We start from the raw sequence: 115,343 nt of genomic DNA, 5'->3' as shown, positions 1-115,343 counted from the left end.
TCGTCGGTTTACTATTTGATCCGGAGGTCAAATTCAGCGGCCAAATTTTCAAAATGCCAAGTTTTGGTGAACAATCCTTATTTTTGCAATTGGACATAATTGGGGCATTGGATCCCAAAATTTTACCTGTTGTTTTCGCTTTAGTGATGACTGCGGTGTTTGATGCCACAGGAACTATTCGCGCCGTCGCCGGACAAGCTAATTTATTAGACAAAGATGGACAAATTATCAATGGAGGTAAAGCATTAACCTCTGACTCTGTAAGTAGTATTTTCTCCGCTATTTTCGGAACAGCGCCTGCTGCGGTATATATTGAATCCGCTGCCGGAACTGCGGCGGGAGGAAAAACCGGGATTACAGCCATCGTGATCGGCATACTGTTTTTATTGATGTTATTCTTCCAACCCTTAGCAACACTGGTACCAAGCTATGCCACTGCACCGGCGTTAATGTATGTGGGGTTATTGATGCTCAGCAATGTAAACAAATTAGATTTTTCTGACTTTATCGGCGCTATGAGTGGGCTTATCTGCGCGGTATTTATCGTATTAACAGCTAATATCGTGACAGGTATCATGCTTGGTTTTGCCGGTTTAGTGATCGGTCGTATCGTGTGTGGCGAAGCCAAAAAACTCAATGTCGGTACCATCATTATTACGGTGGTTTTAGTGGCGTTCTACGTCAGCGGAAAAGCAATTTAATCGCACCTCGACCGAATACAAAAAAGCGTTAAACTTCTGTTTAACGCTTTTTCGCTTAAAACTCGGATAAATTTAACCGCACTTTCAACTCTTACTTTAATTTCCCTAATCCACTTTTGCCGGTTTTACAATTTCACTTGGATAACAACCTAGTACTTTTAAATAATTACTGTAAGATTTTAATTCCTCAAAAGCCTGCCGGATTTGTGGATGATTAATATTGGCTTCGATTTCCAAATAGAACATTTCTTCCCAAGGTTTACCATAAATCGGGCGGGATTCTAATTTCGTCATATTAATATGGTATTTTTTAAATACCAACAAGGCATCCACTAATGCACCGGCTTGCTGTGAGGTACTCATCAACAAAAGGGTTTTCGTATGAATTTGCGGAGAAACCACCACTGGATTTTTTGCCAAAACGATAAAGCGCGTAATATTATTTTCCTGATTGGCAATGTCTTTTTTTAATACGCGTAAACCGTATAAATGCCCGCCATCTTCATTGCCCAATGCCGCAATATTCGGTTTATTGAGGCTTGCGACCAATTGCATGGCATGCGAGCTACTTTCGCAATATTCAATATGTACACGCTCTAAACTGCGGATAAATTGACTACATTGTTGAATGACTTGCGGATGGCTATACAGGGTGTCAATTTTTCTTAAATCATCCTGTTCATTTACCAACACACAATGCTTAATCGGATAAGCTAATTCTCCAACTAAGGACAAATCGGTATGTTGGAGTAAATCATAGACTTCATTGATGGCACCGGATGTAGTATTTTCCAGCGGTAAAATGCCATAATCCGCCTCGCCACTTTGCACCTTTTCAAAAATTTGCTCAAAAGTGTTACAACTCATTTCCACCAAGTGTTCTTGATAACGCGCTGCATAATTGCGCGCAGCGAGGTGAGAATAGGAACCGCGTTTGCCTAAAAACGCAATATGAATATTCCGTTCGCGCTGTTCATTCAGTTTTTTCTGCAAATACACTTGTTGGGTAAGTACAGAATCTTCAATAATCCGCTGAAAAATCGCCATGATATATTGTGGCTCTAACTGATAGTTTTCATTTTCGGCAAACTGCACTAACTCTTGTAATAATTGTTGTTCCCGCTCAATATCCCGTAATGGTTTTTGTGTAATTTCCTTACTACGTACCACATCAAAAGCGAGTCGATGACGTTCCGATAATAATTTCAACAGACTACGATCAATTTGTGTGATCTGCTGACGAATTTCCATTAAATCCAGTGCCATATATTTCTTTTTAATCCTCTAAATAATTGCCAACGCTTCCGATATTCTATTCAATGATTTTATTGTACTTTGATTGTAAAAACAAAACAAAAAATGACCGCACTTTAAATAAAAAAAGCTATACTTCCGGTGAAATATAGCTTTTTAGCTGAATAACTAAATTAAATTAAAACGTGAGAGGGCGCAACATAGCCTTGTGGAACCTGATCTTTATCTTCAAAAGTAATAAATTCCCAAGCTTCTTGATTTGCTAACAATGCTCTTAATAATTTGTTATTTAAGCCATGACCAGATTTATAGGCTTTAAAGTCACCAATAATATTGTAACCTGCCATGTATAAATCGCCGATAGCATCTAACATTTTATGACGCACCAACTCATCCTTAAAACGTAATCCGTCTTCATTTAAAATGCGATAATTATCCAATACAATCGCGTTATCCAAACTACCGCCTAAGGCCAATCCTTGGGATTGTAGATATTCAATATCTTTCATAAATCCAAAGGTTCTCGCGCGACTGATTTGTTGTACGAACGCTTGTGCCGAGAAATCCATTTGATAATGACGAACATCTTTGCCAATCGCCGGATGTTCAAAATCAATGGTAAAATCTAAACGGAAACCTTTGTTATACGGCTTAAATTCCGCCCATTTATCACCATCTTCAACACGCACTGGCTGTTTAACACGAATAAATTTTTTCGGCACATTTTGTTCTTCAATGCCGGCATCCAATAGTAAGTAAATAAACGGACTTGCGCTACCATCCATAATCGGAATTTCCGGTGCATCAACTTCAATAATAATATTATCAATACCTAATCCGGCTAATGCGGCATTCAAATGCTCCACGGTAGAAATTCTTATGCCATCTTCATTCACTAAACAAGTACACAGCATTGTATCGCGCACCATATTGGCATTCGCCGGAAACGTCGCCGGCGGGTTAACATCGGTGCGACAATAAATCACGCCCGTGTTTACCATTGCCGGACGCAAGGTTAGGGTAACTTTATTCCCACTATGCAAACCAACACCTGTCACCTTGATACTTTGTTTTAATGTTCTTTGTTTAATCATAATATTTTCTCTTAACTTATTGTAATACAACAAGATTAATGCTATTTATTTTTATTAAAAAAACTGGATACATTAACCCGTTGGAATGCCGGCGTATCTAATTCTTTTGACGGACGATTTTGCACCGGTTGAGGTTGCCGAGCTTGTCCGCTCGCAAGTGATCCTAATTCACCATAACCTACCCCACTTGAAATCGGTTGAGGTTGGATTAAACTGCCCTGATGATTTACCTGTTGTTCCGGTCTTAGTTGGGGATGTTTCAAAATCTGAATATCCGGCGTATCAATATCACCAATGCCGGTTGCTACAATAGTTACACGGATTTCATCGATCATCTCCGGTACTAAGGTTGTACCGACCACTACTGTCGCTTCATCAGATGCAAAAGCACGAATGGTATCCCCCACGGTATAAAATTCATCTAAACCTAAATCCATACCCGCGGTAATATTCACCAAGACCCCTCTCGCACCGGATAAATCTACATCTTCTAATAATGGGCTTGCGACCGCATCTTGCGCCGCTTTTTCCGCACGACCATCACTGACTGAACCATAAGCCACACCAGATCCCATCATGGCACGTCCCATTTCCGACATAACGGTTTTTACGTCAGCAAAGTCAACGTTAATCAAGCCGGGAGAGGTAATCATATCGGAAATACCGGTTACTGCATTGCGCAAAATATCATTCGCCGTCGCAAATGCACTAATTAACGTAACATTTTTACCTAAAACTTTGAGTAGTTTTTCATTCGGAATGATAATCAAAGAATCCACGTGCTTAGACAACTCTTTGATACCTAATTCCGCAAATTGCATCCGTTTTTTCCCTTCAAAAGAGAAAGGTTTAGTGACCACTGCAACGGTCAAAATGCCAAGTTCTTTCGCAATTTGCGCCACAATCGGCGCGGCACCAGTTCCCGTACCGCCACCCATACCGGCTGCGATAAATACCATATCGGCACCTTCCAACATAGCACGAATAGCATCCTGATCATCTTCTGCGGCTTTACGACCAACATTCGGGTTAGCACCGGCACCAAGCCCTTTCGTTGTTGCCCCGCCAATCTGCACAGTTTGCTGCACATTGCTTTTACGCAACGCTTGTGCATCCGTATTCACCGCATAGAAAATAATCTTACCGTGCTCATCTTCCGGCATCGGATAGGCTAATTCGTCAGAGCCAACAAATGTACTATCAATATCATTTTTGATCATATTAGCGACCATATGGTTGACTGCATTTCCACCACCACCGCCAACACCAACTACTTTGATGAGAGCACCGCTCATTCCATCAACATCATAATCAATTGGTTCTAACATATTCATATTTGTTCTCCGGCTATGCTAAGTCGCAGCTTAACATTAAAAAACTTAGATTTCTCTTATTGTAGATTAAAAATTGAAATTCTCAAAACTCTGAACGTATTTTATTTGCAAAATTTTTGATCGCATTCCAAATCAGCGCTAATGCACCACCGGAATTACCGTCCGAACCTACATCAATTATCTCATCCTTATTATCTTGGGTATATTGCAACAAACCGATAACTGTAGAATATTGTGGCTTATTTACATAATCGGTTAATCCGGTGATATTCAATGGTGTACCAATACGAACTTGCGCACCAAAAACCTCTGATGCACATTGTTTTAAGTCCTCAATTTGCGCACCGCCACCGGTAATTACTACGCCGGCTATCAATTCAAATTTCATTTGTTTACTTTCAAGCTCATATTTTAATTGAACAAGCTCATTTCTGACCAAGCCCAGCAACTCCGTATAACGTGGTGAAGTAACGACTGAAAGCTGTTCTTTTGTTAGAACCCGTGGTGCACGACCGCCGATACCTGCAACTTCAATTTTTTTATCCATACCGTTACTCGGGGGATTAAGCGCACTGCCATAATTAACTTTGATGCCTTCCGCATCCATACGTGATGCCGCACAGGCATAAGCAATATCATCGGTTACCCGATTTCCAGCATAAGCAATCACCTTGCTGAAACGCAATGCACCATTAGTATAAACTACAATGTCCATAGTTCCTGCGCCAAAATCAATCAAACAAACGCCTAAATCCTTCTCGTCTTCCGTCAATACCGAATATGCGGATGCAACACCGGAGAATACAATTTTATCCACTTTCAATTTACAACGCTCAACCGCTTTTTTCAGATTATTTAACCAATCTTGGTGACAAGCAATCAAATGCGCTTGCGCCTTCAAACGAACACCTTGTAAGCCTAATGGGTCTTTAATGTTCACTTGTTTATCTACGGCAAATTCTTGTGGAATTATATGTAATAGAGAAAGACCTTCGCCTATTTTGACCGAACTGGCAGTATGCATGGCAGAATCAATTTCGTCTTGGGTTACTTCACCATCAGCAATAGGAACAAATCCGTTCTCATTTAAACTTTGAATATGCTCACCGGTAATCGCTAAAGTTACGCTAAAAATTTCACAGTCTGCAACTGATTCCGCCGCATCAATAGCACGTTGAATGGAAGTGACAACAGCATTCAAATCTGTAATACTTCCTTTATCAATACCTTTTGACGGGCAACTGCCGACACCCAATACATTCACAACACCGTCATGTAACACTTCACCAACAACCGCCACGACTTTTGAAGTGCCAACTTCCAAGCCTACAATAGTTTTTGATTCTACAATCTTAGCCATTTTTACCGTTCACATTATCAATAATTATTATCTAATCCGCATCAACTATGCCCACTGCCGCACCTACGTTATATCTTAGATCAACATAAGACAACCGTTTATTTTCAGGCACTTCAATCTGCGGATAAATTGTTACAAAACGCTCTAATTTGCTTTTCCATTCACCCCGTCCTAAACGTAAAGTGACATCATTATCTAATACGATTTGCCAAGCACCTCGCGCATCAACCTTAACTGCTTTTAATGTCAGCCCTTTCAATTTTAAGTCATGATCAATTTTATTCCAAGCCTCAAGCACCATGCTGCTTTGATAATCAGGACCGGATAAATGTGGCAATTTTTGCTCCTTTACTTTTTCTATCGGAAGTTTAAATACCGTACCGTCAGTTGCCACAAACTCATTTTCATTCCAAACTGCCACCGGAAAATGCTCATTAACCCAAATGCTCAGTCTATCTGGCCAGACTTTACGCACAACTGCACTTTTTATCCAAGGCATGGTTTCAATTTGCTCGCGTACTACCTCAATATCTTGACCAAAAAAACCTTTTAACGCTCCCATTTTTATCAAGGTGTCACGCACATCCGAATAAGTGGTAAATGTCGGAGTGCCAATTAACGCAAAAGCACTAATCGGGCGATTATCCAATTTTTCCAACCAATTTTGCCAGTTAGTATAGACATAAAACAAAACACCTACAAAAACTAAGAAAAACAAAGGCTTTAATATTAAAAACTGTGTACTTCTTTGCCCTTTTGTTTTTACGCCCTGCACTGTTTTATGTTGGAACAGTTTCATTCCTTACTCAACTCCAAAATTTTCACCACTAACTGCTCAAAAGAATAACCAACTGTGGCCGCCGATTTCGGAAATAAACTATGGCTGGTCATCCCCGGGGTCGTATTGACTTCAACCAATCTAAATTGCCCTTTTCCATCCATCATTACATCAATTCGGCTCCAACCGCGACAACCAACAACATGATAAGCACGTTTGACTAACTCGCGTAATTCCTGTTCACGTTCTGCCGACAAACCGGACGGACAAAAATATTGCGTATTATCAGAAAGATATTTAGCGTTATAATCATAAAACTCACCTTCCGGCACAATTTTAATGGAGGGCAACACTTCATTATCCAATACCGGCACCGTCAATTCATCGCCCGAAAGCCATTCTTCAATTAATACCGTCTCATCAAATTTCAATGCAAATTCGACCGCTCTTTTCAAATCATCTACTGCTTTGACCTTGGTCAACCCAACGCTAGACCCCTCCAACGAGGGTTTCACCATTAACGGAAGTCCCAGTTTTTCGACAACAGCATGCGGATTTAGTTCTGCCAGCGAAGAGCGTGTCACAATCTCCATCTCCGCTACCGGCAAACCAAAGGCCTTCCACAACATTTTGGTTCTCATTTTGTCCATAGTCAACGCCGACGCCATCACGCCGCAACCGGTATAAGGAATGCCGATTTGCTCCAATAAACCTTGCATAGCGCCATCTTCACCGCTGCGCCCATGCAAAATATTAAATACCCGATCAAAGCCCCGCTCTTTTAAGGTTGCTACCGGAAATTCTTTTGGATCAATAGGATGCGCATCATAACCTTGGTTACGCAACGCATCCAACACCGCTTGACCGGAACTTAACGACACCTCTCTTTCCGCTGAAGTTCCGCCTAATAAAACAGCAATTTTTTCTTGTTTTAATGTTTTTGTCATTTTAACTACCACTATTTATTCATTCGTCCAACGTTCGGTCAATTGACGAGAAAGTTTGCTCACATTGCCCGCCCCTTGCGCCAAAATTAAATCTCCGTCTTGAATAACCTGATCCAAGATTTCCGGCAACTGCTCATGATTCGCCACAAAAATCGGATCCACTTTACCTAAGTTACGAATAGAACGACTTAACGAACGACTATCCGCCCCCGGAATTGGTGCTTCACCCGCCGCATAAACTTCCAACATAATCAGCACGTCCACTTGAGATAAGACTTGCACAAAGTCATCAAACAAATCGCGTGTACGAGAATAGCGATGCGGTTGAAAAATCATCACAACACGTTTATTTTCCCAACCTTGACGCGCCGCCTGAATGGTAACACCCACTTCTGTCGGATGGTGACCGTAATCATCTACCAACATCACTTTACCATTTGGTCGAATAAATTGTCCCAACGGATCAAAACGACGTCCCGCCCCTTGGAAATCCGCTAATGCCGCTAAAATCGCCTCGTCATCAATGCCCTCTTCTTTCGCCACTGCTAACGCCGCTGTCGCATTTAAGGCATTATGTTTGCCCGGAACATTAAGCAATACGTCTATCCGCTGACCGCTTGGTGTCATCACGGTATAATGCCCTTGGAAACCGGTTTGTTGATAATCTTCAATGCGATAATCCGCATGCTCGCTAAATCCGTAAGTGATCACCTGACGAGCGACTTTCGGAATTAATTGATTCAACACCGGATCATCAACGCACATCACTGCCAAACCATAAAACGGTAAATTATGTAAGAAATTTACATAAGTCTGTTTCATTTCCTCAAAATCACCATGATAAGTGTCCATATGATCCGGTTCAATATTAGTGATTACCGAAACCATTGGCTGCAAATGCAAAAAAGACGCATCACTTTCGTCAGCTTCTGCAATTAAATAACGACTACAGCCCAAATGGGCATTAGTGCCGGCAGATTTTACCAATCCACCATTCACAAAGGTCGGATCCAGCTTAGCCTGTGCATAAATCATTGAAATCATTGCCGTTGTGGTAGTTTTTCCATGAGTTCCCGCAACTGCAATTCCATGACGAAAACGCATTATCTCCGCCAACATTTGCGCTCGTTGGATCACGGGAATACGTCTTTCTTGCGCCGCTAAAACTTCCAAATTGTCCGGCTTAATTGCACTGGACACCACTACCACACTCGCACCTTCAATATTACCGGCTTGATGAGAAAAATAAATCTTGGCGCCTAAAGAAATCAATCGATTTGTGACCGCACTTTCTGCGATATCCGAACCGCTAATCAAATACCCCTCATTTAATAACACTTCCGCAATACCGCCCATACCTGCACCGCCAATACCGACAAAATGAATTTGACGTACCCGACGCATTTCCGGCACGGTTTGTCTTACGCGCTGTCTAAAATCTTGCATATTCTTATCCTTATCTCGCCACTTCAGAGATCACATCAGCGACACGTTTTGCCGCCAACGGAGCGGACATGGACTTCGCATTCACTGCCATATTCAATAATTTGTCACGATCTAACTGCTGTAATAAGGTTATCAAGGCTTGTGCAGTTAAATCAGCTTGTTCAATAATATACGCCGCCTCAACATCTGCCAAATATTTGGCATTTAAATATTGTTGCTTATCTTTATGTTGAAACGGAACAAAAATCGCCGGTGTTCCAACCGCCGCCAATTCACAAACCGTCAAGGCGCCGGAACGACAAATCACAACATCCGCCCAGCTATAGGACTCTGCCATATTATCAATAAACTCAAGGAGTTGTACATCTGCATCCGCAGCATAAAGTGCGGTGATTTTTTCCACTGATCCTGCACCCACTTGGTGACGAACTTCTAATTGATCGCCTAATGCATTCACTACTTCCGGCATCACCAAATTCAGCACTCTCGCCCCTTGGCTACCGCCCACCACCAACACTTTCAATTTGCCCGAACGCGACGCAAAACGCGTTTTTGGATCTGGTGTTAAAAATAAATCTTCTCTTACCGGATTTCCTACCACTTCCGCATTTGGAAATGCACTTGGAAAGGCTTGTAACACGCGGGTCGCAATTTTCGCCAACCAATTATTAGTCAATCCTGCCACAGCATTTTGTTCATGTAAAACAATCGGAACACCACATAATTTCGCGGCTAATCCGCCCGGTCCGGAAACATACCCTCCCATACCTAATACCGCATTAGGCCGGTAACGCTGAATAATTTTACGCGCTTGTAATACCGCACGTAAAACAGCAAAAGGCGCTTTCAATAACGCCTTAACGCCTTTACCGCGTAGCCCTGAAATTTGAATAAACTCAATGGGAATATTGTGCTTCGGCACTAATGCGGCTTCCATACGATCTTTGGTTCCCAACCAACAAATTTCCCAACCTTGTTTTTGCAAATATTGCGCCACGGCAATCGCCGGAAAAACATGTCCACCGGTACCGCCCGCCATTACTAATAATCGTTTTGCTTTTTCTGTCACTAGTTATCCCCAATATCTTAATCGTCACGCAAACGGGCCTGTCCACCTCGCATCAAACGGTTTTCGTGATCGATACGCAATAAAACCCCAATGCTAATTGCCATAATAATTAAACTTGAACCGCCATAACTGACCAAAGGAAAGGTCAACCCTTTAGTCGGCAGCAAGCCGAGCGCCATGCCCAAATTCACAAATCCTTGGAAAAAAATCCAAAAGCTAATGCCAAAGGCAAAAAATCCCTTAAAGCGCTGTTCCAGTTGTAGCGATTCGCGCCCGATTTTCATTGCTCTAAAAATCAATAATGCAAGTAGTACAATTACCACAAATACGCCGATAAAGCCAAATTCCTCACCGACCACTGCCATCACGAAGTCTGTATGCGCTTCCGGTAAATATTCTAATTTTTGAATGGAATTCCCCAAGCCCTCGCCACTAAACTCACCGCGCCCGAACGCCATCAGGGAATTTGATAGCTGAAAGCCGGTACCGTAAGGGTCTTTGAAAGGATCCATAAAACCGGTTAAGCGTTTTAAACGGTATGCCGACGAAATTGCCAACCAAAGCAACAATAAAATCCCCAAGCCACCTAGCGCAACGAATTGCCAGAAATTGGCGCCGACGATAAACAATAAGCTGAACGTAATAATGAAAAGTACCACCGTACTTCCCAAATCCGGTTGCAAAAGAATGAAAAAGCCTAAGGTTCCCATCACTAAGAGCGGTTTAAATGCACTGAGTTTTTTACTGCGCACTTCGTCATAACGACGGGTAAAATAACTGGCTAAAAAACAGGTTAAGGCTAACTTAGCAAATTCTGCCGGCTGGAAATTAAAAACTACCAAATTAATCCAACGTCTCGCCCCGTTAATCTTCGATCCAATACCGGGAACAAGCACTAATACCAATAAAATCAATGCAATCCAAAACAGGCGGGCGTGCCATTTTTCCCACATATCCATCGGCACCTGCACGAAAAAATAGCAAGCAAAAATCGACAATACCACATAAACCGCATCGCGTTTGGCAAAATAAAAAGAATCATTAAATAATCTTGTTCCTACAGGAATTGACGCGGAAGATACCGCAATCAAGCCGATAAATAACAAGGTAATAAACAGCCACAACAGCGCCCGATCATATAACAAATTGTTAGGAGTAATTGTCGCATTTTGCTCATACAGCCGCTTAACTTTATCTAAAAATTCCATTCCTCATCCCAATAATTTCGCCAATCGAGTAAATTCTTCGCCCCGTTTTTCAAACGAACTAAATTGATCTAAACTGGCACAAGCCGGCGAAAGCAATACCATATCACCCGCTTTCACTTGTTGACTCAACGCGTTCATTGCCTGTTCCATTGTGTCAAACAATTGACTTTGTGTCGATAGCGCCGCTAATTGTTGACCATCCTGTCCAAAGCAGTAGCAATAAATATGTGGTTGATTAATCAGGGTTTTTAATTCTGAAAAATCCGCCCCTTTACCATCACCGCCCAATAATAAATGTAAGTTTCCATCTAGAAATAAACCGGTTAATGCCGCCACAGTACTACCGACATTGGTGGCTTTAGAATCATTAACCCAACGCACACCATGAGCCAAATGGGCTAATTGAAAACGGTGATCCAAACCGCTGAACGTCGAAAGTGCGGTCTGAATTCCGGCTAAGTTAACCCCCACCGCTTGAGCCAAGGCAATAGACGCCAGTGCATTCATGTAATTATGTCGCCCGCTCAACTTAATTTGATCACAAGGCAAAATCACCTGCTCACCCGCCATCAAATATTGCTTACCATCTTCAGTTTTTAACCAATAATCCGCCTGACGTTCTGCAAAACTTACTTGGTACTGCGCGCTTTGTTGTCCATCTTCGCACGTTAATCGATCTTCTGCATTCACCACTGCGGTTTGGCAATGCTGATAAATTTTAAGTTTGGCTTGACGATAATCTTCCAAATCCACATAGCGATTCATATGATCTTCTGTCACATTCAACACTGTCGCGGCGGCGGCGTACAAACTATCGGTGGTTTCTAATTGGAAGCTGGATAACTCCAATACATAAAGATCATAATCTTCATCCAACAAGGACAACGCCGGAATGCCAATATTACCGCCCATGCCCACGTTCAAGCCGCCCGCTTTTGCCATTTCTGTCACCAGCGTCGTCACCGTGCTTTTTCCGTTCGAGCCGGTAATTGCGACAATCGGCTTGCTTGCTGCGCGACAAAATAACTCAATATCGCCAATGACTTCAACTCCGGCTTGGAGTGCGGTCTGAATTTCCGGTGTTTTAACCGCCAATCCCGGACTTATCACGATAATATCGCTATCCAATAGCCAATCCATATTCAACCCGCCGGTATGTAGCGGAATCTCGGCTTTGTGCACTAATTGATCCGCACCGGGCGGATTAGTGCGCGTATCGATCACGCGAATATTCGCTCCCTGTTTAAGCAAAAAATCCACACAAGAAAGCCCTGTTTTCCCCAAACCGATCACCGTTACTTTTTTATCTTGATAAGGCATTTTCATCCTATTTCCAACCGCATATTAACGTAATTTTAAAGTCATCAAGCCTAGCAATACCAACATCAACGAGATAATCCAAAAGCGAATAATCACGCGTGGTTCCGGCCAACCTTTTAATTCAAAGTGATGGTGAATTGGTGCCATTCGGAAAATGCGTTGCTTGCGTAATTTATAAGAACCCACCTGCAAAATTACAGAGACAGCTTCCATCACAAACACCCCGCCCATAATCACCAATAAAAACTCTTGACGCACCAATACCGCCACAACGCCCAGTGCACCGCCTAGAGCAAGGGAACCGACATCACCCATAAATACTTGTGCCGGATAGGTGTTAAACCAAAGAAAACCCAATCCAGCGCCGACAATAGCAGTACAAAATACCACTAACTCGGAAGTATGTTTAATGTATGGAATATAAAGATATTTTGACCACTCAATATTACCGGTCGCCCAAGCAATCAGCGCAAATGCTCCGGCAACAAATACCGTCGGCATAATGGCAAGACCGTCTAAACCATCCGTTAAATTTACCGCGTTACCGGTTCCGACAATCACGAAATACGCCAAAATAATATAGAATAAGCCCAATTGCGGCATCACATCTTTGAAAAAAGGAACCACTAATTTTGTCGCTTCCGTATCTTTGCCCACCGCATACATACCAAAAACCGCCACTAACGCGATAGCTGATAGCCAAAAATATTTCCAACGGGCAATTAATCCGTCGGTATTTTTGCGCGTAATTTTGCGATAATCATCAATAAAGCCCACTGCACCATAACCAAACAGCACAAATAAACTGAACCATACATAAGGATTGGTCAAATTTACCCATAACAACGTGCTAACACCGATTGAGATTAAAATCATAATCCCCCCCATGGTTGGCGTACCGCGTTTACTTAAATGGCTTTCCGGTCCATCATTACGCACTTCTTGACCGAATTTCAAAATTTGTAACCGACGAATGACCTTAGGACCAATCCACAACGACAATAAAAGCGCGGTAAATAACGCCATTGCCGCACGCATAGTGATATAAGAAATAACATTAAATCCGCTATAAAATTGTTGTAAATATTCAGCGAGCCAAACTAACATACAAAATGATCCTTTAATGAATGAATCACATCTTCCATCTTCATTCGACGTGATCCTTTTGCCAATAAAACAACTTTCTGATTTTCTTTTAATTTTTGTTCAATAATATTTTTAAGATAATCAGCTAATGTGTTTTTATCTGAAAAATGTATTCCATGAGCAACATGGGAAATCACCGCACTTTCTTCGCCAAAGCTAACCACTAACTCCAATTCGGCACTTTTGGCAAAATCCGCCACTTCTTGATGACAAGACCGAGTATTCTCGCCTAATTCCGCCATATCTCCAACAACTAAAATGCGAAATGCTGAATATTTTTGCAAAACGCGAATCGCCGCCTGCAGCGAGTTCACATTGGCATTATAGGTGTCATCCAATAACAACAGGTTTTCATCTACTTGCATTGGAAATAAACGCCCTTCAACCTGCGATTTTTGCTCCAACCCTTGCTTCACTTGTTGTAAATTTGCCCCCACATTCATTGCCAATGCTGCCGCTGCCAAAGCATTACTAATATTATGTTGCCCCAAGTATGCCGAATGTACTTCAATATTACCTTGCGGTGTGCAAAGCAAAAAAGTCGCACCATTTTCCGTCATTTGTACCTGATCGGCATAATAATCCGCTTGCGAATTTGTCACAGAAAATGACCGCACTTGATGACAGCCGATTTCCGATCGCCAACGATCCAAATAGTGACAATCCAAATTAATCACAGCCATGCCATCATCCACTAAGCCGCGATAAATCTCGCCTTTCGCTTTCACTACACCATCAATAGACCCAAAGCCTTCCAAATGTGCTGCGGCAATATTATTAACCAGCGCTACATCCGGTCGCACTAAATCCGTCGTATAAGCAATTTCACCAATATGATTCGCCCCCAACTCAATCACCGCAAATTGATGGCGCGGATCAAGACGTAATAATGTCAATGGCACACCAATATCATTGTTAAAATTCCCGTTGGTAAATAAAACCGCATCAAATTTGACCGCACTTTTTTGCAAAATCGCCGCGGTCATCTCTTTTACCGTTGTTTTACCGGAAGATCCGGTTATTGCCACAGTTTTAGGATGTAAATGCGCTTTTAGCCATTTTGCCAATTTTCCCAAAGCAAGCTTTGTATCGGCAACCACAATTTGTGGCACGTTAATGTCGCATTGGCGATCAACCACGACTGCTACACAGCCTTGCTCAACGGCGTTGTTCAAATAATTATGCCCATCAAATTTCTCGCCTTTTAAAGCAAAAAATAATCCATTTGGCGTATATTGACGGGTGTCAGAGCTAACATTTTCAACCGTCATTGCCGCATCACCTACTAACTGCCCGTTGAGGATCTCGGCAAGCTTTTTTGTTGTTAATATAATCATGACAAATAGCTCTTCGCTGTTTCTTGATCGGAAAAATGGTGCTTTTCCGTTCCAATAATTTGATAATCTTCGTGACCTTTGCCGGCAATCAAAATCACGTCATTTTCCACCGCACTTTGAATCGCGGTTTTAATCGCTTCTGCGCGTTGGTGAATAATCTGCACCCGATCAAGGTTGGTAAAACCGGCTCGAATATCTGCCATAATTTTAGCCGGATCTTCTGTGCGTGGGTTATCATCAGTGGCAATCACCTGATCCGCCAGCTTTTCCGCAATTTGCGCCATGAGCGGACGCTTACCGTTATCGCGGTCGCCGCCACAACCGAAAATGCACCAAAGTTTTCCGTGACAATGAAGACGTGCAGCAGCTAAGGCTTTTTCCAAGGCGTCCGGCGTATGCGCATAATCCACAATCACCGTCGGTTTATGCGCCACGGTGATCATTTCCATACGACCGCAAACTCCGTTTAATTGGGAAACGGTTGACGTTAATTGTTCGACTGAATAACCTAATGCCAATAAAGTTGCAGTCACCACCAGCAAATTACTCACATTAAACGCCCCGATTAAGCGACTTTCCAGTTTACCATTGCCCCAACTTGAGGTAAATTCAATGCTCGCACCTTTGCTGGTGAAAGAAAGTGCGGTCAATTTTAACCATGTTTTTTGTGTCGGCTGATAATCAGGATGGCAACTGACAGCAATAGCATTAGGCAATTGTGCCAACCATTGCACGCCAACGTCGTCATCAGCATTAATAATTTGTTGCTTGGTATACAATTCGGTAAATAAACGTTTTTTCGCATTGGCATATTCTTCTATTGTATGATGGTAATCAAGATGATCTCGGCTTAAATTGGTAAAAATTGCTGCGGCAAACGAAAGCGCTTCTACCCGATGTTGTACAAGCCCGTGCGACGATACTTCAATAGCCGCAAAATCCGCACCTTGACAAATAAATTGATCTAAGGAAGATTGAATTTCAATCGCCGATCCTGTCGTATTTGCCGCTTCTGTCGTTTTGCCAAATAGCCCGTTACCAATTGTCCCCATCACTGCGCCAGTACGCCCTAAAATTTGCGTCCACTGCGCCAGCAATTGCGCCACTGTGGTTTTTCCATTCGTTCCGGTCACACCTACTAAAGTCAAACGTTTTGATGGTGCGTGATAAAATTTATCGGCTAAGGCGGAAAGAGAGGATGATAGCTGAAAATAGGCAATGCACGGAACGCCTTGCTCAACATAAATTTGCAAATGCTGCTGTGCAAAATCAGCGTCAAAAATGACCGCACTTGCTCCTTGTTTGATGGCTTGTGCAATATATTGACGACCGTCGGTTTGATGACCTTTAACGGCAACAAAAAGACAGCCAGTCTTTACAGAGCGGCTGTCTAAGGTCATACCTGTTAACTCAATATCCGGCAATTGAAGATTTGCCCCAAAAAGTGTGGCGAGGTTTTGCATAATTTACTCTTTTGATTTAATTTACTTTTTGTTCTTTTTTATCACTAAGTCGAACCGTTCTTTTAGCGGTTTTATCCGATTCAACCGCATCCGGCATAATATTATTGGCGCGCAAGGCATAACTCATAATATTAGAGAATACCGGCGCCGAAATTGCCCCGCCGTAATAGCTCCCCGCTTTCGGTTCATTGATTAACACGACTAAAGCATAGCGAGGGTCTGAAATTGGTGCAATTCCAACGGTATACGCAACATATTTATCTACATAACGTCCGTTTTCCAGCTTTTTCGCCGTTCCAGTTTTTATACCAACCCGATAGCCCTCTACCATCGCTCTTTTGTTTTTAATTGCCACTTTTTCCAGCATATTCACAACATCCTGGGTGATTTTCTCGGAAAAAACTCGATTACCAATCACTGGCGGATCCACTTTCGTGATCGACAATGGGCGGTAAATACCGAAACTCCCTAACGTGGCATAAGCGTGTACCATTTGCAACGGAGTTGCCGTAATGCCATAACCATAGGCAACATTTGCTCGCTCAATATCCGCCCAACGCTTACGGTTAGCATTTAATAATCCGGATTGTTCCCCCACTAAACCTAAATCCGTCGGCTTTCCCAAGCCGGCATCTTGATAAGTCTCCATTAAGGCATTCGGAGGCATGCGTAACGCTAAACGACTTACTCCACGATTGCTGGAGTTTTCCAGAATTTGATCGAGTGTTTGTTTATCGCGCGGTGCTACATCCCTGACCTCATGTCCGTTAAGAACTAAAGGTCCGGTATTAATCACTTCATCACGTCGAACCGCTCCTCGTTGAAGCGCGGTCAAAATCACGAAAGGTTTGACCGTCGACCCCGGTTCAAAGGTATCGGTAATTGCACGATTACGCATTAACTCGGCTTTTACACCCACTCGGTTATTCGGATTATAAGAAGGCGCATTTGCCATTGCCAACACTTCGCCAGTACGAATATCAACCAATACTGCAGTTCCTGACTCAGCACGGTTTTCCACCACCGCAGTTTTAATTTCGCGATACACCATGGATTGTAATTTTGCATCAATACTCAAGGTAACATCATGTGCATCATATTTTTTTATATTAGCAATATCTTCTACCACATTGCCGAATTTATCTTTACGAAAGGTACGCGAACCGGATTTACCGACCAACAAGGAGTTAAAACTTTTTTCGATACCCTCAATACCTTCTCCGTCGATATTGGTATAGCCGATCAAGTGTGCCGTTTTTTCTACCTGCGGATAAAAACGTCTTGCTTCATCTTCAAGTATAATTCCCTTCAAATTCAGTTTTTTAACATAATCTGCAATTTGTGGTGAAATTTGACGTGCCAAATAAACAAAGCGCGATTTTGGATTTTTCTCAATATTTTTCAACATATTGTTATAAGAAATGCCTAATCCCTTCGCCAAAGCAGTCCAACGTTCTTTATCTTTTAACGAATTTTGATCAAAAATCACCTTCGGATCGGCAACCACCGCATACATTGGCACACTAACGGATAATAATTGCCCATTACGATCTAAAATTGAACCGCGGACAGAAAGAATCGTTTGCGTACGCAACGAACGTTTGTCAGCTTCATTCATCAGTGGCTCAGAATTCACTACTTGCACATAAGTCGCTCGCGCAATCAATGCGCTTAATCCCATTAAAACCACCGCAATCGCCCAATAAAAACGCCCTTTTAAAAAACTTTTTTCATAAACGACAGGCTTTTTATTGCGTTTAGCACCTTCAATATTGTTAAGATATTTTCTTGTTTTATTTAGATTTTTTTATTATTTTGATTAACCATTATTTATCCTTAACCTACTCTAAAATAATCACTTCTTTGTCAGCGGCAATGCCTTTCATTTTTAACTTTTCAGTCGCGATAGATTCAATGTGAGTATTATCGCTTTGAGTCGCCTCTTCCAATTTCAAATTGCGAAATTCATTTTCTAACGCCTGTTGCTGAAAAACCAATTCATTTTTTTCAGCAATCAATCCTCGGGTTTGATGAGTGATCCAAATGGTTCCAAAGGCAGTCAATAACACAGAAAACATCAATAAAAACAACAACTTATTGGCTGAAAATAAATCCTCTAAAATAATCTGCTGCAGCGGGTAACGCTCTGAAGTAGTTAACATTTAAATCCTCTCCGCTACGCGCAAAACCGCACTTCTAGAACGAGGATTTGCCTGCATTTCTTCTTCTGTGGGCATAATCGCTTTACCAATCACTTTCAAGGTCTGATTTTTATTAATTTGATCCTCACGCAAAGGTAATCCTTTCGGCAAACTTTCTCCTTTGCTTTGTTTACGCATGAAATGTTTCACCATACGATCTTCTAAAGAATGAAAACTAATAACCGATAAACGCCCCTGTGGCGCAAGTACACTCAAAGCACCTTGTAACACTCGCTCAAGTTCATCCAACTCTGCATTAATATAAATACGAATGGCTTGAAAACTGCGGGTTGCCGGATGTTTATGTTTATCCTTAAAGGGAACTGATTGAGCAATCAATTCAGCTAACTGCAAAGTACGAATTAGCGGATCCGTGCCATTTTGCACCGCACTTTTATTATATTGCACAATCGCTTGCGCAATACGTTTAGCAAAACGTTCTTCACCGAAAGTTTTCAGTACCCAAGCTAAATCTTGCTCCGAAACCTGTTGCAGCCATTCAGTCGCGGAAATTCCTTGCGAAGTATCCATACGCATATCTAACGGACCGTCTTTCATAAAACTAAAACCACGTTCTGCATCATCTAATTGCGGCGAAGATACACCAAGATCCAGCAAAATCCCATCAATTTTTCCAACCAAATTAAGCTGTGTGCAAATTTCCGGAATAGCAGAGAAACTATTGTGTTCAATATGAAAGCGTTTATCTTGGATAGCCTGAGCGGCACGGATGGCTTGAAGATCGCGATCAATGGCAATAAGACGACCGTTTTCGGACAATTTCGATAAAATCAAACGGGAATGCCCACCTCGTCCAAAAGTACCGTCAATATAAATCCCCTTTTCTTTCAACATTAACCCATCTACCGCCTCGTTTAGCAAAACAGTAATGTGTTCAGATGAAGAAAATGGATTTTGCATGACCATCATTTTTCCCAAAATAAAAAGATAATTTAACGTTCGATAAGATAACACGGTGCACAATTGTACACCGTTTATCTTTGCTAGTGCCGCTGTTTTTTTCTTTAAAAAGCAATGCTTTCTCTTATAACGACAGCGTATTTAATGCTTCCGACAATGCAAATTGACCACTGGCACCCAATGCCATGTCTTTTTCAATTTGAGTTTGCCATTCGATCTCGCTCCAGATCTCGAATTTATTTAATTGTCCGACCAACATTAGCCCTTTTTCTAACTTAGCGTGTTGGCGCAATAGACTGCTTATCAAAATACGTCCTGCACTATCCAATTCACATTCGGTGGCATAACCTAACATCACCCGTTGTAAACTACGTTGTTGAGGATCAAAATTTGATAGCTGTAATAATTTTTGCTCGACCATTTCCCATTCATCCAAAGGGTAAAGTAACAAGCAAGGTTGGCGAATATCCACGGTGCAAACCATATTGCCTTGATTTTTTTCCATAATCTCGGCACGATAGCGGGTTGGGATAGCCACTCTTCCTTTTGAATCTAAATTAACCGCTGATGCACCGCGAAACATAGTGTTACCCAACTATTATTAAACGAGCTTTAACTTATTGGTATTTTCGTTCTATTTTTACCACAAAATACCACTTTTCACCACTTTCCGTAAGTTTATTATTAGTTTCACCAAGTTGCAAGCAGTTTAAGCGCCAAGAAATGTAAAGTTATGTATATTTCTATATATCCAGAAAAACAAAAACCACTTACACGTTAAAAGTAAGTGGTTTTTAATAAACGACTTAGAAATAAGAATCGATTATTCCAGTGATGCCAATTCTTCCGGTGTTTTTACCGGTTTAAGTAATCCAAAGAATAACAAGCCACATACACCAGTACAAGCAAGACCGCCCCATACGGAAATATCATAGCTTAATCCAAAACCAATTGGAGCATTTAATATGAAAGTTGCGCAAACTGCGGTCATGAATAATGCCGGAATGGTGGCAATCCAGTGGAATTTACCGGTACGTAATAAATAAGCAGCCCCGACCCATAAGGTAATCATGGCTGTGGTTTGGTTCGCCCAACCGAAGTAACGCCATAAGATTTGGAAATCAATGGTTGAAACATAGAAACCTACTGCAAATAACGGTATGGCAATCATTAAACGTTTACCAATATTACGTTGATCGAATTTTAAGAAATCGGCAATTAATAAGCGAGCCGCACGGAATGCGGTATCGCCAGAAGTGATAGGTAATACCACAACCCCTAATACCGCTAAGATACCGCCAAATAAGCCTAACATACCAATCGCAGAGTCATAAACCACTTTGGATGGCGTCCCCTTTAATGCTTCTACTAAAGAGGCCTGTTCAGGATAGAAACTTAACCCGACCATACACCAAATTAATGCAATTATACCTTCACCAATCATCGCTCCATAGAAAATAAATCGACCTTCTTTTTCATTTTCAGTACAACGTGCCATTAACGGAGATTGAGTCGCATGGAAACCGGAAATCGCCCCACAAGCAATAGTGATAAACAATAAAGGCCAAATCGGTAAATTATTCGGATGCATATTTTTAAAGAAGTCTAAGAAACCAATATCAGTACCGATAGTTCTAAAAAGCGGGATCCCTTCGAATAATAAACCGAACAACATGCCTAAGGTCATAAACATTAATAATGCACCGAAGAACGGATAAATACGACCAATAATTTTATCGATCGGAACTAATGTCGCAATAATGTAGTAAACGAAGATAATGGTTGTCCACACAGTTAAAATTGTCCCTGCCGATGCACCGGCTTCATCATTAACTGCCGCCGCTCCCACAGAACCGGAAGACATTAAATCACTGGTAATATTCGTTAAAAGTGACGCCGGGCTCGCAACGAATACCACACCGACTAATAATAACAACAAAATAGCGAATACATTCATAAAATGTTTCGCTGGACGACCAAGATATTTACCCGCAAGATAAGGAATATTTGCCCCACCGTTACGAATACTTAACATACCGGTTAAATAATCGTGTACCGCGCCGGCAAAAATACAACCGAAAACGATCCATAACATCGCTACCGGTCCATACAATGCTCCTAAAATAGGACCAAAAATCGGACCGGTACCAGCGATATTTAATAACTGGATTAACCAAATTTTCTTTTTGGTCATTGGCACATAATCAACCCCATCTTGTTGCGCATACGCCGGCGTTTCGCGCCCCGGATTGATTACAAATACTTTTTCCACAACCTTACTGTAAATAAAATATCCCACCAGCAAAATTGCGACACACAATAAAAACCACAACATAAAAAACACCTCATACGGATAAAAAATACATTTGCCTTACAATATTAAGAAAAATAAAGTAGGCGTATTTTATGGAGTTGTTATAATTAAGTAAACTGAAGTTTAGTTGACCGGCTAAACTTTATTTGGAAATTTGTGATTCTCATCACAGTTTTTCATTTCAACAGGCGCTTTATCCGGAATTTTATTACCATTTTTATCTGCCCTAACCACCGGCATACAACCACAATGTCGCCCTTCCAGCCCGGCTTCTTCATAAAATTGATTGTATTTTTGCCAAAGTCGTTTCAACCAACTCTTCTTTTGTTTTGTCATACGCCCTCTTTTTACAGTGTAAATCGCTAATATAATTAGCCTTGTTCGTTAAATTTCACTATAGCTAAGTTGTTGCAAAAAGACCTTAATTTCTAACCGCACTTTTTTTAACCAATCTTTTTTCCCCATATTTCCCATGATACATGGATTTTGCCCTGAATAACGCAAAAAATCCTGTAACAAAGGGGTATTTTCCAATTCATAATGTCGCGCCAAACGTCTCAACGACGGAATTGTCGCCACTAAAGTGCGGTGAAAATTGGCAAAGTTTTGCAAATATCGCCAATCTTCCGCCTGCAACGTCCAATCAGGAGAGGCAATATCCCATGTCGTCGCCAGCGGATGAAATGATAATGCCATATCACGTTGAAATTGCCCTGCAACCACTTGACAAAAATCATCTCCCGCCGCCGTCAACGGATAAAGCGCAATCGCCGCATAATGCCCACTACTGGCTTCCTGATGCTCCCCAATATGCGCCAACACAAAGCCGCATTTTTGCCAAAATGCCCATAACTTGGGATGATAACCAAAGCTAACCGATAAAAAATCTACTGTCGTTTTTTGCAATGCATGCACCAATTGCTGACCCAGCGTTTTTTGTCGCCATGCCGGCTGCACTGCAATGCGGGAAATACGCAATGAGGTCAGCTCGCAAGCTGCCGCTAAATCCCATTGAAACGCCAAGACCTGCGCCGCGAGATTGCCCTTTGGACGCCGCTGCCCACGACGAATTTGCCCCACCAGATCCGAATCTTGCATCCCGCCCTCATGCACCGCCCAAATACCACCGAGTAATTGCGCCTGCACTTTTGCCATCACAAATGCTTGCTTGGGCGCATCTAATAAACGTCGCAAATCAATAGGCGAGGTACGATAATGAGCTTGCGTCAATAACGCATAAAACGCATCCGGTTGTTTGGCGACCTCCGCCGGCAAATAAGGACGGATGTGGATACTGGCGGGTTGAAAATAGGGCAAGGCAGGAAATTGAGACTCAATATCCAGCAATAACAGGGTTTCAAGAAACGCCTCGATCGGATCGTTTTGTTCCCAGCGCAACGGTTGCGTTAAGGTAAAATGGGTAAAAGTGCGGTCAATTTCTTGCTGAAATTTCAAAGAAAAACCGCGCCCCGTCCCTTCGTAACTGTGCGTCGTGGTGCTAAAAATTACGTGTTTAAAGTGTTGCGCAAAAATCGCCAACAGCGGCAACGGGATCATCGCCGCTTCATCCACCAACAACCAAGCATCCTGATAATGTTGCGGCGCACGTTGCAATTGCGCGGCTAACTTATCCGGCGCGATAAAATTCAGCATTTGAGTGGAAAATTGCTTTAAGGTATGCACTGCATTTTTATTAGGTGCAGTAAGATAAAGCGGATCGATTAATTTATCGGCAAGTAATCCCAATAAGGCGGATTTTCCACGACCACGTTTCGCGGTCAAAAAATATAATTCGCTTTGTTGCAACAAAATCTGACGGATAATTTCCTGCTGCTCCGGCGTGGCACGATGTACCGTTGTCGGCACAAAAATCGGCGAAAAATCCACCGCGCTTATTGTTGTCTCATTTGGCTTCAACACCGAAAAACCATATTGTCGAATACATTGCTTCAAACGCATTACAAAATGTGGCGTAGCGATCGGAGAAGATTCACCGCTCCAGCGCAAACTGTCCTGATCCGGCAGCGGTTCCCATTCCTCCCAGGCAGGAACCAGCACCCACAATCTTCCGCCGCCAACTAAGGTACCGCAAACGATCGCCAGCGCTGCTAAATCCATTCCTTCACGAGCGTCAAAAACAATGTGACCAAAGGATTGCCCGAGTAAATTTTGGGCTTGTGAAAAAGGATAAAACATAGGCTGAAAATCCGCCACATCAGGCTTCGTCATCCCCACCCATAATAAATGAGGATGATGGCAAAATGGACGAATATCCGCTTGCACAAGAAAGGTCAGTTGGCGTGGCGACATGATATTATACTTTTTCTGCGAGATAAGGATCCGCAAAACCTAAACCGAGCATAATTTCCGTTTCCAAACTTTCCATTTCTTCCGCTTCGGCATCTTCAATATGATCGTAACCAAGTAAATGCAAACAGCCATGCACCGCCATATGCGCCCAATGCGCCATTAACGGTTTGCCTTGCTCCTGTGCCTCTTGCTCCACCACTTGGCGACAAATCACCAAATCCCCCAACAACGTTAATTCCACTTCATCCGGACATTCAAACGGAAACGACAACACGTTCGTCGGTTTATCTTTGCCACGATAGGTTAAATTTAACTGATGGCTTTCCACTTCATCTACAATACGAATAGTAATTTCAGGCTCAATACTCTCCGCACGTACAGCCTGCGTAGCCCAAAGGGTAAATTGCTCAAGAGTGGGTAAATTAGTTTGATCTGAACTTGCGATTTGTAGATCGATGATGACGTTTTTCATAATTTTATCATTTAATTTTAATCTAAAGTGCGGTTGATGTTAGCACAGTTTCAACCAGGGATAAAACCCCTATCAAGGTTTCTGCAATTCTTTCAAAAATGCCGCAAAATGGCTTTTTTGTGAATGCGTTAATCCCGCCCAAACGCGATCTACTTCATCCCCACTCCAGTCAAAACTATCCATACAATCGGAGAAGAAATAGCTGATTGGTGTTTTTAAAAAAGTCGCAATCGCCACGAGATGAGCCACGTTGATTTTGTTAGTGCCACGTTCATAGCGAGAAAACTGCGGTTGAGAAATATCTACATATTCAGACAGTTTTTCCGCTGTGTAACCCAATTCTTTACGTCTTTTTTGAATACGCTGCCCGATCAATCGATCTATATCACTTGGAACAAATTTCGCCATATCTATACACTTTAAGGAATATTCTATAAATGCATATTTTCTTTATTTTTATTCTTGAAATAAGAAACATAAAAGAATACAATGCAAATAAATATTCATTTATGTAATAAAATTGTATGGAGTATTCTATGAGAAATTTAATCATCTTATGTTTATTTGCTGGATTTGCTGTATCTTCTTACGCAGTTCGTTGTGCTGATTTTTCAACACAGCAAGAAGCACAAGAATATATGGAAAGAACAGGTGATACTCGTCTTGACGGTGATCGAGATGGCGAAGCTTGTGAATGCTTACTCGGAGGCACTAGATATGGCTCCAGTATTTGTCGTAAATCATCTTAAAAAAGGAAATCAAATGAAAAAAATTGCTACATTTTTACTTGCTGTATTTGTATTAGGTACTATTAGTTCTTTAGCACAAGCCGGTCAATGTGATTATGACTGGCAACGAGCAAAAGATGGTTCGCGTTGTGGTGATAGAGCTGCAAACAAACGATAAGAAAATGAGCCGAATAAGCCAATTATTCGGTTCATTTAATTATGCTTTTTACTATTCTTCTTTTTCCAATCGTTTTTTTCCGCTAGTTTTTGTTTGCGAATTTCATCTTCCGCCTCCCAACGTTCATAGGCTTGGACAACCTTCGCCACCACCGGATGGCGCACAATATCTTGACTATCAAAATAGTTAAAGCTCAATTCCGGCACATTTCCTAACACTTCCATCGCATGGCGCAAACCGGATTTTTGGCTACGAGGCAAATCAATTTGCGTCACATCGCCTGTGATCACTGCTTTGGAATTAAAACCAATACGGGTAAGAAACATTTTCATTTGTTCTACCGTGGTATTTTGACTTTCATCCAAGATAATAAAACTGTCGTTTAACGTCCGTCCGCGCATATATGCCAAAGGCGCAATTTCAATGACATTACGCTCCATCAATTTTTGTACTTTTTCAAAACCAAGCATTTCAAACAAAGCATCATATAATGGACGCAAATAAGGCTCAATTTTCTGCCCTAAATCGCCCGGTAAAAAACCCAATTTCTCCCCAGCCTCTACCGCTGGACGAGTCAACAACACACGACGAATTTCTTGTTTTTCCAACGCTTCAACCGCTGCTGCAACTGCTAAAAAGGTTTTCCCGGTTCCCGCCGGACCAATTCCAAAGCTAATATCATGAGTCAAAATATTGTGCAAATATTCAATTTGATTTTTACCGCGCGGCTTAATTAAACCACGCTTGGTTTTAATCGTGGCACTATAAACGCGGCTTTCTTCCCGTTCGTTATGCGCCTGCAACAACATTCGGCTTTCTTGAATCGCCATGTGGACATCTTCCAAATCCAATTCTTTCACCTTGCCCCACACCACGGCAGTTTCCATATACAAAACTTGAATTAATTTGACCGCACTTTGCAATAATTGCGCATGATGCGGTTTCGCCTCGTCCTCTTGAGATTGGATCGTAAAGGTAAAATTTCGTCTTGAAATCAACAAATTAAATGCTTTTTCAATCAATTGGATATTTTCATCAAAAGTGCCGCACAAGGCTTGTAAACGCGCATTATCTTGCGGTTCAAGGGTAAATGTTTCAGTCAAATCGTGAGTCAAAGGACAATCCTTACAGGGTTGATAAATAATAATTTAGTGTAACAAATTTTTCCCGTGGCGACTAATATCCTTTTGCCTAAGCAAATGAAATTTTTTTCAATAAAAAAGCCGATCTACTGTTAGCAATACATAGAAAAATATTGTACATTAAAGACAAACCGATAAAAGTGCGGTTGAGTTTATTAAATTTTTAGGTGGATAATATGATGTCACATAGAATTTTAACATTGTATAAGATAGATAATAATCCTTTGGTTGATAGTTTAAATAATTTAGAAATTAGTGGAAAAATAAGATTCTTAAAAAGTGTTTTGTTAAAAAACAGCCAATTTAAAGTAGATGATAATGGTGATTGGCGGCTTAAGTTTTTTGTTGGTAAAATTTACGAACAATCCTTTTTAGTAAGTGAAAATTTAGATCTTAAGGAAGTTGAATTATCTACACTAAGTGTGATTATTGATAAGTATAATGGCTTTAATTCAGAACATTCGGAACACCTATCTTTATCTATACGAGATAATAAATCAATAAAACTTGAAAAATTTTTAGAATACTCATCTCACTATAGTTATATTGATGCCAAAGGAATAGCATTTTTTCTCAATTTTTTTTTTTTTTTTTACAGGATCATTTTAAACGTCATATAATTTTACAAGCTTTGGCATATGCTTATTTAGGTGCAATTGAATTTATAACAAATAAATTGGCAGAAAAAGTAAATTGTAATGATTGTAATATTTCTGATTTAAATGATCTCTATATTGAAGCAGCAAAATTTAATTCTGTATTTTTCTTTTATCAACCTGTTCTAAGTAAAAATACCGGTTTAACAGAAGCTTGGCGTTGTATTGATAAAGCTCTAGAAGTTAATATTTCCTCTAAGGAACTTCTAGAACAGTTATCCATGGTTCATTATATTTTAAATTTAGATTCAGAAAATAAAAAAAGGGCGTTGGAAAAGCAAGCCAAGAACAAACAAGAAAAATGGAATTTAGCTTTTGTTATTATAGGAATTATTCTCGCTATTATAGAATTATTAAAATAGGATAAAAATGACCAACCTAGTAATCATTGATACAGGCTGTGCAAACCTGTCATCTGTAAAATTTGCATTCGACCGTCTGAATATTCAAGCGGAAATCAGTCATGAAATTACAAAGATTAAATCAGCGGATAAATTGCTGTTACCCGGCGTAGGCACAGCGGTTGCGGCGATGAAAATCTTACAAGATCGCAAACTTATTGACACTATCCAAAATGTCGCCCAACCAATGCTTGGTATTTGTTTGGGGATGCAATTAATGACGGATTTTTCCACTGAGGGCAATGTAGATACCTTACGTCTAATGAGCGGTAAAACCGAGTTGATTCCAAATACGGGCTTGCCACTGCCGCATATGGGCTGGAACCGTGTGCGTTACGAACAGGATCACCCCTTATTTGCCGGCATTGAGCAGAATAGCCATTTCTATTTTGTACATAGTTATGCCATGTTACCGAATAAAAATACCATTGCAGTAAGCCAATATGGTGTGGATTTTTCGGCAGCGATTGCGAGTAAAAACTTCTACGGCGTACAGTTTCACCCTGAGCGTTCGGGCAAAAATGGATCGTTGTTGTTGAGGAATTTTGTGGAGAATATCTAATGGCTGAAGTATTAGCCCTTAAAATCGGTTTAGTGGAAAATGTTATCTTTGCAGACGGTACAATTCTAGAAACAGCGATTCGTAAACGACCTGTGGACAAAATGGTTGTTCATGAATTAGGCGCAGAAGGTAATGAGGTTGCCTTAAAAGCACATCACGGTGGCGTGGATAAGGCACTGTTTTTTATGGCGGATAAAACGTTCGAAAAACTGACCGCACTTATCGACAAGAATTTTGATTGGCGCAATACAGCGATTTATGGTGAAAATTTTGTGGTATCGGAATTGGATGAAACTAATGTTTGCGTAGGTGATCACTATCGAATTGGTGATGTGATTTTTGAAGTGTCGCAACCGCGTAAGCCCTGCGAGCGTTTGTCGTTAAATGCCGACTGTGCGAACACGCAAAAAATCGTACGCGAGCAAGGTTTAACCGGTTGGTATGTGCGTATCATTCAAACAGGTACTTGCAAAAAAGGCGATACGATTCATCTCCTACAACGCCCTTATCCGCAATTGAACATTGCGTACCTAAACCAATTGGCGGTACAAAAACCAACGAAAACTATGCGTGAAGATTTGGAAAACACACTGGCGTGTGATGTATTGGCGGAGGCGTTCAAGCGAGCGTTGTGGACGCAGTTGAGACGGATTTAATAACGCTTCCCCTTCCCCACAAACGGGCCGGAGGAAAAATAAAAAGGAAACACAATGAAAAAATCAATCATCATCCCCGCCCTCGATCTTATCGACGGGCAAGTTGTCCGCCTACATCAAGGCGACTACACAAAACAAACAACTTACAGCGATAACCCTATCGAACAATTTGCCAGCTACTTTGCACAAGGGGCGGAGCAGTTGCATTTGGTGGATCTCACAGGAGCGAAAGATCCTGCAAAAAGACAGACCGCACTTATTGGCAAAATTATTGAAGCCACAAATTGTAAAATCCAAGTGGGCGGTGGCATTCGCAGCGAACAAGATGCAGCGGATTTACTGGCGGTAGGGGCAAATCGTGTAGTGATTGGCTCAACCGCGGTGAAAGAGCCTAAAATAGTGAAAAGCTGGTTCAATAAGTATGGTGCGGAGAAATTTGTGTTGGCGTTGGACGTAAACATTGATGCAAGCGGTCAAAAAATCATTGCGATTAGTGGTTGGCAAGAAGCGAGCGGAGTATCGTTGGAAGCATTGATTGAAGATTTCCAAGCTGTCGGTTTGCAACACGTTTTATGCACCGATATTTCTCGCGACGGTACACTGGCCGGCTCAAACCTGGATTTATATAAAGAAATCTGTGCAAAATATCCTGATGTGAATTTCCAATCGTCTGGCGGTATCGGCTCATTGGATGACATCAAAGCGTTAAAAGGCACCGGCGTAGCCGGTGTGATCGTGGGTCGTGCGTTGTTGGAAGGTAAATTTAATGTAGCGGAGGCTATCAAATGTTGGCAAAACGGATAATTCCTTGTTTGGACGTGCGTGATGGACAAGTGGTAAAAGGCGTGCAGTTCCGCAATCACGAGATTATCGGTGACATTGTACCACTGGCAGCGCGCTATGCGGAAGAAGGGGCGGACGAGTTGGTATTCTACGATATTACTGCCTCATCAGACGGTAGAACTGTGGATAAAAGCTGGGTGCAACGCGTGGCGGAAGTGATCGATATCCCGTTTTGCGTAGCCGGTGGCATTAAAACCATTGATGATGCGGAAAAATTATTTGCTTTCGGCGCGGATAAAATCTCCATAAATTCGCCCGCACTTGCCAACCCTAAATTGATCACACAACTGGCGAATCGCTTTGGGGTGCAAGCGATTGTAGTGGGCATTGATAGCTGGTTTGAGAAAGAAACAGGCAAATACTGGGTGAACCAATATACGGGTGACGAAAGCCGCACTCGCCAAACCAACTGGCAGCTGCTTGACTGGGTGGCGGAAGTGCAAAAACGTGGCGCAGGCGAAATCGTGCTAAATATGATGAACCAAGACGGTGTACGCAACGGTTATGATTTAGTACAACTGAAAAAAGTGCGCGAAGTCTGTAATGTGCCGTTAATCGCATCAGGCGGCGCCGGTGAAACGGTTCATTTTCGTGATGCATTTATTGACGCAAACGTGGACGGAGCGCTGGCGGCGAGTGTGTTTCATAAAAGGATTATTGATATTAGGGTTCTAAAGGATTATTTAGCTCAACAAAATGTGGAAGTACGTAGATAATCAGTAGGGAAGCCATGCCGGCGTCCGTTGTAAAGACGGAGTGCAGTTTACGGACACGAATCATGTTCCTCATACCCTACATACATTTCGTTATAAGTGCGGTTAAATTTTAGGAAAAATATGCAAAACACAATAAATTGGGAAAAAGTAGATGGTTTATTACCCGTTATCGTTCAACACGTTCAAACCTGTGAAGTACTGATGTTGGGTTATATGAATCAAGAGGCTCTCGCCAAAACCATTGCGGAGAAAAAAGTAGCTTTTTTCTCTCGTACCAAACAGCGTTTATGGACAAAAGGCGAAACTTCAGGCAATTTTTTGAATGTGGTAGATATGAGTTTGGATTGCGATAACGATACGTTATTAATTTTAGTAAATCCAATCGGTCCAACTTGCCACACGGGAAAAGAAAGCTGTTTTCATCAGTTTGAAACTCAATCCGAAGGCGAATGGACGTGGTTTGCTAAGTTGGAACAAGTTGTAGCTGAACGTAAAAATGCCGATCCTGAAAGTTCTTATACCGCTAAACTTTACGCTAAAGGTACGAAGAAAATCGCGCAAAAAGTCGGCGAGGAAGGGGTGGAAACCGCCCTTGCCGCAATGGCGAAAGATCAAGAGGAAATCATCAGCGAAGCGGCAGATTTGGTCTATCATTTAACTGTGTTATTACACAATGAAAATCTGGCGTGGCACGACGTAATGGAAAAACTTAAAGCGCGTCATCAAGGCATTGGATTACATCCTGAGGGTTCAAATAAATAATGACTAAAATTAGGTATGGCATCTTATTCTAAGAAGAATATATGCGCTATTTTTACCAAGCAGTAAACCAAGACGATTGGCGCTGTGGCAGCTGCGGTGGCTGTATTTAAGCCACCGCGAAAACTTTCCCAAAATTGACCGCACTTTACTGCGCGTTTTTACGCAGCAATTTGTCAATCACTCTCGACACTGCAAAAAAACCAAAGGTAGCCGTAATCATCGTTGCCGCACCAAACCCGTTAGCGCAATTCATGCTTGCCGATACCTCACAATGCTCCCCCATTTGTGGAAAAATCAAAGGTTGGGTGGAAAAAACACAATCCACGCCAAATTTCCGCTTAGTATTTTGTGTAAAACCATATTCCTTGCGTAAAAATGACCGCACTTTTGCCGCCAACGGATCTTGAATGGTTTTACTTAAATCAGCAATTTGAATTTGCGTCGGATCCGTTTGCCCGCCCGCGCCGCCAATGGTAATCACCGGGATTTTGTGGCGCTTACAATAAGCAATCAACGCAGCCTTGGTTTTCACACTATCAATAGCATCAATCACATAATCATAACCACGATCAAGATAATCCTCCAAATTATCCGGTGCAATAAAATCATCAATAATTTCGACCGCACATTCCGGATTAATCAAGCGCACCCGCTCTTTCATCACTTCCGTTTTAAGCAACCCCACATTGCCGGATAAAGCATGAATTTGACGATTAATATTGGTGACACAAATATCATCCATATCAATCATAGTAATATTACCGATACCTGAACGCGCCAAAGCTTCCACCACCCAAGAACCAACGCCTCCAATGCCGATCACCGCAATATACGATTGACGAAAAATTGCCAATGCTTCAGCACCATACAAGCGACCAATGCCACCAAAGCGCTGTTCATAATTATCAATACGTTCTGTCATTATTGTAATAACCAAGCTCTACCATAATGTTTAGACAAACCGGCAATATGCCCCGCTTCGTCGCCAATACCGCGATATAAGTCAAAATGATGACCTTTGACTGCGCCGCCCACATCAAGTGCGACCATTAAATTTAATTTATGTTTACCGATCCAATTGCCTTCGTTATCAATTTCAGGCACTTCCACCAACAACACCGAACCGGAAGGAATGAGGCTGCGATCGGCAGCAATGGACGCCATAGGCACCAAAGGTACACCGGCTGAACCACGCACCTTTCCATTCGGATCATTTTTAAAGAAAACATATGATGGATTGCGCTCTAATAAACTTTGTAAACGTGATGGATTTGCGTTTGCCCAGTCTTTGATAGCTTGAATGGACATTTTTTCTTTTGGAATTTCACCATCTTCCACCAACAAACGCCCGACCGCCACATAATCAAAACCGTTTTGACCGGCATAAGCAAAATAATTTAAATCACCATTACCAAAATCCACATAACCGCTGCCTTGTACACCAAGTAAGAAATTATCGATCATAGAATCACTGTACGCCAACTCCAAGCCTTTGCCTTTCAACGCACCGGCATAAATTTGCGCACGCGTAAAACGTTTTTGCGTCGGCATTGCATAAATCGGTTGATTGTATTTGCCTTGCTGTGTCTGCCGCGCATGAATTACCGGCGAATAATATCCTGTCATTAACACATTTTGGTATCCATCTTGCCCCTTCATGATTTGAGGATGAATATCAAATGTTGATAAATCATTTATATCTGCACCTGTCAAAACCCAATCGGTTATTTTTCTATACACATTGGCAAAGCGCTTACTTAAGCTCTGTGAATAGCTATATATATTGGATAACTGCGTTAAAAAATCCCCCTGATTTCTAACCGCACTTTTATTTTCTACTTCTAATACCGGCATTAAGTTTACTTGCTGATAACTTCTTCCTACATATTGAGCACCGAATTTTTCGTTAGTTTCTTGTGTTGAGTGATTGCCGGTATGTTGGGTAGAGGAACATCCCGGTAAAAATAATATGCCGAAAATCACAGCGATTTTTCTTATTGAAAGCGGTTTTAACCACATAATGAAGCCCTAACTAAAATAAACAAACAATGCTAAGGTATCAAAAAATGACTTGAAGATATAGCGCATTTACAGCAATAGAAGAAAAAATATCCATATTGTTTGTTTTTATACCAAATACATTATTTCACCCAATTTTTACTTGCATAAAAATTTCAAAAGCGTATTATGCAGGTACAGACGCGGGGTGGAGCAGCTTGGTAGCTCGTCGGGCTCATAACCCGAAGGTCGTCGGTTCAAATCCGGCCCCCGCAACCAGATTTCGCAAGGCGGTTTGTTTATAGCAAACCGCTTTTTGTTACGTTTAAAATACGCAAAAGGGCGGTGACTTTTTGCGTTGTTTTTTATATATATCCGTTGTAATGCCTTTTTTACAGCACAAAAAAACCATCATTGCTGATGGTCTTTGTACTCACTTGATTTGACTAAACTAAAACAGCGACGTTTTCCGCTTTTTTACCACGTTTATCATCAATAATATTGAAAGTCACAGATTGACCTTCTTTTAAAGTGCGAAACCCATTGGTTTGAATGGCTGAAAAATGAACAAATACATCTTCCCCATTTTCCGCTTGTAAAAAACCAAATCCTTTTGTTTCGTTGAACCATTTAACGGTTCCTTTACTTTGTGACATTACATAATCCTAATAAATAAAAATCTTGAGATAACGCTATAAAATATGGTGATATAAAACAAATTTTTTAATTTAGCCAGTCAATTATTCGTGCTATCCATGACGCCTTTATGACAAAGGCAACACCATACTAACAGTATATATTATAAATAGCACGCTTTATTTTGCGATAATGTCAAATTTCTTACTTTGTTGATAATTTATCCAATAATTTTTGATGAATACCGCCAAAACTCCCGTTTGACATCACTAAAATATGATCGCTTTCGCGCACTTCAGCGATCACCATATCGACTAATTTATCAATATTTCCCGACCAGCTTGCCGGCTGCACACATTGATTACCAATCTCCACAACATCCCAAGGAATGCTGTCCGGCTGTAATAAAAAAACATGATCCGCGCGCGCTAACGCCGGAGCGATTTCGTCTTTATGTACGCCCATTTTCATAGTGTTAGAACGTGGCTCCAATACTGCCAAAATGCGCACGCCGCCGCCCACTTTATCGCGAAGTGCGGTCAATGTCGCGAGAATTTCCGCTGGATGATGAGCAAAATCATCATACACCGTCACGCCATTCACCTGCCCTCTCACCTCCAAACGACGTTTAGCATTCACAAAGCCGGATAAGGCTTTACAAGCATTTTCGATACCTACGCCCGCATGATACGCCGCGGCAATCGCCATCAAGGCGTTGTGCATATTATGCTGTCCGACAATATTCCATTGTACTTCACCTGCTTTTTTACCCTGATGATACACGTCAAAATACGAACTGTCGTTCGTCAAACGCTCCGCATACCATTGTTGATCCTGCCCCAAATATTGGCATTGCGACCAGCAGCCCATCTCCAAGGTTTCTTTCACGCTTTGTTCATTGGCAACGGACAAAATTCGCCCACTTGCCGGAATGGTACGGATCATGTGATGAAATTGGCGTTGAATGGCTTTTAAATCGTCAAAAATATCCGCATGATCAAAACCGATATTATTGATAATTAATGTTTTCGGATTATAATGTACAAATTTTGAACGTTTATCAAAAAATGCGGTATCATATTCATCCGCTTCGATCACAAAAAACGAACTTTTACCCAAACGCGCGGATGTCCCAAAATTCCCGGCAATACCGCCAATCAAGAAACCCGGTTCCAGCCCATTTTGCTCTAAAATCCAGCTTAACATACCTGTAGTGGTAGTTTTGCCATGGGTTCCGGAAACCGCTAACACCCAACGATCATGCAATAAATGATCATGTAGCCATTGTGGACCTGAGGTATAAGGGAGATTATTTTCCAATATATATTCGACACAAGGGTTTCCACGCTTCATTGCATTACCGATCACAACCAAATCCGGCGTCGGTTGCAATTGGGAAATCTCATAATGGGGAATAATTTCAATACCGCTCTCTTGTAAAAATGTACTCATTGGCGGGTAAACATTAGTATCCGAACCGGTCACTTTGTAGCCCATTTGTTTGGCGATAATCGCAATACCGCCCATAAATGTGCCACAAATACCTAAAATATGAAGATGTTTTATTGTCATTGTTGTCTCTTATCAAAAAATCATGTAATTTTTATAAAAAAAGTGTGGCTGAGATCACAGAGATTTAAAATCTTTTTTCTATCATGAAGTCAAGGCTGTTATAATAAATCAACTTTCTGAGAGAGTAAAATCTATTACTAAAATAAGGACACGATATGAAAACGTTAGGACAATTTATTGTCGAAAAGCAAGCTGAGTATCCCAACGCTAAGGGAGAACTCTCCGGTATTCTTTCTTCCATCCGTTTAGTGGCAAAAGTGATTCACCGCGATATCAACCGCGCCGGATTAACCAATAATATTATTGGTAACAACGGGGTAGAAAATGTGCAGGGAGAAGCGCAGATGAAACTGGATTTATTTGCGCACAACACCATGAAACAAGCGTTAATTACGCGCGAAGAAGTTGCCGGATTTGCCTCCGAAGAAGAAGAAAATTTCGTCGCATTTGATACCGAACGTGGCAGAAATGCCAAATATGTGATCTTAACCGATCCGTTAGACGGTTCTTCCAATATCGACGTCAACGTCGCCGTCGGTACCATTTTCTCTATCTATCGTCGCGTTTCCCCAATCGGTACGCCGGTGACATTGGAAGATTTCCTGCAACCGGGTAATCGCCAAGTTGCCGCCGGTTATATTGTTTACGGTTCCTCCACTATGCTGGTTTATACCACGGGTAATGGCGTTAACGGATTTACCTATGATCCTTCCTTGGGCGTATTTTGTCTTTCTCATGAAAATATCCAAATTCCGCAAAGCGGCAAAATTTACTCCATTAACGAAGGACAATATTTAAAATTCCCAATGGGCGTAAAAAAATACATTAAATATTGCCAAGAAGAAGATAAAGCGACCTCTCGTCCTTATACTTCTCGCTATATCGGCTCCTTAGTTTCCGATTTTCACCGCAATATGTTAAAAGGCGGAATTTATATTTACCCAAGCGCCACCAACTATCCGAATGGTAAACTACGCTTATTATATGAAGGTAACCCAATGGCATTCTTAGCGGAACAAGCCGGCGGCATCGCCTGCGACGGATACCGCCGCATTTTAGATATTCAACCAACCACACTACACGAACGCATTCCGTTGTTTATCGGTTCAAAAGAAATGGTGAACAAAGCGCAAGACTTTATGCGCGAATTCGGTTAATTCTTAAACATACCGCCATAAAAGCTAAAATCTCGGCATTTGTGGCGCTATGTTTCTCCATAAAATATTATCACTATGTAAAGAACGGAAAAAGTGCGACGAAATTTATAATTATTTTTTACGCAAAAAAACAGCTCTCTTTGGATTATCTAAACTAAATCTTGTTTGCATCTCTTTAATCACTTCTATCGGATCTAATTCTAATCCTTTACAGTATTGAATAAACTCAAAAATATCCAAACGTCTATCACCGGTTTCAACTTTACCAATAAAAGAATGAATGACGCCTAACTTAGCTCCCATCTCACGCTGCGAGAGTCCTAAATTTTTTCTACGTTGCAATAATAATTCTCTTAGCCAGAGATGTTCATCAGAATGAACCGATAATCTTAAATTTCCCATTGCACCTATTTTAGGTACAATGTAAAATGTACCTGTTTTAGGTACAAACATTAAGGAGAAAATTATGACATTTTGGCAAAAAACTTTTGGCGGATTAAACCTCCCATACTACATTCGCCATTTTCTTTTTGGTCTTATCTTTTTTCATATTCTTTGTTGTAACACTTGTTAATAACCAATACACATCAATAGAAAAAAATATCGTCAATATTATCTTGTTCAGCATTTTGCAATTACTTTACCCTTATTCAAGATTTGTGTATGAATCCATTATCGGCTATATCATGGGAGAAAATGTATTTTTCTTTCCTGCGTTTATTATGTTGCTAGCAAAATTCATCACCATGGTAATATGCTGGATATTTTCTTTTGCAATCGCTCCGATTGGATTAGTATATTTATATTATTTTTATTCTCGACAAGAAAAGAAAGAAAAAGAGGCGACACCGCCTAAAGCGGACTAAATTTGATATTTCTAAACGCGCGATCATTATCGCACCATTTATTCACCAAATAACCTTACACTATTACGCCAGATTTGATCTTCAATCATCTCCGGCGTTTCCAGTCTTAACGTGCATAGTGCATGAAAGACATTAACAATGCGCTGTGGTCGGTTAGGTTGCCCTTGAAAGCCGAAAACTGGCATATCCGGCGTATCAGTTTCCAGCACGAGGCTGTCTAAAGGAAGTTTGCGGATGGTTTGTCGGGTTTTATTTGCCCGTTGATAGGTAATCGTGCCCCCGACGCCAATTTTATAGCCCAGATCAACAAAACGTTTTGCCTGATCGTAGCTACCGGAAAATCCATGTACCACGCCACATTTTGGCAATGTAATACGTTTTAAGAAGGCAAATAATTGATCATGCGATTTACGCGAATGCAAATTTACCGGCAAGCTAAATTGCTTGGCAAGGAATAATTGTGCTTCCAAAAAATCACATTGTTTACGCCACAACGCCTCGCTTAACAAGGTTTCCACACCACGTTCCAAGCCAATTTCCGCCAGTGCGGTACAAGACGATCCGCGTTGATGAATCGCTTGCGCCAGTCGATCTAAATCCGAGGGAAGGTGCTGTTCAATGTATAACGGGTGCAACCCCAACCCGTAATAGAGGCGGTTAGGATAAAGTGCGGCCATTTTTTCGATAGTTTTAAAATCCTTTTCTAATACCGCTACAATCAAGATTTTTTCCACTCCCGATGCTTGCGCATTGTCCATTAATTGCACTAATGGCTCAGAGGTCATCCGAGCCAAATAATTTAAATGGGTATGAGTATCAAAAAATGCCACTATTCTACCGTCACGGACGTGATAATCACATCTTCCACCGGCACATCTTGATGGAAACCTTTATTACCGGTTTTCACGCCTTTGATTTTATCTACCACGTCCATACCTTCAACCACTTCGCCAAATACCGCATAGCCCCATTCTTGCACCACAGTTTTGCCGAACATGTCTTTTTTACGGTGATCCAAGAAGGTATTATCCGCCACATTAATAAAAAATTGTGCGCTGGCAGAATGCGGATCGGAAGTCCGTGCCATGGCAATGCTACCGCGTTTGTTGCTTAGCCCGTTGCCGGCTTCATTTTGGATCGGCGCTTTGGTATTTTTTTCACGCATCCCTAGTTCCATGCCACCGCCTTGGATCATAAATCCGTCAATAACACGGTGGAAAATTGTGTTATTATAGAAACCCTCTTTGCAGTAATTTAAGAAGTTTTCCGCTGTAATTGGCGCTTTCTCATGATTTAAGGCAATTTTAATATCGCCGAAATTGGTGTGTAATGTGATCATTTTGATTTCCTTATGAAATTAAAAGAGGTTTATTATTCCATAAATCGCAAAGAAGTGCTATAAAGTGCGGTGAGTTTTACCCCCGAATTTTAAACTGGAACAACCATGCTAAAAATATTTAATACATTAACCAGAGAAAAAGAAGTTTTTAAACCGATTCAGCAAAATAAAATCGGAATGTATGTGTGCGGCGTGACCGTTTATGATCTTTGCCATATCGGGCATGGCAGAACCTTTGTTTGTTTCGACGTGATCGCCCGCTACTTGCGTTATTTGGGTTATGAATTAACCTATGTGCGCAATATTACCGACGTGGACGATAAAATCATCAAGCGTGCCTTGGAAAATAAAGAAACTTGCGAACAATTGGTCGATCGCATGGTAGTGGAAATGTATCGCGATTTTGACGCCTTAAATATTTTACGTCCGGATTTTGAACCGCGCGCGACCCACCATATTCCTGAAATCATTAATATTGTTGAAAAATTAATTCAAAAAGGACACGCCTACGTCGCGCAAAACGGGGATGTGATGTTTGATGTGGAAAGTTTCAGCCAATACGGGTACCTTTCTCGTCAAGATTTAAGCCAATTGCAAGCCGGTGCGCGCGTGGAAATTTCGGCAATTAAGAAAAATCCGATGGATTTTGTGTTGTGGAAAATGTCCAAAGCTAATGAACCGAGCTGGGCTTCACCTTGGGGGGCGGGGCGTCCCGGCTGGCATATCGAATGCTCGGCAATGAACAGCAAACAACTTGGCGAGCATTTTGATATTCATGGTGGTGGTTCGGATTTGATGTTCCCGCACCATGAAAATGAAATTGCACAATCTTGCTGCGCTCATGAAGGTGAATATGTCAATTATTGGATCCATTCCGGCATGATCATGGTAGATAAAGAAAAAATGTCAAAATCCCTCGGCAATTTCTTCACCATTCGTGATGTATTGTCCCATTATGATGCGGAAAGTGTACGCTATTTCTTGTTAACCGCTCATTATCGCAGCCAGCTAAATTACAGCGAAGAAAACTTAAATCTGGCACATGGAGCGCTGGAGCGTTTATATACAGCTTTGCGTGGCACGGATAAACATGCGGTTGCTTTTGGCGGAGAAAATTTTGTCGCCGCATTCAGCGAGGCTATGGATGATGACTTTAATACACCGAATGCGCTTTCTGTGCTGTTTGAAATGGCGCGCGAAGTCAATAAATTAAAAGCGGAAGATATGGCAAAAGCAAATGCGCTGGCAGCAAGATTACGCGAATTAGCCAATATTTTAGGCTTGTTGGAACAAGATCCGGAAGATTTTTTACAAGCAGGCTCCAACGATGACGAAGTAGCAAAAATCGAAGCCTTAATCCAACAACGTAATGCTGCGCGCGCTGCAAAAGATTGGGCAAGCGCAGATGACGCGCGCAATACCTTGACTGCCATGGGAATTGTGTTGGAAGATGGTGCCAACGGAACAACATGGCGTAAAGCATAAAAACTTATCCATCAAAATGGACATAAAAAGCGGGATTTCCCGCTTTTTTATTTAGTCATAATTTTCGATTTGCGCATTCGCAAGCATGAGCGCAAACCAATTTCTCGTCGCCTCATCTATAGCATTTAACTTCGCCGGTGTCCATGACATTTGTTCACACAAACGTTGCCAATAAGGATCTTTTTCTGCTATTTTCGCCATAAAATCCAAAACTAACGAAAAATCCACCGCACTTTCCGGCGCATTTTGCGTTGCACTTGAGGTTTTTACCATCTTAGCCAAATAATCCGCGATATTTTGCATAATCACCGGCTGCAACTGTTGTTGAGCCGCAACAAACGCCTCAACATAGCATTGCAATTGTTGAAGTGCGGTCGTTTTTTCTACAGTTTTAAAGCGCATACGCTTGTCTTTGCTAAAAAACTAAGGCTTCTTCCACCGTCTCTTGGGTGGCGCATTGCAACAAAAAATACACCCAATTTTCAATCACATCTTTATCACGCAATTTCCCTACGCGCCATGTTACTCGCTGCCAATGCTCACCCATCGGGTATAAATGATCAGGCTGACCAAGTAAGCTCACCTTGCCTTGCGTCGTGTCAAAGAACAAATGGATCGACTTCGCTTGATGTTCTTGTGCTAAATAACCCGCTATTTTTTGTTGCAATCCGCTCAATTCGCGGCTTAATTTATCGCGGTAAATTTGAGCAAAATTTCCCCGTGGCATCACGCCTTTTACGCGCAATTTAGCAAAAAAATTGCTCGTGTCGCGACTCGTCACAATATAATAACTCTTCATTAATATTATATTTATCTAACTGATTTAACTCAAAATTTTCATTTTCCGCAATGCCTTTTTCCGCTTTTTCAAAGTACACACCCAATTGTTTTTCAAAGAAATATTTCACGGGATTTTGCACAAATGCCACCAATTGTGCCACATCAATTTCCGGATGAAAATGAGTTGTTGGCAAGGGTTGAATAAAATCTTGTACTTCGCAATAGGCTTTATTTGCCACCGGTAGCCATTGCCGCGCAAAAGTGCGGTCATTCCCAACAAAGTTTTGCGGGCTAAATGCGGTCATCGGATGTTGTTTTACCAAACGTTTTTTCCACGCTTGTTGTTCCAGCGACGGATCGCCTAAGTGCAAATTCTCACTCAAATAATCCAGCAACTGACTGACCAATACTGACGGTTCCAATGGCGAATCGTCAATAATCGATCGCCCGACGTAGCTGATATATAATTTCTCTTGCGCTGATAATAACGCTTCTAAAAATAAATACCGATCATCGTCACGGCGCAAGCGATCGCCTTTGAGATGATGATATTGCATCAAATCAAAGCTGTGCGGAATCTGTTTGCGCGGATAATCATTTTCGTTCATGCCCAATAAACAAACTACTTTAAAAGGAATGGAGCGCATTGGCAATAAGGTACAAAAGTTAATTTTGCCGGCTAAAAAACGCCAATTATTCGGATTATCCTGCAAATTGGTCTTCATCACCTCAGAAATCACCTCAATCTCCAGCGGAGCAGAAAAATGTGTGCTTTCAATTTGTTGCGCAAACTCGGCAATGCGATCTTTTAAATACCACAGGGTTTCCGCATCATCACGCTCGTCGCTAAAAAATCCGTCGATCATATCAATAAGATGCATTCGCCATGTTTCCACCGCATAACTGTGCTGAATAATTTGTTGCCAATGGGATAAACGTTCAATAAATTGCGCCAACTTGCCAACTAATTGCCCGCTTAAACCATAGGTGCTATCAAAGGCAAGGCTATCTTGCCAAATCCCGTTTTCCTCGCGCATGGCGTATCCCAGCAACATTCGCTCTAAGCCGGCTTGCCAAGCATTATAATTGTCCGTTTGTGTCTCCAATCCGTAGCGAATGCCGGAATGTTCAACCCAATAGTGAATATGGGTTAACTCATCCAATTCAATAGCAAATTTGCGGCGAATTGCCGGCACATCCAGAAATGCCAACACTTCTTCTGCGCCAAACAGGCTTTCTCTGAGACTTAATAAACGTAAAAAGCTGGAAATAATAACGTCATTTTCCGACAATTTATTATCGGAAATGGAAAATGGGAGTGTTTGGGCAAAAGGTTGATGACGTTGTTGCCCAAAAACCGCACGAATATAAGGCGTATAGCGATCAATATCCGCTACCATCACCACAATATCTTTCGGCGTCAGTTGGCGGTCTTGATTAAATAAATGCAGTAAATAATCTTTTAATGCCTCCACTTCGCGCATTGGGCTGTAGCAAGAATGAATACTCAATGAGCGGTCTTGTTCCGACCAATGTAACGATTGGGTTCCGCTCGGCTGTAAATGAAAAATCTGTTGTTGTACTTGCCCTAACAAATGCGACTCAAATTGCGCTACATAAGCTTCAATTTCGTTGGCTTCTGTTTGGATAAGCAAATGTAAAAAATCACGTCCCAGCTTACCCCAAGAAGCAAGCAGCGGGTGTCCCACTTGCAATATTTCGTTATCGTAAGTATGCTGCACTTGCACCTGATCAAATTTCTGTTCAGAAATCCACCGCACTTTTTGCTGCGACTCGTGAGTAAGGCGATAACGTTGACGTAATTTTTGCCAATAGGTCGGATCCACTAAATCGCCCCAATATTCGCGACATCCATTGTTAAAAAACAAATGCACGTCGCAATGTTGGCTAATAGCGTTGAGTGTCTCCAAATATACTTTAGGCAGTGCAGAAATGCCAAACACAAAAATGCGTGCCGGTAAATTCTTCACCTTTCCTGACGCCAATTGATGTAAAAATTGTTGATGCAATTCAGCGCGGTGCGCCGCAGATTGCTGCGGATTTTCGCCTTTGATCTCTGTCACCAATGCGCGCCATAAAATGCCTTGCCATGCAATATGTTGTTGAATTTGTGAGAAAAGTTGTGGTTGCTGCAAGTTAATTTGCCGGATAATTTTTTCATCTTGTTGCCCCTCCCACGCGATGATCCAATCGGGACGATACACCAAATATTGGTCAAACAAATCGGCAATTCGACAAGCCAAGGCATACAATTTTTGTTGTTCCGTTTGCGGTGCATGGGCGAGATAATGGCGCAATGGCTCAAATTCCGCTTGAGATAAATAATTCGGAATTAGGCGCATTAAACGCCAACGCAAATAATCTTTGTTAAACTCCGACTGTTGACTCACGTTGGCGAGGTTCTCTGCATATTGTTGCCAAATAAAACTGGCGGGCATAGGAAAGGCGAAATTTGCCGCAATGCCTTTTTTTTCAGCAATTTGCCATTGCAACCATTGCGCCATGCCCGGGCTTTGCACCAAAATCACTTCGGCACAAAAGGGATCCTGCAATGGTTTTTGTGCCATTAAATACAGCAAAATGTCTTTTTGTACATCAAGTTGATTAGAATAATAAACAGTAAACACAATTTCACCTTAGTCGATAGTTAACTTGATTTCTCCGCCGGTATAACTGACGCGAACCGCTGATGCATCGCATTGGATCTTAAACATCAACCCGTTTTGTTGTACTTGAGTTTGGCAAGGCAGCTTTGCCAACCGGCGTTGCTGTTGGTTTTCGCCGATTTGTATCGCTTGAGAAACCTGATAAATTTGTACCGCACTTTGACGTTGGTGCGATGTCCATTGATTAATGGTCAGAAAAATACCACTAAACAAGGTTAATGTCACCAATAAGGAAGTAAAATTCATGCCGCGATAACCAATAGCATTGGGGTGATATAAGTGGTAACCCATGGTATTACAGCGGTTTAAAATCATACCAACTTTTCTCCTCTAAACGCCAACGACTATAACGACGTACTAATTTTGTCACTGTGGATTTTCGATAGCTCACGGTGACGCTCTCTGCGAGTGTTAACTTTCCACCGGTAATCAAGGCACCACTAATTTTGCCTTTGCCGGAAATGCGTAAATCCCCTTCCGCCACCACTATACCTCGCACATTTCCCTTCAATTCCCATTCGGTTTGCGTTGCATCAAACCAATAAAGTGTATCACTTAGTTTTTTCGGCAATACCGCCGGAGGCAAGGTTAACTCCGTCTTAAAGTGCGGTAGAGATTCTGACTGAATTAATTGCGCATATTCTCCCGCTGAAATGCCCTTTTTCGGCGCTTGTTTAAACAAACGTTGTCGCCCACACCACATATATTGCGAAAGTCGATCTGCCTGCACGCCTCGCTCAAACACAATTTGCTGCGTATTGAGATCATTATCCAAACTCAATTGAGCGCAAAGGCTTTCTTTTTGTTGCCGGCTGATATTTTGTAACGCTAAACTTTGTTGTACAAAAAGTTGACGCTGCGCGTTGATCCCTTGATATAAGCGCAATTGCTCATCGTCAAATAACATAAACAGCACTAAAGCAGCACTGAATAATAACAATAAGGTTAAGGTCATCACGCCTTTATAACCCCCACAATAAAGTCCTCCAATACACACTTTCATTAATATTCCTTAATAAGATGGGATGAAGGGGCTTGATTGAGCAAAGGAACAACAAGCGAGGTGGCATAATGAATTTGCGCATAGCGCTTTAATTTGCCTTGTAGTTTGACTTCCAATAAGCTATTTTCAATTAGCCAATTGAGCGAAAATTGGGTAATTTGAATATCATTGGCATCCAGTAAATCCGTCCAGCCGCCACTATTACAGGCGGGTTGGTGTAAATAACTTTGGCATTGTGCTTGCGTACAGGCCTCATCCACCGCACTTTTATAAGTCGCGCGGGTTTCAATCATCCCTTTACTCAAACGATAACCAAACAGCTCACGTTCAATTGTTTTGGCAGTATTATGTCCGTCGGTAACGCAGCTGCCGGATTTGTAAGTTGAACCGATACAACCTGAGGCATCCAAATCATAAAAAAATAACACGCAACTTTGTTCAGCTTCTTGATCCGCGTGTGTAATCACAAGGCTTTTTCCCAGTGGATCTTGTTCAAAGAGATGCACATTTGTTTGCGTCAGTTTTTCGGCTAAAGCACGAAACCCGGCACGTCGCAAATCTTTACCAATCAGTTGCAAGGTACGCTGTAATTCATTCTGTAGCCTCAATTGCAGGAAAAGTCGATGATTTTGTTGCTGGCTGTTGCTGTAAAACGAGATAATGACCAGCAATAAAAAAGACGATAACGCTAATGACACCATGAGCGCCAGCAAACTTTGTCCGCGATAAAGATGATGCATATTACACTCCGCTAATGCAAGCACTTGAAGATTGATAACCTTTTAATTTCAGGCTACCGACGTTAAAAAAGGAAAAGACGGTGCGAATACTATCGGCTTGTAATACAAAACAGGCGGTCGAAAAAGTGTTGCGGATACCGTTTAAACGGGTCATTTCTTTCGGGTAGTAGGATTTGGTACTTAACATGGTTTGATGTTGATAATAAGGGTAATAAAAATGGGCAAATACATCCCGGCAAGCGGTCGGATATAAACAATCGCAAAGCTGGTCACTTTTGATTTGTGCCGTCAAACACCAACGTTTCTCCTCTAGATTTCGGTTTGCTATCAGCAACCAAATTTCATTAGAATTTTCCACTCTGGACTGGATTTGTCGTAAGAAAAGATAGAGTTTTTGTTGTTCTTTATTGAGGATTAAGCGTGCATTAGTTTGTTGCCAGGCGGGTAACGATAATAATGTAAGAATGCTGATAATCAACAATGCAATTAATCCCTCTAGCAGGGTAATACCTTTCCACATAAAACTTTCCTTTTTTTGACCGCACTTTAGCGCAAGAAAAATAAACAGGAAAATCATGAAAGTACAATTTGCGATCCCGATCGCAAATAAAAAATTAATCACTAACGTTTTAATCAAATTAAATAAAAGGAAGATGAATAATATTGAATATGATTGAAATAGATGGTGGGTCGTGAAGGATTCGAACCTTCGACCAACGGATTAAAAGTCCGCTGCTCTACCGACTGAGCTAACGACCCGCTTAAATAGCTTAAGTGGTTGACTTGCAAGATGGTGGGTCGTGAAGGATTCGAACCTTCGACCAACGGATTAAAAGTCCGCTGCTCTACCGACTGAGCTAACGACCCATATATTGCTTCGTAACGGAGGCTTATGATACGGATTTTAGTTAAATAATCAATAAAAATTTTAAATTTTTTGTTTGTTTGACTGAATAACCAACAATATGATGACAATAAAAACAAAAAACCGGACACAATTAGTCCGGCTTATCTAATTTACACTAATTTTTAATAGTATGCTAGCACCGCACGACGGTTTTTAGAATATGCAGCTTCATCATGCCCTAACTCAGCCGGTTTTTCTTCACCGTAAGAAACAGTTGAAACTTGACCCGCTTGAACACCTTTGGCTGATAAGAAGTTTTTAACTGCATCTGCACGACGTTGACCTAAAGCAATGTTATACTCCGGGGTACCACGTTCGTCAGTGTTACCTTCAACAATAACTTTTGAAGCTGGAGTTGCGTTTAAGTATGCCGCGTGAGCATCTAAGATTTGCTCATATTCGCCTTCAATACTGAATTTATCGAAACCGAAATACACAGTGTTGTAACGTTGTTGCAAATCCTGAACAGAATAACCTGCAGCACCAAATGTTTGACCATTTGCGTTTGCAGAGCTATCTTCAGTTTTGTTTGAACCACAAGCTGCTAATACCGCTACAGAGCCTGCCACTACTAATAATTTAGCAAAGTTTTTCATTAACCTCTCCTAATTTTTACTCAAATATGGTGACCAAGCTGGAAATTTAACTTGTCCATCACTTCCTGGAAGACGGGCTTTAAACCGACCGTCCGCGGAAACCAATTGTAGCACCTTTCCCAAGCCTTGTGTAGAGCTATAAATAATCATAATTCCATTTGGTGAAATACTCGGACTTTCATCAAGGAATGTCGAACTTAGCATCTCAGTTGAACCTGAAACTAAATCTTTTTTCATAATATGATCACCTGCAATCATGATTAACGTACTACCATCAGCAGAAATTTGCCCACTATAACTGCTACCGCCAGAGCTTACTAATGAAGCACTACCGCCTGATGCACTCATTTGATAAACTTGCGGTGAACCGCTTCTATCGGATGTGAACACAATAGAACGACCATCCGGTGACCAGCTCGGCTCTGTATTATTACCAGCACCACCAGTAAGCTGTAGTATTTGCTCATTTCCTAAATTCATCACATAAATATTTAGCACACCGTCTTTAGAGTTCGCAAAGGCTAATCTCGACCCATCCGGAGAAAAGGCAGGCGCCCCGTTATGTCCAGGGAATGAAGCAACCACTTTACGTGAACCGGAAGCTAAATCATGTACCACTAATTGCGACTTCTTATTCTCGAAAGAAACGTAGGCTAATTTTTTGCCATCCGCTGACCAAGCCGGAGACATTAACGGTTGAGAACTTCGAGCCACGATAAATTGATTATGTCCATCATAGTCGGCGACTCGCACTTCATAGGGTTGCGAACCGCCATTTTTTTGTACAACATAAGCAATACGAGTTCTAAATGCACCACGGATCGCAGTCAATTTTTCAAATACCTCATCACTCACAGTATGCGCACCATAACGAACCCATTGGGGTGTTACGGTATATTGATTTTGACTTAATACCGCACCGGCATTGCCTGAAGCGCCAATGGTATCCACTAACTGGTAAGCAATATTATAACCACTACCGGATGGAGTTACTTGTCCCACCACGATAGCATCAACTCCCAAAGAAGACCAGACATCCGGTGTCACTTCAGTTGCAGAAGTGGGCTGTTGTGGCATACGATCGACCGCGATCGGATTAAATTTACCGCTATTGCGCAAATCTGCCGCTACAATATCAGCTACATCTGCCGGAGCAGAACCCGGACCATTCCATTTAAACGGAACGACCGCAATTGGGCGTGCGCTATCAACACCTTCGTCAATAACAATGCGAACTTCATCCTCCGCCAATGCAGTTTGCGTCAACAACACAAACAACATAGAGATAAAACCAATCATGCGAATAATTAATTTCATTATGTTTACCTTTTTACCCTAGGTTGATTTACTTTCCTAAAATTCACCGTTTACCGAATATCAAAATCAATAATTGGTGATTTATACTTATTATAAACCGCATCTGAAGGCGCCGCCGGAACTTTTTTCGTTCTCGCTACCGCACTTAATGCCGCCGTACAAATATCATCTGAACCGGAAACTTTCTGATAACCAGATATCGTTCCGTCTCTCTCCAATTGAATTCTAATACGACAAACTTTACCTGCAAAACTTGGATCTTTCAAGAAACGACGTTGAATTTCTTTCTTGATCACACCGGCATATTGATCGCCAACTTTGCCTCCATCTCCGGCGCCCAAGCTAGCCCCGCTACCTTGACTACCTTGCTTATTCGCATTACTACCTTTGGAAGCACTACCACCAATATCGCCACCATTTAAGAAGTCGTCTAATGCTGCCTGTTCCGCTTTACGTTTTTCTTTCGCATCTGCTTTTGCTTTGGCTTCTGCCTTGGCTTTCGCTTCTGCTTTTGCTTTGGCTTCTGCCTTGGCTTTCGCTTCTGCTGCCGCTTTTTCCTTCGCTTCCGCTTTAGCTTTCGCCTCTGCTTCTGCCTTTGCCTTCGCTTCCGCTTTAGCTTTCGCCTCTGCTTCTGCCTTTGCCTTCGCTTCCGCTTTAGCTTTCGCCTCTGCTTCTGCCTTGGCTTTCGCTTCTGCCTTGGCTTTCGCTTCTGCTGCCGCTTTTTCCTTCGCTTCCGCTTTAGCTTTCGCCTCTGCTTCTGCCTTTGCCTTCGCTTCCGCTTTAGCTTCCGCCGCTTTTGCTTTCTCTTCCTCTTCCGCCTGCTTTGCTGCTGCGGCTAAACGTTTCGCTTCCGCATCGGCTTTCAATTTCACGGCTTCTTCCGCTTGTTTTTGTTTCTCTAAGGCTTCTTGTCCGGCTTTTTCTTCTTGCTGTTTTTTCTGTTGTTCAGCAATTTTTTGTTGGCGCTCTTGTTCTTTTTGTTTTTCTAATTGTTTTTGTCGCTCTATCGCCTGTTGACGCTCTAATGCTTGTTGACGCTCTAATGCTTGTTGGCGTTGTTCTTCCAACTGCACTTGAGCAGGTTGCGGTTCTTCTACCGGTTCAGGTACAGGTCCCACTTTTTTCGGTTTATCCGTTTGCCCTTTTTTCTGTTGTTGCAAACGTCCCCACTCTTGTGCTGCCGATCCGGTATCTACCATCACTGCCCCCAGCACGTCACCGTCACTTTCGCCACCGCCCATAATTTCAACCCGTTGATAAAGAGAGCTTAATATCAACAAAGCAAACAAGATAATATGCATGATGATCGAAATCAGAAATGCATCTACACCTTTTTTTTGTCGATTATTCTGCACAATATTACCTACTTAATTAAATTGGATTAGTCATCAATCCAACAGATTTAATACCCGCAAGATGTAATAAATTCAATGCCTTAATCACTTCTTCATAAGGAACATCTTTAGCTCCTCCGACTAAAAACATAGTATCATTATCTTTTTCAAATTCTTGTTTAGATATGGCAGTTACCATTTCTTCAGTCAACCCTTCGCTACGCTCCCCGCCAATAGAAAGCGTATATTGCCCAATTCCGGAAACCTCTAAAATCACCGGCATTTTATCTTCATTAGGTACATTTTGACTATCTACCGCATCCGGCAATTCTACCTGAACACTTTGGCTGATAATCGGCGCCGTTGCCATAAAAATCAACAACAACACCAATAATACATCTAAAAAAGGAATAATATTAATCTCTGATTTAATATCACGACGTTTATGACGATAAGACATACTTGCCTCTAAAAATTCTTTCAAAAGTAACCGCACTTTAAAAGTGCGGTCAAAAATACATTAGTTTTGTTGTGATTTACCAAATACTTGACGATGCAAAATCGTAGTAAATTCATCAATAAAATTGCCATAGTTTTGCTCTAACTTGTTGACGCGTAAACTTAAACGGTTATACGCCATCACAGCTGGAATTGCCGCAAACAAACCGATAGCGGTCGCAATCAAGGCTTCTGCAATTCCGGGCGCTACCATTTGTAAGGTCGCTTGTTTAGCGCCACTTAACGCCATAAAGGCATGCATAATTCCCCATACAGTGCCAAACAAACCGATATACGGACTAATTGACGCAACGGTTGCTAAAAACGGAACGCGAGTTTCTAAATCTTCAATTTCACGGTTCATCGCCAAATTCATAGCACGTGATGCTCCTTGAATAATCGCCTCCGGTGCTTCCGGGTTGGCTTGTTTAAGACGGGAAAATTCTTTAAAGCCGACAAAGAAAATTTGTTCACTACCAGTTAAGGTTTCACGACGATTATCTAATCCTTCGTATAATTTATTGAGATCTTCACCAGACCAGAAACGATCCTCAAAAGTAGAAGATTCTTTTAGCGCCTTGGTTAAAATACGACTACGCTGGATAATGATTGCCCACGAAATAATCGAGAACGAGATCAAAATTAAGATTACAATTTGAACAACAATGCTGGCTTTCAGAAATAATTCCAAAAAGTTCAATTCAGTGGTCATTACGTTACTCCGAGAAATTTATAAACAATTATTTTGTTTGAAATGCCGCTTTAATTCCCGCGGGAATTGCTACCGGCTTCATTTTACCTAGATCCACACAAGCCACTTTTACCGTGCTCTTGCATAAAATCGTTTCATTTCGCTTTAAAGTTTGCACAAACTGAATTGTCACCCCTTTTACTTTTTCGACAAGAGTTTCTACAAGCAATAAATCGTCTAATCGCGCCGGATAGCAATAATCTATTTCCATGGTTTTGACCACAAACGCCAGTTGTATTTCTGCTAACAGCATTTGTTGCGAAAAACCCAACTGACGTAAATATTCCGTTCTTGCCCGTTCAAAAAAATGCAAATAACGCGCATGATAAACAACACCGCCGGCATCAGTGTCTTCATAATATACTCGAATAGGATACGTAAAGATATTCATTTATGCATATTGCCTGACTAATTTTCCATATTGATTTAAGAGAGAAAATTGGCGTATTTTAGAGCGACATACTGGGATGCGCAAGCCCTAAAGTGCGGTTAAATTTAAAAAATTTTTTAGGGTTTAAAATCAAGTTTAAATCAACGACGATAATGCGATAATTAGCAAAATAACATAACTCAATAACGGTAAGAAACAGGCTTTCCACAGTAGCTTTCTAATGACAAAGCCCATACCATGGATCCATAATGTAATAATCGCCCACATCCCCAGTATAATTAAATAAGGTGAGAAAGATCGCAATGTGCCGGCAAAACCGTTGACGTTAAAAAACAAACTGAACGTTAAAACAAGCGCCAGGATACATGAAAGGGCTCGCCAAGAGCCCTTATTTGTAAATTGGTATAGTGAATTGATCATCAACTTACTCATCAAATTTACCGGTTTTTTCAATACCGATAGTAATTACGACACTTAACATGATGGTGAACAAAACACCCACTATCCATAATACATAAAACATAATTTATCTCCTTACTTCATGAACTAGTATAATGAGTTTTTGTTTTCTTCAATAAATTCACTGTCAAGGCGACCGAACATTTTCGCATATGACCAAATAGTGTAAGCCAATAAGATCACAACGAAAACTAAAGCAAAGCCTAACATCAAGGTCAATGTCCATTGACTTGATGTAGCATCCCACATTAACAAGCTCATTTCAGGATGAGTAATAGATGGCATCACAAATGGGAACATGGCAATACCACAGGTTAGAATAATCCCCGCCATAGTTAATGATGAGAAGAAGAAAGCAAACCCATTGCGGTTGGCTTTAGATGCTAAAATATTCAACAATGCACCAACAACTGCCAAGGCTGGAAAGATCCACAATACCGGCATTTCATTGTAATTGTTAAACCATGCGCCTGCTTGAATCGCTACTTCTTTACCCAAAGGTGAGGCTGGTGCGCTGTGATCAAGGACACTAGTGACAACAAAACCGTCTTCGAAATATAACCATACGCCGGCTAATACAAAAGTGATTAAGGTCACCAAGGCACCCACTTGAGTGATCAAGCGAGCACGATCACGTAAATCTGCAGTGGTTTTCATTTGTAGCCATGCTCCGCCTTGAGTCGTCAACATAGACAAACTTATCAAACCGCAAAGTAAGGCAAACGGATTTAACAATTCAAAGAATGAACCAGTGTAAGTCACTTGCATTAGTTCATTAAATTCAAAAGGAACACCTTGCAATAAATTACCGAAGGCAACACCAAACACTAATGAAGGGACAAAACCACCAATAAATAACCCCCAGTCCCATACTTTACGCCACGTTGGATTATCAATTTTAGCACGATATTCTAACCCTACCGGACGGAAAAACAAGGCGGCAAGCACAAGGATCATCGCAATATAAAAACCAGAGAAAGAGGCAGCATAAACAATCGGCCATGCAGCAAACATTGCACCACCAGCGGTTAATAACCAAACTTGATTTCCATCCCAGTGCGGCGCGATAGAGTTAATCATGATGCGTCTTTCCACATCTTTTTTACCAACAAACGGTAATAAAGTTAAAACCCCCATATCAAATCCATCAGTTACTGCAAAACCAATAAGCAATACACCGACTAAGATCCACCAAATAAAACGTAGAAATTCATAATCAATCATAGTTAGGCTCCTGCTTATTTAGACGATTGCTCAAAATAGTAGCGACCTGTTTTTAATGAGCTTGGTCCCAATCGACCATATTTAAACATTAAATACATTTCTACTACAAGGAAGATAGTGTATAACGCACAGATTAAACAAATAGAGAACCAAAGATCACCTGTCGTTAAATTAGAAGCCGCAACACCAACCGGCAAAACATCATAAATAGCCCAAGGTTGACGACCATATTCAGCCAAGAACCAGCCACTTTCAGCTGCAATCCACGGTAACGGAATGCCCCACAATAATAGTTTTAGTAATAACGAGCTGCGTCCCACTGTTTTACGCACATTTTGAACAAATGCGGCTATGAGCATAAGGAAAATTATTCCGCCGGCGAGCATCATAATACGGAACGACCAGAATGTTGGTCCTACATACGGAATTGTATCTGTCGCAGCTGCTTTAATTTGCTCTTCAGTTGCATCAACCACATTATCTGTATAGCGTTTTAATAGCAAGCCAAAACCTAAATCTGTTTTTACCGCATTAAATTGCGCTTTAGTTTCTTCGCTAACCTGACCGTTTTGTTTTTTTTCTACCTTTAATTGTTGCAATAAACTATAAGCGACGATACCGTTACGAACACGACCTTCATTAATTTGTTGTAAGTCATTAATGCCTAAGAATGTTTTATCTAAAGAACGAGTTACAATTAATCCGGCAGCATACGGAACCTGTAAAGCAAAATCATTGCGTCGTTCTGCCTCATTTGTTAAAACAATCGCGTTCCAATTTGCCGGTGCTGATTGAGTATGCCATTCACCTTCCATTGCGGCAAGTTTTACCGGTTGGGTTTGACCAATTTCATAACCGGATTCATCTCCCATAATCAATACACTAAATACCGCTACGATACCAAAAACGGAAGCAACAGAAAAAGAACGTTTTGCAAACCCGATATCACGCCCTTTTAAAATATAATATGCACTGATACCTAACACAAAACAAGCTGCTGTAACATAACCTGCTGATAAAGTGTGTAAAAATTTACTTTGTGCCACCGGATTTAACCAAAGATCTAAGAAACTGTTCATTTCCATCCGCATGGTTTCAAAGTTAAATTCCGAACCCGCAGGATATTGCATCCAACCATTAGCAACCAAAATCCACATTGCGGATAAATTGGAACCGAATGCCACACAATAAGTTGTTAGTAAATGTTTACCTTTTGATAAGCGATCCCAACCAAAGAAAAATAATCCGACGAAAGTTGATTCCAAGAAGAATGCCAACAGAGCTTCAATAGCAAGCGGTGCACCAAAAATGTCACCTACATAATGAGAATAATATGACCAGTTTGTACCAAACTGAAATTCCATTGTAATACCGGTAGTTACCCCTAAAGCAAAGTTAATACCAAATAATTTACCCCAGAATTTTGTCATATCTTTATACACTTCCTTGCCCGTAGTAACATAAAGCGTTTCCATAATCACAAGAATCATGGTTAGCCCTAATGTCAACGGCACAAACAAAAAGTGGTACAATGCAGTTAATGCAAACTGCAATCTAGAGAGTTCAACAACGTCTAACATCTCGACTCCTTGTAAATGCTACAAGTTTTTCAATTATGATTACTAAGTAATCACCCCATATTACCTTCTCTAAGATATCTCTTATCTTAAGGTCAAGTGACCGAATTATTTTCACAATCATCACTAACGAAACACCAGTATATAAGTTAATCATTATAAAAATAATCCGTGATCACTGTGTATTCTACTACTAAAAGTAAGGATAAAAAATAGCAAAAATGACAGACAGATCACATTTTTTAGATTTAAATCAAAAATAATCCTAAAGGTTTATCATCATATCTATTGATATTAATCAAATTATGAATTTTATTAACATTTTCACAACATTCATTATTCCCAGGCTCACAATTTTTGAATAAAACCGGCTTAAGCACTAGACATCATACCGATATTCTGCTAATTTTCTTTGCGCTTATTTTTGTTTAATATTTTATGTAAAGGTGATAGGGTGTTTATAAATAAAATAACAACTTTTGCTTTCGTTGTTGCCACGGGTATTTTAGCAGTGGTAGGAGGCGAACCCGCCGTTGCAAAAGCGGAATCCACAAAGGCACAGCTAATGCAAAATAATACCGTTGTCACACTGCCTCAACAATGTGAACAATTGTTCAAAGCAACCGAGAGTTTAATTGCAGAAGCTGAAAAACAACCGGGTACCCATACCCAGTTAAATAAAATTAAAAGTAAGTTAAACCAAAGCAAACAGCAAATTCTGGAAATGGAATTAGCGACACAAATTAAAAGTTGTGATGTTGGTTTAGTGAGACTGGCATCCAAACAAAATAATGCCGCCAACTAATGTCTAAAACCACCATTAAAGTGGTTTTTCATTGCCCGTAACATAAAATATAAAAAAGCTTGCTATTTGATTGGCAAGCTTTCTGTTAAATGTCTCACAACTTGAAAAATGCAATTATTCCGGCAAAATCACTTTTCCGATATAGCCTAAATTACGATAGCGCTGCGCATAATCAATCCCGTAACCCACCACAAATTCGTCAGGAATAGTGAAGCCCACCCAATTTACAGGCACTTCCACTTCACGCCGAGAAGGTTTATCTAATAAAGTACAAATTACCAACGACGCAGGATCCCGTAATAATAAGATCTCACGCACTTTTTGCAAGGTATAACCCGTATCAATAATATCCTCCACAATCAACACATGTTCATTACGAATATCGCCTTCCAAATCTTTACTGATTTTCACATCATGATTGCTCGTCATACCGCTGCCATAACTTGCTGTCGTCATAAATTCAATTTCCACCGACAACTTAATCTCGCGAACTAAATCCGCCATAAACATAAAAGAACCGCGCAACAGTCCAACAACAATTAATTTATCTATTTTTTTATGTTGGTAAAATTGAGTAATTTCCGCACCAAGAGATTGAATACGAGAACGAACATCTTGTTCGGAAATTAAAATATCTACAGAATGTTTTTTCATTATAAATGACCTTTCAATATCAGGTTTAGCTAATCGGCGCCTATTGTAGCAAAAAAAAGGCTGAAGTATAAACCTCAGCCTTTAAATACCCTAACGAATTTACTTTCTACTCTACTTGTTTGGTGTACTTTGCTACAGAGACAAAAAATTCTTTTCCTCGGTCGGCAATGTAACAAGCCACACTATTCTATCCAGGCCTGGAATGATTGTCAATGAGAATTATTTGCATTTATTTAATTACCCGAAACTTTCATGTTTTCCAGCAAAATAGACCCTGTTTGAATATTCGAACGAGCCTCAATATCGTCACTCACTGCCACAATTTGACTAAACATGTTTTTCAATTCTCCCGCAACGGTAATCTCGGCAACCGGATATTGAATTTCTCCGTTTTCCACCCAAAAACCACTCGCACCGCGTGAATAATCGCCGGTAACCAAATTTACCCCTTGCCCCATCAAATCCGTCACTAACAAACCAGTTCCCATTTCACGCAAAAGTGCGGTCAATCCACCACTTAAATTTGGTTTCACCAGCCAATTGTGGATCCCGCCGGCGTGTCCGGTGCTTGGCATTCCCAGTTTTTTGCCACTATAACCGGTCAATAAATAGGTTTGTAACACTCCCTCTTCAATAATCTCACGCGACACCGTACGTACGCCCTCGCTATCAAAAGGCGACGACGCTAACTGCCCGATTAAATGTGGACGTTCACTAATCGCAAACCAATCCGGCAAAATTTGTTTACCCAAATGATCCAATAAAAAACTCGACTTACGATACAAGCTACCACCGCTAATTGCCGCTGCCAGATGACTAATAATGCCCGTTGCCACATCATTCAAAAACACCACCGGCACTTCTTGAGTTGCCATTTTTTGCGGTTGCAAACGCTCTAACGTTTTCTTAGCACAACGTTGCCCAACCCAACTTCCGCTTTTCAAACGCTTAACATCACGCGAAATTGTATATTCATAATCGCGTTCCAGTTGCTCATCTTTACCCGCGATCACCGAGCAAGAAAGTGAATAACGACTGGATAAATAACTTTGCAGCATCCCGTAGCTATTGCCATAAACCCGAATGCCGGTATGAGAATTAAATGCCGCTCCTTCGCTATTAACAATTTTCTCATCATAATCCAGCGCGGCTTTTTCCGTTTCCAAAGCAAGTTTTATCGCCTGATCTACATCCACTTCCGCAGGATGATATAAATCCAAATCTAGCGCCTCAAATGCCATCAATTCACGATCTGCCAATCCGGCGCAATCATCCGGCGAAGTATATTTAGCAATCGCTAACGCTGATTCCACCGCACTTTTAATTGCCGCCGGGCTTAAATCCGAGGTTGAAGCGTTGCCTTTTTGCTGCCCGACATACACAGAAATTCCCAATGCTCCATCATTATTAAACTCGACATTCTCCACTTCTTGCAAACGTGCCGAAACCGATAAACCGCTCACTTTCGTCACCGCCACTTCCGCCGACGCTCCGGCATATGTTGCAATCTCAACCGCATAACTCACAGCGTCACGCAATTCTCGTTCCTGATGCTTTAAAAGTGCGGTACTATTTTGTTGAATTTCCATATAATTTCCTTGACTAAATCGTTCATAGCGCGCATTTTACCGCATTTTCAGCCAACCCGCTAACGCCTCCTCAATCTTTCCGCATTTATTTTCAGCAACACGAATTACTGTGCTAAAATAGCCGGATAAAAAGTAATAGCAAACAAAAGGATAACCTATGGCAAAACGTAAAAAAGAAGCTTTTGATTGGGAAAATGAAGAACAAGAAGAAATTATTTGGGTTAGTAAAAGTGAAATAAAACGCGATGCACAAGCCCTTAAAAAACTCGGTGAAAAACTGGTAGAGTTAAATGACACGCATCTAAAAAAAATTCCGTTAGAGGAAAACTTATTAGACGCAATCAAATTAGCACAACGCCTACAAAAAGAAGCACGTCGCCGCCAATTACAATATATCGGTAAATTATTGCGCAATATCGATGCCGATCCTATCCAAGAAGCCTTGGATAAAATCGAAAATAAACACGCGCAACAACAAGCCATGCTCCACAAATTGGAACACCTACGCGACAAATTAATAGAAAAAGGCGATGATTTATTAAGCGAACTACTCAACGATTACCCACAGGCAGATCGCCAATATCTACGCAATTTAATTCGCAATGCCCAAAAAGAAAAAGAACAAAACAAAGCACCTAAAGCCTATCGTGAAATCTTCCAATATTTGAAAGAATTGATAATCACAGAGGAATAATATAAATAAAAAGTGCTGTCAAAAATGCTCCGTCCCCAAAGTTAGTCTCACTTTATATGTAAAAAGTCGTCCTAAATTAGCGGAATACGACACGCCTAATTTTACTTATTCTGATAGCAAATCCACCTTTAAAGGCAAATTACGTAAAATCGTCATGGCAAAACTCAAAGCCGAACCTGAACGCCAATGTAGTGTGCCTGAATTACTTCATCTCGCCCTAGTAGATTAGGGCTATCCGCCCTTTTCATTTTCTCTCACTTATACCCTAAAATGAAAAAATACTTTACCCCATTCAGGGGATAGTTTAAAATAAATAAAGATAATTATTCTTATTTTCAATATTGGTATAAAAATGAAAAATTTTTCTTTTACACTGTCAACGGTGCTTGTCAGTTATGCTTTATCCGCAGGATATGCACAGGCACAGCAAATAAAAACACAGGAAAAGCTGCCTGAAATCGTGGTTTACGGTGATCAGAACAGCGAGCTTTCCTCAATCCAAACCATATCTCAACAGGAAATGGCAAAATCCCCCTCTACCAATGGAAATATTTCCGATTACCTCTCCACCAATCCTCATATCCGTTATGAAAATAGCGACCGGAACGGATTTACCCGAGGTGAAATAAAACCAGAAAATATCTCCATTAACGGAGCAGATTTTAACCAAACCGCTTACTTTGTTGACAATGTTAATGTGAACAATGACTTAACTGTGGACAATGAAATCTTCGATGGTTCAATGCAGGTTGTGCCTGGTATCAGTCATACACAGGCTTATTTTTTCGATGCGTCAATGTTATCTGCCGTGGAGGTGCATGATCATAATATTTCTGCCAGTTTAGGCGGTTTTATGGGGGGAGCTGTTGTCGCCAAAACCAAACAATATGACGGAACCGACCGCACTTTGCTCAAATACCGCGCCACCAATTCCCATTGGGCTGAAATGAAAAGTGATGCTCAAAGTAAACGCATTCTACAGAAAGTTCGCCCTAACAATACCGGTGATGCCGAATTTCAACCCAATTATCATAAAGACTTTTTCTCTTTGATGGTGGAACGCGGCCTGACAGAAAATCTAGGGGCTGTGTTCGGATTCAGTCGCCGTATGAGCCGCATTGAACAAAACCGCCTGATTGGGCATCAAAAAGATTCGTCATCAAGCATTGAACCCCGTTTGGATCGTCAAAACCACCGCCGACTTTCCGACACTGCCTTACTGAATTTGAACTATACACCGAATGAAACCAACCGTTTTGAACTCGGTTTTCGTTATTCTCGCTACAAAGAAGAAAAATATTATGGCGAAAATATTAATAATAACTTAGGCGACTATCACAATGCTTACGGTGCAACATTAGCGTGGGTTCATTCGTTTTCTTCAGGTGTGCTGACCAATACCCTTGCTTATGATCATTTTATCGACAAACGAAAATCAAACAGTTCGCACGTGGATATTTATTCCGTTAGTAGTGAAGATTATGAGCCACTTTATTCCTATGAAAAAGGTGGTTACGGAAACAGCAAATTAACACAAGACAATCTGCATTTTTCAACGGAATATGCATTTAATCCCTTTGATTTCGCCGGAGCAAATCATTCTCTTTCTGTGGGGGGAATATATCAAGCTTCCCAATACCGTTTTTCCCGTCCTCAAGATGTATCGGGAAATATTAATATGGTAACAGGTGATGAAGAGCCAATGAAAATTCCCTCTCTAAACGCCTCAAAAGGCAATGTGACAACCCGCTACCAAAATGTTGCCCTCTATGTGGAAGATTTAATCCAAATCGGTCGTTGGAATTTTCGTCCGGGATTGAGGGTTGAACGTGATGATTATTTGAAAAATACCAATATTTCTCCTCGTTTTGTTACCCGTCTTAATCCTTGGGAAGCAGGCTATTTTACCTTCGGATTAAACCGTTACTACGGTCGTTCCTTCTCATCCTTGAAATTAACCAATAAAATCCTGAAGCTGAATCAGGATAACAGTCGTCAACATCAAGAATTTCAACATTTAAAAACCCCTTATGCTGATGAATTAAGCATCGGGTTTCAACAACAGGTTAACAATCTCGATTTGAAATTAAATTATATTCATCGCCAAAACAAAAACCGTATTATGTTGAAAAAGGACAATGACACCCGAAAAACCTACTACATCAACGCTAATAATTACGGTGTTAATGTTTATACCCTTCAAGTCAATCAACTTGAACCTTGGCAATGGAGAAAAACCCAATGGACAACCTATGTCGGTTTTGATTATTTAGATACCAAACGTGCCGACTTAGACAAGGCTCTCAATCCGTTTGAACCGGTTTATCTCGACGGTAAATTGATGACCCGCCAAGAAATGCGGAAAAAAGTGAACAGTTCAACGGAGGATTGGATCGCACGTGTCGGTTTGGATATGGCGATACCCGACTGGCAATTTACTTGGTCAAATCGCCTCCAACTTAAAGCACCGGTAAAAGGATACGAAGAGATCAGTAATGTCGAAGACGATACACCAAGCCGTTACCGCAGTTTTGATTACGGTACACATTTTCAATGGGATATGTCGTTGCGTAAAACGTTACCTTTGATCGGTACGCACACTGCTTATTTACAGTTAGATATTTTGAATGTGTTAAATCAAGTACGTCAAAAAACACGGCATATGATCTCTACACAAGAAGAATACGGCATATTTACACCGGGACGGGAGTTCTGGCTGGAAATCGGCTATCATTTTTAACAAATAATCATCATTGACCGCAGGAAACTGCGGTCGTTTTTTGAGGAATTTTATGCATCTGCTCAATCGCCTGCTTGCTTTTTTATCGTTTTTTTTACTGATGTCTTGTGCGGGATCATCGCTTTCGCCGAATACGCCGCTACCTTTTGATCCCAATATCGAACGGGGAACATTAGACAACGGGTTACGTTATTACCTTTTGACAAATCGTCACCCCAAAGATCGTCTTTATATTCGCTTAGTGGTGAACGCCGGCTCAATGAATGAAGATGAAGATCAACGCGGGGTGGCACACATTGTGGAACATATGGCGTTTAACGGTACAAAACGCTTCCCGGAAAATACGGTCATTCAAGCCTTGGAAACATTGGGAATGAAATTTGCACGGGATATTAATGCCTTTACCGATTTTGAAAATACGGTTTATACCCTAAATTTATCCCGCAATGATCCGCAAAAATTAGCACTGGCGTTTGACGTCATCAATGAATGGATGAATCACTTGACGATTTTACCCCAAGATCTTGATGCTGAAAGAGGAATTGTGCTGGAAGAATGGCGGGCAAGATTAAGCCCAATGCTACGTTTAGGGGATAAGAAGAGTGCCTTTGAAATGGCGGGTTCACGCTATGTGTTAAGAGATCCTATCGGTGATGTCAATGTCATCAAAAATGTCAGTGACAAACGGGTGAAAGACTTTTATCAAAAATGGTATCGTCCCGACAATATGGCATTAATTGTGGTGGGCGATGTTGATACAAATGTGATCAAAACCCTGATTGAAAAAAATTAAATCACTCGAAAAAAAACACGCCTCTTATCCATCCTGACTATCGCATCCCTTTGAAAAAAGGTTGGCGGTTGGAAACTTTATCTGAAGCGGGAATACATACTGCGACGATCGAATTGAGCTTTTTGCAAGACAGTTTCCCCGAAGACACAGTTGAAGGATATCGAAAAGAATTTATTCAGCAGCTGTTGATAAGATTAATCAATTTAAGATTACAACAATGGGAACAAACACAAAATGCGGTGGATTCTGCAAATTTTTATCAAAACTATCTCGGTAAATCAACATTGCAAACCCTATACTCTTTGCAATTGTCAAAACCGGATTATAAAAACACCGTTGATGCCTTATTCCAATTTATTGCACAACTTAATACACAGGGATTTCAACAAGAGGAATTCAATGCCGAAATTCAACGCCTAAAAAAACTGAATCAAAAACAATTGAATATTCAAGCCGGTAGCCTAAAACTGGCAAACGATTTTATTCCCTTTGTTGCCAATCAATCGGCAATTCTCAGCCCCGACCAAAAATATCGCCTGAATACCCGAATTTTATCCAATATTACCTTGGAAGAAGTGAATCAATACATCAAAAAACTCACGTCATTGGACAGCAAATTGTTACTTATTACCCAACCCCACCCAGCCAAAGCTTTAGATTTCAATATAAAGGATCTCGAAAAACAATGGCAAATACAACAACAATCCGCATTATCAAATCATAACGATAAAAACAAGCTTCTCGCTACAACAGAGCGTGAAAGTGCGGTCAAATCTTTGCCGATTTTTGATCTTCCCGAAAAAGACGTTATCAAAGTAAAACACCATAAGAAAGGCAATATCAGCGAATTTCGTTTGGAAAACGGAAGTCGCCTGATTTACCACTATTCCGACAAACAGCCGGGACAGGTTCATTTTAAAGCCTTGACATCGGGAGGTCTACGTTCCGTTGCAAAAGCGAATTATCACCGACTTCGCACAGCGGCAACCCTTGTAGATGAAACCGGTATCGGCACCATCCCACAATCGGACATCAAACGTCTTTTGGCGGATCATCAAGTGGTTTTTTCCACCTTGGTTGACGATACCCAACAAGGATTTGTCGGCATAGGAAGAGGGGAAGAATTGGAAATTTTGCTCAAATTATTCCGCTTAAAACTGCAAAGTGCGACTATTTCACCACAAGTTTGGGAAAAATACCGTCAAGAAACCATAGACTATTTCAACAATATGGATAAAGAAACGGCTTTTATGCGACATATTGCAAAATTACGCTATCCTAATACCGAAACGGCTTACACACAAAATTTATCGCAAATTCTCAATGCCGATCCTCGTCAGCTTGCCGAGCTCTATCATAAGACTATCAACGGTAAAACGGATTTTACTTATTTTATTATCGGCGACATCAAAGAAACTCAAGTTGTCAATTTGGCACGCCGTTATTTAGCCAATCTTGATGTTAAATCGCAAGTGCGATCGGTTTATCCCGTTAATGTTGCCGTACCGACACAGACTTTTCGTATGACCGGTTTAAAAGAACCCCGCTCGGAAGTGGAAATTCATTTAACCGCAAAAGCAAAAGTACAACCTGAAAATCTTTATGTACTTGATGTGTTGGCAGATGTTATCGAAGAAAAATTACGTCTTTCCCTGCGTGAAAAAGAAAGTGGGATTTATTCGGTCGGAACTTGGATTACCCAAGATCCGTTTACCCCGCAAATTGAAGGGAAAATCACCTTCAGTTGCGATCCGAAACGCACCAATTATCTTCTCGAGATGACACACCGCATTTTAGACGATATGGCGAATAATGGGATTGATCCGGCGTTAATTGCGAAAAAAGCCGCCGAGAAGAAAACGCAAATCAAGCAACAGTTTGACTCATTATTGTTTGTTTCCGATCGCATCGAACAAAGCTATCGCCTTGATAACAGTCCAAAATGGATCTACCTGTATGAACAATTTGATCACATTGTAACAAAACAAAATGTGGATAATGCGGCAAAAACCGTCCTCGCTCCCCAAGGGCGTTTTACCGCCGTTCTCACTCATTAGTCCAATGCGGAGATTTCTCCGCTTTATTTTTTTGAATTATTTATAGATTCACTCTACCATTTAGCAAAATTTGCATTAGACTATACGACAATATCCTCTGAGTGATGTAAAAGTGCGGTGACTTTCCGCCTATTTTTTAAATAAAAACAATTCTCATTATTGATTAATCGCAATTTTTAATATAGAGTGATACGCTCAAAATCATGTTATGTAAATGATACTTTACCTGCTTATCTTATCGTAAAAATCATTATTAAATCGAATTTCAACGTACCTTACTTAAATCAGAGGAATTTTTATGGCAAAGCACTATAAATTAACTATGGTTGCACTGTCTGTTCTGAGTACCTTAGCTTACGCAGAAGAAACATTGGAACAAATTAATATTGAATATAAAATCCCACCAAAACAAGATGTATTTAAAAAAGCCGAAGCGGTGAGTGTACGGGATAATATTTCAACTGCAACCCAATCCATTGACGATATTATCCGCAGTGTTCCCGGTGCTTTTACAAATTTAGATAAATCATCCGGTGCAATTTCTGTGAATTTACGCGGTCAGACGGGATTTGGGCGGGTTGATACAATGATCGACGGCGTTTCGCAAACCTTTTTTGCCACATCGGGAGATAACAGTAAAAAATCGGGCGGGACATCACAATTCGGAGCTCAAATTGATCCTGCTTTTATTGCCTCTGTGGATATTCATCGTGGTTCCGGCGGTCAAAACGGTTCAAATGCGTTAATCGGCTCCGCAAATTTCCGCACTATCGGTGTCGATGATGTATTAAATGAAGGGCAAAATGTCGGCGTAATGCTTAACAGCGGTGGCGGTACAAACAGTATCGGTCCGAACTATATGGTTGCCCTTGCGGGAAAATATGCCCTTTCCGATACGGCAACTATCGGTGCAATGTACGCTTACAGTTGGCGTAAAATATCCCAAGATTTTAAAGTCGGGGGAGGAGTTAATATTCGTGACGTAGATAAAGAAGACGTGAGAATTTTGGCGAAAAAAAGCTGTACAGGAATGGCGTTCCCCAGTGACTGTGTCACCAATGCCATTGAGAGATATGAACGTCAACCCTATGATCCTTCCCAACTAACCCAACATCCCAAAAGCCATCTTGCCAAATTGGAATTTAAAGATGAAAAAAATCAGGCAGTACTGTCTTTTCGCTCGCTTTCTACCGCACTTTCAGGTCGAAATCTTGATAACCGAAATTACCAACTCAATTATACCTATACGCCGAAAGAAAACCTCCATTTTAATGCTATTTTAGCGGATAACACATCTAAACAAAACTATCAAAAAGGGGCATTTTACAACAGCAAAGCATTAACCGACGTGTTAATCAGTAAAAATAAATCTCAAACATTAAATTTAAATGTGAATTTCAGTACCCCACTGAGTGAAAAATTAACTTATGAAGTTACCCTCGGCAGTAATTTTCTCGTCAATGAATACAGCAAAAACCGTCACCCTCGTGAATTAGCCTATAATTTTGCCCACGGTGAACCAAACAGCATTGCAGATTGTCCACCCCGCCCCTACGGTCTATATAATGATGACGACGAATCAAAAGGTTGGCTGGTGTGTGATTACCACAGCACAAAATCCAATACTTTCCAACCGGACGGTAAACAGCGTTTTAGAACCTTTTATTTGGACCAAACCCTTACATACGATATTTATACCTTACGAGCCAATGTAAACCGTCAATTTTATAAATACAGCGGTACAACATTTCATCGCAATAAATACTATCAAGACAGTTGGAAAAAGACTGATATGAAATATCATAATGCCGATGTTTGGACAAATTCAACCTCTGAAGATTTTGTAAACAAATATGGGGCTGAATATTTATTAAATAATCATATTGAGCATTGTTATAGCGAATTTGGCAAATATAAAAGCGATTTTAGAAAAAGTTATGTAGATATCTACTGCCCATTGCAAGATTACGAACGAAAAAGAGGCGGTTCTCGCACCCATACCAATTATTCTTTCTCACTTTATGCGGATTTTCACCCGCTCTTTTCCCCATTCGTAACCTATTCTAAAACCCACCGTGTACCGAATATCAAGGAAATGTATTTTTCAGAAATCGGCGATTTAGCGGTCCGCACCGATTTAAAATCGGAAAAAGCCAAAACCGTCCAATTCGGTATTAACGGACATAAAGAGGGTATTTTCAGCGATTGGGATATGCTTGGTTTTAAAGTTCTCGCTTATCAAACCAAAATTCACGACTATATTCTCAATGCAAAACGGGAATGTAACGGATACAATATTAACGACTGCTTTCCGCATATTACTCATTTCAATTATGCCGGTGGCATGACAAAATTCAAAGGCAATGGAACACAAGGAAATACAAGTGTCCCTCTTGACGGAAACGGCGTGGTAACCCTAAAAGGCATCGAATTGGAGGTCAATTACGATATCGGTTGGTTCTATGTCAATCTTGCTTACGCCAGACAAAAAAGTAATCAACCGAGTTCATTCTCAGATTCTAGTGCTAAAGTAAATGCCATTTCATCAAGTGGTGTGTATTTACAAGGATTCGGATTAAGTAAAGTCTCGGTTTTACCCAAAGATTACGCTTCATTGGATATTGGCACAAGATTATTCGATGGAAAATTAACTCTTGGAACGATAGCAAAATACTACGGCAAATTCAAACGTGCACAATTAGATAAAAGTGAAGGTGATGTGATTGTTTCCGATGTATATAAACCAAAAGGGATGAAAGTCAATGGTTGGATGCGTATCAGCGGTACGGAAGAAGTCAAAGCACAACCAATGATCTTTGATTTTTATGCGATTTTTCAGCCGACCGAAAATCTCACCATTAAAGGCGAAATTCAAAATGCGTTTGATAAAAAATACATCAACCCGTTGGATGCCAATAATGATTCCGCATCGCAAAGTCAATTTATTATGGGCGAAGATTTGGGGCAAATGACGACGCTCAATAATTATTCTCGAGGGCGGACGTTTGTGTTAAACGTTAATTACCGTTTTTAAGTTTTAACCACACTCAAGGAGCAGGAGAAGTCTACACCTCCCCTGCTCGCTCACAAACGTCATCTGTGAACGTTTCACAAAACGATTTTGCAGTAGTTCTACCTAGTGGCGTTCAGAAAGCGGATTTATAGGATTTAATCATGGTAATCTGACTTGGATGAATGGTTAATGTATTATAACCGTCATCTCACCCATCAAGGAAAAATGTACTGTAAAAGATCGCCATGGAGACATTAGTTGAAGGAAAACGCATTTGGGCAGAAAAGAATTTAAGCTTAAATTAACCTGACCGCCCTCTGCTATTTTAAACGGGGAATTCAAATTAAGTTTAATCTTCTACAGGTTTTTATGACCAAATACAGCCTAACATTTAATAGCAAATCGTGTGTTTCTCATTCAAACATGACGAAAAGCTTTTTTCACATATCGTTATTTTCATTTTTTCGATAGATAAAATACCAAAATCAGCTCTTTGAATAACCAGTTCACTTTCCTGGACAGCTCATTTTTGACCGCACTTTTTTATTTTCCCTTGAATTTTAGCCTTTCACCCCAATATTACAGCTTAATCCCAATTTTTAGAGAGAGAGTAGATGAGAGATGAACGCAAAACGAACTGAAACACAAACAATTCCGGTTCTACCATTGCGTGATGTGGTAGTGTTTCCTTTTATGGTAATGCCATTATTTGTCGGACGAGCAAAATCCATTCGTAGCCTGGATGAGGCGCTGGAAAGCGGTAGACAATTATTATTAGTGGCGCAGCGGCAAGCGGATTTAGAAGAACCGACAGTTGATGATGTGTATGATGTCGGGACGATCGCGAATATCATTCAATTATTAAAATTGCCGGATGGTACGGTTAAAGTGTTGGTGGAAGGTCAGCAACGCGCCAACATTCTTTCATTGCAAGATACCGGGGAGTTTTTTAGCGCGGAAGTGTTACCGATTGACAGCTTGAGTGGTGATGAAAAAGAATTGGATGTCGTGAGAAATGCGGTGCTTTCTGAGTTTGAAAAATATGCCAATTTAAACAAAAAAGTGCAGCCGGATATTTTGCCGGCGTTGCAACGCATTGATGATGCAGAACGTTTAGGTGACACCTTGGCGGCACATTTGCCGGTAGCGGTTGCGCAAAAACAAATTTTATTGGAAGAAGCTAACGTGGCATCGCGTTTTGAATATTTGCTTGGTTTGATGGAAACTGAAGCGGATTTGCTACAAATCGAAAAGCGTATTCGCGGTCGCGTGAAAAAACAAATGGAGAAAAGCCAGCGCGATTATTATTTGAATGAGCAAATTAAAGCCATCCAAAAAGAATTAGGTGAGAATGATAACGCCATTGACGAAGTCGAGCAGTTGCGTAAAAAAATTGAAGAAGCCAGAATGCCAACGGAAGCGCGCGAAAAAGCGGAAGCGGAATTGCAAAAACTGAAAATGATGTCGCCAATGTCGGCAGAAGCAACCGTGGTGCGTAGTTATATTGATTGGATGGTACAAGTACCTTGGCATAAACGCACTAAAGTGAAAAAAGATATTGCGAAAGCACAGGAAGTTTTAGAAACTGATCATTATGGTTTAGAACGCGTGAAAGAGCGTATTTTGGAATATCTCGCGGTGCAAAGCCGCTTAAATCAAATTAAAGGTCCGATTTTGTGTTTAGTGGGACCGCCGGGGGTGGGAAAAACCTCGTTGGGACAATCCATTGCAAATGCTACCGGACGAAAATATGTGCGTATGGCGTTGGGTGGTGTGCGTGATGAGGCGGAAATTCGCGGACATCGTAAAACCTATATTGGTTCATTGCCGGGGAAATTGATCCAAAAAATGGCGAAAGTCGGTGTAAAAAATCCGTTATTTTTGTTGGATGAAATCGACAAGATGTCTTCCGATATGCGTGGCGATCCGGCATCTGCGTTGTTGGAAGTGTTGGATCCGGAACAAAATACTCGTTTTAATGATCACTACTTGGAAGTGGATTATGATTTATCGGATGTGATGTTTGTGGCAACGTCCAATTCCATGAAAATTCTGGGACCATTGTTAGATCGAATGGAGGTTATCCGTCTATCCGGTTATACGGAAGATGAAAAATTGAATATCGCTACTCGTCATTTATTGGCAAAACAAATTGAACGTAACGGGTTGAAAGCCGGTGAATTAGTGATTGAAGATAGCGCGATTTTAGACATTATCCGTTATTACACACGTGAAGCCGGTGTGCGAGGTTTGGAGCGAGAAATTTCCAAAATTTGTCGTAAAGCCGTAAAAAACTTGCTACTTAATAGCAAATTACAATCCATAACTGTTAATACAGAGAATTTACATGATTATCTTGGCGTAAAACGCTTTGAGTTCGGGCGTGCAGATACACAAAATCGCGTGGGTGAAGTAACCGGTTTAGCATGGACAGAAGTGGGCGGCGACTTACTGACTATTGAAACAGCCTCTGTTCTCGGCAAAGGTAAATTGACCTTCACCGGCTCCTTAGGAGATGTGATGAAAGAAAGTATCCAAGCAGCAATGACTGTTGTACGCGCCAGAGCGGAAAAATTAGGGATTGCCGCTGATTTCCACGAAAAACGCGATATTCATATTCATGTGCCGGATGGGGCGACGCCCAAAGACGGACCAAGCGCCGGGATCGCAATGTGTACCGCCTTGGTGTCTTGTTTAACCGGAAATCCGGTGAGATCCGAAGTGGCAATGACCGGTGAAATCAGCTTACGCGGGAAAGTGTTGCCGATTGGCGGGCTGAAAGAAAAATTGCTGGCGGCACACCGTGGCGGCATTAAGACCGTGATTATCCCAAAAGATAATGTGAAAGATTTGGAAGAAATCCCGGAAAATGCGAAAAATCATTTAAGTATTCACGCTGTAGAAAGCATTGATGAAGTGTTAAGTATCGCATTGGAAAATCCGCCGGAAGGAATTGAGTTTGTGAAGCATAAACCGTTAAATAAAGTGAAAAGCACGCGCAGTCGAAAAGCAAGCACTACCTCAAGGGCGGTTAACTAGCAAAAGTGCGGTCAATTTTTACGTTATTTTATAAGCCGGGGACAAATCCGGCTTATTTTCGTTTTTTCCGTGTTTTTCATGGTGCGAAGACGTAAATTTTCTATTATAATCAAAAAGATTTGCGGTAGCGAAGAGTTTACACTACCGATAATGGGTTTTAATTCTCACTATTACAGGAATAAATTCAATGTTAATGGAAAAATTTCATGCGGCGTCAAATGGCATTATTTGGAAGCTGATAATGGTACTTATCGGGGTTTCTTTTGTGCTAAGCGGCGTTGCCGGCTATATGTTTACTCAAGTGGATACGTCGGCAGCAAAGGTAAACGGAGTGGAAATTCCGCAGCAAATGTTTTTGCAGCAATACAATAATGAATATCAAGCATTAAGCCAACAATTTGGTGCGCAATTTGCCGCAGTGGCGGATTCGCCTGAGTTTATCAATGGTTTGCGTAAAAATATTTTAAATCGTTTAATCGATCAAGAATTATTACGCCAATATAGCGAAGATCTAAAACTGGGTATTAGTGATACACAAATTAAACAAGAAATTGTTTCTATGCCATCATTACAAACCGACGGAAAATTTAATAACAATTTATATCAACAAATGTTGGCGGTAAATGGAATTAGTTCTGATTCATATGCGGCATTGGTTCGCGAAGCCCTGCGCCTTGAGCAATTGCAAGCGGGATTAGTTTCCTCTGATTTTATAGTGCCGATACAAGCGGAGGCGTTAGCTAAATTATTTTTCCAACGTCGCGAAGTGCGTTTAGCCACATTCCCACTCGCTGATGAAATTACCAAACAAACGGTAAGCGAGCAGGAGATGCAAACCTATTATAAAGAAAATCAATCTGCTTTTGCTGCGCCGGAGTTAGTGAAAGTGCAATATATTGATTTAACGCGTACTTTAGCGGAAAAAAACCTTAATGTGACTGATGTTGAGATTTCACAATATTATCAAGATAATAAAGCGCAATATATGTCGCAACGTTTGGCGCATATTCAAGTGCCAACCGAACAAGAAGCGCAGACCCTTTATGCGGATTTGCAAAAAGGCGAATCGTTCACCCAATTGGCGAAATTATATTCGACTGATAAAATTTCCGCTGCCAACGGTGGGGATTTGGATTGGGTGACACCGGGTATGATGCCGCCGAAATTTGAAGCCGCGGCAAGTAAACTTGATGTTGGGCAATACAGCCAACCGGTGAAAGTGGATAATGCGTATCACATTATCAAATTGGAAGATGAAAAAGTACGCTCGTTAGATGAAGTGAAAAATGAAATTGCGGCAAAAATTCGTAATGAGTTAGCGGTAAATGCGTTTTATGCATTGGAAAAACAAGTAAACGAGAAAGCCTTTGAAAATCCGGATAGCTTAGAAAATGCAGCGAAAGCGGTAGGTGTGAATATGCAAGAAACCGCCTATTTTTCACGTCAAAATATTCCTACCGAGTTAAATTACACCAATGTAGTTTCGACTATTTTTGATTCGGATATTACCCAAGGTGGGACAAATTCGGAAGCCATTAACGTAGGCGATCAGCATTCTATCGTGGTGCGCGTGGTGGATCATAAGCCGGAAGGCATTCGTTCTTTTGAGGATGCAAAAGCAGATATTGAAAATTATCTGAAACGTCAAAAAGCGGAAGCTCTGGTGTTAGAAAAAGTACAAAAATTAGCTCAAGAATTGTCTTCAGCAACAATGCAAGACAATGCTGTTGATTTTTCCGAACCTCAATCGTTAGTCTATGCGGAAAACAAAGATCCGATTTTAAATAGTGCAGTTTTTGCAATGGCAAAACCAACGGATAATAAAGCCACTTATGGTGTCGCCAGAGATGGTAATGGTGATATAGTGATTGTTGCCTTGCAGAAAGTTGAAGATGGAAAACTGTCTGCCGAGCAATTGGCTGCTTTTAATATGCAGTTGCAACAAGCGCGTCAAGCAGCGTTGCATAATACGGTTTTAGCCGCATTACGTAATAAAGCCAAAGTGGAAATTAACGAGGAGTTTATGAAACAAGAGTAGTTTTCCTTTTATTAAAAACAATTAATTACGAAAAGAGTTGGGATTACCTGTAGAAGATCAGACTTAATCTGACAGTCCCCCGTTTAAAATAACAGCGCCTATCAGATTAATTTGAGCTTAAATTCTTTTCCGCCCAAATTCATTTTCCATCAAATAATGTGCTCATCAGTGTTCTTCCACCGCACATTTTTCCTTGATGGAGGCGATAATGGTATCTCGGCTCATTCCCATCACTTTACAGGCTTGAGAAATGTTACCGCGTTCTTCTGCTAAATTTAATAAACTCGGTTTGTGTTTAATAAGTGGATTAGTGAATAAAACATAAAGGTTTCCTTTTTTGTTTAGATTGAATTTGGATACTCACATTTTCATCGGGAAACTCTCACTTTTTAGAGTGATTTGTCAGATAAGTCTGAGCTTCTACAGTTAAATAGTGAGGAGCATCCATCGGGCGGTGCCGTGACGGTTACTATAAAAAGATGCTAAATTATCTATGTCTTGAAAGTTAGTGAAAAAATAACATTTAGGACAAACTTTTCTTTTTGAATGAATGCCTGATATATTATCAGGCATTATTTTTACAGATTGAGAAAATTTTCTGGTTTTTGACCGCACTTTATGATATAAAGCACGCCGATATTTTAATTTTTCAAAGATATCGAATTTATTTTAAATCACACACATATCGCTCGGGTAAATCGGGGTGCCAAACGGTCGATTTACTTGGTATGTGGAGGCTAAACCCCAAACAAAAGGAAAAAATATTATGGCACAAGTTTCAATGCGCGATATGCTTCAAGCAGGCGTTCATTTCGGTCACCAAACTCGTTATTGGAATCCAAAAATGAAACCTTTCATTTTCGGACCTCGTAATGGTGTGCATATCATCAACCTCGAAAAAACCGTTCCAATGTTTAATGAAGCATTAGCAGAATTAACTCGCATTGCAAGCAACAACGGTAAAATCTTGTTTGTTGGTACAAAACGTGCCGCAACTGAAGCAGTTAAAGCAGCAGCATTAGACTGTCAACAATATTATGTCAACCACCGTTGGTTAGGTGGTATGTTGACTAACTGGAAAACAGTTCGTCAATCAATCAAACGCTTAAAAGATTTAGAAACACAATCTCAAGACGGTACTTTCGACAAATTAACGAAAAAAGAAGCGTTAATGCGTACGCGTGAGATGGAAAAACTTGAGTTAAGTCTTGGCGGTATTAAAGATATGGCAGGTCTTCCGGATGCGATCTTCGTTATCGGTGCAGATCACGAACATATCGCTATTAAAGAAGCAAATAACTTAGGAATTCCGGTATTTGCTATAGTTGATACCAACTCTACTCCGGATGGCGTAGATTTCGTTATCCCGGGTAACGATGATGCGACTCGTGCAATTCAGTTGTACCTTTCTGCCGCAGCAGTAGCAGTGAAAGAAGGTCGTCAACAAGAAACCATTACTGAAGAAAGTTTCGAAGCTGAAGCGGCTGTCGCTGAGTAATTCGGTTGTCTTAGACGGTGAGTGGCGTAAGCCCTTATTAATCACAATGATTAATTGGTTAGCAGGGGGCTTGATGGCTCCCTGCTTTTTTCATTAAAAGTGCGGTAATAATGACCGCACTTTAAACTCAATAGCGTGATAGAGGATTTTAAAATGGCTGAAATTACAGCAGCATTAGTTAAAGAACTTCGTGAACGTACCGGCGCCGGTATGATGGAATGTAAAAAAGCCTTAGTAGAAGCTAATGGTGATATTGAATTAGCGATCGATAATATGCGTAAATCAGGTCAAGCAAAAGCAGCGAAAAAAGCAGGTCGTATCGCAGCGGAAGGCGTAATTTTAGCGCGTCTTGCAGATGGTTTCGGTGTGTTGGTTGAAATGAACTGTGAAACAGACTTCGTAGCAAAAGATGCCGGCTTCTTGGGCTTGGCAAATGAAATTGCCGACTATGCGGTTGCTAACAAAGATACAAGCATTGAAGCGTTACAAGCACAATTTGAAGAACAACGTGCGGCATTAGTAGCAAAAATCGGCGAAAACATGACAATTCGTCGTGTTCAATATTTAGATGGTCAAGTGATTGCACAATACTTACACGGTGCGAAAATCGGTGTATTAGTTGCCGGTGAAGGTTCTGCTGATGAGTTGAAAAAAGTGGCAATGCACGTGGCTGCAAGCCGCCCTGAATATGTTAATCCAAGTGATGTGCCGGCTGATGTGGTTGAACATGAGCGTAATATCCAAGTAGATATCGCCATGCAATCCGGTAAACCACGTGAAATCGCAGAAAAAATGGTTGAAGGTCGCATGAAAAAATTCACCGGCGAAGTATCATTAACAGGTCAGCCATTTGTTATGGATCCTTCTCAATCTGTAGGCGATTACTTAAAATCAGTGAGTTCCTCTGTATCTAACTTTATCCGTTTAGAAGTGGGCGAAGGTATTGAGAAAGTAGAAGAAGATTTTGCGGCAGAAGTAGCAAAAATTACTGGCGGAAACGCATAATTTTTGCTTTGCATAAGCATAAAAAAGCGGGTTGATGATAACCCGCTTTTTGTTTGATTGTTTTTATATAGCATTATTTGAATGTCAATTGAATACCCAGCTCGTCTAAGATCTGACTTTCCGTCGTTAAGTCATTTTGTATTAACGGATTGCGCTCAAGATACCCCGCTTCAAATTGTAAATGCCATAAATTGGCAGTATTATCCACTTCTAAGATCATGTTATGGGTCACTTCTGTAGCTTGGCGTGAGCGATTAAGCAAAATAGCGAATCTTAGTAGGCCAATAATCACCATCACATCTGATTCGGCATAGCGAGTAAATTTCGCCAGATCTGTCAGTTTAAACTGGTTAATTTGGTAGCGAACAATAGTGGCAAGCAAACGTTGCTGCTCTTTGTCAAACCCCGGCAGTTCCATATTTTGTAGAATATAAGCAGAATGTTTTTGCATGCCTTTATGATTGATCACAATGCCTACTTCATGCAATCTTGCCGCCCAAAGGAGAATATCTTTCATTTCTTGCGCTATGCGTGAATTTTTCCAATTTTGATATTGTCCGGCAAGCAAGCGTGCGCTTTGATAGACGCGATCCGATTGCGGTAAATCTAAATTAAATTGCGTCGCTAATGCCACTGCAGTACGCTGACGTATATTTTGTACTTGGAAATTTTTTTCTAATCCGTACATAACGCCTTCGCGTAACGCTCCGTCGGAATAACGCATTTGCTTGATCTTAAAAATATCAAAAATAGCGCTTAAAATTGCCAATCCCGGCACAAAAACATCTACGCGATCATTATTTAAACCCGGTATTCTCAATTGATTGTAATGTGAGGCGTTGAGTGTTTGTTTTATTAATTGATCAAGGCGTCCCGGCGTAATGATACCATTCGGTGCGATAATGATACTAATGACCTGTGCAATAGTTTTAATGGTACCGGAAGAACCTAACACGGATGTCCAGCCGAGACTGCGATATTCAAATTCCAAATCTTCAATTTTATTTAATGCACTTTGCTTCGCGCGCTCGAAATTTTCTCGTGAAATTTTCCCTTTCGGGAAAAATTGGGCGCCAAAACTGACACAACCCATATGGCGACTTTTTGCGATTAATGGGACAAAATCATCACCAATGATCATTTCGGTTGACCCTCCACCGATATCAATCACCAATTTGCGCCCGACTTCCGGTTGGGTGTGCGATACACCAGCATAAATCGTTTTAGCTTCCATTTCACCGGTGATGATATTAATCGGATAAGGAAATACTGCTTTGGCTTGACGTAAAAATTCGATATTATTAACCGCAGTTCGCAAGGTATAAGTCCCGACTACATTCACATTATTTGGATCAAAACCCTGTAACCGTTCGGCAAATAAGGCGAGGCAGTTGATACCTCGAGCAATTGCCTCTTGGCTTAAGACCTTATTTTCATCCAATCCCTCGGCTAATTTTACTTTCTGCTTTAAGCGAGATAAGACTTGAATTGAACCGTTAACAATACGGGCAATGATCATATGAAAGCTATTGGATCCTAAATCAATAGCAGCAATTTCTCTCACATTGTGACGCTTTTCATCAAGTGCGGTCACTTTTTCCGTTAAATTTTCGTAGTGCATAGCGTTCCTAAAATTCAAATCGATACAGGAGATCAAATGCCTGATTTACCCCTGATACAGATTGTACATAAAGTTGCGGTAATAATTTATAGCGAACGGTAAATTCAGCCAGCCCGTCAAATAAGCCAACGCCGTATTTAACTTGCAGACGCGGCGTAATATTGCCACTTACCACCACTTGTGAGCTATCCCCAACACCTTGCGTTCCGATATTGAGATCTCTAATACCAAAAGTTTTTCCAATACCACCGATCACTTTTCCGCTTTTTGCCAATCCCATACCCAATAAAGCGGTACCAACTGCGCTGCCGGAGCCGGCTTCGTCGCTCTTTTCCAGTGAGCGTCCGGTTAATAAATAAGCTAAGGCTTGATCTTGTGGTAAACTTGGCTGGGAGAAAACTGTAACTTCAGGGCTGTCTGCAATACCTACAACGTTCACCCCGGCGGTGACATTGCTATCTTCCATTGCATCCGGATTGCGAATTGCTTCAATTTCCAACATGGGTTGTGATGGCAATCCGGAGAAGCTAATTTGTCCTTTGCGGATTAATAGATCTTGCCCGAATGCAGCGTAACGCCCCTCATTTAAATTAATCTGTCCATATAATCCCAATTGACTGCGATCTTGTCGAACCGACAATAATCCGTGTAATCCGGTTTGTAATCCATAGGCATTTAATCTAACGTCATTACCAATTTTAATTTTCAGATCAGAGCGAATTTCCATTCCACTTTTGGTTTTTGCAGGCATGGGTTGTTTTTGTGCCAATTGCTGCTTTAACGTTGGTTTTTGATCCAAAATGACCTCATCCGAGCTAACGGACACCGCACTGTCAGGCAAACTTTCGATCGCAATTCTTGCCCACGGAATATCAATATTTCCCGATAATTCCAATAATTTTGGAGCGGCAGTAATTTCAATATCCGGACTGATTTTTAATTTTGCCATTGACGGAATGCTAACATTAAAGCGATCCGCCTGCACGCGAAGACGAGTATTCCAGCGCTCTAAGCTTCGCCAATCGGCATTACCGTCCACATTAAGACGACTGTCGTCAGTTTGAATATAGCCTTGCAGCGTAGAACGATTGCCTTGGAATTGTAAACTAAGCCGGCCATCGTTAATATCAAAAGGCAAAGCATTCATTTGGGCTTTCAACCGGTTAGCTACAAATGAACCCGTCAATAATGGCGCATTTAAATTTCCACCGAAGCTCAAACGCGCATTGACATCACCCACAACATTTTCACCGCGAGACAGCAATTGATTAACCAAATTTAAATTCACATTTTGAATATTCAACGTTCCACCCAATTGACGCGCTTTAGCTAAATCTTGAATGCGAATGTCTGTATTGATTTTCCCTTGATTTTGAATATTAATCGTTGATTTCAACGCTAAATTATTATCTTGTAAATCCGCATTGAAAGTTAATTTCGGAATATCCAATTTGAAAGTTCGATAGTCAATCGGTTGGTTGACCGATAGGGCATTCCCATTAATCTGCAAAGCGAATTTCAACGGTTTATCGACAAACCATTCTACATTCCCTTTACTTTGCAACTGCCCTTTGAATAACACTTTTTCCAAGTAATGATTGATGAGTGCTAAATCAAGTTTTTTAATTTCAAATGGTATATTCCCGTTTTTACCGGCTTTAAAGTATTGTGGGAAACACAACTCCACACCGCTATTCATCCAACAATGCGCAGAAATTCCGGCGACAGTTTGTTTATTGTCATAATCCAGGTTGACATTTTGATTATTCCGCCATGCGCCGACCGGCGAGCTGATATTCACTTGGCTTAACACGCCTTTCCATTGCTGCGAAATGCGGTCAAAATTTCCGGACAAATTTAAATCCAGCGCCAGTGGCTTGCCTTGCGATTGCAATTGCAGATGATGATTTTTTTCATCCCCGCTTAAGGTTAACATGGCATTGCGAATATTAACTTCGTTATACACCACCCCACCAACGCCCAAATCCAAATTACCCTTGATAAGCTTTTCGGATGTCACTTGTCCTTGCAAAGATAACGTTGCCAGACGTATATCATTAAATTGGATATTTCGCCCGCTCAAATCCACATTTAAATTTGGTTCGGTGATTTTGCCGGAAAGTGCCACGTTGCCCTTAAGTGCCGCGTTTAAATTTGGCAATAATCCGCGTAAATTCGGTGCTTGAATAACCAAATTAAAATCAGATTTTTCGCCTAATTCGCCTTGGGCGGTAATTTTATTTTCGCCATAAGTCAAATGCAGATACGGGATCGATAACCCTTTTTCTTTGGCAACAGTGAAGCTGCCGGTCAGGTTGAGCGGATGCCGAGACAGAGTACCTTGCAACGCTAATTCCGGTACATTGACTAACCAATTTTGTCCTTGAACTTCGCCATCCGAACGGATTTTACCGGATAACACTGCCGGAAATTGCGCGAAATAACCGCCTAAATTTAATTGCGACAAATCCAGAACGGTTTGCCATTTCACACCCGATTGCCAATCCGCTTTACCGCTTAATAACACACTGCCTTTTAAGGTATTGAGTTGTAATTTTTCAATATTGGCATATGACAAGCCGCCCTGTAGAATTACATCCACATCACTTTTGGGGATCCCCATGCCTTGTGCGCGTCCTTTGAGTTGGACATGATAATCCAATAAATTTCCTTCAATGGCTAAATCCAGTTTGGAAATGTGCATGGCATCTGCGTTTTTCGTCGCAAAGGGATATTGTAATTTATCACTGTGCAAGGTGAGATGAAATGGCATTTTTGCTTGGTTTAGTTGAACTTCCGCCTTCAATCGTGCTTGTATGCCGCCTTCTGCTTGGATGGAAAGTGCGGTCTGTTTTTTCAAATTTCCATTTAATCTCAAATCAATCTGCGTATCCGGCAACAATACGTGCTCATTTTCGCTGATTTTTTTGACCGCACTTTGTAATTGAAAATCTAATGGAAATTCGCCATTAAGTTGTAATAGTCCTTTTCCTTGCAGATTGCCTAAGGAGCTTTCCAGTTGTAACTTGTGCAATTGTACAAGATGATCTTGCGCCTGTACTTGAACTTGCCAATGGAGAATATCCACCGCTTGCTGCACATTTTCATTTTGATCAACTTGTTGATATTGCCAATTTTTTCCATGGAGATCTTGCAAATTTAATGCAAAAGGCAAATTAATTTGCGCAATATCGCCGAGCAGCGCCGGCGTTAATTTTTTCTCCAGCGCTTGCCAATCTATTGATTGCGCCGCTTTTTCTATTTGTTCTTTTGCTTCTTTTTGCTGTTTGATCTCGCTTGCACTTTGAACAACTTGCGTGATAAAGCGCAGATCGTTAATTTGCGTTGGCGAAATGACCAGGCCTTTTGCATTATCTAAAGAAAGTGCGGTAGAAAATTGCGCGAGCTCTAAGCGATTTTGATCAATTTTTAAAGTCAGTTGATCGATAGCAATCTGATCAGCGACAACGGAAATCGGCAAATAAATCGGTTGCAGCGGCGAATTATCTTTTGGCTTTGCTTCCAAAGACGGCAATTTAGTGCTATCAATTTGGATTAACGGTTGTTGTACACGCAAATCACGCAGACAAATTTGAGCTTGTAGCAGACAGCTAAAATCCAATTGCAAACGCACTTGTTCAATGTGTGTATCTACGCCGAGCGACCGGTAACGCACGTTGCGTAAAATGAGTCCGTTTTGCAATCCGCCTTCGATTTGCTCAATGGCGAGCGAGTCGAGCAAATTATCGGTTAATTGAAGTAACCCTCGTTGACCGCTGTCGGTTGCCAAGGCGCCAAGTAAGGCAAAAATTGGCAAAATAACGACCGCACTTAGTGCACAAGCGATTTTGCGACAGATTTTCTTTTTCTTCTGCGGTGTATTGGGCGAAATTACTTCATTTTTTGCCACTTCATCATGCTGTAGATCTTGTTTTTTTTGTTCAATCATACTTTACCCTGTGTTAGAGATCGGAACCTAACCCAATGTAGAATTGTATATTTTTACTGTCGTCTTTATCTCGTATCGGCGAGGCAATATCAAATTTGATAGCGCCGATAGGAGATGCCCAACGTACGCCGACGCCGGCGCCATAACGTAATTCTGACGTGTTATAGGATTCAGCGGCAAGTCCGCTGTCGGCAAAGGTCGCCAACCACCAATCCGGATACACTTGATACTGATACTCAAAGGTACCGGTAGCTAAACGGGAGGCGCCGATATATTTTCCATTCTCGTCTTTCGGCGAGATTTTTTTATACCCATACCCGCGCACGCTGCGATCTCCTCCGGCGAAAAAGCGCAAGGCCGGGGGAATGCGTTGAATATCATTGGTATGCAACCAGCCTAATTCTGCGCGCAGTAAAAAACGGTGATTTTCAGCGAAAGTGCGAACCCAAGTGCTTGATGCCTGAATTTTAATGAAGCTCACATCAGAAAGTAGCCCGCGCTGCCCCACGTCAACGGTCAAGCGTTGCGAATCGCCCCAAGTGGCAAATAATCCGTCTTTTATGCGAGTACGACCGGCAGAGACTGTCGGATAAACTAACAATGTTCTATCCGACATGCTTCCTTGCGTAAAAGCATCATAACGTACCCGCAAACCTAAGGAGTTTTGCCATCCGGTAATTCGATTCCAGTAACGCAACGCCGCAAAGGTTACAGAAGCAGTATCGGTATCTAGACTGTTGTCATGTTCATTTTCTGCACCGGCTGAAAATTCATAATAATAATTAAGCGGATTTTTTAATAACGGCATTTTGTAGGTCGTTTCAACGGTTTGCTTTGATGATGAAAGGTATAAATTGGAATGAAAACTGTGACCTCGACTATTAACCCAAGGCTTAACCCAGCTGAACTGGAAACGTGGGCCAACATCTGTTGAGTAGCCAATCCCAACATCCATGGCATTTTTTTTTCGCGGATAGGTAATTACATTAATATCCACAGTTTTTTGATCTTCGTGTAATGTCGGCTGCAATAAGACGGAGCTAAACCAGCCGGAAGCGTTGTAACTGTTGGTGAGTTTAGAAAGATCATTGATCAGATAATAATCGCCTTCTTTGATTTGCATAATATTGCGTAAATAATCTTCGCGAATTTGACTGTGGGCAAGCGTAATTTTACCAAATCGATAGCGTGTTTTACTGTCAAACACAATGCGCCACCAAGCTTGATTGCTTGAGGGAAGCACTTCCAAACGAGAGAGGTCGAATTCCGCATCAAAATAACCGCGTCTAGTCGCTAATTTCTGCAGGCTACTTTTGTAATCCTCATAAACCGAGTGATACATCATATCGCCTTTTTTTGCGACGTTCCTCTTTAATCCATCAAAAGCTTTATCGTCTTTGGCTTCCCCTAAAATCCGAATATCCGTTTCTTCAATTAACGCAGGTTTACCCGCCTTGACATCGGCGATCAACAACGGTTTTTGATTTTTACGCGGTTGCAAGGTGAAATTAATTTCAGCGTTATAATAACCGTAAACCCGCAACCCTTTATTAATGGCGTCACGCACCAATTGCTGATAGCGTTCGGATCCATCAGCTTCTTCTTTATCGATCATTGAAGTATAAATATCGACATTTTCAATGGCTTTTTCCCCGCGTACGCCGGTCACTTTGAGATCAACGGTATATTCCGCTTTCGCGGCGACGCTCATGTAGATAAGTCCTAAATAACAAAGCGGACGAAAAATATCACCCTTTCGGTTGGCAAATAATTTCATAAATTCCCCTAAATTAATCCGCTAAGTAGTTTACTTTCTAGGTGTTTGATTGGCAATGGAAAGAGTGACTTGTTTTACATTAAATTACACTAAATCGGCACAAATCCTGTTTCTGTTCGCGAAAATCTCATTTTTATACAAAAAAAGTAAAAAGATGCCGATTTTGTGATCTTGCCACTATTTCTATTTTGATTTTTAGCGTACATTGAGCAAAATTTTCCTAGGAATTTTTCTTAATAATGAGTTTACAGCAACGTTTACTTTTTCTTGAACAACGAGATTTGATTGATACGGAGGTGCGCCATTGGGTACTTTTGGTACGTGTGCATTTTGTCAAAAAATGGCAGCTCAATGTACATACCAAGCAAATGGAAATGTTATTCATTCACCTGGCAATGGCGCTGGGACGTATTCGGCGCGGCTATTGTGCCAATGCGCTGGATGATAGCATTTTCCGCGAAATGGAAAGTGCGGTGTTTTTTCCGCAAGTTTTAGCACGCCATCAGGAAATGTTGCAACTATTACCTCTTGATATTCCTTTCAGCGAACAAACGCATTTAATCGCCAATTTATTTTCCTTAGCCCTTGAACAACCGCAATTGTTAAAAACAGCATAAAAAATCGCCGCACTTTTCGTTAATCCTATATTGGGATATAATGAGTGCAATTTTTCTGCGATAAATTGATGAAGGAATTCTCTATGCAAAATCCAAAAGATGATGTACTTTACGCGCCGATTGAATGGCAAGATTATAGCGAGAGCTACAGCGATATTTTGTACCATAAATCTGCCGACGGTATTGCGAAAATTACTATTAACCGTCCACAAGTGCGCAATGCGTTTCGCCCGAAAACCGTACAAGAGATGATTCGTGCTTTTTCGGATGCGCGTTTTGATGAAAAAATCGGCGTAATCGTGTTAACCGGTCAAGGGGAAAAGGCGTTTTGTTCCGGCGGTGACCAAAAAGTGCGAGGCGATTACGGTGGTTATAAAGATGAAAGCGGCGTACATCATTTAAATGTTTTGGATTTCCAACGGGATATTCGTAGCTGCCCGAAACCGGTCGTGGCTATGGTGGCGGGATATGCTATCGGCGGCGGTCATGTATTGCATATGCTATGTGATTTGACCATTGCGGCGGAAAATGCGATTTTTGGGCAAACCGGTCCGAAAGTGGGATCTTTTGACGGCGGCTGGGGCGCAAGCTATATGGCGCGCATTGTTGGTCAGAAAAAAGCGCGTGAAATTTGGTTCTTGTGTCGTCAATATAATGCCAAAGAAGCCTTGGAAATGGGTTTGGTCAATACGGTGGTACCTTATGCGGATTTAGAAAAAGAAACCGTGCGTTGGTGCCGCGAAATGTTGCGTAACAGCCCGATTGCGTTGCGTTGCTTAAAAGCCGCGTTAAATGCCGATTGCGACGGACAAGCGGGACTGCAAGAGCTTGCAGGTAACGCGACCATGTTGTTTTATATGACAGAAGAAGGGCAAGAAGGTCGCAATGCGTTTAATGAAAAACGTGCACCTGACTTCAGTAAATTTAAGCGAAATCCATAAATTTAATCAGTAAAAGTGTGGTAAGAATAGTGGAAAATTTGACCGCACTTTTATCTTGTTTGAGGAAAAAATAATGTTGAAAAAATGCTTGTTTCTTTTATTGATTTTAGTGGTGCTAGGTATTTTTGCCACTTTCGTTATTTTTGATGCAAAAGATCACTGTTTAGATTATGGTGGTCGTTATAATGACAATACACAACAATGTGAACAGTAATGACAAATCGAATTTTTCATTTATACCAATATGCTATTCCTGTGGATAGCCAGCTTATTTTGCGCAACCGTTTTTTGAAAAAACGTGAAGGTTTATTGGTGCAAATTAAATGTGGCGAACATGAAGGTTGGGGCGAAATTGCTCCATTGCCGGAGTTTAGCCAAGAAACTTTGAGCGAGGCTCGTGTGCAGGCATTGGGTTGGTTAGCACGTTGGGATGAAGCGCGTTGTCATAATCAAAAACTGCCTTTAGAAAATTTATTTCCGTCGGTGGCATTCGGGTTAAGTTGCGCTTTAGCCGAGCTGAAAGGCAAATTAAATGCACAAGGCAATTATCAAGTCGCACCATTATGCTATGGCGATCCGGATGAATTATACGAACCCTTGGATAATATGCAGGGTGAAAAAGTGGCAAAAATTAAAGTAGGGATGTATGAGGCAAATCGTGACGGAATGATTACCGATATGTTGCTGGAAGCCATTCCGGATTTGCAATTACGCCTTGATGCTAACCGTAATTGGACGCCGGCAAAGGCGCAGATGTTTGCCAAATACGTCAAACCGGAACACCGTGCGCGTATTCAATTTTTGGAAGAGCCTTGTAAAACGCCGCAAGAAAGTTTGCAATTTGCCGAACAAACCGGCATTGCGATTGCGTGGGATGAAACCGTACGCGATGCCGGATTTCAAGTGAAAAAACAACCGCACTTGGCGGCAATTGTGATCAAGCCGACCCTTGTCGGCTCCTTGGAATATTGTGTGAAACTGATTCAACAAGCACAACAACAAGGGGTGAAAGCGGTGATCAGTTCGTCGCTTGAAAGCAGCCTAGGTTTAACCCAATTGGCGCGTATTGCACAACAATATACGCCAAACGTGACGCCGGGCTTGGATACGTTAAGTTTGATGGATTATCAGGTGTTAAGAACTTGGCCTGGATCGGATTTGCCTGTGCTTGATTTGCATTCGGAATTTATTGTTGAATTCACAAATTCCTAGCCATTTAAATCGCTCGTTCAATGGTTTGACCACGCATGAAATTACTGTGATTTGCTAAAAAATCATTATAATGCTGTTTGTTAAGAAAAAAGGATAAGGTTATGTCGCAATCTCCTCGAATTTTGCTGTTAAATGGTCCTAACTTAAATATGTTAGGAAAACGCGAACCGAAACATTATGGACGTTTATCGTTGCCGGCAATTGAACAACGAATGCAATCCTTGGCGGCAGAATATCAGATTGATTTGCAATGTTTCCAAGCCAACAGCGAAGAAAAGCTCATTGATAAAATTCATCAAAGTTTTCAACAAGTTGATTTTATTATTATCAATCCGGCAGCTTATACACATACCAGCGTGGCATTGCGTGATGCTTTGTTGGCGGTGTCTATTCCTTTTGTGGAAGTGCATTTATCCAATGTGCATAAACGAGAAGCGTTTCGCCATCATTCCTATTTTAGCGATATTGCCGAGGGTGTTATTTGCGGCTTGGGCGCACAGGGGTATGAATTTGCCTTGCAGTTTGCTTTAAATTATTTATCGGAACAATCAAATTAAGTTGAATTTCGTAGAAATTTGCAGAATTTTGTCGCCAACTGCACGATTTTCAGGTAATCTTTCGCACAGAAATTTATCTTAAACCAACCGCACTTTTTGCTGTTTGGTTGGTCAAAGTGGAAAGTGCGGTCAAAATTTTATTATTTTAGGAAAACATTATGGACATTCGTAAAATTAAGAAACTCATTGAATTAGTGGAAGAATCCGGCATTATGGAATTAGAAATTTCTGAAGGGGAAGAATCTGTTCGCATTAATCGCGGTTCACCGGCAGCCGGCACCGTACAATACAGCATGCCGGCTCCACAGGTTGCACCCGTAATAACTTAGTCGTGGGAGGCAAGGCACACAGGGGATAGGTTTTTTTTTTTTTTTCGCCTCCCACGACTGGCACCTGCAGCGCCAGCGGCTGCGGCAAGTGATGAGTTAAGCGGTCACATTATCCGTTCTCCAATGGTGGGAACTTTCTATCGTAGCCCAAGCCCGGATGCTAAAGCGTTTGTTGAAGTTGGTCAATCGGTTAAAATAGGAGAGGCTCTTTGTATCGTTGAAGCCATGAAAATGATGAACCGTATTGAAGCGGATAAAGCCGGTGTGGTAAAAGCTATTTTAATCAATGATGGTGAGCCGGTGGAATTTGACGAACCGCTAATCGTTATCGAATAATTCATATTCTTGTGGGGCACGATACCCCACAACAATATTTCATTTAAGAGTACGCATTCTTATGTTAGAAAAAGTTGTTATTGCCAATCGAGGTGAAATTGCCCTACGTATTTTACGTGCGTGTAAAGAACTCGGAATTAAAACTGTCGCGGTGCATTCTACTGCCGATCGTGAATTAAAACACGTTTTACTTGCTGATGAAACCGTATGTATCGGACCGGCACCATCAACCAAAAGTTATTTGAATATCCCCGCAATTATTGCCGCCGCCGAAGTAACCGGTGCTGATGCGATCCATCCGGGATATGGTTTTTTATCGGAAAATGCGGATTTTGCAGAACAAGTTGAACGTTCCGGCTTTATTTTTATCGGACCGACCGCGGAAGTTATCCGTTTGATGGGGGATAAGGTATCGGCGATTACCGCTATGAAAGCGGCTGGCGTACCTTGCGTACCGGGATCTGACGGTCCTTTAAGTGCCGATATGGCGAAAAATAAAGAAATTGCGAAAAAAATCGGTTATCCGGTCATTATTAAAGCGTCCGGTGGCGGTGGCGGTCGCGGGATGCGCGTAGTACGTGATGAAAAATCCTTGGAAGAATCCATTGCTATGACCAAAGCGGAAGCTAAAGCGGCATTTAATAACGATATGGTTTATATGGAAAAATATTTGGAAAATCCGCGTCATATCGAAATTCAAGTATTAGCGGATACGCACGGGAACGCACTTTACTTAGCCGAACGGGACTGTTCAATGCAACGTCGCCATCAAAAAGTGGTAGAAGAAGCACCGGCGCCGGGAATTACCGAAGAAGTACGTCGTAATATCGGCGAACGTTGCGCGCGTGCTTGCGTTGAAATCGGTTATCGTGGTGCGGGTACCTTTGAATTTTTGTATGAAAACGGTAAATTCTACTTTATTGAGATGAATACCCGTATTCAGGTAGAACATCCTGTAACGGAGATGATTACCGGTGTTGATTTGGTGAAAGAGCAATTGCGCATTGCTGCCGGTTTGCCGCTTTCCTTTAAACAAGAAGATATTCAAGTGCGCGGTCATGCTATTGAATGTCGTATTAACGCAGAAGATCCGAATACGTTTTTACCGTCACCGGGTAAAGTGGATCACTTGCATTCGCCGGGCGGTTTAGGGGTACGTTGGGATTCTCACGTGTATGGAGGTTATACTGTTCCGCCACATTATGATTCCATGATTGCTAAATTAATCACTTACGGTGATGCGCGCGAAGTGGCTATTCGTCGAATGCAAAACGCGTTAAGCGAAACAATTATCAGCGGTATTAAAACCAATATTCCGCTGCATGAATTGATTTTAGCCGACGAAAATTTCCAAAAAGGCGGAACCAATATCCATTATTTGGAGAAAAAATTGGGTATGCGCGATTAATAGGTTTATGTGCAGAAAAAGTGGAGTTAGCTTCACTTTTTTATATCAACATTTATGCCGGAAACGCTCGGAACAGGTAAACTTTGAGGCTCAAAAGAAAATAGGAATAGCAGAGATGAAGATAAACTCTCGTTATCAGCAGGCGGTAAAAGAAGCACGCTGGGCGCTGGGATTGACAATTTTATATGTTATCGGTTGGTGCGTTTGCGCCTATTTACCGAAAGGAAATAGTGGACCTTTAGGTTTTCCTCTTTGGTTTGAATTAGCTTGTTTTTACCTGCCGATTTTATTTATTGTAGTGGCATATTGGGTGATCAAAAATTGTGTATCAAGACATTGATCTTGAACATCAGCCGGAAAGCAAAGAGGCGCAAAAATGAATTTAGGGATTGTGTTACCATTGATCATTTATTTAGTTTTCGTGTTTGGGGCAGCATTGTATGCTTATATTAAACGCAGCAAAGGAGATTTTTTAACGGAATATTATGTAGGTAATCGCTCCATGACGGGATTTGTGTTAGCAATGACGACCGCATCCACCTACGCCAGCGCCAGCTCCTTTATTGGCGGACCGGGAGCCGCGTATAAGTTTGGTTTAGGCTGGGTATTGCTTGCGATGATCCAAGTGCCGGCAGTGTGGCTGGCGCTTGGTGCATTAGGTAAAAAATTTGCTTTATTGTCCCGTAAATCCAATGCCTTAACCATTAATGATTTATTGCTTTATCGCTATAAAAACAAATATTTAGTTTGGATTTCCTGCGTTGCTTTATTCATTGCCTTTTTTGCCGCAATGACCGTGCAATTTATCGGCGGTGCTCGCTTGTTGGAAACAACCATTGGTATTAGTTATACCCAATCATTACTGATTTTTGCCTTAACTGTTGGGCTTTATACTTTTATTGGCGGTTTTCGCGCAGTGGTGTTAACGGATACGATCCAAGGTTCTGTGATGATTTTAGGCACGATTATTTTATTAATCGGAACCATTTACGCCGCCGGCGGGGTCGAAAGTGCGGTGCAAAAACTCACAGAAATTGATCCGCACTTGGTCAGTCCTTATGGTCAAAATGAGATGTTAGATTTTCAATTTATGGCATCTTTTTGGATTTTGGTGTGCTTCGGTGTGGTCGGATTGCCGCATACCGCTGTGCGCTGTATGGCATTTAAAGACAGCAAAGCACTGCACAGTGGGATGCTGATTGGTACGATCATATTGAGCGTTATCATGTTAGGGATGCATTTAGCCGGCGCGTTAGGGCGAGCGATTATTCCGAGTTTGAGCGTACCGGATCAGGTTATCCCAACCTTAATGTTGCAAGTGTTACCTCCTATCATAGCGGGGATTTTCTTGGCAGCTCCAATGTCAGCGATTATGTCCACCATTGATGCGCAATTAATTCAATCGTCTTCTATTTTTGTAAAAGATTTATATTTATCGGCTAAACCGGAAATGGCAAAAAATCAACGGAAAATCAGCCGGTTATCCTCATTAATTACCTTAGGATTGACCGCACTTTTAATTCTTGCCGCCCTAGATCCGCCGGAAATGATCATCTGGTTGAATTTATTTGCTTTCGGTGGCTTGGAAGCGGCATTTTTATGGGTCATCATTTTAGGCTTATATTGGGATAAAGCAAATGCCTATGGCGCCATCAGTTCAATTGTCATTGGATTGGGCAGTTATGTACTACTAACCGCTTTTTCCATTAAATTATGGGGATTTAATGCAATTGTTCCTGCGTTAATTTTTGGATTACTGGCATTTTTAGCCGGGAATTATGTTGGTATCCGAAAAAATGTTACAATGCCCTCTTTGCCACATTCGGCATCATTAGAGAGAGGATAATATGGCTTGGATACAAATTCGAATTAACAGTACAAATAAAAAAGCGGAAAGTTTAAGCGATTATTTAGAAAGTTTAGGCGCTGTATCGGTGACGTTTATGGATAGCCAAGATACGCCGATCTTTGAACCTTTACCGGGCGAAACACGTTTGTGGGGAAATACGGATGTGGTGGCGCTGTTTGATGCGGAAACGGATATGGCGAAGATTGTGCAACAATTGCAGCACGCCAAACAGCTGCATAAAGACATGGCATATAAAGTTGAGCAAATCGAAGATAAAGATTGGGAAAGGGAATGGATGGATAATTTCCATCCAATGCAATTCGGTCGGCGTTTATGGATTTGCCCAAGTTGGTGCGAGGTGTCTGATGAACATGCGGTTAATGTGATGTTGGATCCCGGTTTGGCGTTTGGCACGGGAACGCACCCGACAACCGCGTTATGTTTAGAGTGGCTCGACAGCTTAGATTTACAAGGTAAAACCGTGATTGACTTTGGTTGCGGATCAGGTATTTTGGCAATTGCCGCCTTAAAATTGGGCGCTAAAAGTGCGGTCGGAATTGATATTGATCCGCAAGCTATTTTAGCCAGCCGCAATAATGCCGAGCAAAATGGCGTGGCGGATCGATTACAATTATTTTTATCCGATGAAAAACCCGCTGATTTAAAAGCGGATGTAGTGGTGGCTAATATTTTGGCAGGATCGTTAAGAGAGTTATGTCCAACTATCAGCCAATTAGTGAACCCGCAAGGAGATTTAGGCTTATCCGGTATTTTAGAAACCCAATCGGCGTCCGTTTGTCAGGCGTATGCTGAACATTTTGCGTTGGATCCGGTGACAAGTCGGGAAGAATGGTGTCGAATTACGGGACGCAAATAGGCTCCCCATTAAAAATGATAGCGATGAGTAGGTAAATGCCTCCCATAATTTTACCTCATCAATCTTGATAATTAACATAAACTCCGGCAGGAATTGTGCTTGTTTCATCTTTTAAAAGATGCATACCGGCAATTAACAGCATTTGCAATTTAAGTGTTATTATTTTAGCTGGGAAAAACTATGAATAAAATATTCAAGGTCATATTCAATAAATCCATCGGCAGGTTAGTTCTGTATCGGAATTAAGTAAATCTCAATCAAAATCAAAAGTAGATAAGCGTGTGTATAGGAGGGGGGGGGAAGAGCAGAGTAAATTTGCTCTCGTATTCTGCTACATTTTCTCTATTATCACTATTACCGCTTAATGCTTATGCGGTCGCTCCTTCAGGACAAATTCAATACGCTTCAGATCAAGGGCTTTCTATCAGTAATAGTCTTGCTCCAGGCGACTCCCACAGTATTGCAATTGGTGGAAATTCGCTTGGGAAGCGTGCAAAAGCGCTAAAACCAGGTACAATTGCTATTGGTTGGCATGCAATCGCAACCGGAAAGGATTCAACTGCATTAGGTTCTCGTTCAACAGCAACTAAGGAGGGGGCAATTGCAATTGGTGAGGATACTGTCGTGCAAAGCGGTGCGAACTACTCGACTGTGATCGGATATAATTTAAGAACCGAATCAAAGCAGATCACTGTTGTAGGTAATCGGATCAAAATTTTGAGGGATTCGAAAAATAGTTTTGTTGGCGGAACAGAAATTGAATTGGTTCGCAATCAGGATAGGATAGTACAGTGATTGGACAGAATATAAAACAACTTCCGCCTGACGTCAACAACATCGTAGCTATCGGCAACTCAGTGAAAGTCACTAAAGAGACCGGTGTGGCGATTGGATCCCGTTCGATTTCTGCACGAGACAAAGGCATTAAAGGCTATGATCCCAATACCAACCAACTCATAACCAGTAACGATAAAACGTGAAAGTCCAAATTAGCCGCATTTTCGGTTGGTAATTCCACTGAAACCCGCCAAATTACCGGTATAGTAGAGGGCTCAGAAGACACCGATGCAGTTAATGTGGCACAGTTAAAAGAATTGAGCAAGTATAGTCATAATCTAGCTACTTCAACTAAAAATGCCCTTGGCGGTTCAACTCAACTTACTCAGGATGGTAACATCACTGTAAACGACCTGGGCGAAACAGGTAAGAATAGGTAAAATAGGAATTACCTTTAATTTAGAATCAAAATTCATGGATCCTTAGGCTTAAGCGATTGTTCGATGATAATTTTTATTGTTTGATTGGAATAATTCTCGTATTAAATCTAAAAAATTGCATTTTGTATAAAAAATACTCTTTTCAAATGCCATAAAAGTGCGTATCATAGCACGCCTTGATTGGTTCCGTGTCAATTGAAAGATGGGTTGTAGAGAGGTAAAAGGTGCAAATTGGTTGTTATAGATTGAAAAATCGCATTCTATTGGCGCCAATGGCAGGCATTACCGATCAGCCATTTCGGAAGCTCTGTTCCCGCTATGGGGCAGGGTTAACTTTTTCTGAAATGATGTCAACCAATCCGCGAGTTTGGCATACGGAGAAATCAAAACTGCGTTTGGCTCACCACCAAGAGTTGGGGATTAATGCTGTGCAAATAGCAGGTTCCGATCCGCAAGAAATGGCAAATGCGGCACGAGTGAATGTTGAGTATGGGGCTGAAATTATTGATATCAATATGGGCTGCCCTGCTAAAAAGGTAAATCGTAAAATGGCAGGTTCGGCACTTTTACAATATCCGAATTTAGTGCAACAAATTCTTCATGCTGTGGTAAATGCTGTGGACGTTCCCGTAACACTTAAAATTAGAACGGGTTGGGATCGGGCACATCAAAATTGTGTTGAAATCGCAAAAATTGCAGAACAAGCAGGTGTTCAGGCTTTGACTGTTCATGGACGTACGCGAGCCTGCCTATTTGAAGGGAAAGCGGAATACGACAATATAAAAGCGGTAAAACAACAAGTGAGTATGCCTGTGATTGCGAACGGAGATATTACTTCTGCTGCACAAGCAAAATTTGTCCTTGATTATACCAACGCAGATGCAGTGATGATCGGGCGCGGCGCCTTAGGCAATCCTTGGTTATTTCAATCAATGGAACGCGTAGTGGAAACCGGTTCGGATCGTCAAGAACCAAGTTTAAGCGAAAAGTGCGGTGTGATTTTACAGCATATTCGAGATATTCATCAGTTTTATGGTGAAGAAAAAGGGTATCGTATAGCACGCAAACACGTGGCTTGGTATCTACAGGGAATTCAACCCAATTCCGTTTTTAGACAGACTTTTAATGCGATTAGTGATGCAACATCACAATTAATGGCATTGGAAGATTTTTTTAATTTAATTCAAATGGATGATAAAGAAAAATGTTAGAACAACAACGTAATCCAGCTGAAGCATTAACTGTTTCAGTGTTAAATTCACAATCTCAAGTTACAAATAAACCGCTACGTGATTCAGTTAAACAAGCATTGAGAAACTATTTGTCACAACTAGACGGTCAGGATGTCGACGATCTTTATGAATTAGTATTAGCGGAAGTTGAACATCCAATGTTAGATATGGTGATGCAATATACTCGCGGTAACCAAACCCGAGCAGCAACCATGCTTGGGATTAACCGTGGAACATTACGTAAAAACTTAAAAATACGGTATGGGTTAATTAAACCGGTTATCTTATTTTTAAAACGCTTCAGCTTCGGTTGAAGCGTTTTTTATTGAGCATTTTTATTATTTTTTGTTTCGTAGACAGTACAGAAGAATAAAGTAAAAGAGCGGTGATTTTTTTCAGGTTTTAGAAATGAGTCTTACGAGGTGCCGGAAAAGAATAGGACGCCTTTTGGCGCCCTAACATGCTTTATTTCTGTTTCCTCCAGCCTATTTACGGAAGCGAAAAGGGAATAGTGCCGTGTTTTTTCTATTATTTCCCCAAGAGGTTTTGTAACGCTTGGTAAATTGCTTGTGCATTATTGCCGGAAAGAGCCTTGCCATCTTCATCAGCAATAACCACCGCACTTTGCTTACCTAATGCGGTAAGTTGCATAGAGTAATCGCCTTTTTCTAAATCCGGTTTAGCGGTACTTAAGCGTAACCATTCGTCATCATCCAGTGGGCGATATTTTAATTCTCGATAGCCACGTCCCGGTTTGTCGTTTTCAATTTCAAATCCTACTCGCGGTAAAACCTCACCTAACCGCACCCAAGATTGAGCGAAATTGCTGTTTAATGCCAATGCAGTACGTCCGTTCATATCGGTGACCAGTGCTGATTGAATTGTCCCAACAGGGGTACTATTTAACTCACGTCGTTGTTTAATATAGGTAGCATTTAATTCTCCTACCAATTGATTTAAGCGTTCAGATGCGTAACGTTGTTTATCTGCTAAATTCGGAGTAAAAATGATGTCATTCCGTTTCATTTGCAAAATAGTAATAAACAATGCCGCGGCAGTTTGAGTGGAAACTTGCTCAATTTGATAACGTACTTGTGTATCACCAATATCATCTTCCCGTCCTGTCGGCGTCCAATCGGTCACTATTTTTCCCTCGGTAGAGGTGAATTTAATATTTTGTTCACGCAGTAAACGCTCAATTTGTTTTAAGTTATAAACTGATTCTTTAATAAGAGGATAAGCAATTAGCGCACGCTCACCATCAAATTGCGCCACGGAGTTTCCAATGATCGGCAATGGATTTTCCGGTGGGCGAATATCCACATTTTGGGATCTTTGACTATTAATTTGTGGCAACTTATAGGTATTATCTTGCCCGTAAACGGTTAAACCGCCGGTGGATAAGCTACTAAAGGTTGGCACTTCCGCCCCTTTACGTTCAAACGTATCATTGGCAACCCGCTTACTTTCATTGCTGGTTGAGCAGGCAGTGAGCGTTGTTAAAATTGCTGCAGTAAATAACCACTTCTTCATAAATGAATCCTTACATTAAAAAACTGACCAAAAATGACCGCACTTTTCTTTGGACAATAAAATTAGCAAAAAGTTTAGGGTCTGCAAGCAACTTACAGACCCTTAATTATCACAACATTTTACAGTAAACCGGCGGTTTTCAATGCTGCGATCACTTTCGGTTGTGCCGTTTCGCTGAGAGTAGTTAACGGCAGACGCAACACCGGTTCATCAATCAAGCCTAATTTATAGCACGCCCATTTCACTGGAATTGGATTGGATTCCACGAATAGATCTTTGTGCAATGCCATCAAACGCGTATTAATGACTTCCGCTTCGTCAAATTTTCCGGCAAGTGCTAATTCGCACATTTTCGCCATATCCGCGGCAGCAACGTTATTGGTGACGGAAATCACGCCTTGTCCGCCGAGTTTCATGCTTTCCAGCCCAGTAGCATCATCCCCGCTTAAGAAAATAAAATCTTCGCCGGCAAGTTGTTTAATTTTTGCTACGCGACTAACATCACCAGTAGCTTCTTTAATCCCCACAATATTTTTAATTTCAGCTAAACGCCCTACGGTTTCCGGTAGCATATCGCTACCGGTACGACTTGGCACATTGTACAAAATTTGTGGTAAATCAGTGCATTCTGCTATAGCTTTAAAATGTTGATACATCCCCTCTTGGGTCGGTTTATTGTAGTAAGGAACGACAGACAAACAACCGGCAACGCCGCTATCATTTAATAATTTAGTCATAGTAATCGCTTCGCTGGTCGCATTTGCTCCGGCACCGGCAATAACGGGAATACGTCCTTCGGCAAATTCTACAGTCTTCAAAATAGTTTTCACGTTTTCTTCAATGCTTAATGTAGCGGATTCGCCGGTGGTTCCCACCGAAACAATGGCATGTGTTCCCGCTGCAATATGATATTCGACCAATTTTTTCAATCCGTCAAAATCGACCTCTCCGTGAGATGTCATTGGAGTAACGATCGCTGTAATACTACCGTAGAATAAAGGATTTGTTGCCGACATAAGACCTCCAGAAGTTATTTTAATTATAAACAGGATTTGAAAAAATATTCAAAACCTACGTTGGGTTTGCTTGATAAACTCTGTTTAAGATCGCTAAAATAGGGGGGATTTGCAAGTCTTTTTTTGCAGTTTTCTGCAAAAATATCAATTTATTCATTCTATTGAATTAATTATTGAAAGGAAAATAGTATGCATACATTAAATGTCGGTGATTTTGCACCGCACTTTACGCTTCTTAATCAAGAAAATCAGCCGGTTTCATTGCAAGATTTTGCCGGAAAAAAAGTCTTGGTTTATTTTTATCCGAAAGCCTTAACGCCGGGTTGTACCACGCAGGCTTGCGGTTTGCGCGATAGCAAAGCGGAATTGGATAAATTGGATGTGGTTATTTTAGGGATTAGTCCTGACTCACCGAAAAAATTGGCACAATTTATGGAGAAAAAAACATTAAATTTCACCTTATTATCTGATGAAGATCATCAAGTTGCCGAACAATTTGGCGTTTGGGGCGAGAAAAAATTTATGGGCAGAGTATTTGATGGTATTCATCGCATCAGTTTTTTAATTGATGAACAAGGCAAAATTGAGCAGATCTTTACAAAATTTAAAACCGCGGATCATCATCAAGTAATACTGGATTATTTAAATCATAAATAATGCTTTTACATAACAAAAGTGCGGTAAATTAACCGCACCTCTTCGCACATAACTACTTCGTCCGACAGCTTGACAATATATCTAAATCTTTGTCATAAACCGATAACGTTAAATCAATATCCATCATACTCAATACCGTATGAAAAAGATTATCTTGGGAAAATCGCTCGGTTTCAGCTTTTTGTTTCACACAAGCTAAATCAAAAGGTTTATTTTTCTTCCATGTATCTGAAAACCAAAAGATCATTGGTATGTGAGTTTGCTGTGTTGGTGCAATAGCCCTTGGTGTACCATGTAAATATACCCCATTTTCGCCTAAAGACTCTCCGTGATCGGATATATAAAAAATAGCTGTTTTAAGATCCTTTCTATGTTCTACTTTAGCGATTAACGTATCAAGAAAATTGTCAATATATAACACGCCGTTATCATAAGCATTGATAAGCTGCTCATTGCTGCATTTCTGAATTTCATTGGTATCACAAGTCGGAATAAATTGCTTAAATTCCGGTGAATATCGTTCATAATAGGTCGGACCATGATTACCGATAGTATGTAATACCAGTACCATGTCTTTATTTGTACTATCAATTTCTTTCTCAAAATCCTTGAGCAGAGTTTCATCTAAACATTCTCCATCAATACAAAGTTGAGGGAAATTTTCTACCTTGACAGTACGATTCGGTACACGTAAACAAACGCCTTTGCAATCGCTATTATTGTCTACCCAAAGCACTTCAGAATTTGCCCGTTGCAATATATCCAAAAGATTATCCGTTTTTTCTGCTTTTACGCTATCGTATTGTTTTTGCGTAAAAACAGAAAACATACAAGGTACAGAAACTGCTGTAGAAGTTCCACAACTCTCTACCTGTTTAAAATTGATTACCTCATCTCCTCGCGCTGCCAACTTAGGCGTTGTCTGACGAGAATATCCGTTTAATCCCCAATTTTGAGCACGAGTCGCTTCACCTACTACGATAATCATCAAATTACGATAATTATCCTGTTTGGCTTGTTTTATATCTAAACCGATTTGTTGATAAGGTATATTGGCTTTACGAATGAGTTTTATTTTATTGACACCAGCAGCAATGAAATTCGAAGGTACTAATAGCGCAACCGTGCTTTTATTGTTACGCACAAAAGCGGCATAATCTTGATAATAAAACCGAGAAATACCAAATACGACTACTCCGGATAGGACAATCAACGAAATACGGGTCAATAATTCTTTCCAGATAACGCGGTAATTGATTTTGACAAATAAATATAACATCGCCGGCAATACACCTAATACAATCATCCAAGTGATAAATTGCCAAGTCATCATTCGCATACTTTCTGCCGGTGTAGTTTGTAAAACATTTTCCAACATATCGGTAGTAAAATACACGTCAAAAAATAAGGCGTTATAACCGATAGCAGCGCTTATTACGATTAACAACGGAATAATCACTTTGTGCAAAATTGGCAATGCTAATAATTGAAATGCCGCATTTAATACAAAGAAAACAAAAAGAGGCATAGTCAATAAGAAATAATCCTCAGGCGCACCGGTGAACGGATGTAGACTTAATACTTTGTTGTAAAACGGGTAATTTAAAATTACCGTAAAATAAAACGCTACTAATGCAATGAGCGTTGAACTGCGCATGAAGGAAAAGGACTTAAATAGTTTCATAATTCCTAATACCAAAAAGGGAATGTCGGCAATTAGACAAAGCAAATAAAAATAAAGTTCGTCGAATTGGAAAATTTTTATGGCGAATTGACATAAAACAGGAACCTTAAAAACGTAAGGTTCCTTGTTACATTAAAATTTGCTTATTAACTACTCTGTTTTAGTCGGCGCAGAATACACATGGCTAATTGCACTGTGATGCCCTGCCGCGCCTTTACCATGGAAGTAATAACGCGACTCTGTCCATTCTACAATTTCAAATGGCAGATTAATTTGCTCTGAGGCTTTCGCCTGTGTCATTTCCGCTTTAATATGCTCGACTGCCGAAATGGTACCTAAACGCCCGTTAAACGTATAAGTGCGGTCAATTTTTAGCATATTTTTCGTGGTAACAACGGTTTCAGCAACCGGTTTCTCCACCGACATTTCCATATTCGCCACTGGGACTTCCGGTGCTTCGGTCGCCGCTGTATCGACGGTAATTGCTGTCGTACTTTCAACAAGCGGTACCGACAGGATTTCTTTCGCCACTGCGATCACATTTTCATCCGCATTTAAGCGTTCCAACGATTCGCGCACCTTTTTCTCCACCGAATCATTTGCCGGTTGGGTAATAAAGTTAGAGAAAGGTTTAGATTCACTTTTCTCATCTCTCACAATCAGATCGGTTGCAGGCAAAACCACAGACGATTTTGTCAATTGACCTTGTTGCTCCAATAATTCATCCACGGATAAGAAATTGGCATTTTTCGTCTCATTTGCTAGCGCCGAAGTATCAATCCATACTTTACCGCCGGCAAGTTCCGGCGAAGCGACCGCGGCAAATAATGGCATTGGCGATTTCAGCTCCGCCTGATTACGACGTTTATTACGTTGATTGTTCACGCGTAAATGACGCGGAAGTCGGCGTTGGCGATTATTATCGCGACGTTTTTCCTCGCCTTCGTCGGATTGATTTTCTACCGCGGCAAATTCAAATTGGTTGAGATTATTTGCCGGCACAATGTTTTCTATCGCCACACTCTGCATTGTGACTATGGTTTGCGCAACCGCTGCTTCAGCAGTGACTGTTGAGGGCGCGATTTCCTGTGCTGACAGATTTTCATTACCTTGATTTTCATCCCCGACACGCACTTTTTTACGCAAATCGCGACGTTGACGACGCTGTGTCGCCGGCACTTCCACCACTTCCTCAATCACATTCAACGCGGAAGTTTCGTCAATCATTTGCTCTTCGACAATATTTGCTTTTTTATTGCGTTTATTATTACGCTCATGACGAGCAGTACGAAGCTCTGTTTTTTCCATATTCACAGCAGCGCGCTCATTACGATCATAATTACGCTCATTGCTATCAGCCTTGGCGTTGTCGACATTTTCATTACGCGACCGGCGAGACGGACGTCGTTCTTGGCTGCGACGTTGACGCTGATTGCGATTTGGACGAGAAGATTTGGCTTTTTCTTCTTGTGCTTTTTCTTCTTCAGCAAAGAATGATTTAATTTTCGCCAAAATACGCAAGAATAAAGACGGTTTTTCCGGCACTTTACGTTCTGTCGGCATTGGTGCCGGTGTTTCAATTGCCATTGATACTGCGGCATTTTCTAATACACTTTCCGTACTCAACGCAGCGACTTCGGTATTGCGCAAAACTAAGGTTTCTTCTGATGCACCTTCATCTTCCGCTTCATGCAATTTAGCAAGATTATAACTTAACTCGTTCACTTCTTCGCCATCACGCACGCGGGACACGCTAAAGTGCGGTGTTTCCATTGCTTCATTTGGCGCGACGACAATATCGACGTTGTGGCGTTTTTCAATATCGCTGATTGTGCGACGTTTTTCGTTTAACAAATAGGAGGCGATTTGTACCGGCACAATGGTATGCACTTGCTTGGTATTTTCTTTAATCGCTTCTTCTTCCAATAAACGCAAAATAGATAAGGATAAGGACTCGTTATCACGAATTTTCCCCGTTCCTTGACAGCGCGGACAAACGTGGTGAGAGGATTCTCCTAACGATGGGCTTAAGCGTTGGCGAGACATTTCCAACAACCCGAAACGGGAAATACGGCTAATTTGAATACGGGCGCGATCTTGACGCACTGCATCACGAATACGGTTTTCTACTTCACGTTGATGGCGCACCGGGGTCATATCGATAAAGTCAATGACAATCAATCCACCTAAGTCACGCAACCGTAATTGACGGGCAATTTCATCTGCCGCTTCAAGGTTGGTATTAAGTGCAGTTTCTTCAATATCACCACCACGGGTTGAACGCGCGGAGTTAATATCAATGGCGGTTAAAGCCTCGGTCACATCAATCACAATTGAACCGCCGGAGGGTAAACGAACTTCCCGTTGGAACGCCGATTCAATTTGCGATTCGATTTGATAATGGCTAAACAGCGGTACTTCGCCTTGATACAATTTCACCCGATTAATAAAATCCGGACGCACCAATTTAATATGCGCTTTGGCTTTTTCATACACTTTCGGGCTATCAATCAGAATTTCACCGATATCACGCCGCAAATAATCTCGAATAGCACGCACGATCACATCACTTTCTTGGTGAATCAAAAATGGCGCCGGACGACTTTCGGAGGCTTGTTTAATTGCTTCCCAATGATGCAATAATACTTTTAAGTCCCATTGCAACTCTTCGGGCGATTTGCCGACACCGGCAGTACGCACGATTAAACCGACGCCATCAGGAACATCTAAAGAACTTAATGCCTCTTTTAGTTCTAAACGTTCATCACCTTCAATACGACGGGAAATCCCGCCGGCACGCGGATTATTCGGCATAATCACCAAATAGCTTCCCGCCAAGGAGACAAAGGTGGTTAACGCCGCACCTTTATTACCGCGTTCTTCTTTGTTGACTTGTACAATGACTTCTTGACCTTCGGTCAAAATGTCACGAATATTTGGACGACCTTGATACACATAATCTGCCGGAAAATATTCACGAGCAATCTCTTTTAACGGTAAGAAACCATGTCTTTCCGCTCCATAATCCACAAATGCCGCTTCCAAACTCGGTTCAACGCGAGTAATACGACCTTTATAAATGTTGGCTTTTTTCTGCTCATGTCCTGGAGATTCAATATCTAAGTCAAACAAACGCTGGCCGTCGACCAACGCAACACGCAATTCTTCTTTTTGCGTCGCATTAATTAACATTCTTTTCATTAATTTTTCTCTTACTTATCGTTTTTATAAAATAATGACAAAACCGACCGCTCTTCGGCTTCACAATCGACCTCGTGTCTGTCGCAGAATGTCAATCTCTCGACTGTCAACTGCTGGGTGCATTGATTGCGTTATTAACATCCTCCAATGCCGATCTTAATAAAAACAAAATGTACTTTCGCAACATCATTTTGCAAGCGAACATCGTCGGTTTGTCAATGGAAATCGTTGAGTATCAATGTCTTATGCCATTCGCTGCATTGTCTTATGTTCAACGAAAATCTTGTTGATTTTTAAGTTGAAATTCAAACTTAAAAATGCAGTCTATTATCCACTGAACCGATTTATTTAGCAAGGTAATTCGCCAATTAATCGTTTGCATTGCTTAATCATTCGTTCAAACCAAATCAGGAATATGATATGATCACCTCTCATTTTTAGGCGGAAAAACAATTTATGACAACCGACAATTCAGAAAAAATTATCAATCCCTCGATAAACTCGATAAAAATGCTTACGATCAGTGAAGATGACAGCGGTCAGCGCATTGATAACTACTTATTAAGTAAACTAAAAGGCGTGCCAAAAAGTTTAATTTATCGCATTGTGCGCAAAGGTGAAGTGCGGGTAAATAAAGGTCGCATCAAGCCGGAATACAAATTGCAGCAAGGTGATATTGTCCGTATTCCGCCGGTGCGCATATCGGATAAAGCGCAACCTGTCATTTCAAAAAAATTAAATAAAGTCGCGCAACTTGAACAACAGATTATTTTTGAAGACGATTGTCTGTTAGTGTTAAATAAACCTTCCGGTATTGCGGTGCATGGTGGCAGCGGCTTGGATTTTGGCGTGATCGAAGCCTTGCGTGCATTACGTCCGGAAGTGCGTTTCTTAGAATTGGTACATCGCCTTGATCGCGATACCTCGGGTATTTTGTTAGTAGCTAAAAAACGCTCCGCCTTGCGCAATTTACATGAACAGTTGCGCGAAAAAACTGTACAAAAAGATTATCTTGCTTTGGTCAGAGGGCAGTGGCAGTCTCATTGTAAAGTGGTCAAAGCGCCACTTTTGAAAAATGAATTGACAGGCGGCGAACGGATTGTCCGAGTCAATGAACAAGGAAAACCATCGGAAACGCATTTTTCCGTAGAAGAACGCTATGCCAATGCAACATTAATTAAAGCCAGCCCGGTGACCGGCAGAACCCACCAAATTCGTGTCCATGCGCAATACGCCGGTCATCCGATTGCTTTAGATGACAAATATGGCGATCAGGATTTCGATCAACAGATGTCGGCACTTGGCTTAAATCGCCTGTTTTTACACGCTTTCTCTATTCGCTTTGAGCATCCCAAAAGCAAAGAAACCCTAGGTCTAAACGCCCCGCTGGATGATCAAATGAAAGGCATATTGAAGAAATTGCGAAAAAGTAAATAGAAAACGTCATTTTTCTTGAGTATGGCTAAAATTTTCCTCGAAATGACATTAAGCAGGCAAGCTACAAACAGTAAAATGGAAAGGGCAGTGCTTTTTATCCGGTTTTTAGAAACTTACAGCACGTGATGCTTAGAATACCATGAGTTATCAGAATACGACAGGATGTATTTGTATCCGCAAATAATCCTGCGCAAACGTTTTCGTTTTTTGTTAATTTCCTTTATAATAAACCTCATTTTTTAATCCGGCTCAGGTGAAATGTATGTTGCAGGTTGTACGCGGAGCTCCCGCTTTTTCTAAATTTCGTTTAAATCAATTAATGAACCGCCTAAATAATCAAGGTTGTTCAATTAAAGCTATTCATGCCGAGTATTTGCATTTTGCATTTCTTTCCGCTCCATTGTTCGAGGCGGAATCCGATCAGTTAATTGATTTATTGTATTATGGTCCAAATTTTGACGGGCACAGTATTGATGGGGAACGGTATATTGTCATTCCTCGTATCGGAACGATTTCTTCTTGGTCGTCAAAAGCGACAGATATTATTCATAATTGCGGGCTGGATAAAGTTGATCGTATTGAACGTGGTATTGCTTATTATGTTGAATATGAACAGCCAATATTTGATGATGAAGAAGATATAGTTAAGGCGGCGCTTTATGACAAAATGATGGAAATTGTCATTACAGATCCGGCAGAGGCCTATCAATTGTTTGAACAACCAGCGCCGAAGCAGTTTAACACAGTGGATATTTTACAAGGCGGAAAAATCGAGCTTGAATTAGCCAATGTGAATTTGGGCTTAGCATTAGCTGATGATGAAATTGATTATTTAATGGAAAATTTCACCGCACTTGGGCGCAATCCGACGGATGTGGAACTGTATATGTTTGCACAGGCAAATTCAGAACACTGTCGCCATAAAATTTTTAATGCCGATTGGATTATTGATGGACAAAAACAAGATAAATCCTTGTTTAAAATGATCAAAAATACCTTTGAAAAAACGCCGGAATATGTGCTTTCTGCTTATAAAGATAACGCGGCGGTGATGGAGGGATCTAAAGTCGGGCGTTTTTTCCCTGATAGCGACGGACAATATCGTTATCACAATGAAGACACACATATTTTGATGAAAGTGGAAACCCACAATCACCCAACAGCAATCTCTCCGTTCCCGGGAGCGGCGACCGGTTCCGGTGGTGAAATTCGTGATGAGGGTGCGACAGGACGTGGCGCTAAGCCCAAAGCAGCGTTAGTCGGTTTTTCTGTATCAAATCTTTGTATTCCGGATTTTCAACAACCTTGGGAAAATCCATTATCCAAACCGCGTCGTATTGCTTCCGCTTTAGAGATCATGACCGAGGGGCCGTTGGGAAGTGCGGCATTTAATAACGAATTTGGACGTCCGGCATTGCTGGGTTATTTCCGTACTTATGAGGAAAAAGTCAATAGCTTTGCCGGCGAAGAAGTGCGCGGTTATCATAAACCGATCATGTTAGCAGGCGGTCTTGGTAATATTCGCGCTGAACACGTGCAAAAAGGCGAAATTCCGGTTGGGGCACATTTGATTGTATTGGGCGGACCGGCAATGAATATCGGTTTGGGCGGTGGTGCGGCATCTTCCATGACTTCCGGTAAATCAAAAGAAAATTTGGATTTTGCTTCTGTTCAACGTGACAATCCGGAAATGGAACGTCGTTGCCAAGAGGTTATCGACCGCTGTTGGCAATTAGGGGATGATAACCCGATTTTATTTATCCATGATGTGGGCGCTGGCGGTTTATCCAACGCTATGCCGGAATTAGTGCATGATAGCGGTCGTGGCGGTCGTTTTAAATTGCGTGAAATTCCAAGTGATGAACGCAGTATGTCACCGTTAGAAATTTGGTGTAACGAATCGCAAGAACGCTATGTGTTAGCGGTATCACAAGAAGGATTGGCAACGTTTAAACGAATTTGTCGTCGTGAGCGCGCACCATTTGCGGTTATCGGCGTGGCAACGGAAGAAGAACATTTAAGTCTATACGATATTTATTATGACAATAAACCGATTGACGTGCCAATGAATGTATTATTAGGTAAAACACCGAAAATGCTACGGGATGTACAGTCAAAAAGCGTGAATAATTTACCGTTAAAACAAGATGAGATTAATTTAAAAGAAGCCTTGCGGCGTGTATTGCGTTTGCCGGTAGTGGCGGAAAAAACCTTCTTGATTACCATTGGAGATCGTTCAGTAACCGGTATGGTCGCACGCGATCAAATGGTCGGACCTTGGCAAATTCCCGTATCCGATTGTGCCGTCACCACAGCCAGCTTCGATAGCTATTATGGCGAAGCTATGTCCATAGGCGAACGCGCGCCGGTGGCGTTATTGGATTTTGCCGCATCAGCACGTTTGGCTGTCGCGGAAAGTATTACCAATATTGCCGCAACGAATATTGGCGATATTAAACGTATCAAATTATCGGCAAACTGGATGTCCGCGGCAGGGCATGAAGGCGAAGATGCCGGATTATATGCTGCGGTGAAAGCAGTAGGCGAAGAACTTTGTCCGGCGTTAGGTTTAACCATTCCGGTGGGCAAAGACTCTATGTCAATGAAAACTGCTTGGTTAAATGAATTTGGTGAAAGAGAAAGTGTCACCGCACCTTTATCTTTGGTGATCAGTGCCTTTGCACGAGTGGAAGATGTGCGTAAAACCGTTACGCCACAATTAAGATCCGATAAAGGACGTTCCCGTTTGTTGTTAATTGATTTAGGTGAAGGACAAAACCGTTTGGGCGCAACCGCGCTGGCACAAGTGTATAAACAATTGGGTGATAAACCTGCGGATGTTGTCAATGCGGAGACCTTGAAAAATTTTTTCAATGCAATGCAAGTCCTTGTACAACAACAAAAATTGTTAGCATACCACGATCGTTCCGACGGTGGTTTAATCGTGACATTAGCAGAAATGGCATTTGCCGGTCATTGTGGTATTTCCGTGGATATTAGTGCGTTGGGTGATGAGGATTTAAGCGTCTTGTTCAACGAAGAATTAGGCGCAGTTATCCAAGTCAATGACAGTGTATTAAACGAGGTGCGCAACATTTTAACTCAACACAATCTCATTCATTTAACCAAAGAGTTGGGAGAAATTGTGAAGGAGGATTTATTTGAAATTACTCGCAGCACCAAAGTGTTATTGCAAGAAAAACGTTCCGAATTACGCGGTATTTGGGCGGAATTAACCCACAACATGCAACGTTTACGCGATAATCCCGAATGTGCGGATCAAGAATTTGCCAGCAAAAAAGCACCGGAAGACAAAGGACTTTCTGTGCATTTGACTTACGATATAAATCAGGATATTGCCGCACCTTATATCGCCAAAGGCGCTAAACCGCGCATTGCCATTTTGCGTGAGCAAGGGGTGAACAGCCATTATGAAATGGCAGCGGCATTTGATCGCGCCGGCTTTGACGCCATTGATGTCCATATGAGCGATTTACATCATTGTCGTCACCATTTGCAAGAGTTTAACGCCTTGGTTGCCTGTGGCGGTTTCTCTTATGGTGATGTATTGGGTGCCGGCGGTGGTTGGGCAAAATCTATCCTATTTAACACCGCACTTCGCGAGCAGTTTGAGAAATTCTTCCAGCGAGAAGATACGCTAGCGTTAGGCGTATGTAACGGTTGTCAAATGTTGTCGCATCTAGCGCCGATCATTCCGGGGGCGGAAGCCTGGCCACGTTTTGTGCGTAATAAATCCGAACGCTTTGAGGCACGAGCAGCAATGGTGAAAATCAACCAAACCGATTCTTTATGGTTTGACGGGATGGCGGGTTCGCATATGCCGATTGCGGTGTCGCACGGTGAAGGTCGCGTGGAGTTTAAAGATGCACAACAATTGGATTTATTACGTGCGCAAAATCTAATTGCCGCACAATATATTGATAACCAATTGCAACCAACTGAATGTTATCCGGCGAATCCGAACGGTTCGATCGACGGAATTACTGCGTTAATCAACCAAAACGGACGTGTTGCAATTATGATGCCACATCCGGAACGAGTTTTCCGCGCAGTGAGCAATTCTTGGTATCCGGAAGATTGGAGTGAAGACGGAGCTTGGATGCGTTTATTCCGCAACGCGCGCGTGGCGTTAAAATAATCAAGCGTCAACTTAGATCATAAAATAGCACAAAAGTGCGATCAAAATGACCGCACTTTTCTTTTTAGCATCATCAAGCACATAGATTTCATTTAGGCAAAAACGGATTTTTCAGGTAGAATAATCAGATGTGAAAATTTTGAATAAGAAATGGAGATAAAAATGAGTTTAATCCCTATGGTTGTTGAGCAAACCTCACGCGGCGAGCGTTCTTATGATATTTATTCCCGTTTATTAAAAGAACGTGTGATTTTTTTAAGTGGTGAGGTCGAAGATCATATGGCGAATTTAATTGTAGCGCAGTTACTTTTTTTAGAATCGGAAAATCCGGAAAAAGACATCAATATTTATATTAACTCTCCCGGTGGTTCGGTGACTGCGGGTATGGCGATTTATGATACGATGCAATTTATTAAGCCGGACGTGCGCACCTTATGTATCGGTCAAGCTTGTTCCATGGGGGCTTTTTTGTTAGCTGCAGGTGCTGCCGGTAAACGGGCAGCATTGCCGAATGCGCGCGTGATGATCCATCAACCATTAGGCGGTTTCCGTGGTCAAGCCTCGGATATTCAAATTCATGCACAAGAAATCCTAAAAATTAAGCATGCTTTAAATGATCGTTTGGCGTTTCATACCGGTCAATCTATCAAGAAAATTGAGCGCGATACGGATCGGGATAATTTTATGTCGGCACAAGAAGCTAAACTATACGGTTTGGTGGATGATGTGTTGGTTCAACGATAGGGTGAAATAAGCATGACTATGGAGAAAGATCTGCATTGTTCTTTTTGCGGTAAAGAACAAAAAGAAGTTGAGAAATTAATTGCCGGTACGTCAGGCTATATTTGCAACGAATGTATCGAATTATGTCACGATATGTTGAGCAATGAAGCGGAAACACCGGCGGAAGAAGAAAGCGGTATGTTGGCAAAATTACCAACGCCACACGAAATTCGCGCCCATTTAGATGATTATGTTATCGGTCAAGATCATGCGAAAAAAGTATTGGCGGTAGCGGTATATAACCATTATAAACGTCAACGCGCGGCGCATAAAATTGATAACGTAGAGTTGGGCAAAAGTAATATTTTGCTGATTGGTCCAACGGGCAGTGGGAAAACCTTATTAGCGGAAACCATGGCGCGGATGTTGAAGGTGCCTTTTGCTATGGCTGATGCAACCACTTTAACTGAAGCGGGTTATGTGGGCGAAGATGTAGAAAACGTGCTGCAAAAATTATTGCAAAGTTGCGATTATGATATTGAACGCGCGGAGCAAGGGATTATTTATATTGACGAAATCGATAAAATTACGCGTAAATCTGAAAATCCCTCAATCACCCGTGATGTGTCCGGCGAAGGTGTGCAACAAGCCTTGTTAAAATTGGTGGAGGGAACCATTGCTTCCATTCCGCCACAAGGTGGACGCAAACATCCGCAGCAGGAAATGTTAAAAATCGATACATCTAAGATTTTATTTATTTGCGGCGGGGCATTTGCCGGATTGGATAAAATTATCGAAAAACGCGTACACGTAGGCAGCGGAATCGGTTTTGGTGCAGAAGTCAAAGGCGAGGCCGATAAGGCAACATTGACGGAATTATTTAACCAAGTGGAACCGGACGACTTGATGAAATTTGGTTTAATTCCAGAATTTATCGGGCGTTTGCCGGTGATCGCGCCGTTAAGCGAGTTGGATGAAGAAGCACTAATCAAAATTTTAACCGAACCGAAAAATGCGCTAACTAAACAATATCAAGCGTTATTTAATTTAGAGGATGTGAGTTTGGAATTTACTCAGGAGGCTCTGGTAGCGATGGCGAAGAAAGCCTTAGAACGTAAAACCGGTGCACGCGGATTGCGTTCCATTGTAGAAAGTTTGCTATTGAATACCATGTATGATCTTCCATCCTTGGGGAAATTACAGAAAGTAGTGGTCACCGAGTCCAGTGTAATGAAAAACGAACCTCTCATATTGGAGTTTGCGCAATAAGATTGTAGAAAAGAGTGATCATTCATTTATCTGCCCCCGAAAGTTGGGCTGACTTTCCAAGCGATTAAGGTGCAGATTTTTACAGAAACATCTTTAACCACATTGATCCCCTCAAACAGGTAATCAATGAAGATGTGCGTTACTACAATAAAGAATGAATTCAATTAAAACTAAAAAGACTGAGTTCAATACAATATCAAGCTCAGTCCTTTAAATAGTTTCCCTGTTCTTAGTCAGATCACTTTGCTCCGCACTTTTGCTTAAATTGTCCCGCTCATATTTTTATTTGCACAATAACTCTTTCTCGATAATCTCTCTCGTTCTCGGCGCTTCCACCTCCATTTTTTCAGGAAAACTGAACATTGGCATACAAGCAATACTCTCGCCGCCAACCGAATAAGTGCGGTTAGCGAAATCGCTAACAATTGTTCAATCATCATGTGTTTATCACCACTGGAAATCACTGGGCGCTTCAATATAAAACAACCGATTTTTTCCATGCCTTTAATATGTAAATCTCGACCATGTCAGAATTCAATTCTGACATTTCATCATGAATAATATCGCGATTAAAAATAAGAATATCGTCCGGTTTGGTATGATATTTAACATCGCCGATTAAATGAATCCCTCGCCCTTTAACAATAAATACGATTTCAAGACGATCATCATGCTTGTGCAAGACTCGAGGAAAATTCTGTTGCATGGTTTCTGTATTACATAAATGAAATAATTGCGGTAAACGATTATTCTCAAAATAGAATGTTTATTTTCTTCAAGAAGATATTGCAGCATCAGCACCTCCTTTTACAATTTATATTATCCCACATACAAAAAAGGCACGTTATTCACGTGCCTCTGATTGTCTGATAAAGTTAAGCCACTTCGCTTAATTTCACCGGACGTCCTTCATCCAACGATTTTTTCGCTGCAATAGCAATTAATACAGGTTGTAAACCATCGTTACCATTGACTAAAGTTGGTTTGTTATTGACCACCGAATCCACAAAGCACGCCATTTCGTCTGCAAAAGATTGCATATAACGTTCTAAGAAGAAATATTTTGGTTTTTCCGCAATCACGCCAGCTTCACAAGAATACACCGCTGTGGAGTCTGTATCGTTGCGGGTCTGAACTGCACCTTTTGAACCAAATACTTCGGCACGTTGATCATATCCATAAACCGCTTTACGACTGTTATCAATCACCGCAATTGCACCATTAGCCAATTTTAAGGTAATCACGGCGGTATCAATATCGCCGGCTTTACCAATTTCAGGATTAACCAAAACGCCGCCTGCCGCATAAACTTCGATTACTTCACTACCAGAAAGATAACGAACCATATCAAAATCATGAATGGTCATGTCAAAGAACATTCCACCGGAAACTTTAACATATTCAATTGGCGGCGCATCCGGATCGCGCGAAGTGACGCGAATTAAATGTGGCTCGCCAATGTCACCGTTTGCTACTCGAGTTTTAATTGCTTTAAAGTTGTGGTCAAAACGACGGTTAAAACCGACTTGGAACTTCACGCCGGCTTTTTCCACTTCAGCTAATACTTCTTTAATACGACTTACATCAGCATCAATCGGTTTTTCACAGAAAATATGTTTACCCGCTTTCGCCGCCGCAATAGAAATCGGCGCATGAGTATTGGTTGATGAACAAACTAATACCGCATCAATTTCCGGATCTTGTAAAATTTGATTATAATCTTCATAAACATGAGGAATGCCCATTCCTTGCGCCCATGTTTTCAATTCATCAGTGACACGAACATCCGAAATCGCTTTAATCTCCGCTCCTTTTACATATTTAGTAATACTTTCAGAATGTACTCGACCAATACGACCTGCACCAATAATACCTACTTTAATCATGTTAAACTCCTGCAACTTCACGAATGTATTTACGACCTTTTACCGCATATTCGAACGGATTCGCTAACGCCGGATCTTGTTCGGCTTCGACGACCATCCAACCTTTGTAATTGTGTTTATCCAAAATCTCAAAAATTGGTTTAAAATCAATCACACCATCGCCCGGTACGGTGAAAGTACCTTTTTTCACACCTTCCAAGAAGCTCAAATCGTTGGCCTTCACTTCCGCCACAACTTCATCACGCACATCTTTTAAGTGGACATGTACAATACGATCCACATATTTTTCCAACACTTGCAACATTACTTCTTGGCTACCTTCAGAATAGTAAATATGACCGGAATCGAATAACAAATACACATCATCATTCGTAATTTCCATATATTTATCAATTTCTTCTGGTGTTTGAATACCCGTACCCATATGGTGATGTAAAGACACTTTCATGCCTTTTTCTGCGGCTAATTTAGCTAACTCGTTATATCCTTCCGCCAATAATTGCCATTCGGCTTCAGTGAAAACGGTTTTTTCTTTAAAGATCGCTTTTTTCTGTCCTTGAATACTTCTGCTTTGTTCAGAGCAACCAATCACTTTTGCCCCCATGGCATATAAAAAGTCACGATGTCTAATAAATTCGGCAATAGTTTCTTCTTTTTTACCGTTAACAAAGAAGGTACTAAACCAAGCATTACAAATTTGAATACCGCGAACATCCAGTTTATGTTTCAATACCTCTACATCACGCGGATATTTATTACCCACTTCACAGCCGACGTAGCCTGCCAACGCCATTTCACTCACGCATTGTTCAAAAGTATTCTCCGAACCTAATTCAGGCAAATCATCATTTGTCCAACCAATCGGCGCAATGCCCAATTTCACGTTTTCAGCTTTCATATTGTTGTCCTTCTATAAGAATGATTAAACTGTGTTTAGCAGGCATCATGCCCACCGCATAAATTAATAACGTCTTGCTTCGTCAATTCGTTTCACTGAATTTTCATAGGCTTCACGAATCGTTTCTTTTTCAGAAACTTCCGCCACCCCCACATGCCACCAACTGCCATAACCATGTACCATGGTTTTTGGTAATACTTTTACATCAATCAATGTAGAAACAATTTGTTTTTTCGCATCTTCCAACGCAAAACGTAATTCTTCTTCATTGGTCACTTTGTAGGTTTTACAACCGTAAGAGGCAGCATTCATAGCAAAATCTACTGGTACAAAAGCCCCATCCAGTTGGTTGGTTTGCTCGTTTCTAAAACGGAATTCCGTACCAAAACTGTCCATGCCATTACCGATTTGTAAATTATTAATACAACCGTTAGTCATATTATCAAATAACACCACATTAATTTTTTTCTTCTCTTGAACAGATGTTACCAATTCAGAATGTAACATCATGTAAGAACCATCACCCAACAAAGTATAAACATCACGTTGCGGCTCTGCTAATTTCGCACCTAACGATGCCGCAATCTCATATCCCATACAAGAATAACCATATTCAAGATGATACGTATTAACGCCTTTTGATTGCCATGTCCGTTGTAAATCACCGGGAAGACTGCCCGCTGCGCCAACAATCACATCATTTTCACCTAAGGTTTCATTTAAAATACCTAATACACGACTTTGCGTTAAACAAGATTTAGTCAACTCAATAAATTCAGCAAATACTGCGTCTCGATTTAAGCGGTCATTAACTTCAGGCACAAAATCTTTGCCGGTATAAGTAGCGTGATATACGCGCTCTAACTCCTGTGTAAATTGTTTTTTCGCCTCTGCAATTTGCTTACCCCATTGTGCTTGATAGCCTGTTGTCGCTAAAAGTGCGGTCAATTTTTGCAATGTTTCCTTCGCATCAGCGGTCACTTGTACCCCATCCAATTTATACGCATCAAAACGTGCCACATTAATGTTCAAATAGGCAACATCCGGGTTTTGGAAAATCCATTTAGATGAAGTAGTAAAATCCGTATATCGCGTACCAATACCAATCACTAAATCCGCTTCTTTAGCCAGTAAGTTTGCAGATAAGCAACCGGTTTCCCCTACACCGCCAACATTTAATTCATGCTCGGAAATCACCGCACTTTTCCCCGCTTGGGTTTCAGCAAACGGAATACGATAGGTTTCAGCGAAAGCTTTTAATTGTTCCGCCGCTTCAGAATAACGCACACCGCCGCCACAAATAATCAACGGTTTTTTCTTGCATTGGATTAATGCTAATGCATCTTGTAACATTGGTTCCGTTGGTAATGTACGCTCAATGCGATGAATACGTTTTTGTAAAAATGATTCAGGAAAATCATAAGCTTCTGCTTGTACATCTTGCGGCAAAGCAATGGTTACCGCACCGGTTTCCGCCGGATCTGTCAATACGCGCATGGCATTAATACAAGCACTCATCAATTGTTCAGGGCGACTTACACGATCCCAATATTTACAGACAGCACGAAAAGCATCATTCGTACTAATACTTAAATCATGGGTTTGCTCAATTTGTTGCAAGACCGGATCGGGTTGACGAGTTGCAAAAACATCCCCCGGCAATAATAGAAGTGGAATACGGTTAGCCGTAGCAGTCGCCGCGGCAGTAATCATATTTGCCGCCCCCGGACCGACGGAAGAGGTACAAGCATAAATCTGCTTACGCAATTTTTGTTTGGCAAATCCTATCGCCACGTGTGCCATTCCTTGCTCATTACGCCCTTGTCGAACAATAAGACCGCCACAATCTTGCTCCAGCGCTTGTCCTAAACCCAGCACATTTCCATGTCCAAAAATACTAAAAATGCCCTCTACAAATTTAGTGACCTTACCATCAAATTCGATATATTGATTATCAAGAAATTTTACTAATGCTTGTGCTACAGTAAGTCTGACGGTTTTCATATTCATCTCCTAACAAAGTAACTCACTTGGTTTTGCAGTATATAATCACATTTTTATTCCAAATGAAATACAAATGAAAAATAAATTTCATTTTTGTGGCGATGATCAAATTTTTGCAAAAATTTTTTGAGAAAAAGGCTACTTGAGAAATGTTTTGCTGTCAAAAATACAATTTGTAACAGAGAGATGCTGAACGCTTAAGAGGCTGTCTCAGTTTGAAATATTAATTTCAAAACACCAAAAAATGATTGTACTTTAATTTGCGGTCATTATAAAAAGAAGGTTATTTCGATTTAGCTCTCGCAGCCAATATCATAGTGAGAACAAAGGCGCTAATGAAAGCAATTAATAAACCGATATCTACCTAAGGTTAATGATACGAAATAAAGTAAATTCCAACTAAAATGTTTAAGCTGCTACGGTGGAAACAAAATAAAATTCGCTCACAGCCTCTAAATATCAGAGGTTGATAAATATTAACCGACTTTTTAATTTACACAACCTGTTACTTGCCAATTTTATTTAGCCAATCGGCTAATTCTTCTACATCATGAAGCCAGGATTGCGTAAGTTGGTTAATCCATTCATCAATATGGACCTCCCATTTCGGCAATTCTGAATTTTGTGCTTCGGATGCTACTTTTTGCAAACGTTTCAAGCCGACAGATGCCGCGGCGCCCTTAATTTTATGCGCAATGGAAGCGACTTCTTGGTGTGTTTGATGATCTTGGAGATAGATTTGATATGCTTGAGATAATTCTGCAAGGTAACTCGGCATTGTTTCTTTAAACAACTTCAAATTCTTATACACAAATTCGCCACCCAAAATATCAACCAATTCTTTAATCATCACATAATCGACAACTTCGTCATCGGAAGTTTCGGGGTCTGGTAGCGGAACATCTAAAGCAAGAGTTTCGTCAAAATGTGAAGAAAAACATTGTGCTAATTCATCTAATAAAATCGGTTTGCGTAACACATCATCCATACCTTTTTGTAAATATTCCGATTTATCCTGCATAACATTGGCAGTAAATGCTACCAATGGCGGTAAAAAGTCATATACGCCGTCCTCATAATTACGACGTAAATGTGCGGCAATATCAAAGCCGGACATATCAGGAAGTTGAATATCCAATAAAATCAAGTCGTAATAATTTTGTTCAAATTTTTGAATGGCTTCTTTACCGGTCATAGCCACATCAACATTATGCCCCAATTTTTCCAATAGAGATTTTGCTACAATTATATTAACTTCAATATCTTCAACTAACAAAATCGTCATCGTTTGCGATCCCGACGCTTGAGTATCGTATGGTTTATTCACTTCCTCTGCGCGAATGATCAATGTAAATGTTGAACCGTTACCATATTCACTATAAGCTTTAAGATCCCCCCCCATTAATTGCGCTATAGTTTTTGATACCGCAAGCCCAATGCCACTTCCGCCGTATTTGTGTTCGCTGGATTTAACTTGATAATACATTTTAAAAATATTATCCAACTCCTCCACAGGAATACCAATCCCCGTATCCGAAATAAAGAAAGCATATTCCGTTTCAGAAACACGTTTCACATCTAAACGAATACTCCCTTTGAAAGTAAATTTCACCGCGTTATTAATCAAATTCCATAACACTTGGCTTAGTCTTGCACGATCCAACATTAACCAATGTGGTAAATTTGCTGCAAAATGAAAATCAAAATGCAATCGCTTTTGTTCTGCTAAGAGCATCGCAAAATTAGTGATATCATTTAAGAAACTATATACATCCACTTCTTTTACATTTAATTTAATGCTTTGCGCATCAATTTTTTGTAAATCAATAATGTCGCTGAAAATATGCCCAAGGGAAATCGCGCTGACATTAATGGTTTTCAAATAGTTACGCTGCTGCTCATTCAATTGTCCATCAAGTAATATTTGACTTAAGCCGATAATTCCGTTCAGTGGTGTTCTTAATTCATGGCTAATCGTCGCCATAAGTGCGGTCTTATCTCGATGATTTTTTTCCAGATCACTTAGTGCAATGGATAATTTTCGCTCCGCCACTACGCGTTCAGAAACCTCTTCTCTTAAATTTCCAACTAATTTGGCTAAATTAAGGCGTGATTTTTCTAATTTTTCAACTAACAGTGTAAAGAAATAGATCACAAAAGGCGCGGAAATTAAACCGAATACGATAGATCGTACAATATCATCCCAATAAATTCGCCCAATAATACTCAAACTGATAACGATTTGAGTACACAGCGCAAAAATAGCAAGAACGCTAACCCCTAACAACGAAAATTTCAATTTTCCTAAACGAACAACCCATTCAACGTATTTTTGTGCAAAATATCTTAAACTTCTCATAATCATGTCTCTAAAATGTCAATATATGTATTCT

At 41.1% G+C, this 115,343-nt stretch carries 96 protein-coding genes, 3 tRNA genes and 6 pseudogenes (1 of these 105 running past the window's edge); 43 read left to right on the top strand and 62 right to left on the bottom strand.

What is annotated here, in order from left to right:
- Positions 1-701, top strand: the 3' portion of a protein-coding gene (locus tag CFY87_RS07275) for an NCS2 family permease (protein WP_094946556.1). 613 nt of this gene lie to the left of the window's left edge; only the last 701 of its 1,314 coding nucleotides appear in the window; the start codon falls outside the window, past its left edge; it ends in the stop codon at positions 699-701.
- Positions 702-806: 105 nt separating this feature from the next.
- On the opposite strand, the gene pheA is transcribed toward CFY87_RS07275, so the two are convergent.
- The 22 genes from pheA to CFY87_RS07165 form a co-directional block, all read right to left on the bottom strand.
- Positions 807-1,967 carry a prephenate dehydratase gene (pheA, locus tag CFY87_RS07270; protein WP_094946555.1) on the bottom strand — a complete coding sequence of 387 codons (1,161 nt, stop codon included), beginning with the start codon at positions 1,965-1,967 and terminating at the stop codon, positions 807-809.
- Between the two features lie 161 nt (positions 1,968-2,128).
- The gene (gene lpxC, locus CFY87_RS07265) at positions 2,129-3,049 is read right to left on the bottom strand and encodes a UDP-3-O-acyl-N-acetylglucosamine deacetylase (RefSeq protein WP_094946554.1); all 921 of its coding nucleotides are present in this window, start codon (positions 3,047-3,049) and stop codon (positions 2,129-2,131) included.
- Positions 3,050-3,090: 41 nt separating this feature from the next.
- Entirely contained in the window at positions 3,091-4,377 is a 1,287-nt protein-coding gene (gene ftsZ, locus CFY87_RS07260; protein WP_094946607.1) for a cell division protein FtsZ, read from the bottom strand.
- Between the two features lie 88 nt (positions 4,378-4,465).
- Positions 4,466-5,743 (bottom strand): cell division protein FtsA, encoded by a 1,278-nt coding sequence (ftsA, locus tag CFY87_RS07255; RefSeq protein ID WP_094946553.1) that lies wholly within the window; start codon positions 5,741-5,743, stop codon positions 4,466-4,468.
- A gap of 31 nt (positions 5,744-5,774) precedes the next feature.
- Positions 5,775-6,542 carry a cell division protein FtsQ/DivIB gene (locus tag CFY87_RS07250; protein WP_094946552.1) on the bottom strand — a complete coding sequence of 256 codons (768 nt, stop codon included), beginning with the start codon at positions 6,540-6,542 and terminating at the stop codon, positions 5,775-5,777.
- Positions 6,539-7,468, bottom strand: a complete 930-nt coding sequence (locus CFY87_RS07245; RefSeq protein ID WP_094946551.1) for a D-alanine--D-alanine ligase — start codon at positions 7,466-7,468, stop codon at positions 6,539-6,541. Before CFY87_RS07245 ends, CFY87_RS07250 begins: the two co-directional genes overlap by 4 nt.
- Before the next feature lie 15 nt (positions 7,469-7,483).
- Positions 7,484-8,914 (bottom strand): UDP-N-acetylmuramate--L-alanine ligase, encoded by a 1,431-nt coding sequence (gene murC, locus CFY87_RS07240; protein WP_094946550.1) that lies wholly within the window; start codon positions 8,912-8,914, stop codon positions 7,484-7,486.
- A gap of 10 nt (positions 8,915-8,924) precedes the next feature.
- Positions 8,925-9,983 (bottom strand): undecaprenyldiphospho-muramoylpentapeptide beta-N-acetylglucosaminyltransferase, encoded by a 1,059-nt coding sequence (gene murG, locus CFY87_RS07235; protein ID WP_094946549.1) that lies wholly within the window; start codon positions 9,981-9,983, stop codon positions 8,925-8,927.
- A gap of 17 nt (positions 9,984-10,000) precedes the next feature.
- A complete protein-coding gene (gene ftsW, locus CFY87_RS07230; RefSeq protein ID WP_094946548.1) occupies positions 10,001-11,191 on the bottom strand; it encodes a putative lipid II flippase FtsW in 1,191 nt (396 codons plus the stop codon).
- 3 nt (positions 11,192-11,194) lie between these two features.
- Positions 11,195-12,511, bottom strand: coding sequence for a UDP-N-acetylmuramoyl-L-alanine--D-glutamate ligase (gene murD / locus CFY87_RS07225; RefSeq protein ID WP_094946606.1), 1,317 nt, complete (start codon positions 12,509-12,511; stop codon positions 11,195-11,197).
- Between the two features lie 24 nt (positions 12,512-12,535).
- Positions 12,536-13,618: a phospho-N-acetylmuramoyl-pentapeptide-transferase gene (gene mraY, locus CFY87_RS07220; RefSeq protein ID WP_094946547.1), complete on the bottom strand. Its 1,083-nt coding sequence runs from the start codon at positions 13,616-13,618 to the stop codon at positions 12,536-12,538.
- Complete coding sequence (gene murF / locus CFY87_RS07215; RefSeq protein WP_094946546.1) at positions 13,612-14,994, bottom strand: UDP-N-acetylmuramoyl-tripeptide--D-alanyl-D-alanine ligase; 1,383 nt, start codon at positions 14,992-14,994, stop codon at positions 13,612-13,614. The genes mraY and murF overlap by 7 nt, the downstream gene beginning before the upstream one ends.
- Positions 14,991-16,457 carry a UDP-N-acetylmuramoyl-L-alanyl-D-glutamate--2,6-diaminopimelate ligase gene (murE, locus tag CFY87_RS07210; RefSeq protein WP_094946545.1) on the bottom strand — a complete coding sequence of 489 codons (1,467 nt, stop codon included), beginning with the start codon at positions 16,455-16,457 and terminating at the stop codon, positions 14,991-14,993. The genes murF and murE overlap by 4 nt, the downstream gene beginning before the upstream one ends.
- 16 nt (positions 16,458-16,473) lie before the next feature.
- The gene (gene ftsI / locus CFY87_RS07205; RefSeq protein ID WP_094946544.1) at positions 16,474-18,228 is read right to left on the bottom strand and encodes a peptidoglycan glycosyltransferase FtsI; all 1,755 of its coding nucleotides are present in this window, start codon (positions 18,226-18,228) and stop codon (positions 16,474-16,476) included.
- Positions 18,229-18,298: 70 nt separating this feature from the next.
- Positions 18,299-18,619, bottom strand: a complete 321-nt coding sequence (gene ftsL, locus CFY87_RS07200; RefSeq protein WP_094946543.1) for a cell division protein FtsL — start codon at positions 18,617-18,619, stop codon at positions 18,299-18,301.
- On the bottom strand, positions 18,620-19,585 hold the full coding sequence (rsmH, locus tag CFY87_RS07195; RefSeq protein ID WP_094946542.1) for a 16S rRNA (cytosine(1402)-N(4))-methyltransferase RsmH: 966 nt from the start codon (positions 19,583-19,585) through the stop codon (positions 18,620-18,622).
- A gap of 118 nt (positions 19,586-19,703) precedes the next feature.
- Positions 19,704-20,162 carry a division/cell wall cluster transcriptional repressor MraZ gene (mraZ, locus tag CFY87_RS07190; protein WP_094946541.1) on the bottom strand — a complete coding sequence of 153 codons (459 nt, stop codon included), beginning with the start codon at positions 20,160-20,162 and terminating at the stop codon, positions 19,704-19,706.
- A 240-nt stretch (positions 20,163-20,402) separates the two neighbouring features.
- Complete coding sequence (locus CFY87_RS07185) at positions 20,403-21,914, bottom strand: carbon starvation CstA family protein (RefSeq protein WP_094946540.1); 1,512 nt, start codon at positions 21,912-21,914, stop codon at positions 20,403-20,405.
- 114 nt (positions 21,915-22,028) lie between these two features.
- On the bottom strand, positions 22,029-22,229 hold the full coding sequence (locus CFY87_RS07180) for a DUF5363 family protein (RefSeq protein ID WP_094946539.1): 201 nt from the start codon (positions 22,227-22,229) through the stop codon (positions 22,029-22,031).
- A 48-nt stretch (positions 22,230-22,277) separates the two neighbouring features.
- On the bottom strand, positions 22,278-24,203 hold the full coding sequence (locus CFY87_RS07175) for a tRNA(Met) cytidine acetyltransferase TmcA (protein ID WP_169711611.1): 1,926 nt from the start codon (positions 24,201-24,203) through the stop codon (positions 22,278-22,280).
- Between the two features lie 4 nt (positions 24,204-24,207).
- Positions 24,208-24,675, bottom strand: coding sequence for an rRNA maturation RNase YbeY (gene ybeY, locus CFY87_RS07170; protein ID WP_094946538.1), 468 nt, complete (start codon positions 24,673-24,675; stop codon positions 24,208-24,210).
- A 72-nt stretch (positions 24,676-24,747) separates the two neighbouring features.
- Positions 24,748-25,083: a helix-turn-helix domain-containing protein gene (locus CFY87_RS07165; protein ID WP_094946537.1), complete on the bottom strand. Its 336-nt coding sequence runs from the start codon at positions 25,081-25,083 to the stop codon at positions 24,748-24,750.
- Between the two features lie 128 nt (positions 25,084-25,211).
- Between CFY87_RS07165 and CFY87_RS07160 the strand changes: the two genes are divergently transcribed.
- Both CFY87_RS07160 and CFY87_RS11795 read left to right on the top strand, forming a co-directional pair.
- Complete coding sequence (locus tag CFY87_RS07160; protein ID WP_094946536.1) at positions 25,212-25,424, top strand: excalibur calcium-binding domain-containing protein; 213 nt, start codon at positions 25,212-25,214, stop codon at positions 25,422-25,424.
- 13 nt (positions 25,425-25,437) lie between these two features.
- On the top strand, positions 25,438-25,581 hold the full coding sequence (locus CFY87_RS11795; RefSeq protein WP_169711610.1) for a hypothetical protein: 144 nt from the start codon (positions 25,438-25,440) through the stop codon (positions 25,579-25,581).
- 35 nt (positions 25,582-25,616) lie between these two features.
- On the opposite strand, the gene CFY87_RS07155 is transcribed toward CFY87_RS11795, so the two are convergent.
- On the bottom strand, positions 25,617-26,696 hold the full coding sequence (locus CFY87_RS07155) for a PhoH family protein (protein ID WP_094946535.1): 1,080 nt from the start codon (positions 26,694-26,696) through the stop codon (positions 25,617-25,619).
- A 203-nt stretch (positions 26,697-26,899) separates the two neighbouring features.
- On the opposite strand from CFY87_RS07155, the gene CFY87_RS12280 reads away from it, so the two are divergent.
- From CFY87_RS12280 to hisIE, 7 genes are all read left to right on the top strand, one after another.
- On the top strand, positions 26,900-27,343 hold the full coding sequence (locus CFY87_RS12280) for a hypothetical protein (RefSeq protein WP_236757382.1): 444 nt from the start codon (positions 26,900-26,902) through the stop codon (positions 27,341-27,343).
- Positions 27,344-27,354: 11 nt separating this feature from the next.
- On the top strand, positions 27,355-27,741 hold the full coding sequence (locus CFY87_RS12275; RefSeq protein WP_236757381.1) for a hypothetical protein: 387 nt from the start codon (positions 27,355-27,357) through the stop codon (positions 27,739-27,741).
- A gap of 7 nt (positions 27,742-27,748) precedes the next feature.
- Positions 27,749-28,342: an imidazole glycerol phosphate synthase subunit HisH gene (hisH, locus tag CFY87_RS07145; protein ID WP_094946534.1), complete on the top strand. Its 594-nt coding sequence runs from the start codon at positions 27,749-27,751 to the stop codon at positions 28,340-28,342.
- Positions 28,342-28,998 (top strand): MOSC domain-containing protein, encoded by a 657-nt coding sequence (locus tag CFY87_RS07140; RefSeq protein ID WP_094946533.1) that lies wholly within the window; start codon positions 28,342-28,344, stop codon positions 28,996-28,998. Before hisH ends, CFY87_RS07140 begins: the two co-directional genes overlap by 1 nt.
- 54 nt (positions 28,999-29,052) lie before the next feature.
- Complete coding sequence (hisA, locus tag CFY87_RS07135) at positions 29,053-29,802, top strand: 1-(5-phosphoribosyl)-5-[(5-phosphoribosylamino)methylideneamino]imidazole-4-carboxamide isomerase (RefSeq protein ID WP_094946532.1); 750 nt, start codon at positions 29,053-29,055, stop codon at positions 29,800-29,802.
- On the top strand, positions 29,784-30,557 hold the full coding sequence (gene hisF, locus CFY87_RS07130; RefSeq protein WP_094946531.1) for an imidazole glycerol phosphate synthase subunit HisF: 774 nt from the start codon (positions 29,784-29,786) through the stop codon (positions 30,555-30,557). Before hisA ends, hisF begins: the two co-directional genes overlap by 19 nt.
- A gap of 120 nt (positions 30,558-30,677) precedes the next feature.
- Entirely contained in the window at positions 30,678-31,319 is a 642-nt protein-coding gene (gene hisIE, locus CFY87_RS07125) for a bifunctional phosphoribosyl-AMP cyclohydrolase/phosphoribosyl-ATP diphosphatase HisIE (RefSeq protein ID WP_094946530.1), read from the top strand.
- A 145-nt stretch (positions 31,320-31,464) separates the two neighbouring features.
- On the opposite strand, the gene tcdA is transcribed toward hisIE, so the two are convergent.
- Positions 31,465-32,241 carry a tRNA cyclic N6-threonylcarbamoyladenosine(37) synthase TcdA gene (tcdA, locus tag CFY87_RS07120; RefSeq protein WP_094946529.1) on the bottom strand — a complete coding sequence of 259 codons (777 nt, stop codon included), beginning with the start codon at positions 32,239-32,241 and terminating at the stop codon, positions 31,465-31,467.
- Positions 32,241-33,338: a murein transglycosylase A gene (gene mltA, locus CFY87_RS07115; protein WP_094946528.1), complete on the bottom strand. Its 1,098-nt coding sequence runs from the start codon at positions 33,336-33,338 to the stop codon at positions 32,241-32,243. The genes tcdA and mltA overlap by 1 nt, the downstream gene beginning before the upstream one ends.
- Positions 33,339-33,519: 181 nt before the next feature.
- On the opposite strand from mltA, the gene CFY87_RS07110 reads away from it, so the two are divergent.
- Positions 33,520-33,596 (top strand) — tRNA-Met (locus CFY87_RS07110).
- A 167-nt stretch (positions 33,597-33,763) separates the two neighbouring features.
- Here the strand turns inward: CFY87_RS07110 and CFY87_RS07105 are convergent.
- Together CFY87_RS07105 and mpl are read right to left on the bottom strand one after the other, a co-directional pair.
- Positions 33,764-33,973 (bottom strand): cold-shock protein, encoded by a 210-nt coding sequence (locus CFY87_RS07105; RefSeq protein WP_094946527.1) that lies wholly within the window; start codon positions 33,971-33,973, stop codon positions 33,764-33,766.
- A gap of 184 nt (positions 33,974-34,157) precedes the next feature.
- Complete coding sequence (mpl, locus tag CFY87_RS07100; RefSeq protein WP_094946604.1) at positions 34,158-35,519, bottom strand: UDP-N-acetylmuramate:L-alanyl-gamma-D-glutamyl-meso-diaminopimelate ligase; 1,362 nt, start codon at positions 35,517-35,519, stop codon at positions 34,158-34,160.
- A gap of 161 nt (positions 35,520-35,680) precedes the next feature.
- Here mpl and fbp point away from each other — a divergent pair, with 161 nt between their 5' ends.
- Positions 35,681-36,682, top strand: coding sequence for a class 1 fructose-bisphosphatase (gene fbp / locus CFY87_RS07095; protein WP_094946526.1), 1,002 nt, complete (start codon positions 35,681-35,683; stop codon positions 36,680-36,682).
- Positions 36,683-36,793: 111 nt separating this feature from the next.
- Here fbp and CFY87_RS07090 read toward each other — a convergent pair whose 3' ends face one another.
- The 3 genes from CFY87_RS07090 to CFY87_RS07075 form a co-directional block, all read right to left on the bottom strand.
- Positions 36,794-37,084 carry a helix-turn-helix domain-containing protein gene (locus tag CFY87_RS07090; protein WP_094946525.1) on the bottom strand — a complete coding sequence of 97 codons (291 nt, stop codon included), beginning with the start codon at positions 37,082-37,084 and terminating at the stop codon, positions 36,794-36,796.
- A 502-nt stretch (positions 37,085-37,586) separates the two neighbouring features.
- A complete protein-coding gene (locus tag CFY87_RS07080) occupies positions 37,587-38,378 on the bottom strand; it encodes a TatD family hydrolase (protein ID WP_094946524.1) in 792 nt (263 codons plus the stop codon).
- Positions 38,378-38,887 (bottom strand): peptidylprolyl isomerase, encoded by a 510-nt coding sequence (locus CFY87_RS07075; RefSeq protein ID WP_094946523.1) that lies wholly within the window; start codon positions 38,885-38,887, stop codon positions 38,378-38,380. The genes CFY87_RS07080 and CFY87_RS07075 overlap by 1 nt, the downstream gene beginning before the upstream one ends.
- Before the next feature lie 105 nt (positions 38,888-38,992).
- Here CFY87_RS07075 and cysS point away from each other — a divergent pair, with 105 nt between their 5' ends.
- Positions 38,993-40,372: a cysteine--tRNA ligase gene (cysS, locus tag CFY87_RS07070; protein ID WP_094946522.1), complete on the top strand. Its 1,380-nt coding sequence runs from the start codon at positions 38,993-38,995 to the stop codon at positions 40,370-40,372.
- A 51-nt stretch (positions 40,373-40,423) separates the two neighbouring features.
- Here cysS and recC read toward each other — a convergent pair.
- The 17 genes and pseudogenes from recC to CFY87_RS06985 form a co-directional block, all read right to left on the bottom strand.
- Positions 40,424-43,800 (bottom strand): annotated as a pseudogene (recC, locus tag CFY87_RS07065) (exodeoxyribonuclease V subunit gamma).
- A gap of 9 nt (positions 43,801-43,809) precedes the next feature.
- Positions 43,810-44,085 (bottom strand): DUF5374 domain-containing protein, encoded by a 276-nt coding sequence (locus CFY87_RS07060; protein ID WP_094946603.1) that lies wholly within the window; start codon positions 44,083-44,085, stop codon positions 43,810-43,812.
- A 49-nt stretch (positions 44,086-44,134) separates the two neighbouring features.
- Positions 44,135-44,842 carry a DUF2572 family protein gene (locus CFY87_RS07055; protein ID WP_094946521.1) on the bottom strand — a complete coding sequence of 236 codons (708 nt, stop codon included), beginning with the start codon at positions 44,840-44,842 and terminating at the stop codon, positions 44,135-44,137.
- Positions 44,842-45,582, bottom strand: a complete 741-nt coding sequence (locus CFY87_RS07050; RefSeq protein ID WP_094946520.1) for a PulJ/GspJ family protein — start codon at positions 45,580-45,582, stop codon at positions 44,842-44,844. The genes CFY87_RS07055 and CFY87_RS07050 overlap by 1 nt, the downstream gene beginning before the upstream one ends.
- 1 nt (position 45,583) lies before the next feature.
- On the bottom strand, positions 45,584-46,102 hold the full coding sequence (locus tag CFY87_RS07045; protein WP_094946519.1) for a prepilin-type cleavage/methylation domain-containing protein: 519 nt from the start codon (positions 46,100-46,102) through the stop codon (positions 45,584-45,586).
- A 163-nt stretch (positions 46,103-46,265) separates the two neighbouring features.
- A tRNA-Lys gene (locus tag CFY87_RS07040) sits at positions 46,266-46,341 on the bottom strand.
- 32 nt (positions 46,342-46,373) lie between these two features.
- Positions 46,374-46,449 (bottom strand) — tRNA-Lys (locus CFY87_RS07035).
- Positions 46,450-46,611: 162 nt separating this feature from the next.
- Positions 46,612-47,085 carry a peptidoglycan-associated lipoprotein Pal gene (gene pal / locus CFY87_RS07030; protein WP_094946518.1) on the bottom strand — a complete coding sequence of 158 codons (474 nt, stop codon included), beginning with the start codon at positions 47,083-47,085 and terminating at the stop codon, positions 46,612-46,614.
- A 9-nt stretch (positions 47,086-47,094) separates the two neighbouring features.
- A complete protein-coding gene (tolB, locus tag CFY87_RS07025; protein WP_094946517.1) occupies positions 47,095-48,402 on the bottom strand; it encodes a Tol-Pal system beta propeller repeat protein TolB in 1,308 nt (435 codons plus the stop codon).
- Between the two features lie 50 nt (positions 48,403-48,452).
- Positions 48,453-49,757, bottom strand: a complete 1,305-nt coding sequence (gene tolA, locus CFY87_RS07020; RefSeq protein WP_094946516.1) for a cell envelope integrity protein TolA — start codon at positions 49,755-49,757, stop codon at positions 48,453-48,455.
- 16 nt (positions 49,758-49,773) lie between these two features.
- On the bottom strand, positions 49,774-50,196 hold the full coding sequence (gene tolR / locus CFY87_RS07015; protein WP_094946515.1) for a colicin uptake protein TolR: 423 nt from the start codon (positions 50,194-50,196) through the stop codon (positions 49,774-49,776).
- A gap of 60 nt (positions 50,197-50,256) precedes the next feature.
- On the bottom strand, positions 50,257-50,946 hold the full coding sequence (gene tolQ / locus CFY87_RS07010) for a protein TolQ (protein WP_094946514.1): 690 nt from the start codon (positions 50,944-50,946) through the stop codon (positions 50,257-50,259).
- 28 nt (positions 50,947-50,974) lie between these two features.
- Complete coding sequence (gene ybgC / locus CFY87_RS07005) at positions 50,975-51,376, bottom strand: tol-pal system-associated acyl-CoA thioesterase (protein ID WP_094946513.1); 402 nt, start codon at positions 51,374-51,376, stop codon at positions 50,975-50,977.
- A 135-nt stretch (positions 51,377-51,511) separates the two neighbouring features.
- Positions 51,512-51,796: a cyd operon protein YbgE gene (ybgE, locus tag CFY87_RS07000; protein WP_094946602.1), complete on the bottom strand. Its 285-nt coding sequence runs from the start codon at positions 51,794-51,796 to the stop codon at positions 51,512-51,514.
- A gap of 4 nt (positions 51,797-51,800) precedes the next feature.
- Positions 51,801-51,899 carry a cytochrome bd oxidase small subunit, CydX/CbdX family gene (locus tag CFY87_RS06995; RefSeq protein ID WP_094946512.1) on the bottom strand — a complete coding sequence of 33 codons (99 nt, stop codon included), beginning with the start codon at positions 51,897-51,899 and terminating at the stop codon, positions 51,801-51,803.
- A gap of 23 nt (positions 51,900-51,922) precedes the next feature.
- Positions 51,923-53,059 carry a cytochrome d ubiquinol oxidase subunit II gene (gene cydB, locus CFY87_RS06990; protein WP_094946511.1) on the bottom strand — a complete coding sequence of 379 codons (1,137 nt, stop codon included), beginning with the start codon at positions 53,057-53,059 and terminating at the stop codon, positions 51,923-51,925.
- A gap of 14 nt (positions 53,060-53,073) precedes the next feature.
- Positions 53,074-54,639, bottom strand: a complete 1,566-nt coding sequence (locus CFY87_RS06985) for a cytochrome ubiquinol oxidase subunit I (protein ID WP_094946510.1) — start codon at positions 54,637-54,639, stop codon at positions 53,074-53,076.
- A gap of 562 nt (positions 54,640-55,201) precedes the next feature.
- Here CFY87_RS06985 and CFY87_RS06980 point away from each other — a divergent pair.
- Positions 55,202-55,441 carry a DUF5339 domain-containing protein gene (locus CFY87_RS06980; protein ID WP_236757389.1) on the top strand — a complete coding sequence of 80 codons (240 nt, stop codon included), beginning with the start codon at positions 55,202-55,204 and terminating at the stop codon, positions 55,439-55,441.
- Positions 55,442-55,555: 114 nt separating this feature from the next.
- Here CFY87_RS06980 and hpt read toward each other — a convergent pair whose 3' ends face one another.
- Positions 55,556-56,095, bottom strand: coding sequence for a hypoxanthine phosphoribosyltransferase (gene hpt / locus CFY87_RS06975; protein WP_094946509.1), 540 nt, complete (start codon positions 56,093-56,095; stop codon positions 55,556-55,558).
- Positions 56,096-56,328: 233 nt separating this feature from the next.
- Entirely contained in the window at positions 56,329-57,684 is a 1,356-nt protein-coding gene (pmbA, locus tag CFY87_RS06970; protein ID WP_094946508.1) for a metalloprotease PmbA, read from the bottom strand.
- 157 nt (positions 57,685-57,841) lie between these two features.
- On the opposite strand from pmbA, the gene yjgA reads away from it, so the two are divergent.
- The 6 genes and pseudogenes from yjgA (at position 57,842) to ppiD (ending at position 72,058) form a co-directional block, all read left to right on the top strand.
- Positions 57,842-58,378 (top strand): ribosome biogenesis factor YjgA, encoded by a 537-nt coding sequence (yjgA, locus tag CFY87_RS06965; protein ID WP_094946507.1) that lies wholly within the window; start codon positions 57,842-57,844, stop codon positions 58,376-58,378.
- A 352-nt stretch (positions 58,379-58,730) separates the two neighbouring features.
- Entirely contained in the window at positions 58,731-61,118 is a 2,388-nt protein-coding gene (locus tag CFY87_RS06960) for a TonB-dependent receptor plug domain-containing protein (RefSeq protein ID WP_094946506.1), read from the top strand.
- A 52-nt stretch (positions 61,119-61,170) separates the two neighbouring features.
- A pseudogene (locus tag CFY87_RS06955) lies at positions 61,171-63,968 on the top strand (M16 family metallopeptidase).
- Positions 63,969-64,266: 298 nt separating this feature from the next.
- Positions 64,267-67,002, top strand: coding sequence for a TonB-dependent receptor domain-containing protein (locus CFY87_RS06950; protein WP_094946505.1), 2,736 nt, complete (start codon positions 64,267-64,269; stop codon positions 67,000-67,002).
- A gap of 600 nt (positions 67,003-67,602) precedes the next feature.
- Positions 67,603-70,020 carry an endopeptidase La gene (gene lon / locus CFY87_RS06940; protein WP_094946504.1) on the top strand — a complete coding sequence of 806 codons (2,418 nt, stop codon included), beginning with the start codon at positions 67,603-67,605 and terminating at the stop codon, positions 70,018-70,020.
- Positions 70,021-70,207: 187 nt separating this feature from the next.
- Complete coding sequence (ppiD, locus tag CFY87_RS06935; protein ID WP_094946503.1) at positions 70,208-72,058, top strand: peptidylprolyl isomerase; 1,851 nt, start codon at positions 70,208-70,210, stop codon at positions 72,056-72,058.
- A gap of 210 nt (positions 72,059-72,268) precedes the next feature.
- Here the strand turns inward: ppiD and CFY87_RS11790 are convergent.
- Positions 72,269-72,358 (bottom strand): annotated as a pseudogene (locus CFY87_RS11790) (helix-turn-helix domain-containing protein); the annotation flags it as partial.
- Positions 72,359-72,824: 466 nt separating this feature from the next.
- Between CFY87_RS11790 and rpsB the strand changes: the two are divergent.
- Both rpsB and tsf read left to right on the top strand, forming a co-directional pair.
- Positions 72,825-73,556: a 30S ribosomal protein S2 gene (rpsB, locus tag CFY87_RS06930; protein ID WP_094946502.1), complete on the top strand. Its 732-nt coding sequence runs from the start codon at positions 72,825-72,827 to the stop codon at positions 73,554-73,556.
- Positions 73,557-73,709: 153 nt separating this feature from the next.
- Positions 73,710-74,561, top strand: coding sequence for a translation elongation factor Ts (tsf, locus tag CFY87_RS06925; RefSeq protein WP_094946501.1), 852 nt, complete (start codon positions 73,710-73,712; stop codon positions 74,559-74,561).
- Between the two features lie 73 nt (positions 74,562-74,634).
- Here tsf and ppx read toward each other — a convergent pair whose 3' ends face one another.
- The 3 genes from ppx to tamA are packed head-to-tail and all read right to left on the bottom strand — an operon-like array spanning position 74,635 to position 81,908.
- The gene (ppx, locus tag CFY87_RS06920) at positions 74,635-76,182 is read right to left on the bottom strand and encodes an exopolyphosphatase (protein WP_094946500.1); all 1,548 of its coding nucleotides are present in this window, start codon (positions 76,180-76,182) and stop codon (positions 74,635-74,637) included.
- A 7-nt stretch (positions 76,183-76,189) separates the two neighbouring features.
- Positions 76,190-80,131, bottom strand: a complete 3,942-nt coding sequence (tamB, locus tag CFY87_RS06915) for an autotransporter assembly complex protein TamB (RefSeq protein ID WP_094946499.1) — start codon at positions 80,129-80,131, stop codon at positions 76,190-76,192.
- A gap of 13 nt (positions 80,132-80,144) precedes the next feature.
- Positions 80,145-81,908, bottom strand: a complete 1,764-nt coding sequence (tamA, locus tag CFY87_RS06910; protein WP_094946498.1) for an autotransporter assembly complex protein TamA — start codon at positions 81,906-81,908, stop codon at positions 80,145-80,147.
- Positions 81,909-82,147: 239 nt separating this feature from the next.
- Here tamA and CFY87_RS06905 point away from each other — a divergent pair, with 239 nt between their 5' ends.
- From CFY87_RS06905 to fis, 16 genes and pseudogenes are all read left to right on the top strand, one after another.
- Complete coding sequence (locus CFY87_RS06905) at positions 82,148-82,525, top strand: hypothetical protein (RefSeq protein ID WP_094946497.1); 378 nt, start codon at positions 82,148-82,150, stop codon at positions 82,523-82,525.
- An 83-nt stretch (positions 82,526-82,608) separates the two neighbouring features.
- A complete protein-coding gene (gene menB, locus CFY87_RS06900) occupies positions 82,609-83,466 on the top strand; it encodes a 1,4-dihydroxy-2-naphthoyl-CoA synthase (RefSeq protein WP_094946496.1) in 858 nt (285 codons plus the stop codon).
- 73 nt (positions 83,467-83,539) lie between these two features.
- Positions 83,540-83,680: a hypothetical protein gene (locus tag CFY87_RS11715; RefSeq protein ID WP_158216623.1), complete on the top strand. Its 141-nt coding sequence runs from the start codon at positions 83,540-83,542 to the stop codon at positions 83,678-83,680.
- Positions 83,680-84,678: an o-succinylbenzoate synthase gene (menC, locus tag CFY87_RS06895; protein ID WP_094946495.1), complete on the top strand. Its 999-nt coding sequence runs from the start codon at positions 83,680-83,682 to the stop codon at positions 84,676-84,678. Before CFY87_RS11715 ends, menC begins: the two co-directional genes overlap by 1 nt.
- Before the next feature lie 101 nt (positions 84,679-84,779).
- Positions 84,780-85,235: a type II 3-dehydroquinate dehydratase gene (gene aroQ, locus CFY87_RS06890; RefSeq protein WP_094946494.1), complete on the top strand. Its 456-nt coding sequence runs from the start codon at positions 84,780-84,782 to the stop codon at positions 85,233-85,235.
- A 158-nt stretch (positions 85,236-85,393) separates the two neighbouring features.
- Positions 85,394-85,900 (top strand): annotated as a pseudogene (gene accB / locus CFY87_RS06885) (acetyl-CoA carboxylase biotin carboxyl carrier protein).
- 61 nt (positions 85,901-85,961) lie between these two features.
- A complete protein-coding gene (gene accC / locus CFY87_RS06880; protein ID WP_094946493.1) occupies positions 85,962-87,308 on the top strand; it encodes an acetyl-CoA carboxylase biotin carboxylase subunit in 1,347 nt (448 codons plus the stop codon).
- A gap of 115 nt (positions 87,309-87,423) precedes the next feature.
- Positions 87,424-87,688: pseudogene (locus CFY87_RS06875) on the top strand (YhdT family protein).
- Positions 87,685-89,154, top strand: a complete 1,470-nt coding sequence (gene panF / locus CFY87_RS06870) for a sodium/pantothenate symporter (RefSeq protein ID WP_094946492.1) — start codon at positions 87,685-87,687, stop codon at positions 89,152-89,154. Before CFY87_RS06875 ends, panF begins: the two are co-directional and overlap by 4 nt.
- A 1-nt stretch (position 89,155) precedes the next feature.
- On the top strand, positions 89,156-90,034 hold the full coding sequence (gene prmA, locus CFY87_RS06865) for a 50S ribosomal protein L11 methyltransferase (RefSeq protein WP_094946491.1): 879 nt from the start codon (positions 89,156-89,158) through the stop codon (positions 90,032-90,034).
- 180 nt (positions 90,035-90,214) lie between these two features.
- Positions 90,215-90,280, top strand: coding sequence for an ESPR-type extended signal peptide-containing protein (locus CFY87_RS12715; RefSeq protein WP_094946600.1), 66 nt, complete (start codon positions 90,215-90,217; stop codon positions 90,278-90,280).
- 69 nt (positions 90,281-90,349) lie between these two features.
- A complete protein-coding gene (locus CFY87_RS06855; RefSeq protein ID WP_115609991.1) occupies positions 90,350-90,829 on the top strand; it encodes a hypothetical protein in 480 nt (159 codons plus the stop codon).
- Positions 90,826-91,014 carry a hypothetical protein gene (locus tag CFY87_RS06850; RefSeq protein ID WP_094946489.1) on the top strand — a complete coding sequence of 63 codons (189 nt, stop codon included), beginning with the start codon at positions 90,826-90,828 and terminating at the stop codon, positions 91,012-91,014. Before CFY87_RS06855 ends, CFY87_RS06850 begins: the two co-directional genes overlap by 4 nt.
- A 51-nt stretch (positions 91,015-91,065) precedes the next feature.
- Entirely contained in the window at positions 91,066-91,251 is a 186-nt protein-coding gene (locus CFY87_RS12710; protein WP_094946488.1) for a hypothetical protein, read from the top strand.
- A 224-nt stretch (positions 91,252-91,475) separates the two neighbouring features.
- Complete coding sequence (gene dusB / locus CFY87_RS06840) at positions 91,476-92,462, top strand: tRNA dihydrouridine synthase DusB (protein ID WP_115609990.1); 987 nt, start codon at positions 91,476-91,478, stop codon at positions 92,460-92,462.
- A pseudogene (gene fis, locus CFY87_RS06835) lies at positions 92,456-92,753 on the top strand (DNA-binding transcriptional regulator Fis). Before dusB ends, fis begins: the two are co-directional and overlap by 7 nt.
- Positions 92,754-93,011: 258 nt before the next feature.
- On the opposite strand, the gene bamC reads toward fis, so the two are convergent.
- Entirely contained in the window at positions 93,012-94,016 is a 1,005-nt protein-coding gene (gene bamC / locus CFY87_RS06830) for an outer membrane protein assembly factor BamC (protein WP_094946486.1), read from the bottom strand.
- A 119-nt stretch (positions 94,017-94,135) separates the two neighbouring features.
- Positions 94,136-95,032 (bottom strand): 4-hydroxy-tetrahydrodipicolinate synthase, encoded by an 897-nt coding sequence (gene dapA, locus CFY87_RS06825; RefSeq protein WP_094946485.1) that lies wholly within the window; start codon positions 95,030-95,032, stop codon positions 94,136-94,138.
- Between the two features lie 189 nt (positions 95,033-95,221).
- Between dapA and bcp the strand changes: the two genes are divergently transcribed.
- On the top strand, positions 95,222-95,689 hold the full coding sequence (gene bcp / locus CFY87_RS06820) for a thioredoxin-dependent thiol peroxidase (protein ID WP_094946484.1): 468 nt from the start codon (positions 95,222-95,224) through the stop codon (positions 95,687-95,689).
- Between the two features lie 52 nt (positions 95,690-95,741).
- Here the strand turns inward: bcp and CFY87_RS06815 are convergent, their stop codons facing one another.
- Together CFY87_RS06815 and rne are read right to left on the bottom strand one after the other, a co-directional pair.
- Positions 95,742-97,373: a phosphoethanolamine transferase gene (locus tag CFY87_RS06815; RefSeq protein WP_094946483.1), complete on the bottom strand. Its 1,632-nt coding sequence runs from the start codon at positions 97,371-97,373 to the stop codon at positions 95,742-95,744.
- A 150-nt stretch (positions 97,374-97,523) separates the two neighbouring features.
- Complete coding sequence (gene rne / locus CFY87_RS06810) at positions 97,524-100,574, bottom strand: ribonuclease E (protein WP_094946482.1); 3,051 nt, start codon at positions 100,572-100,574, stop codon at positions 97,524-97,526.
- 456 nt (positions 100,575-101,030) lie between these two features.
- Between rne and rluC the strand changes: the two genes are divergently transcribed.
- The 4 genes from rluC to clpX all read left to right on the top strand — a co-directional run bounded on the left by rluC (position 101,031) and on the right by clpX (position 108,162).
- The gene (gene rluC, locus CFY87_RS06805) at positions 101,031-102,011 is read left to right on the top strand and encodes a 23S rRNA pseudouridine(955/2504/2580) synthase RluC (protein WP_094946481.1); all 981 of its coding nucleotides are present in this window, start codon (positions 101,031-101,033) and stop codon (positions 102,009-102,011) included.
- Positions 102,012-102,273: 262 nt separating this feature from the next.
- Positions 102,274-106,170 carry a phosphoribosylformylglycinamidine synthase gene (purL, locus tag CFY87_RS06800; RefSeq protein WP_094946480.1) on the top strand — a complete coding sequence of 1,299 codons (3,897 nt, stop codon included), beginning with the start codon at positions 102,274-102,276 and terminating at the stop codon, positions 106,168-106,170.
- Positions 106,171-106,332: 162 nt separating this feature from the next.
- Positions 106,333-106,914 carry an ATP-dependent Clp endopeptidase proteolytic subunit ClpP gene (gene clpP / locus CFY87_RS06795; protein ID WP_094946479.1) on the top strand — a complete coding sequence of 194 codons (582 nt, stop codon included), beginning with the start codon at positions 106,333-106,335 and terminating at the stop codon, positions 106,912-106,914.
- Positions 106,915-106,926: 12 nt separating this feature from the next.
- Entirely contained in the window at positions 106,927-108,162 is a 1,236-nt protein-coding gene (gene clpX, locus CFY87_RS06790; RefSeq protein WP_094946478.1) for an ATP-dependent protease ATP-binding subunit ClpX, read from the top strand.
- A 472-nt stretch (positions 108,163-108,634) separates the two neighbouring features.
- Here the strand turns inward: clpX and CFY87_RS06785 are convergent, their stop codons facing one another.
- From CFY87_RS06785 to CFY87_RS06765, 5 genes are all read right to left on the bottom strand, one after another.
- Positions 108,635-108,868 (bottom strand): AraC family ligand binding domain-containing protein, encoded by a 234-nt coding sequence (locus CFY87_RS06785; RefSeq protein WP_094946477.1) that lies wholly within the window; start codon positions 108,866-108,868, stop codon positions 108,635-108,637.
- 169 nt (positions 108,869-109,037) lie between these two features.
- Positions 109,038-110,048 carry an inositol 2-dehydrogenase gene (gene iolG, locus CFY87_RS06780; protein WP_094946476.1) on the bottom strand — a complete coding sequence of 337 codons (1,011 nt, stop codon included), beginning with the start codon at positions 110,046-110,048 and terminating at the stop codon, positions 109,038-109,040.
- A gap of 1 nt (position 110,049) precedes the next feature.
- Entirely contained in the window at positions 110,050-110,946 is an 897-nt protein-coding gene (iolE, locus tag CFY87_RS06775) for a myo-inosose-2 dehydratase (protein WP_094946475.1), read from the bottom strand.
- A 63-nt stretch (positions 110,947-111,009) separates the two neighbouring features.
- Positions 111,010-112,950, bottom strand: a complete 1,941-nt coding sequence (gene iolD, locus CFY87_RS06770; RefSeq protein WP_094946474.1) for a 3D-(3,5/4)-trihydroxycyclohexane-1,2-dione acylhydrolase (decyclizing) — start codon at positions 112,948-112,950, stop codon at positions 111,010-111,012.
- Between the two features lie 505 nt (positions 112,951-113,455).
- Entirely contained in the window at positions 113,456-115,309 is a 1,854-nt protein-coding gene (locus CFY87_RS06765; protein ID WP_094946599.1) for an ATP-binding protein, read from the bottom strand.
- Positions 115,310-115,343: the final 34 nt, after the last annotated feature.

Origin of the sequence: Actinobacillus seminis (assembly GCF_002263215.1) — a bacterium.
Taxonomy (GTDB): domain Bacteria; phylum Pseudomonadota; class Gammaproteobacteria; order Enterobacterales; family Pasteurellaceae; genus Actinobacillus_B; species Actinobacillus_B seminis.
Note: the sequence above shows the minus strand (reverse complement) of the source record. Positions and strands in the feature narration are given on the sequence as shown.

Excerpts from the sequence above, each read along its gene's own strand:
- pheA (WP_094946555.1), bottom strand. The coding sequence starts at position 1,967 with ATGGCACTGGATTTAATGGAAATTCGTCAGCAGATCACACAAATTGAT.
- lpxC (WP_094946554.1), bottom strand. The coding sequence starts at position 3,049 with ATGATTAAACAAAGAACATTAAAACAAAGTATCAAGGTGACAGGTGTT.
- ftsZ (WP_094946607.1), bottom strand. The coding sequence starts at position 4,377 with ATGTTAGAACCAATTGATTATGATGTTGATGGAATGAGCGGTGCTCTC.
- ftsA (WP_094946553.1), bottom strand. The coding sequence starts at position 5,743 with ATGGCTAAGATTGTAGAATCAAAAACTATTGTAGGCTTGGAAGTTGGC.
- CFY87_RS07250 (WP_094946552.1), bottom strand. The coding sequence starts at position 6,542 with ATGAAACTGTTCCAACATAAAACAGTGCAGGGCGTAAAAACAAAAGGG.
- CFY87_RS07245 (WP_094946551.1), bottom strand. The coding sequence starts at position 7,468 with ATGACAAAAACATTAAAACAAGAAAAAATTGCTGTTTTATTAGGCGGA.
- murC (WP_094946550.1), bottom strand. The coding sequence starts at position 8,914 with ATGCAAGATTTTAGACAGCGCGTAAGACAAACCGTGCCGGAAATGCGT.
- ftsW (WP_094946548.1), bottom strand. The coding sequence starts at position 11,191 with ATGGAATTTTTAGATAAAGTTAAGCGGCTGTATGAGCAAAATGCGACA.
- murD (WP_094946606.1), bottom strand. The coding sequence starts at position 12,511 with ATGCCTTATCAAGATAAAAAAGTAACGGTGATCGGTTTGGGGAAAACA.
- mraY (WP_094946547.1), bottom strand. The coding sequence starts at position 13,618 with ATGTTAGTTTGGCTCGCTGAATATTTACAACAATTTTATAGCGGATTT.
- murF (WP_094946546.1), bottom strand. The coding sequence starts at position 14,994 with ATGATTATATTAACAACAAAAAAGCTTGCCGAGATCCTCAACGGGCAG.
- murE (WP_094946545.1), bottom strand. The coding sequence starts at position 16,457 with ATGCAAAACCTCGCCACACTTTTTGGGGCAAATCTTCAATTGCCGGAT.
- ftsL (WP_094946543.1), bottom strand. The coding sequence starts at position 18,619 with ATGTTAACTACTTCAGAGCGTTACCCGCTGCAGCAGATTATTTTAGAG.
- rsmH (WP_094946542.1), bottom strand. The coding sequence starts at position 19,585 with ATGGTCATGCAAAATCCATTTTCTTCATCTGAACACATTACTGTTTTG.
- mraZ (WP_094946541.1), bottom strand. The coding sequence starts at position 20,162 with ATGTTTCGCGGTGCATCAGCGGTTAATTTAGATTCAAAAGGAAGAGTG.
- CFY87_RS07185 (WP_094946540.1), bottom strand. The coding sequence starts at position 21,914 with ATGTTGTGGTTTTTATTGTGTGTCGCAATTTTGCTGGTGGGATATTTT.
- CFY87_RS07180 (WP_094946539.1), bottom strand. The coding sequence starts at position 22,229 with ATGACAAAACAAAAGAAGAGTTGGTTGAAACGACTTTGGCAAAAATAC.
- CFY87_RS07175 (WP_169711611.1), bottom strand. The coding sequence starts at position 24,203 with ATGTCGCCACGCCAACTGACCTTTCTTGTGCAAGCGGATATTCGTCCA.
- ybeY (WP_094946538.1), bottom strand. The coding sequence starts at position 24,675 with ATGAAAAACGTCATCATCGATCTACAAATCGCAAGTTCAGATCAAACT.
- CFY87_RS07165 (WP_094946537.1), bottom strand. The coding sequence starts at position 25,083 with ATGGCGAAATTTGTTCCAAGTGATATAGATCGATTGATCGGGCAGCGT.
- CFY87_RS07160 (WP_094946536.1), top strand. The coding sequence starts at position 25,212 with ATGAGAAATTTAATCATCTTATGTTTATTTGCTGGATTTGCTGTATCT.
- CFY87_RS11795 (WP_169711610.1), top strand. The coding sequence starts at position 25,438 with ATGAAAAAAATTGCTACATTTTTACTTGCTGTATTTGTATTAGGTACT.
- CFY87_RS12280 (WP_236757382.1), top strand. The coding sequence starts at position 26,900 with ATGATGTCACATAGAATTTTAACATTGTATAAGATAGATAATAATCCT.
- hisH (WP_094946534.1), top strand. The coding sequence starts at position 27,749 with ATGACCAACCTAGTAATCATTGATACAGGCTGTGCAAACCTGTCATCT.
- CFY87_RS07140 (WP_094946533.1), top strand. The coding sequence starts at position 28,342 with ATGGCTGAAGTATTAGCCCTTAAAATCGGTTTAGTGGAAAATGTTATC.
- hisA (WP_094946532.1), top strand. The coding sequence starts at position 29,053 with ATGAAAAAATCAATCATCATCCCCGCCCTCGATCTTATCGACGGGCAA.
- hisF (WP_094946531.1), top strand. The coding sequence starts at position 29,784 with ATGTTGGCAAAACGGATAATTCCTTGTTTGGACGTGCGTGATGGACAA.
- hisIE (WP_094946530.1), top strand. The coding sequence starts at position 30,678 with ATGCAAAACACAATAAATTGGGAAAAAGTAGATGGTTTATTACCCGTT.
- tcdA (WP_094946529.1), bottom strand. The coding sequence starts at position 32,241 with ATGACAGAACGTATTGATAATTATGAACAGCGCTTTGGTGGCATTGGT.
- mltA (WP_094946528.1), bottom strand. The coding sequence starts at position 33,338 with ATGTGGTTAAAACCGCTTTCAATAAGAAAAATCGCTGTGATTTTCGGC.
- CFY87_RS07105 (WP_094946527.1), bottom strand. The coding sequence starts at position 33,973 with ATGTCACAAAGTAAAGGAACCGTTAAATGGTTCAACGAAACAAAAGGA.
- fbp (WP_094946526.1), top strand. The coding sequence starts at position 35,681 with ATGAAAACGTTAGGACAATTTATTGTCGAAAAGCAAGCTGAGTATCCC.
- CFY87_RS07090 (WP_094946525.1), bottom strand. The coding sequence starts at position 37,084 with ATGGGAAATTTAAGATTATCGGTTCATTCTGATGAACATCTCTGGCTA.
- CFY87_RS07075 (WP_094946523.1), bottom strand. The coding sequence starts at position 38,887 with ATGATCACATTACACACCAATTTCGGCGATATTAAAATTGCCTTAAAT.
- cysS (WP_094946522.1), top strand. The coding sequence starts at position 38,993 with ATGCTAAAAATATTTAATACATTAACCAGAGAAAAAGAAGTTTTTAAA.
- CFY87_RS07060 (WP_094946603.1), bottom strand. The coding sequence starts at position 44,085 with ATGAATTTTACTTCCTTATTGGTGACATTAACCTTGTTTAGTGGTATT.
- CFY87_RS07055 (WP_094946521.1), bottom strand. The coding sequence starts at position 44,842 with ATGAAAGTGTGTATTGGAGGACTTTATTGTGGGGGTTATAAAGGCGTG.
- CFY87_RS07050 (WP_094946520.1), bottom strand. The coding sequence starts at position 45,582 with ATGCATCATCTTTATCGCGGACAAAGTTTGCTGGCGCTCATGGTGTCA.
- CFY87_RS07045 (WP_094946519.1), bottom strand. The coding sequence starts at position 46,102 with ATGTGGAAAGGTATTACCCTGCTAGAGGGATTAATTGCATTGTTGATT.
- pal (WP_094946518.1), bottom strand. The coding sequence starts at position 47,085 with ATGAAAAACTTTGCTAAATTATTAGTAGTGGCAGGCTCTGTAGCGGTA.
- tolB (WP_094946517.1), bottom strand. The coding sequence starts at position 48,402 with ATGAAATTAATTATTCGCATGATTGGTTTTATCTCTATGTTGTTTGTG.
- tolR (WP_094946515.1), bottom strand. The coding sequence starts at position 50,196 with ATGTCTTATCGTCATAAACGTCGTGATATTAAATCAGAGATTAATATT.
- tolQ (WP_094946514.1), bottom strand. The coding sequence starts at position 50,946 with ATGACCACTGAATTGAACTTTTTGGAATTATTTCTGAAAGCCAGCATT.
- ybgC (WP_094946513.1), bottom strand. The coding sequence starts at position 51,376 with ATGAATATCTTTACGTATCCTATTCGAGTATATTATGAAGACACTGAT.
- ybgE (WP_094946602.1), bottom strand. The coding sequence starts at position 51,796 with ATGATCAATTCACTATACCAATTTACAAATAAGGGCTCTTGGCGAGCC.
- CFY87_RS06995 (WP_094946512.1), bottom strand. The coding sequence starts at position 51,899 with ATGTTTTATGTATTATGGATAGTGGGTGTTTTGTTCACCATCATGTTA.
- cydB (WP_094946511.1), bottom strand. The coding sequence starts at position 53,059 with ATGATTGATTATGAATTTCTACGTTTTATTTGGTGGATCTTAGTCGGT.
- CFY87_RS06985 (WP_094946510.1), bottom strand. The coding sequence starts at position 54,639 with ATGTTAGACGTTGTTGAACTCTCTAGATTGCAGTTTGCATTAACTGCA.
- CFY87_RS06980 (WP_236757389.1), top strand. The coding sequence starts at position 55,202 with ATGCAAAATAATACCGTTGTCACACTGCCTCAACAATGTGAACAATTG.
- hpt (WP_094946509.1), bottom strand. The coding sequence starts at position 56,095 with ATGAAAAAACATTCTGTAGATATTTTAATTTCCGAACAAGATGTTCGT.
- pmbA (WP_094946508.1), bottom strand. The coding sequence starts at position 57,684 with ATGGAAATTCAACAAAATAGTACCGCACTTTTAAAGCATCAGGAACGA.
- yjgA (WP_094946507.1), top strand. The coding sequence starts at position 57,842 with ATGGCAAAACGTAAAAAAGAAGCTTTTGATTGGGAAAATGAAGAACAA.
- CFY87_RS06960 (WP_094946506.1), top strand. The coding sequence starts at position 58,731 with ATGAAAAATTTTTCTTTTACACTGTCAACGGTGCTTGTCAGTTATGCT.
- CFY87_RS06950 (WP_094946505.1), top strand. The coding sequence starts at position 64,267 with ATGGCAAAGCACTATAAATTAACTATGGTTGCACTGTCTGTTCTGAGT.
- lon (WP_094946504.1), top strand. The coding sequence starts at position 67,603 with ATGAACGCAAAACGAACTGAAACACAAACAATTCCGGTTCTACCATTG.
- ppiD (WP_094946503.1), top strand. The coding sequence starts at position 70,208 with ATGTTAATGGAAAAATTTCATGCGGCGTCAAATGGCATTATTTGGAAG.
- rpsB (WP_094946502.1), top strand. The coding sequence starts at position 72,825 with ATGGCACAAGTTTCAATGCGCGATATGCTTCAAGCAGGCGTTCATTTC.
- tsf (WP_094946501.1), top strand. The coding sequence starts at position 73,710 with ATGGCTGAAATTACAGCAGCATTAGTTAAAGAACTTCGTGAACGTACC.
- ppx (WP_094946500.1), bottom strand. The coding sequence starts at position 76,182 with ATGCACTACGAAAATTTAACGGAAAAAGTGACCGCACTTGATGAAAAG.
- tamB (WP_094946499.1), bottom strand. The coding sequence starts at position 80,131 with ATGATTGAACAAAAAAAACAAGATCTACAGCATGATGAAGTGGCAAAA.
- tamA (WP_094946498.1), bottom strand. The coding sequence starts at position 81,908 with ATGAAATTATTTGCCAACCGAAAGGGTGATATTTTTCGTCCGCTTTGT.
- CFY87_RS06905 (WP_094946497.1), top strand. The coding sequence starts at position 82,148 with ATGAGTTTACAGCAACGTTTACTTTTTCTTGAACAACGAGATTTGATT.
- menB (WP_094946496.1), top strand. The coding sequence starts at position 82,609 with ATGCAAAATCCAAAAGATGATGTACTTTACGCGCCGATTGAATGGCAA.
- CFY87_RS11715 (WP_158216623.1), top strand. The coding sequence starts at position 83,540 with ATGTTGAAAAAATGCTTGTTTCTTTTATTGATTTTAGTGGTGCTAGGT.
- menC (WP_094946495.1), top strand. The coding sequence starts at position 83,680 with ATGACAAATCGAATTTTTCATTTATACCAATATGCTATTCCTGTGGAT.
- aroQ (WP_094946494.1), top strand. The coding sequence starts at position 84,780 with ATGTCGCAATCTCCTCGAATTTTGCTGTTAAATGGTCCTAACTTAAAT.
- accC (WP_094946493.1), top strand. The coding sequence starts at position 85,962 with ATGTTAGAAAAAGTTGTTATTGCCAATCGAGGTGAAATTGCCCTACGT.
- panF (WP_094946492.1), top strand. The coding sequence starts at position 87,685 with ATGAATTTAGGGATTGTGTTACCATTGATCATTTATTTAGTTTTCGTG.
- prmA (WP_094946491.1), top strand. The coding sequence starts at position 89,156 with ATGGCTTGGATACAAATTCGAATTAACAGTACAAATAAAAAAGCGGAA.
- bamC (WP_094946486.1), bottom strand. The coding sequence starts at position 94,016 with ATGAAGAAGTGGTTATTTACTGCAGCAATTTTAACAACGCTCACTGCC.
- dapA (WP_094946485.1), bottom strand. The coding sequence starts at position 95,032 with ATGTCGGCAACAAATCCTTTATTCTACGGTAGTATTACAGCGATCGTT.
- bcp (WP_094946484.1), top strand. The coding sequence starts at position 95,222 with ATGCATACATTAAATGTCGGTGATTTTGCACCGCACTTTACGCTTCTT.
- CFY87_RS06815 (WP_094946483.1), bottom strand. The coding sequence starts at position 97,373 with ATGAAACTATTTAAGTCCTTTTCCTTCATGCGCAGTTCAACGCTCATT.
- rne (WP_094946482.1), bottom strand. The coding sequence starts at position 100,574 with ATGAAAAGAATGTTAATTAATGCGACGCAAAAAGAAGAATTGCGTGTT.
- rluC (WP_094946481.1), top strand. The coding sequence starts at position 101,031 with ATGACAACCGACAATTCAGAAAAAATTATCAATCCCTCGATAAACTCG.
- purL (WP_094946480.1), top strand. The coding sequence starts at position 102,274 with ATGTTGCAGGTTGTACGCGGAGCTCCCGCTTTTTCTAAATTTCGTTTA.
- clpP (WP_094946479.1), top strand. The coding sequence starts at position 106,333 with ATGAGTTTAATCCCTATGGTTGTTGAGCAAACCTCACGCGGCGAGCGT.
- clpX (WP_094946478.1), top strand. The coding sequence starts at position 106,927 with ATGACTATGGAGAAAGATCTGCATTGTTCTTTTTGCGGTAAAGAACAA.
- CFY87_RS06785 (WP_094946477.1), bottom strand. The coding sequence starts at position 108,868 with ATGCAACAGAATTTTCCTCGAGTCTTGCACAAGCATGATGATCGTCTT.
- iolG (WP_094946476.1), bottom strand. The coding sequence starts at position 110,048 with ATGATTAAAGTAGGTATTATTGGTGCAGGTCGTATTGGTCGAGTACAT.
- iolE (WP_094946475.1), bottom strand. The coding sequence starts at position 110,946 with ATGAAAGCTGAAAACGTGAAATTGGGCATTGCGCCGATTGGTTGGACA.
- iolD (WP_094946474.1), bottom strand. The coding sequence starts at position 112,950 with ATGAAAACCGTCAGACTTACTGTAGCACAAGCATTAGTAAAATTTCTT.
- CFY87_RS06765 (WP_094946599.1), bottom strand. The coding sequence starts at position 115,309 with ATGAGAAGTTTAAGATATTTTGCACAAAAATACGTTGAATGGGTTGTT.